Genomic DNA, 111,033 nt, shown 5'->3' with positions numbered 1-111,033 from the left:
GCACCGGCGCCAGGGCGTGCTCAGCGCGATGATGCGGCATCAGCTCACCGAACTGCGTGTCCGAGGGGAGTTCCTCTCCGTACTGCTGGCCTCCGAGGCCCCGATCTACGGCAGGTTCGGCTATGGACCGGCGACCTCCACGGCGCGGCTGACGGTGCCGCGCCACAAGGCCGCCCTCGCCGTACCCCGAGCGCGCGGAGTGGCCGACGCACCGGCGACCGGCTCGGACACGGGCTCGGTCGAGGTGCTGCGGCGTGCCGAGTGCGGCGAGATTCTGGAAGAGGTCTACGACCGGTATCGCCGCGCCCAGCCCGGCGCGCTGTCCCGGCCCCATCGCTGGTGGGCCTTGCGCGCGGGGCAGCCCCCGATCTCGCCGGCGCCGCGCTACGTCGCCGTTCACCGGGACGCCGACGGTGTCCCGGACGGGTACGCCAGCTACTGGATCGGCGAGCCCGAGACCTTGACGGTCGACGAGACCATAGCCGCGGACGACGCCGTCTTCACGGCCCTGGCCCGGTTCGTACTCGGACACGACCTGGTCACCAAGGTCGTGTTCAAGCACTTCCCGCCCCAGCACCCGCTGCGCTGGCAGTTCGCGGACTTCCGCGCCGGCGAGGTGAGCGACGACACCGACTGGCTCTGGGTGCGGCTGCTGGACGTCCCGCGTGCGCTGACCGCGCGCGGCTGGTTCATGGACGGCGAGCTCGTCCTCGACGTCGACGACCCGTTCCTCGGCGAACACGGCCGCTACCTGCTGACTGTCCGGGACGGCAAGGCCGACTGCGTCCCGACGGACCGGCAGCCCGACCTGTCCCTGGACGTGAGCGACCTGGGCTCGGTCTACCTCGGCGGCACCGCTCCGAGCACGCTCGTGCGTGCCGGACACATCCGGGCCCACCGCCCGGGCGCGGCCACCCTCGCTGACGCCCTCTTCCGCGCCGACCGCCCCCCGCACTGCCTGCACTGGTTCTGACCCCGCGCACGTCGACCCTGCGTATGTACGCCACGAGGCGGACCCGACAGCGGTGAGTGGCCACTCTGCGAGCGTCTGTCGGGTTCCGGCTTGAAGAGCCTTCTGCCGGTGTCCGGGCGTCGGAAGCGACATGGTGAACAGCAGCCCGGGCTCGGGCTCGGGCTCGACGAGGACGCCTCGGCCGACCAGGCGTTTCAGCTTGGCGCGGGCGCCTTCGGTGTGCCGTGGCTCGGCGTCGAGGCCGAGGCCCCGGCAGACGTCCTTGGCGCGGAGCCCTTCTCCCGCTCTCCCGCTGTCTCGACGGCGGCCAGGATTGCGCGGCCATGTCTCCACCCACGACGCGATGGCCGGCCGCAGTTCGCCGATCTCGCCCCGCAGGTGCTCACCGGTCCGATCTACGCTCGCGAGGGCGGCTCGGCGTTCGCCTCGTACCGCGAGGCCCACGCGGCCGGTGCGGACCGTGGGTGCGCAGGCCGGACCAGGCGATGTGCAGCGGCAGCTCGGCCCGGCCTTCGGGGGGCGTAGCTCTGCCGGGAGACCGGGAAGTCGCCAACTTGCCAAGAGCGGCCGGAAACTGGGGTGTCTGGAGCTGATGCTCCTCGTTGGTCAGCGCGTGATCAAGAAGACGATGACCCTTGCCCTCACGGCCGGCGCCGCCGCCCTCACCTTCTCCTCGCCCGCGGTCGCGGATGACGCCTTGGACCCGATTCGGCGGCTCGCGGACTCGTCCACCGTGTCCAAGACCGTGGTGCAGAAGCCCCAGGTGAACGTGGACAACGTGGTAGGGGCTGTCAGCAAGCTCAGGGCGACGCGGGGCTGACGCGGACGACACACAGAAGGGCCCGGCCTGCCGGCCGGGCCCTTCGTCGTTCCCTCATGTTGTTCATCAACGGATCGATTGATGGACACCGTGCCCCGTCCGGCGGGGGAGGGGCTCGTGGATGTTCAACAACCCTGATCTGCAAGGCAGTCCTCGTCGCCAGCCACTACCTCGGGCTTCCTCGTTACCCGACACACGAAGATCACCTACGGCAAGGATTGTGATCCTTACAGCCGGATGCCGCCCTGGATGTGTCAGGAAGTCGCCTGCCTCGCTGGCCAGTCTCCATTTCGGCGAGACCGCTCAAGGATTCGCGGCGACGGGCCGAATGGTTCGCTGGTCCGGGATCGCGCGGCCTACCCCCTGGGTCCTGTAGGGCGCGTGAGAAGGGGGCTTGCGCGGCTAGGGGCAGCGCGGTGCATGGCTGACGGCCCAGCGGCGCGGCCAGGCCGATACAAGCGCCCGCGAAAATCTGCTCCGTAGGGGCAGCACGCAGCCCACACACCAGCCGTGACCGCAAAGCCGCAGGTCAGAAGCCATGAATGTGTGGGGCGAGAACAGGTTCCGCGAACCGAACCGGCACTTCGCGATCACCGTGGGACTCTCTTCGCTCTTGCTCGGGCAAAGGGTGGTTGGTGAGAGTCGCGTCACCGAGGGCCTATTGAGCTTCGTCGTCGGAGCCGGCCGGTGCGGACGGATTCGCCTTACGGTTCGCCGCCGCCGGCCCGAGTGTTACCGAGGTGCGTGATCTCCAGCCGTACTCGTCGGGTTCTGCTTGGCTTACGATGACGCGGTGAAGTTCGTGATGGTGCCGGGTGGTTGGCAAGGCGGATGGGTGTTCGACTCGGTGGCCGCCGAGCTGCACCGAGACGGTCACCACGTCGAGGCGGTGACGCTGTCAGGGTTGGAGTTGGACGGCCCAGTCGATGTGGACCGTCCGCCGAACCTCGACACCCACATTGACCAGGTAGCCGAGATCGTCGTCCGTAGCGACGAAACGCCCCTCGCACTGTGCGGGCACAGCTATGGCGGGATGGTGATCGCTGGTGTCGCGGATCGGCTCGGCGACCGCATCGATCAGCTCGTCTTCATCGATGCCTACGTCCCGGACGACGGGGATTCGTGTTGGTCTTTGACCAGCGACAGCTTCCGGGAGACGTTCATAGCCGGCGCCCGCGCCGACGGTCGATGGGTCGCCGTCCCTGATGGGCTCGACCCTCGCGCGCGACCGCACCCAATGGCGAGCTTCGTCCAGTCGATCAGGCTGGGAGGCAACCCCAGCCGCGCGCTCGGCCGAACCTTCATCAGCGGTGGCGCGTGGGCGGGTAGCCCGTTCGTGACCCTGACCGAACGGTTGCGCAACGACCCAGGCTGGCGGGTTCACGAGATTCCCGTTGGTCACAACATCGCCCGCCGCGACCCGCATGGCCTCGCGGCCGTTCTCGGCGCATTGCCGCCCGACTCCGCCTGACACACAGCCGCTCACACCTCTGTGTCGTCGTCCTCGTCGAGGTGGACGGTCGCCGGGTCGCGCAGGGCCGAGGCCCTCGCGCGGCGGGCGGGCGGCGAAGCTGTAGTGGCCCAGGCCAGCTGAGGTTGGCGTGCTCAAGCGGGACGAGACGTGCCACGTCCTCGTCCAGGGCGTCGTGCTCCCGCTCCTCCGCGGGGAAAGCCCGCAGGTGCGCGACGGAGGCGTCGAGGTAGCGGGCCGTCCAGAGCACGGCGACGGACCGCAGCCCGTCGGCCCTCCGCGGCGACCTCACGCCGACGGGACACCTCCATGATCGAGTGTCCCTCGGCGCATGCCGGCACGATCCGCGACCGCTGGGCCGGTGCCTGAGCGGTCGTACGCCGACGCACCCACCCTTCAAGCACGGCCCGCTGGGTATCAGTTACCGACGACGGCGGAACCTTCGGACCCGGACGACTCATACCCAACCAACGGCACGTCTCGCACGGGTCCTCACGGGCGGACCGTGAGGCCGTCCAGGGTGAGGTCGAGCAGGCGCTCCGCTTGCTGTCGGTGTTCAGCGCCCGCCGAGGTGAGGGCGATGCCTTCCAGGGCGGCGCCGATGTCGGTGGGTTGGATATCGGTACGGATCGCCCCGGCGGCCGTGCAGGCGGCCATGAGTGCGGTGATGGCGGCCTGGATCATTTCCCGGCTGTGGCCATAGGGATTGCTTCCGGTCGCGGCGATGGCGCGCAGGGCGTCGATCATGCCGTGCTTGGCGGTGACGTAGTCCAGGAAGAGGCGCGTCCATGCGCGCAGGGCCTCTGCCGGCGGCTTCTGCGCGAGCAGAGTGGGGGCGGCGTCGCACAGGTGGGCCACCTCGTTGCGGTAGACCGCCTCGATCAGGGCCTCCCGTGTGGGGAAGTTGCGGTACAGGGTCGCACTGCCCACGCCCGCCTCCTTGGCGATGCGTTCCAGGTGCGCGTCCAGCCCCTCCGTCGTGAACACGCGGACAGCGGCCGTGAGGATCTTCTCCCTGTTGTGCCGTGCGTCAGCCCGCAGCGGCCGAAGCGCTCCATCGGTCATCGGTGCTCGCCATCCCCTCTCGGAAGCCTTTCGACTTGTTAACCGGAGGCGCCCCCATTTAATATGGACTAAACGGGGACACCTCCGTTTTCACTGTAGGTCACCGCACCAGGTCACCGCACTGACCTGCGCGCACCCCGTGAAAGGAAGCCGATCATGTCGGGTATCCAGGGCAAGGTCATCGCGATCACAGGTGCCAGCAGCGGCATCGGTGAGGCGACAGCGACCCACCTTGCCGAAAAGGGCGCCCAGCTCGTGCTCGGAGCCCGGCGCGAGGACCGACTGAACGCCGTCGTGGACAGCATCACGGCGGAGGGCGGCACTGCCGTCGGCGTCATCGTCGATGTCACGCGCCGCGAAGACCTCCAGCGCCTGACGGACACGGCTCTCGACCGGTACGGCCGGCTCGACGTCCTCGTCTCCAATGCGGGCACGATGGCCGTCTCGCCGTTCGATGACCTGCGCCAGGACGACTGGGACGCCATGGTCTCCACCCACATCACGGGCCTGCTCAACGGCATCGGGGCGGCCCTGCCCGTCTTCCGCCGGCAGAGCTTCGGCCAGTTCGTCAACGTCGGCTCCACTGCGGCCTACGTCGTCAAAACCCCCCAGGCGGTCTATGCGGCCACCAAGACGGCGGTGAAGGTGCTTACCGAGGGCCTGCGCCAGGAATCGGGACCCGACCTGCGCGTCACCCTCGTCTCGCCCGGCTTCACCAACACCGAAGGAGTCGGCAAGGGAGCCAGCCCCGAAGCCGCGGCCGCGATGACCCAGCAGCGCGACGAGATCGCCATGCCGCCCTCCGCCGTCGCCTCCGCCATCGGCTACGCCATCGAACAGCCTGACGGCATCGACGTCAGCGAGATCGTCGTCCGCCCCACCGTACAAGCCTGATCGCAGCGAGCCGGGCCGCCCGAGACCGCGTCCGCCCTGGCGGTAAACGCGCGTACGAGAACCGCGTCAGCACCCTCGCGCCGATCGGATCGTGATCGATCTCAGCGCCAACGGCTGTGCCGATGTTCCGCGAGGCCGGGGTAGTTGCGATCCAGGGAGACGGGACGCCGACCATGAAGGGTGTGACACACTCCGGACGGTCCTCTTGGCGGAGGCGGTGAAGAAGCCGCGCGAGGGCAAGAGCTGCTACGGGAACATCAGGTTCTTACCGGCAAGCCGCGGCCGGCGGGCCTCCGAGGCGAACCCCAGCAACGCCTGCGCTACAGCCAGACATACCGCTTCGGAATCGTTCAACTGCGGCGGCCTGCCCAGCCATCGAGTTCCTCCGATCTCCTCGTCGATCTTCACATAGAGTGCGGTCATCAGTGTCTCCAAGTCGGGCTTCACAACCGGAACTTGGAGGCTCTCGCCACATTCGCCCGCCCGAACTCGCGGATACGCACCCGCCCGAGCCCATTCACGCGTTGACCGAACGGAGCCCCACCGCCATGGCGGACACGACCTCGGCCGGCCTCAGCCCTCGTGGGGTACTGGCCTGCTACCACCGCGCGATACTCGATAAGTCCGCGGACGACCTGGCCGACCTGTACGCGGCCGACGCCATACACGAGTTCCCGTTTTTCTCCCCCGGCATGCCCGCGCGCTATCAGGGACGCGAAGAGGTCCGCGCCGGCTACCGGGCAGCCTGGGGCGCGAGCCCGGCACAGCCGCAAGAGATCACCGAAGTCGCCGTCCACGAGAACACCGACCCCGAAGTAATCGTCGCCGAACACGTCATCACCGGAACCGTGACCACAAACGGCCGGCCCTTCAGCTTCCCCGGACTCCTGGTGCTTCGGGTCCGCAACGGCCTGATCGTCCATGCCCGCGACTACATGGACGGCCTCGGTGTGGCTCACACGATGGGCCGACTGACCACCATCGCCGCCAACCTCAGCAGCGGCGAACCGGATCACTGAAAACTGCCGCCCGAGTTCGGAACTTGTCGTCTACGGCTTGTCGGAACTGTTGCGGTCCGCCGCACTGGGTCACGTTCGAAGCCTTGCTTGCGGGCGGTGGTGGCCGTGATCACGCGGTCCATGAAGCGCTCGGCGACGGCCTTCTGGGCGGCGGTGAGGTCGACCCGTCCGTCGGGGCCTGCAGCGCTCACGGCCTGGAGCAGCATCTCGACATCCGCATCCCGTTCCATCTGCAGCACAGCCAACGCGCGGGAGAGCCGGTCGGTGACCTGCTGGGCGGTCTCCGGCTGACAGCCGTATTCGCTGCCGTAGTGCTCGCCGGCGTCGGAGAGAAGGCGGTACAGGTCGATGTAGCCCTCCTCCCTTGCCACGGCCTTGCGGCAGTCGCCGAGCAGCGCGGCCAGGACATCGACGTCGGCCTGGTCGACAAAGACGGCGTACAGCGGGATGAGCTTGCCGCCGTCGGGGCCGTAGACGTGCCTGCTGTCCTTGGTCTGCTGGCCGCTGCCGGTGTGCACCGCGTACCACTCGTTACGCAGTCCTTGGGGCAGGGCGGTGACGATGTGGCGCCAGGCGTTGTGTGCTTTCTCGCCGTCGAGGCTGGGCGGCAGCTGCCGGACCTCCTCGTCGTCCGCGCGGGCGTCGCGGGTGGTCTGGCTCAGCCTCATCAGCAGTGGCTCCTCCAGGCTGAGCAGGTCGTCGAGGAAATTCTCATTGGCGGGCAGCAGGCGTGGCGCCGCCGCGTTGGTGTCGGTGTCGGCCATCGGTGTGTGCTCCTGTGGTTGAGCGGGGACGAGACCGATTCGCAGGGCCTCGTCCTCTCATGGTTCTCCCCGTGGCTTTTTCACGGGAACGGGTTCTGGCACACGTTTTAGTGACCTGAGTCAGAGATTCGGTGGCAGTAGGCAGCGACTCTGTCGAGGATCTCGTCGGCGGATTTCGTCCAGACGAATGGTCGTGGGTGTTCGTTCCAGTTGGTGAGCCAGGAGCGGATGGCGCCTTCGAGTGCCTGAACGGAGCGGTGGACGCCGCGCTTGAGTTTCTTCTGCGTGAGTTTGGCGAACCACCGCTCCACCAGGTTCAGCCAGGACGAACTCGTGGGCGTGAAGTGCATGGGGAAGCGCGGGTGCGCCAACGGCCACTTCTTGATGGCAGGCGTCTTGTGGGTGGCGTAGTTGTCGAGGACCAGGTGCACGTCGAGGTCGGCCGGGACCTCCTTGTCGACCGTGGCAGGAACTCTTTGAACTCGACTGCCCGATGACGGTGGTGCAGGGAGCCGATGACCTTGCCGGTGGCCACCTCCAGGGAGGCGAACAGGGTTGTGGTGCCGGCCCGGACGTGGTCGTGACTGCGGCGTTCAAGCACTCCCGGCATCATCGGCTCGACGCTCTCCAGCACGACCCGCGACCGCAGAGCCAACACCTGCGCGGTCGAGCGCCGACGCACCCACCCCTCAAGCACAGCCCGTTGGGCAACAGTTACCGACAACAGCGGAATCTTCGGTCCAGGACGCGTCACACACAATCGACGACGCACCGCTGACTCACGTCACTGGGGCTTGGCTGGTGAAGATGCATGTGATGTGGAGTCGGCTTCGGCGAAGTCCACAGTGAGCGTGGTGCGTGGAACGCTGATCACGGCGTCGTAGGCATCCAGGGCCGGCACGGGCAGGAAGCCGTTGTCCATGCGGATCCGGGCCGGCTCCGGCAGGCCATGTCGCCGGGCGTGCGTGCGCAGCGCGCGGGTGTCCACCAGCGCCGGCGCTTCGAGCACGCCTGCGAACAACGCCTCCACGCTGTCGGGTGTCGCTTCGGGAGCGTCGGCCGCAGATTGGCGCATCCCGGCAGGGTGCGCCGGATCAGGGACGTTCGCCACGGTCCGGCCGCCGCCGCTGGTCAGCGCCACGGACACATAGTCCGCCCCGAGCTTCTGGGCGAGGGCGTGTCCCATGGGCGTACGGGCGAGCGGACCGCCCTCGGGGTTGGCGGTGCGCTGGATGTGGGCGTTGTGCGCGGAGACGACAATGCGGGTCCCGGGTGCGGATCGGTCGAGCAGGTGGAGCAGGCTGTCTGCCAGGTAGCGGTCTCGGGCGGCAAGGTCGGCTGCGTCGGGTGCGCCGCCGAGCAGTTCGGACATCGCGCGCTGCATCTGGTCGGTGCGCCAGGCGGCCCAGACGTCCGAGAGGGCGTTCTCGTATGCCTGGCTGCCGGCGTTCTCGACATAGACCTCACGCATGACGGTGACACGGTTGAGCAGTCGGCCGAGCGTGGCCGATAGCCGGTCTTGGGTTGCTGGATCGAGGCGGAGGCGGGCATGGGCGGGGACCAGACCCGAGCCGCCCGCAAGCGGCTCGGACAGCTCCAGAGCCGTACGCGCATAGTGCACCGCGCCGGAGTCGACATCGGCCAGATACTTGGCGACCGCCTCCAGTACGGGCGCCAGCGAGCCGCCGGCCGCCGGGATGTCGAGCCCGGCGAAGTGGACCGGATGCGGCGCGGTGGCGTTGTGGGCGCGCAGCCACCGCAGGGTGTCGCGGCCCTCGGCGGACTGCCCCGGATAGCCGTCGGCGCGGGGCGTGATCAGCGCGTCGAGATCGCCGTCATGGCCCCCGACCCAGGCGTCGACGGCCCGGCCGGAGGCGGCCCCGAACTCCACCGCGTAGACGGTGAAGCCGCACTCCTGGACCAAAAGGCGCAGCATCCGATCGCGTATCAGCCCGAACTCGCGTATCTGGTGGGAGTTCTCGCCCAGCGCGACCACTCGCGCGTCACCGACGAGTCGGCGCAGCGGCTCCAGGTCGTCGAGCGGGGCGGCAAGGCCGGGAGTGGCAAGTCGGACGGCGTTGTGCGTAGTCCACTCGGCGAGGGGGAGCGGGGGTGGCAGGCTCATGATCGTGACACTAACAACCAGTGCGCATGCTCGAGTGACCTGATTCAGAGGTTCCTCGACAGTTCTCCCTTGGGTTGAGGAAACAGGGAGATCCAGCCGAGAATCTCTGACTCAGGTCACCAGGAAGACAACCGCGGAGGGGAAGTTCACCGAGTGGATCGGGCTGTACGCCCGCGACGACGTGGTCATCACATTGACCGTACGCGCGGTCGACGGCCCTCCGGTCACCCTCAGCTTGTTCTTTACCCTGCGGCTTTCCCGTGACGACGGAGGTTGATCTTCAGCTAGACCCGGCGCGGGCTGTCATTGACGATCGGCGCATGATGGCCGTCATGGAGAACGTGGTCGAAAAGATCAAGGTCTGGTTTCGGTTCGTCCCTCGCGAGGGGTGGTTGCCGCAGGACACCGAGGGCCTGTGGGCGACGAAGCTCGGCGATGACACGGCCAGTGTGCAGAACGCCCCTTTCCTTCAGGATGGGGTCGCCGAGGGCGATGTAGTGCGGTACCAGACGGACTCCGACGGGCTTCACTGGGCTGTCGGGCGGGTTAGTTCCTCCGGCAACTGCACGATCCGTGTGGTGCCCGTTCCCACCGGTCCCCTGGGACGCAGCCCGCAGGCAGTGCATCAGCGCCTTTCGGCGTTCGGGCTTGGAGGTGAGGTCTTCAGCGATGACCTCCCCATGGTGGCCTTCACCGTCCCGGCAGGCGCGGACTTCACCGGGATCAAGGCCCTCCTGAACCGGGGTCGAGACGAAGGATGGTGGCACTACGAGGTCGGCTGCGGCACCGACGAATGGTGGAACGCCTGACCTCTGCGGGACTGCTTCGCGGCCAACCATGGGTCGTGCCGTCTCGAACGCCGCCTCGAACTGGGTAGCTCACCTGGGCATTCGGCAGATGTGTCAACGGCCCTCATCTGTTCATGTGCTCCGACCAAGGCGCACGTGAACAAACCGAAGGCCGTGAGGTGAGTCTGCAGCCTGATGCTGTCCGCAGGCCGGTCGAGCTGGTCGGTCGGATTCGTGGCGATCGCGTGATGCGTTTGCCGACGCCGCCTCGCGTCGCCACCGACGAGGACATCGACCGCGTCTGGAAGGCATTCCTGTGACGCTTCGACCTGGAGCACACCCTTCCGCCTGTTCAAGCGACACCGCTGACCGCCGGGTGCTGGTCACCGTCCCGGATGGGCTGGCTCGGAACCTGGTCGCGTGGGTCACCGAGGACGCCCCGGAGGCGCACCTGACGCGTGCCGGGTTGGCGTACGTACTGGGTGCCGAGGGACCGCTCGGTGGCGGGGGATCGAGCGCTCGGCGGCCGGGGGAGGGGCGCTGCCGACAGTGCTGCGCCCCTCCGCGGGGCGCACTCGTCGCCGCCCCGCGAAAGGGCGCAGTTGTCCGGGCCGCTGAACCTGCCGGACCAGGGCCTACGGCACGTACTTCTCCCAGGCGCTCCAGCCGCCGGATTCGAGCTGGGAGTAGATCCGGGTGCTCCCCGCGGTGACCGCGTAGATCCGGTGCTTGCCGGTCGGGCGGATCTCGTACGTGTCCATGGTGTACGCGGCTCCGTTGCTGACCCGGACGGGACCGTTACTGCTGCCCGAAATCCGATACACGTAGGAGTTCGGCGGGCTGACGAAGAATACTTCGTCCCTTATGCCGTCGCGGTCCCAGTCGGCATTCACCCACTTTCTTCCGCACACCACGGGAACGCTGTGCCCGAATGCCTCGATCCGGCACTTGAGGTCCGAGGACGGGCTCTGCGGAGCGGCTTGCGCGGGCGCCGCCGACATGGCGATCGCCCCCATGACGCATGCGGCCAGCATGGCCAATGCGCGAGAGTTCACTGTTCATTCCCCCTGTGATGACCGACGTACGGGGCGGCTAGCCGCGCAGGTGCGGATTCCGCACCCATTTCGTGTGCTGCTTCTCCTTGGTCCGGGACCCGAAGAGCTCGACACGCGCATAGGCCAGCCGCTCGTCCTGCGCGAAGTAAGTGAGGAAGACGTCACGCCATTGCTTGCATGCCTTGTCCCCGATCGGAACCCGGAACATCGACGGGGCGGTTCTGATACTCGCGGCACCGCCCATGGTGACGTACCCCTGGAGCTGGGCCGTCGCCTGGTCCTTGTCCCCCGGCGTCGCGTCGCACAGCTGCAGAGTGATGTCCTCGAGGCGGTTGGCGTTCGCCCACGCGCCGCTCCAGTCCACCCTGACGTCGCCGGCCGTTCCAGAGGGAAACTGTGTAGCGGCCAGAGCCGACCCGGTCAGCGCCGTCGTTGATACGGAGATGGCCGCAGCGAGCACAGCGATCCCCTTGACTACGGTCCTGTTGATCCTCATATGGCAGCCCATCCCCCGGAGTTGGTCATCTGGCCCTTACGATCGGCCAGCGAAGACGCTAGCAGCGGTTCGTATACAGGGGTAGAAGGAGACAAATTCCCGAGCCTGTCATTTATCCGGTTCAACGCGGTTTCGTGCCCACCGTGTGGTGGGCGGGTCGGCTGAACGCCTCGCCGGTTGCGAGGACTCGGCCCACGTCATGACGTGTGGCCGCGCGGCGGTTCTCCCTGTGCCCGCGGCGGTGTTCGGGCGCGAGCGCGAGATCGACGAGCGACCGCACCGGCCCGTCGGTGCAAGTTCCCCTCGACGGCTGCGAACTTCTTCTCCACCGGCGACAGGAACGACGAACTGCAGGCGCCCAATACGTGTTGGCAGCACATGGGCGCCCAAAAATGCGGCCGGACACATCATGTGCCCCACCCTCTCTTCCTGTGCCCGGGCATCCAGGCAGGCTGGCCGCGAGAGGCGGGGCTGAGAAGGTCGCGTAATCGCGAGTCGCGGGTTCTTCAGCTGCTGAGGGGGCGTGATCACCCTGAGTGGTCGCCGGGGGTGTAGTGGTGCCAGGTTCCTCTGGCCTCTTCGGGGAGGCGGACCGTGGTGTCGTCGTTGTCGGCCCAGTGCTACGCGGCCAGGGGGAGGCCGGCGACTTGCTGGTGCAGGGTGGCGAGGGAAGCGGCGAGGTGTCCCTGGCCGGTGGCGGTGGATTGAGGCGGGGTTTCGCTGGTGACAGCGAGGGCGTGTCGCCAGTAGTGCAGTGGGAACGAGCCGGGGTGCGCTGCGTGGCGGAACCGGGTGCGGAGGTGTGCACGGAACGCCGGGGTGTCGTCGTGGCCGCTGATGCGGGCGTAGGTGCCTACGAAGTGGCCGAGGGCCTCGGCGCGTCGGGTCGGGCAGCCGGAGGCAAGGGCCTCGGCGGCCAGGGTGCAGGCGTCCATGATGCCGGAGTAGAACGACGCGACGTCGCCGACCTGGTGGCTCTGCGGTTGGCGACGCCGGTCGTCTCCGCTGGTCAGGGCGTGGAGTTCGGCGTACGCCAGGGCAGTCGTGCTGGTCGGGGCGGCTGGTGGTACGGGCACCGCGCCCTCGATGACGGCCCGGGTCAGGCGGCGCGGCAAGCCGGCCGGAAGCGCCCAGCGCCAGTAACGGACCAGGCGGTCGTGGGCCTCGTCGAGCTTGCCCACCTCGGCGAGCAGTGCGAGGCGGCGAAGTCGTTCCAGCTCGGAGCAGTCGTCCAGGGTCCGCAGTATCCCCTGGCGCCACGTCAGCTCACGCATGTGCGCCTGCACGGTGTCCAGTTCGCGGGTGACGAGGTCGGCCAGGGAGCGTTCCCCCGTCATCACCGTGGCGATCGCGGCGATTGAGGTGTCGAGCGCGCGGAGGCGCTGGATCAGTCGGAGCCGGGGCAGCGCGTCCGCGGCGTATCTGCGGTGGCCGCCTCGGCTGCGTCCGCTCTCGGGCAGCAGCCCGATGTCGGAGTAGTAGCGGATGGTCTTCACCGGCAGCCCCGTGCGCGCGGCCAGCTCGCCTATACCCACTGTGCTCTCTCCAGGTGTGCCGTGCGTCACAGCTGCTTGAACCTCCACCGCGCAGGAGCCGTTAGCGTCCACGGCGACCGCCGCCTTCCGGTGCGCCCGGGGCGGCACTCGCCGAGGAGGATCATCACATGCGGATTCTGATCGTCACCGCCGGTTCGCGCGGGGACGTCGCACCGTTCACGGGCCTGGGGCGGCGTCTGCTGGACGCCGGGCACCAGGTTGCCGTGGCCGCGCATCTGCCCTTCGCCGGACTCGTCGCCGGGCGCGGCCTCGACCACCGGCCTCTGCCAGGGGATCCGCAGGAGTTGATCCGCGCCCGCGCTCTGGCGACGTCACCGCAGGAGGCGCGGGCGGTGACCTCGGCGTTCTTGGACCGGCTGGCAGACGGGGTGGTGGCGGCCGTCGCGGACGGCACCGACCTGGTGCTCACCGCGTTCGGCCCCGCATCACTCAGCCAGGCCGCCGGCGAGGCGTTCGCCGTCCCTGTCATCGGTACCTACCTCGCGCCTGCCATCGCCACGAGGGAATTCCCGCTGCCCGGCGCCGACGACCTGGGGCCGGACGGCAACCTCGCCGCGGGCCGGGCGCTGCTGGCGCGGGCCGGAACGCTCCAGGAAGGGGTCCTGACGCGGCTGCGCACCCGGCTCGGGCTGCCCGCCGCCGTGGGGCCGGTGCAGGCAGGAGAGATCCGGCCGGTCTTCCACGGCTTCAGTCCCCAGGTGGTACCGCGCCCGGCGGACTGGCCGTCCGAGGTCGAGGTGACGGGTTACTGGTGGCCTGCCCGGCCGCGAGGTTGGCGGCCCCCGGCCGAGCTGGTCGACTTCCTCCAGGCCGGTCCGCCCCCGGTGTTCATCGGGTTCGGCAGCATGGCGCCGAGCCAGGGGGATCGCTTGGGCGAGCTGGTGGCGGCGGCAGTGGCTCGGGCGGGGGTGCGCGCGGTGGTGCAGGCGGGGTGGGCCGGACTGAGCGCGGTCGGCGATGACGTCCTGGCGATCGGTGACCTGCCGCACGACTGGCTGTTCCCTCGCACGGCCGCCGTCGTCCACCACGCCGGGGCGGGCACCACGGCGGCCGGACTGCGAGCCGGGGTGCCCGCCGTGCCGGTACCTGTCATGGCCGACCAGCCGTTCTGGGCGGCCCGGCTGCACAAGTTGGGAGTCGCCCCGCGGCCGCTGCCGTTCCACGAGCTCACCGCCGAAGCCCTCGCCGAGGCGATCACAGCCTGCATGGCCGATCCGGCCCACCGGCAGCGAGCGGTCGAACTCGCGCGCCTCATCGCCACGGAGGACGGCACCGCCGCGCTGCTGGCCCGCATCGGCGTTGCGAACGAACGCGCACAGCGCAGTTTCACAGAAGTTGAGCCAGAACCCGGGAAGTGACAGCGCTTAGGCCCGGTGTCCGCCGGCGGCCTACTCCCTGTGTTTCGCACGGAGTCCGGACAGCAGTTGGTTGACGTGGTCGGGGGCCTGGGCGGGGGTGAGTGGTTGGTGGCCGACCAGCAGGCGGTACCAGAACAGTCCGAAGAGATGGTCGGTGGCGGCGTTCAGGTCGGCGCTGGCCGGGAGTTCGCCGCGCTGCACGCCCCGGGTGAGCAGGGTGCGCACGACGGCCCGCCGGCTTTCCACCCACTGCTGGAACGGTTCGGCGAAGGCGCGGTCGAGCTGGGCTTCCGCCATCAGTCCGCGCAGGGTCCGGACCCGGATCGGGTGGGCGGATACGCCGTACAGGGCGGTGGTGAAGGCGGTCAGGTCGCCGGCGAGTGAGCCGGTGTCGGGTTCGGGCATGCGCTGCTCGACGGCCGTGCGGTAGGCGTCCATGACGAGGGGTGCCTTCGACTTCCACCAGCGGTAGATGGTGCTCTTGGCGACGTCGGCACGGGCGGCGACCCGTTCGATGGTGACGGCTTGGTAGCCGAGCTCCTCGACGAGTTCGATCGCGGCGGTGAGGACGGCGTCGTGGGCGTCCTGACTGCGGATCCGGCCGCCGGTGCGGCGGCTTGGTGTTTGTCCGGTAGGCACGCGCAGGTCGCGGCCGCCGGACACCGGGTCACCGTGCCCCTGCTGCCGGAGACCGCCGCCCCGCGGCTGGAGCCCTGGCGCAGGTCGTACGGCGAGGCCGTCTTGGATGCCGGCCCCGCCGAGTCCACCGTGCTGGTCGGGCACAGCATCGGAGGAGTGAACGTGCTGCGCTTCCTGGAGCAGCATGACCCCGAGACCCAGGGGGTGTTCGCGGGCGTGCTGCTGGTGGCCACCTCCGCGCATGAGGTCGGCTACGACGAACTCGCCGAGTTCTTCCAGGGCGGCTTCGACTGGGAGCGGATCCGCCGATCGGCGCGGCAGTTCAGGGTGCTCCAGGCCATGGACGACCCGGTCAACCAGCCGGACCCGACCGAGCACGTCCGGCTGTTTGTCGAGGGCCTTGGTGCGACTGCAGTGGTGACGCCGACGGGCGCCCACTTCGGCGCCACCCCGGACGACCACGTCGAGGTGCCGGAGGCCGTCCGGCTGGTCGCCGAGCTGCTGGCAGCCTGACCGGTCCAGGCGCTCCTCTCCGAATGGGGATTCGCCTCGCTCGTGTCCCGCACGGCTGCCTCCTTCAGGGGCCACCGTGCGGGACGTGCCTATTTCGGCGGCGATGTAGCAGACCGTAGTCCTCTGCTGGGAGTGCTGTCGTCCAGGTGAGGTTTCTCTGATCAGTGGCTGTCGGTTTGACCTGGGGCGATCAGGTCTCGTGATCCGTGCTGCGCAGCGCCCGTGTTCAGTGATCGTTGCTGTATGGCGGTGCTTGGACTGGCGGCCCGTGGTGGGGGGCTTTGCGGTGGGCTCCGGACACCCGAACGCCGGTGTTCGGACAGTCCCGCCCCGACCGGCACCCTCCGCCGCTTCCACGCAGACCGGGTGTGTCGGTGTGTCTAATCCCGCCCCAGGCGCCCCAGGTGCCCGCTCAAGCGTGCCTCCTCCCATCCGCAGGCGGCCAACGGCACACGGCTGACGGAGAAGATGGCTACCGCCAGATGGCTGTGCGCCACCGGAGGCCGGGGGTGAGGTGCTTGAGATAGCGGTTGTCGGTCACCGTGAAGGTGATGTCGGCGTACGGGCGTTCTTCGAAGGGGCGGGTGTTGATCAGCTCCCAGCCCTCGCTGTACAGGTCCACCTCCCCCTCCTCGAACTCCTCCGGCGCCAGTTCCTCGTCGGTCAGCGGGTCCCCGTCATTGAACCGGACGACTTCGCTGACCAGCGGCACTCTCCGCAGCGGGCTGGCTGCGTAGGAGGTGACGATCGAGGGGGCGTGGTGGACGAGGTCGTCCTCCGGGACGTCCAGGCTGAAGTATGTGGAGATGTGGTCGTGGCCGCCGCCGCGGCGCTTACCGGGCACTTCCTTCTCGTGCCGGCGCGGTTCGAGCAGGGTCTGGCCGTCGTCCGACAGGAGGTAGCCGTCCTCGTTGACACGTATCTTCCGACGGCAGAGGATCAACGCTTCCATCTCGGGGCGCTGCTCGGTGACGAAGGGGTCCTCGTCACCGAGCTCCGCGGTGCTGGGGGCCTCGTCGTCCTCCGGGAACCAGTTCTCGAAGATCAGCGACGCGGGGAAGGTCAGGCCCGTGGGGACGGAGGCGGCGTCGGGGTTGATGATGTGGACCCGCCCGCGGAAGGTGGTGTCCTCCACGGCGTCTACGGAAATGGTGAACAGGTCGGTCACGGGTGGTGCGGCCCTCTCTTTTGAACAGCCATTGACGCAACAGGAGTTGTCATCTTCGCAGTGGCCCCGGCAGTGCAGGATCAGAAGCAAGTACTCACCTTGTTCTTCATGGCCTGAGGTGGTCGAGTTCGATGAGAGTCTCAGGGCGATCGACGGTTTCGCACACGTCGTAGCGGGTGTCGGGCCGCCAGTTCTTCGAGCCGAGCGGCCGTCCGGGACTTGGGGCGGGACGACATAATGTGCCCATGGACCATGTGACCGCGCGGACGTTCGTCGATTCCTGGGTGACGGCGTGGAACGCGCACGACTTGGACGCTCTGCTGACCCACTTCACCGACAACGTGACGTTCCGTTCGCCGGTGGCCGCGCAACTGCTCGAGGGAGACGGAGTCATCCGCGGCAAGGACGCGCTGCGGGCCTACTGGGAGGAGGGGCTGCGGCGCATCCCCGACCTGCGGTTCGAGGTGGTGGGAAGCTACGTCGGTGTGAATTGCTTGGTCATCAACTACCGCAATCAGAAGGGCGGGCTGGTCAACGAGGTGCTGATCTTTGACGGCCCGCTCGTCGCTGAGGGACACGGCACCTACCTCGGCGAGGACACCAACCCGGCCGGAGCCCGCTGAGCTTGTTCGAGTCCATTAGGCTCGAACGACGCCCGAAATCGATCGCCCGGATGGGCATTCGCCGGACGTGAGGGCGGTCCGGGGCTCGCACGCCCCCGCCTCCGAGGCCGGGCTGGGGACGATGTCGCTGATGCCCTGATCCGGCACACCGTGGCCGCGCGTGCGTCCCGCCCGGTCCACGCGTTCCACTTCGCCTCCGCGCTCTCCATGGGGCTCGAAGCCCTGCCGGTCCGCCACCGGCCCGCCACGGTCGCCGTGCTTACGCGGGCAGGATCCACCGGCGAGCGGCTGTGGCGGTACACGCGGACTGCTCTGCCTGTACACGGCCTACCGCACCTGGAGCACGTGAACGTAGGCCCCGATCCTGGAGGCAAGGACGCCCGGCGACCGGAGGTACAGCAGGAGGGCCGGACCGTCGCTGAAGCAGTCGTTGGCCTGCCGCTCCAGGGCAGGGGAGTGCTGTGGTGGATCGGCGTGGAGCCCGCCACACGCGGGCAGGGCCCCGGCCGCGCCATGCTCGGCTCCGCACTCGACGTAGTCGCCGGGTTTGGCGCCACCGAGGCGATCCTCTACGTGCACGACGATGCCCCGCCGGGAGACGAAAGGGATCGAACGGCAGCCAACGCCCTCTACGAGTCGGCTGGATTCGTCGAAGTCGACCGGCGCTATTCCCACACGCTGTCACCTCGTCTGTAGAGGAGGAGGACGGAGTCAACGGCCCCGAAAGGGGCCGTATCCCTCGGCCGTCAGTAGGGGGCACGCACGCTGGGCGCCCCCGCAGCCACGCCGATCGGTGGCCGCCGCGGAGCCATCAGCCGGGTGGCCGCGCCGTCTGGCCCGGGTACGGAGAGCGGCGTGTCTCTGATGGCCGGCCAGTGATGCGGTGAGTTCGTGCCGTCGGTGCCGGCGACCGTGCACGGTTCACGGCGTCGTGGTCAGGGGTAGAGGGTGCTGCCCACCTTCCGCGAGAGCTGGGCGGCCCACGCAATGGCGCGGTTGCGGCCCGAGCCCTCGCCGTCCGAGACGGTGAGCAGCACACCGCCGACCCGGACGTGCACCCTGTGCTCGGTGTGTCGGCCCTCGTAGTTCAGTGTGTGGATCTCCAGGAACGCCTCGTCGCCGATTCCCTCCAGCGGCTCCACTGCGTATTCCTCGCCGGCCAAGCCGGCTTCCGCGTCGGAGGTGAAGGACGGGCAGTGCCGCATGATGTTCTGCTCGACGTGCAGGAGGTCGCGGGCCGAGGCGATGGACAGCGACGTGAGCGTCTGCGTGGCCACCAAATGCCCTTCGTTGGCCTTGCGGTCCACGTACATCGAGACGGCTGTCGCGATCGTTCCGCGGTAGGAGGCCGGGCCCAGCCAGGCCGGGTCCTCGTCGGGTGATTGCGAGAGGCAGTAATCCCACCGGCTTTGCCGCTGCTCACGGGTGCTTTTGAAGGCCATGGTGTGCGACTCGCCGGGCTCCAGATTCCGACCGAAGGCAGTGTCCGGCAGCAGCGTCTTGTGCAGCTCCTCGCCGGTGAAAGTCCGCTGGGGCGGGGCAGCGGCGTCGCGACCGGGTGCGGTCGCCGGCCCCGGGGGCGTCGTGAACCTGGGGCCCGGGGTGGGGCTCTGCCGTGCAGCGGTAGGGCTCACGGACGGGGACGAGACGCCGCCCGCCTGGCTCCGGTTGCCGCCGCACCCCGCCAGGCCCGCAGCCGCCACCACTACCGCCGCCAGCGTCCCGATCGCTCGATGTCTGTTCACCGATTCCCTCCCCAGGCTTGCCGATCGCCGGTCGCGTCACCGTAGTCGATGGCAAGCGTCGGGTCGCCGCAACAGAACACTCTGACCTGGATAGCGCTGGGGGACACGTCTCGGCAGCCGGCCGTGGTCCTGCTCCATGGTGGTCCGGGTCTGCCGGGCTACTTGGACGATCTCGCCCCATGGCCACGGACCTCGCGCATCTTTAAAGCCCATTTGACAAGGGAGTTGTACCGGTATGACCAGCGTGGCACGGGCCAATCCCCGTGGCGGGGACCCCATTCCGTCGCCCGGCATGTCGACGATCTCGCCGAGCTGCTCGACCCGATCAGCTTGTGCCGCACGGGAACGCTGACCGAGGAGCCCAAGCTGATGTGGACCCTCGTCGTCCTCATTCCCCACGCCGGCCAGTGGCGCACCCTCGCCTTCCTTCCTTACGAACACCGCTCCGGCGATGCCTGGGTCGACTACGCCATCGCCAACATCACCTACCGCGCTCGCTCGCCGCCCGAGGGCAGGCGCCGCGACGCCCTTCTGGCCCGCCTGGTCGACGGTGCCCTGTACGACCTGTACGACCTGTACGACCTGGGAGGACACGCGGGCACGGCGACGGGCTACGTCCTCCACACCTCGGGAAGCGACGCACGCAGCATCTGGCCGCTGCTGGCCAACCGCCGCCCGGAGGTTGAGGCCGGCCGCCGTCGGGGTTCTTAGCGGCAGAGGTCAGCAGCGCCTTCCTCTGCTCCTCTGCTCGTCTGCCCGTGCCACCCGCCCGCGGGATAAGTCCATCGCCACATCAGCACGCCCAGTACGCCAGTACGCTCAGTGGGCACTGTCACGGATTCAGTCGGAGCCGCAGCCGTTCTTCGTGCCCGCGGCATCGAGGCGGCAGAAGCACGACGCCTCGACGGGGACGTCCGCGAGTGCGGTGGCCATGGTGAGCTGCTGGGCGACGATGCGGGCTTCGCCCGTCCTGCCGAGCCGCACGAGGCATTCGTGGAAGCCGTGTAGGGCCCAGACGTTCCCCGGATGCTGCAAGGGCCTGGGCAGGGTGTCGTCGAGTCCGAGGTCGGCCCGGTAGACGGCCTCGGCCTCTTCGACCCGGCCCTGTTCGAGCAGAAGCGCCCCATAGGCGTGGCGGGTCGGCTGCATCCAGCCCCACGGTTCGTCGTAGGGAAGGTTGTCGTCGAGCTCGACGGAGCGCTCCAGGCAGCCGAACGCCACGTCGTATTCGCCCTTACGGTAGGCGAGTTCGCCGTCGAGCATGGCGGAGGCGATCGCCAGGATGTCCCGGCACGTGTTGTTGAACAGCATCCGCGTCGGGGGAACCCGCTCGGCCGCACGACGGAACAGTTCTCGCTCGGCCTCGGCCTTGGCGGTCACCTGCGTGGCGGAGTACGCCACCGCGCGCGCGTAGCGCAGCATTGCTGTGGTGACGCAGTACAGCTCCGCATCACGGGGCATCGGCAGCGCGAGGATGTCCGTCCAGCGGCCGAAGCGGATCAGCACATGCACCCGCATGGCGAGGAAGCCCTCCAGCCAGTCGGCCATGGGCGGGCTCTCCACACGCAGCAGCTCCTCGGGAATGGACGCCTCAAGCTGCGTAGCCGTCTCCAGCGCCGTTTCGGACTGGCCGAGGAACATCGCACCGTAGATCTTGAAGTGGTAGTTGTGCGAGCGGTACAGCGTGTAGAAGTTCATCGCGCCGGCTCGCCGCAGGTACTTCTCGTCAGCCCTGATCGCGTCGCTGTTGCCCGACACGACCCTCCGGTAGTCGCCGCACAGCACATCGAGGTGGGAGGGCATGTGGTGCAGGTGGCCCGCGTCCGGGACCAGCCCCCGCAGGCGGTCGGCGACCACAAGAGCCTTCTCCGGCGTCGGCGACATCTCCATCAGGTGGATGTACATGTGCAGTACGCCCGGGTGACGGGTGCCGGCCTCGGTCAGCAACGCGCGGTCGAGGACGGCCTTCGCCTCCAGCGTGCGCGCTCCGGCGGCGGGTTCGCCCGTGCGCAGGTCCCACAGCCGCCACGGGGTGAGGTTCATCAACGCGTCCGCGTAGAGGGTGGCGACGTCCGGATCGTCGGGTGCGAGTTCGTATGCGGTGCGCATGGCCCGGGCGTAGGGCTCGTTCCAGACGGAGCAGTCCTGCACGGCGTGCGAGGCGGGGTAGCGCTCGCGCAGCGCCTCGATGAGCGCGCGCTCGGTCGGCGTGGCCCCGTCGCACAGTGCGCGGGCCCGTTCGACGGCGGTGTGCGCCCGTTCCACCGTGCGCCGCAGATCGGCGTCGTCGAAGAAATCCCAGGGCTTGTTGTAGTTGGGGCCCAGGGCGTACGCGATGCCCCAGTACGCCATGGCACATCCGGGATCCGCGGCCGCCGCCGACTCGAAGCAGCTGACCGCCTCCTCGTGGTTGAACGCGAAGCTCCACGCAAGGCCACGGTCGAACCAGCGCTGAGCTTTTGGCGAACGTGTGGATACGGGCCGGGTGAGGGTCCCGAGGTCGAAGAAGTAGTCCATGAGATCTCCTGCAGAGCGATGCGACTCGACTCGACGACATCGGCGCCCGGTACACAGGTGCCGATCGAGGCTCTGCGGTCGGTCCTGCGCGTTGGTCGGCCCTGCGCGTCGGTCGGCCCTGCGCGTGGGCAGCAGAGCAAGCCCGCAGTGGCTCCTTCCTCTCACCGTTCCGCTCACAGCGGGCACAGAAAGTCACCGCCAGCCTATTTCTCCGGCCTTCGACGACCTGGCCAGGAACACGCGCCCGGTGTGCCGCGTGCAGCCGCCGCAGGGCGTGGCTGATCAACAAGCTGAAGCAGTTCCGGGCCGTGGCCACGCGCTACGACGGACGCGGCTACGTCTTCCTCGGCACCGTCACCACAACACCCCTGGTCATCCGGCTCCGAACACGATCGCCCGGACAACCCCTGGTAGGACTGAAGCCTGATCAGGTAGCCGTCGGGGGTCTGCAGGTGGCCGTCGGGGTCGCGCAGGTGGGCGTAGCGCAGGTTCGGGCCCCACTCCGGGCGGTCGGTCGGGCCGGTGACGAGGCGGCCACCGTGCTCCAGGCAGAGGGGCGAGTGTTGCCAGAAGTCGGGCGGACCGTGGACCTTTGGGCTCAGGGTTCAGACCGTAATCCGTCGGGACAAGGCCGAAGTTCGCCCTGGCGCGGATCCGCAGCCGAGCCACGGAGGCTTCGCCGACCGCCCGCCCGGCCCCGGACGGGCGGCATGACTGACCACGCGCCCAACATGGCGGGAAGAGATTTCTGGGTTCCGGTCACATCTTGGTGGTGTGGTCCGTCAGTGCTGTGGAAGCGCCGTTGGGCCGATGTGAAGGAGCGGACTCAGAGGGCGTTAAGTCCGTTTCTGGTGGCGCCCTCGTCCGGGTCGAGCAGGGAAGCCTCGGTGGATGGGACGTCCAGGGCGCCTTCGGGTGATGTTGACGCTCGCTTCGCGGAGACGCACCGTACTTCGAGGCTGGTGTTCAGCTGACGATCGGGGTTTCGGTGGTGTACAGGAAACGGGTCCGGGAGCGGTCGAGGAAGTTCTCCTCGTCGGCGGCGATGGTCGTGGTGAAGACGTCGGAGGTGAACCAGCGGGTGGCGTCGGCAAGGTCGTCGAACCAGACCTCGACGACGCCGTCGTAGTAGGTGGTGGGTATGCCGGGAATCTCGTCGCCGGTGGGGAAGAGCAGGACATGGCGCCGGACCGGTACCGTTCCGTCCACCACGCTCGCGATCAACGGCAGGTGCTTGTCCGTCCAGTACTCCACGAACTCCTCGTGGGTGAGGTCCGCGCGCCGGGTCAGGAAGATGCTGATCTTGATCACGATGCTCCTCAGGCAGGTGTTGCGTTGGTTGGCAACTCCCAGGCTACGTAAGGGGCTTGAGCTGCAGTGCTGCGCCTCCGGTAGCCCGTGCAGCGATCAGCACCACGATCAAGCGATCATGAACCAGGGAAGATCGAGCTTATCGTCCACCAAGTGGGCGTTAAGTCCGTTTCTGGTAGTGACCCCGTCCGGGTTGAGTGCGGAGATGTTCGAGCCGTTCACGCATCCTGGCACTGACCAGCATCACCGAGGCGGAGGCCGCCGTCGGCACCATCGACGGCGCGGTGAACCTCGGCCCGCCGGTGGCTCCTGGCGGCCGCCAGGAGCGTGTTCGTCCCGGACACAAGTTGCAGCCGGGCCGGCCTTCGGGTCCTGGCTCGGCGTACCCGCCATCGCGAGCGGCGTTGTGCTCACACGACGTGTCCGCCGGCCAGCGGATACCCATGGCCACGCTCAGCGCCCGGAAGAACTGCCGCCCGTCATCGAACTACGGCGTGGTGGTCCACGTGCACGACTCGCTGGTGTGCGTGGCACGCACCATCATGAGCGTGCCGTAGCCCACGGCTAATGCCCGTGCTTATCAATGTAGGCCCTCAGGTCGTTCCTTGAGATGCGGCCGTCGGCACTGCCGCCATGCGCGGCGGTGTCAAGCTGCCGTTCCAGCCCGGGGTATCGCAGAATGCGGTTGGCGGCGTTCGCAACCGTGCGGTTCGAGGTCCACTGCGAGGCCGCGTACAGGTCGTTGTGCGAGATCCTGTTATCGGGCATGTTGTGGTGCGCGGCAGTCTCCACGCTCGTGAAGTTGTTTAGGACAATGGCGGCCGCGGTGGCGTTCGCGCGGTCTGCGGGAGACAGTGTCCCAGGTTTCGTAGACGTCGGCGTGCCTGCGGACGCCGGTGTGGCTCCGGTCGCTCCGCCAACGGCCAGGGCCGCGACCATGGCGGCCATCGTGACGCCGATCTTCGCTCGCTTCAGCATGACTTCACCTTCCTGTCTTGGTGGCCGCGATGCCCGGGGGCCGCGCGGCTGACACAGAGACACTCGCCGCCCCAGCCCCCGCCACACCCCTAATCGCCATCTGTGGCAGCGCGGTGACAGGCCAGCGACGCTCCCACGACACCCGTGACGAGCCCACAACAGCAGACGCATGCCCCACACGGCGCGCTGCCCCCAACTGACCCACCGGACGCCCCTAAGGCCACCGGAGTCCCGCCCGTGGACGATGTGCTGAGTAGGTATTAGGTCCGGTCTTCCCTGGTTCGTGATCGCTCGATCGTGGTACTGATCGCCGTACGAGCCGCCTGGTCGTCATGTCCATGTTGAGATGCGGGGCGTGAAGACAGAGCCGTACCTCAGCGACTTATCGGACGAGCAGTGGGCGTTGATCGAGCCGATGATCACGGCCTGGAAGCAGAACCGGGTCGCCCGGTCGGCGACCGGAGATCCCGGATCCTGTGACCTGCGGGAGGTTGTGAACGCGATCTTCTACCAGAACCGGACGGGCTGCCAGTGGCGCCTCCTTCCGCATGACTTCCCGGTCTGGTCAGCAGTGTTGTACTACTTCGGCCTGTGGCGTGAGGACGGGCTCGACCAGCGGATCCAGGAAGTCCTGCGCTGCCAGGTGCGGGAGAGAGCCCGTCGATTAGAAGACCCGTCCCTCGTGATCACCGACACCCAGTCCGTCCGCGCCGCGGCGGGTGTCCCGAAGACCACGACGGGACTGGACGCCAATAAGAAGCTCGCGGGCCGCAAGCGGGGGCTGGCCGTGGATGTTCTGGGGCTGATCATCGGTGTCGTCGTGCTGGCCGCATCCGCCCACGACGACGCCGCCGGCACCGCCCTGCTCGACCAGGCCACCGAGCGGTGCGGGAACCGGCTCGAGAAGGCCCTGGTGGACCAGGGCTTCAAGGACCAGGTCGTCATCCATGGCGCATTGTTGGACATCGACGTCGAGGTCGTCCGCCGCAACCCCGAAGACCAGGGCAAAGGCTTTGTCCCGCAGCCCAAGCGGTGGATCGTGGAACAGGTCAACGGCACATTGATGTTGCACCGCCGCCTGGCCCGCGAGTACGACCACCGCTCCGACACCTCCACCTCGCGTGTCTACTGGGCACCCATTGCGAACATGGCCCGCCGCTTCACCACACCGAGTCCGTCCTGGCGCGACACCCTCGAGCTGGCCGCGTGAACATCACCGAGCTCCTGGCCGGCCTCCAGGCCCAGCACGACGAGACCATCACTCGGGCCGCTCAACTACGCGTCCAGATCGAGCACTTGACCGCCACCCTGGCCGAGACCGAAGCGCGACTCGCTGACCTGGCCACCACCCGGAAGGTCATCACAGAACTCGCACCGGCCCAAGACGAACCCGAACCTCCCGAGACGAGCACCACCTACCAGGCCATCGTGCACGCCTTCAACCAGCACCCCGACCAGGAGTTCCGAGCCCGCGAGCTGCACGAACTCCTTGGCATGCCCACCGGCGAGGCATCGGTCAACGTCACCCGCGCTCGCCTCGGACGCCTCACCCGCCAAGGCTTCCTCACCCAACCCGGACGAGGCCGCTACCAGATACGGACTTAACGTCCACTCATGACGAACACGAACACCAACACCAACACCAACACCAACACCTCGATCTCCCGGATGGCGAACCCGGGTGAGTTCGTGCCCGAGTTGAGTGACGTCAGCGCCGCCCTGTTCAAGGCCACGGGTAACCGCTCGGTGCCGCGGACCACGATGAGTCTGGTTCACCTGCGCGCCGGGCAGATCGTCGGCAACACCTACCTGACGATCCTGAACACCGGTTTCCTGCGGAAGGCGGGGGTGTCCGAGGAGCGCATCACCGCGGTGTCCTCCTGGCAGGACGCCCCGTACTTCAGCGACGCCGAGCGTGCTGCCCTGGCCTTGGTGGAGGCCACGCTGCAGCCCGCGCCGCATGGCCAGGAGCGCGTCAGTGACGACCTGTATGCGGAGGTGGCGAAGCACTACGACGAGAAGGCGCTGGCCACCCTGACCACCGCGATCGGCCAGATCAGCTTCTTCATCGTGCTGGCCGTCATCGGCAAGCCCCAGCCGGTCAGCTCTCTTGCCGACGAACAGTGGGACTGACCTGATCCGCCCCCGTACCTGTCCGACACTGACACTGACACTGACACGGCCGAGGCCTTGGCGCCGCTGTACGACGCGATCGCCGACGGTCTCGAGCACGGCCTGACGGCCCGCCGCTGGAACGCAAGGCCGAACACTTCCTTGCCCTCGTCGGCACAGCAGCACCCTCATCGGCTGCCACCGACTCAGCAGAAGCGGACGGCGTCACCGGCCTGAGAAGTGAAACGTGCCCCTGAGCATGACGCTCACTCAAGGGCCAGGTACTCAGGTGACGGGTGGGCCAGTTCGGGGCGTTCCACCACGTACCGATCGCCGTGAATCGCCAGCATCGCCCAGTGCCACGCCTCATCGTGAAACACGAGCCCACGATACGGGGCGTCGTCCGGCTCGTACGGGTACCGCTTCAGGGCAGCTTCCCGCGCCTGCGCCGGCGTGAGCCCACCATGGTGCTGCATCACCCACTCGTAGCCGCGCCGCTCGGACTGCAGACAGTCGAGGTAGTCCACCTCACTCCACTTCACGGCCTCAACACTAATTGCCCCCCGGACCTGCCCTCTTCTCGCTCTGTGCCATTATGCGGACGCGTCCCAGGGAGCGGGCCGCGATCTACTGGTTGCCTGGGGGTCGAGGATGGGTGCGGGTACGGAGCCGGACGGCTCGTCGAGATCCGACGAGGAGTGGGAGCGGTTTCTGCGCGAGTCGGTGGCCGGTGTCGCCGACGCGCCCAAGGAGCCGTCGGCTCGGGCCCGCGACGTGGCAAAGCGGCTGCGCGCGGAGCCCGGCGGCGGCCTGGAGGGCTGGCGCAGCTACACGCCCACGCGGCCCAAGCGGCGCACGGGCTGGTACGCGGCTGGGTTGCTGGCCTCGCTGGTGCTGCTGGTGGTGGCGCTCGCGCCGGGGCGGATAGTGGACCTCTTCGCCGGCGCTGACTCCCCACCGCTGGCGGCCGAGACCGCCCGCCCGACGCAGGCTCCCCCGGTGGAGGTGTCCCAACGCCCCACCATGGACGAGCCGTTCCGCGGCTCGCCGGCGGCGCGCTGGGCGAGCGGAGCGGCCGGGATCACCGTGCCGAAGGCCGGGCCGGTCGGCTGGATGAGCGCCGCCGAGGTCGAGCGGGCCCTCGCCCGCAGCCGGGACTTCCTCGTGGCGTCCAGCCTGGACCGCGGGGTGCTGCGGGGCGAGCGGCCCGAGAAGGCGATTGCACTGATCAACCCGCACCAGAAGGACGTCCAAGACCTTCTGAAAACCGCTTTCCGAACCCCGAGCGAGAAGAACGACGCCCTCCTCCTCTTCAGCCGCTTCCAGCCCTCCCGCACCCACCTGGTCGGCGACGTCGTGAAGACCCGTGGCCGGCTCACCTACTGGGAGGGCAAGCGCGGCGCACTCCAGGTGACCGCCGACGTCACCTTCGTCTACCCGGTCACCCGCGCCGACGAGGGCGTCGACGACGAGATCGTGCGCACGATCGTCCGGCGCGAGCTGGTCCTGAGCTGGGACGACCCTGACAAGGTGATCACCGAGCCGGGCACGTTCTCGATCGTCTCGTACAAGTACGACATGACCAACGGCGGCTGCGGCGCCCCGACGGGCTACTTCACCCCTCCCTTCGGCGCGGATCGCCAGGCGGACGAGGCCGGCACGGAGATCGACCCGTACGACCGCAGCGGGCCGGTCGGGCGGGGCGAGTCCTCCGGGGACGAGTGCGGGAAGGCGACGCGGTCCTAGCGTGCGTCACTCGGCGACGGCCACCCCAACCCCGAGGGCGATGAACATCCAGCCGCCGGTCCGCTCCCGGCGCCGGAATGCATCCCGCTGTACTCGCGTCATCTGACCTGTGGAGCGGAGCGCCCCGCGAGCCACAGAAGCTGTGGTATTCCGCGTGTGTTACCGCCGATGGTTCGGAACCAGCCACCTATAGCGCCACGCGAACGCACTGAAAGGAAGGACAGGCAACTGCGTAAAGCGACGCCATGGGTCCGGAGATGTTCTCCGGGCCCCACCGCATCAGGAGAAATTCACTACTGTGCCATCGAAACCCTGACCACGAGCCCGCCCCCGTCGCGCGGCTCGGCGGTGATGGTGCCGTCGTGGGCGCGCACCACCGACCGCACGATGGACAGGCCGAGGCCGACACCCTTGTCGCTGCCGGTCCGCTCGGTGCGCAGTCGCCGGAAGGGCTCGAAGAGGTTCTCGATCTCGTAGGCGGGGACCACGGGCCCGGTGTTGGTGACCACCAGGACCGCACACCCCGGCCGGGACGCGGTTGTGACCTCGACCCAGCCTTCCTCGGGGACGTTGTAGCGCACCGCATTCTGGACGAGATTGAGCGCGATCCGCTCCAGGAGTACGCCGTTGCCCTGGGTGAAGACCTGCTGGCGGTCCCCGCGGAACTCCACGCCCTTGGTTCGTGCCTCCTCGCGCGTCTGTTCGACGGCCTGCGCGGCGACCTCGGCGAGATCGACCGGTTTCCTGTCGACGACCTTGTTCTCACTGCGGGCGAGCAGCAGCAGGCCCTCCACCAGCTGCTCGCTGCGCTCGTTCGTCGCCAGCAGCGTCTTGCCGAACTGAGCCAACTCGGGCGACACGTCCGGGTCGGCGAGCTGGACCTCCAGCAGTGTGCGGTTGATCGCCAGCGGCGTACGCAGTTCGTGCGAGGCATTGGCAACGAACCGCCGCTGCGACTCGAAAGCCCGGTCCAGGCGGTCGAGCATCTCGTCGAAGGTGTCGGCCAGCTCCTTGAGCTCGTCATCCGGGCCGCCCAGCTCGATCCGGCGGTGCAGATCCGAACTGGCCACTTGCTGCGCGGTGCGGGTGATCCGCCCCAGTGGGGACAGAACCCGCCCTGCCATCGCGTAGCCGAAGGCGAATGCGACGACGGTCAGGCCCAGCAGCGCCATCAGGGAGCGATTCAAAAGAGTCTGTAGCGCCTCGGTGCGCTGCTGTTCGATGCAGCTGTTCAGGGCGGCGTTGATCTCGTGGAGGGAAGCTGGCGAGGGCAGCGGTGGGCATCTGTCGACGCTGACCGTGATGCCTCTGCCGGAGACGCCGAGCGAGGGGGCGCCGTCTTCGAGGGCGTCCGCGGCCGACATGTAGATGATGGCGAGCAGCACGATGCCGGCCATCAGGAACATGCCGCCGTACAGCATCGTGAGGCGTATCCGGATAGTCGGGCGCAGCCACAGCGGCGCCCGGTCCGACGGTTTGGGGTCCCACGTAGTTTGCGCAGGCACAGTCAGCGGTGGGGAAGATTCGGAGGGTGCGGCCATCGCCGGTCAGCCTCGGCAATCCGGACCAGGCGCAATGGCTAAAACCGGCATGATATGTGAACGCACTACTGGTCCTCTCCCATGCGCCTTGCAGCAGAATGGAGTTGTTTGCCCTCATCCTGCTCAGACAAGCCGTAAACCGACGGTAAGAAGTGCCGTCAGCTCCGCGCCTACCTGGAGCACCTGGCCGAGACCTGTTCACCGTGGCCGGGCGTGCCGAGCGCGTGCGGCGCGGCTGGGTCCGAACTGCCTTGTGCACTGGCCTGGTCCTCCCCAGTTCGCGTTCAAGTCCCGGAACTCCAGCACGGCTTCCGGGACTGGGCACCCGGAGTTCGTGATGCAGGAATGAAGATTCCCGATCGACGGATCGAACTGTTCGCCGGCGCTGGCAGCGACAGCCGGTTCTACGGCCCCGCGACGGGTGACGAACGGCGCATGCTCATGGCCGTGCTGGACGCCCAGCGCGCCACCCTGGAGCTGAAGTGCTCCGCGCTGGGCTCGGAGTTGGCCCTCTCCTCCGTGTCCCCGTCCTCGCTCTCTCTGCTCGGCCCGTCAGGCACCTCGCCGACGTGGAGCGCCGCTGGTTCCGGGCCGTGCTCGCCGGGCATGACGTCGAGCTGTGCTTCTCCTCCACGAGGTCCCCGAGGGTGACTTCGACGGTGCTGCCTCCGACCCCGACGTCGTCGCCGCGTCCTGGGCGGCCTGGCACGCCGAGGTCGTCTTCGCGCGAGCTTTTGCCACCGAGGCCCCGGACCTCGATATTGAGGGCCATGCCCCCTGGCGAGGCAAGGTCTCACTGCGCTGGGTTCTCATCCACATGATCGGGGAATACGCCCGCCACAACGGACACACCGACCGCGTGGTCCCGCAGGCATCGATCGAGTTCGAGGTGGCGAACGCAGAAGCCGTCACAGCCGCCGGTGCCGAGCTTCAGCGCGCGGGCTTCGAGCTGGTGCACCAGGCCCGCACCGAGCCGTGGGGCCAGACGGTGGCCAAACGGTGGCCAGACTTCTCACGGCAGACGGCTTGATCGGGGATCTCCTACGCCCCCTCCTTGCACGACTTGCAGGACGACCAGCACCCCGGGTGAACCCGGCCAGAGACCGGTAAAGGCGACGCACATCCCTGGCGTACTCCTCGGCAGGGACGGCCACCATGACGTCCCTTAGGGAAGGGTCTGGCCAGATGAACCGCGCGCTCCCGCTCCGGCAGAAGGTCGGAGCGCATGTCGTGTCGGCCCCGAGACGGGCCGGAGGCCCCGAGCCCGCTGGCCGGAGGCCAGAGAGGACACCCCGCGTAGCCGGGGCGCTGCTGCAACGCGTCCTGCAACACGATGGACGTTGCACCTCGGGCAGCGGCAACTCACAGGCTCACAACCTCACGGCAGCGCCGTCCACCTGGGAAAGCACCCTGTGCACCTCACAGACACCTCAAGGATCTAAGTCGCCTGCCTCGAAGGCCCTGGGGGCGTGTGTAGCCTGTCGATCTGTTCGAACAGGATGAGGTCTGAAGATGGGCACCGGGCGTCCGCACACCGCGATCGAGTTCCCTGAAGGGTCCTGGTGGGACTGGGAAGTGATCGCCTGGGACGTCGGTCAGTTCCGGTTGGCTGCCGGCCATGACCTCACCTACTTCCACGGCTTGGAGCTGGTCTTCAGGACCCCAGCCTTCGTCAGCTGCCCAGCGACGTTTCACGATCCGGTTTTCCGCACGCCAACGGCACAGGAACAGCTGAGAGTCACTCGCCAGCTCGGTGAACTGCCGTCCGTTCTGGTCGCCTTCGAAGCGGACGGCAACGGCCAGGAGCCCGTCTCCTGTCTGATTGCTGCGGAACAGCTGGAGATCGTGCACGAGCGTGTTCTGAGGTACTGGCGGGAGGACATAGCGCCCGGTCAACGCCTCGCTCCCTGGGTGCGGCCGCCGGACCGGTAGCCTTCTGCGCAGCTGCCACCGCGGCGAGTGAGGGCGGGAAGAGGCGCGGTGACGTTCAGGCTGGTGTCGGCTCGGCTTCCTCATTGATCTCGACCGTGTCGGGCGCTTGGGCGTTGGTGCCGCTTTCGAGTGCCGTTGTGGGGCGGGAGTAGAAGACGTTCCTTCCCTGCTTGCTGCGGTGTGCCAGGCCCTTGGCGACGAGGGAATTCTCCAGGGTGTTGCGTACGACGGTCTCGGGAGCAGCGTGATCGGGTTGCTCCTGTGCCAGCAGCTTTGTCAACTCCGCCACCGTGCGCGGCTGCTCGTCGAGCAGCTCGAGGAGGTGGTCGGCGCGTGTGGGGCTCTTCCGCCGTGCTGCACCTCCAGCCCGTTTGGCCGCACGCGGTTTCTTCGTGCTTCCTGCTTTCTTGGCCGCGGCCTTCTTCGGCCGCGGCTTGGCGGCGGCCGCTGTCGCGCGTCGCGCGGCAGGCACTGTTGCCGGCTTCGTCACCTCGGTGTCGGCTTCTGGAGGCTGTGGCGTGGCGGCTTCGTCGCCGGGTCCGGTGCCGAGGTGTAGCTGGAGGTCTTCCAGCTTCGCCTTGAGCTTCTGTAGGTCGTCGATCTGCTTCGCGATGCTCTTCAGCTTGGCAGCTACGTGCTCCGCAAGTTCCGCGTCTGACATGGCACAGCCTGCTCTCTGTCGCCTGGTCGTTCCGTGGTTGGCTGGATGTTACTCGTCTTTCTCGGCAATTAACCCTATGCCCTCTCTATTTCACCAGCGAGTAGGCGGCATCTGTCTTGCCAGTATCAGCCGAACTGACTTGCCACCTGGTTGAATCCGGGTTCGCTTCACGGATTGCGCCAGCCGAAGGTGGGGCTTGAATGCGCCATCCTGGGATGTCCGTGGCCCCACGCCTTTGGGTTGATATGCGCAGGTGGGCGCCCTTATCGGGTGAGGACGTTCGCATACTGCTCGGCCAACGCCGGCCCGAGAGCCCAAGTGATGTCTTCCCGCCCCGGGGCATACGACCATCAGTCCGCATCGGCTACAAGGGCAGTTGATGACAGAGAACCTTCCGGCACGGTGGTCGCGGGGCGGCGGACCCGCTGCGTGACCACCGGCTGTCTCATCGCGCTGATCGTTCCCGCATGCCTGCTCGCCTACTGCTGGTACTTGGCGTGGAACAACGGCAGTGTGAACGAGCATCGCAGACAGGACGCTCTTACCGGCATCGCCCGGAAAGTTCGCGTCGATGCCACGACGACCGGGGCAACGCTCAACAGCGCACACGCGGATGCCGCCAAAGCCGTCGACATTATCTGGCAGCACACCAGAGCACCCGCAATAGGCCGTGATGGCTCCCGGGACCGGTTCGCCACCTACATCAACAGTGACGCCGTCTACCCGAGGACGGCATCGTCTTCAACGGAGGCCCTATCAAGATCGACCGTTGCTTCTCCCTGACCTACCTCCGCGCCACCGCATGGCAGGCCTCAATCCGCGCCGTCGACAGCGAACTGTGCAAACCCGGCATGACCGTCCGTGAAGCCGTCAACAGATCACTGACGAGCCTTCAGCATGCTGCGGGACAAGGGCTGACCGATTCCGAGATCCGGCACGCGTTCGACGTCTCCAGCAAGATCTGGCATACCGGATTCGACCTCCGCAGTACCCACAGACGGGGCCGGAGAGCAATGATCACAGGGGTCCTGCACCTCAAGGGCCTGGGAAAGGCACAAAGCGGCGGCGGCGCTAGGCAGCTGTGCTACCGGTTCGACGTGCCATCGCCCACGGACAACAATGCCTCTGCACGCCGTGCAGGTGCTCGCCCCGCCTCGGATGGCACGTGTGCGACAGGTCGATAGCCGGCGGGCCCCAGCGAGTCTGGCCCCGTCGGCCCCGACTCGGCAGGCGACAGTCCTTGGCGGGCGTGGCGATCGATGGCAGCGTCTGTGTCGGCGTCACGCCGTGCGCCGCCGGCCCGGACCGGTACTCCGTCCGTAGCCACGCGCTCGGCCGTGCCGCCGGCACCGTAGCTGCGGCGGACCGGCCGAGCGCGCGCCGCAGAGCACTGGGCTGGTGCCGTGCTGGGAGGCGGCCTGCATGTGCCGGGGAGGGCCCGGCCCGTGCGTGTGGTGGGCTGTGTGATCGTCCAACGCGTAGGTAATGAGTGGGGAATGGTGTTGTCATGTTCAGTCAACGCGCGTAGCGCCGGGCGCGGGTCCGCGGTTTGCTGGAGTGTCTCTCCAACCCCCCCCACATTTTTGGAGACCTTCATGCGCCGTGCCGTCCTCGGCTCCGCCGCTGCTCTCGCCTTCGCCGGCCTCACCGCGGCTCCCGCGCTCGCCGAACCGCCCGCCCCGCCCAGCCAGGCGACTGCCCGTGCCGAACTCGCTGCCCTCACCGTCGCCGTCCCGCATTCCATGGACGGCTACGCCCGGGACAAGTTCGAGATATGGGCCAAGCAGCCTGATGGCTGTACCACCCGCCAGGACGTCCTGGCCCGCGACGGCAAGGACGTTGTCGACGGGTCCGTCAAGTGCCAGCCGACGAGCGGAAAGTGGTACTCCGTCTACGACGACACCACCGTCACCAACGTCGCCCAGGCCACCATCGACCACATGGTCCCCCTCGCCGAAGCCTGGCGCTCGGGTGCCGACACCTGGACCGCGGACCAGCGCAAAGCCTTCGGCAACGACCTCAAAGACCCCCAGCTCATCATCGCCTCCGAGTCCTCCAACAGCTCCAAGAGCGACAGTGGCCCGGCCGACTGGAAGCCGACCAACCGCGCCTTCTGGTGCACCTACGCCGAGGACTACACCCACGTGAAGTCCGTCTTCAAACTCACCACCACCGACCGCGAGAAGACGGCCCTGGCCTCCATGCTCGACACCTGCACCAACTAACCCGACCGGCACGCGCCTGCGTTGGGTGTGCGCGGGCAGGTCGAGAGTGGTCGAGGGCCCTCGCCGTTGTGGTGAGGGCCCTCCTGCGCCTCAGCTTCCCCGTGAGGCAGGAGGCGACAAGGCGACCGGATGACACCGCACCGGACGTGAGCAGCGCGGATACGCAGACCGTGGCCGCCGCTTGACATGCACTGAAGGGGATCGGCGTTCGCCGAAGGCGGAGGGGGGCCGATACGGGCCCGGTGCCTGCCGGTGCCGTGTCAGGCCAGCACCTCCCGGAGCCAGGACCTTTCCGTGCGGCTGGTGGCGCGGGCGATGACGAGCATGCCGCGCCGGTAGGGGTCGTCGGTGTCGTCGGCGCCCAGTGGACGGTCACCGTCGTGGAAGAAGCTCGCGGGCTGCTCCAGGAATTCCAGCCGCCGACGCAGTACCGCATGCTGATCAGCGATGTCGGGCAAATGGGAGAGGAAGGCAAGGACCGTGAAGTACCGGGTGCTGTCGCTGATGTCCAGGCCGTCGGCATCCCGCAGTCGGCGCAGCAGCTCGCCGTGGCCGGCGTCGGTCAGGCGCAGAGTGTGCCGCTGAGCGGCCGAGGTGCCCGGTTCGGTCCGCCGATCGAGCAAGCCGGCGCTGACCAGCCGGTTGATCGCCGGGTAGAGGCTGCCGTCGCTGACGGGCCGGGTATGGCCGGACAAGTGCGCCATCCGGTGCCGCAGTTGATAGCCGTGCAGCGGCCCCTCGGCCAGGAATCCCAGGATCGCGAGTTCGAGCATGCTGCTACTCTCGCACATCGAAACGAGGTACCTCGAATCGATGTAGGAGGCGGGGATGGCATACACCGAGGAATGGGTGACGACGCGGGCGCGCAACGCCTACGAGCGCGGCAGGGCATCGTTCGACGTACGGCCCGAACGGGCGGCGCTGCTCGTCATCGATATGCAGGACGAGTTCGTGCGGCCTGGCTGGAGTCCCTACTGGGTGCCGGCGGCGACTCGGATGGCGCCCCGGCTGGATCAGCTGGTCGAAGAATGCCGGGCCGCCTCCGTCCCGGTGATCTGGACCCTCTTCGACGACACGCACCTCGGACTGGACCGGCCGCACGCCTTGCAGTTCCTCCCGCATGCTGACACCGACTGGCGCCGGCCGGGCCCTGCCGAGGTGTGGGCCCCGATGGGCCGCCGCCCCGACGAAGCCGTGATCCGCAAGCCCTCCTACGGGGCGTTCTACGACACGCCGCTCGACACCATGCTGCGCAACCTCGGCCGCGACACGGTCATCGTCACAGGAACGCTCACCAACTACTGCTGTGGCACCACGGCCCGGCAGGCATACGAGCGCGGCTACAAGGTTGTCTTCGGATCCGATGTCACGGCAACCGACGACGAGTCCCGGCAAGAACCCGAACTCGCTGTCCTGCGCAAGGGCTTTGCGCTCGTTCTGACCGCCGAAGAGATCGCCAGCCGACTGACCGCAGCCACCTCGGCATCAGGGGACGAGGAACGGGTGGACGTGGCCTGATGCAGCATTAGCCCCAGGTCAGGTGCTCCCCGTTGACGCGGAAATGAGACTTCACCAGCTCTCTGCCCTGATCCCCGGGCCGCCTCCGCAAGCAGTGGGAGTTGTGCCAGTGACCGCCGAGCCCTCTTCCACTGTCGTGGCGACAGCTACCGTGGCAAGGAGACCCGCAGGAGGAAGCCATGAGCGCCCAGCCCGAAGAAGCCCCCGCCCCACCGCCGGCCCCGGCTGCCGCCGCCCGGCTACTCGACCGGCTACGCGCCGACCGTCGTGCCGAGCGGTGGGTGCCGGCCTTCGAACGGGACTGGGCCAAGGCTCTGGAAGACTCCCGCCACACCTACAACCTCACCCCGATGCACGAGGTCGTCCGCACCTGGCAGTTGCGTCTCGCTGCCGCCCCGGCCGTGGACGCCTTCGCCGAATCCGGCATGGACGACAGCGGTTTCGTCGCTCTGGAGGACGTCCTGGGGCCTCGCCGATGAGTGCAGGACCGTGGGCGGTCCGGCTATCCCCGCAGAGTGCAAAGGTGCTGGGCGAGCTGCCCGAGCATGCGGCCGAGATGGTCCGCGATGTCCTCGACATCGCTGCCCGCACCCCATGGAGCTGGCCGCAATGGGACGCCGGCGATCCTGAGGGCGACGACGTCCGAGCCGCCTCCATCGGGCAGCTCAGCGTCATCTACTTCATCAACCGGCCCCTGCGGCACCTGTCCGTCCTGGACATCGTCTGGCTCGACTGGCCAGGCCCTGGCTGACTCGTGCTGCGGGGCTCGTGCCCGGTGCCGGTGTTCCCTCCGGGCTCCGCGGCCGGGCCATTGCCCGCTCCCGCAGCCTGCCCGGCGGGACCTCGGCGACGGCCTGGCGCCAGCCGGGACGCGGTTTCCTGGAACTCCCGCACCTCTTGTACGCACGCCGGGCACTGGGCCAGGTCCCGGGCGAACTCGCCGGCCTCGGGCTCCGCGAGCGCGCCGAGCGCGTAGGCACCGGTCAGCGTGTGCAGATCCACGGTGCTCATGCGGTCGCCCCCAGGCAGTCACGGAGCCGGATCTGTCCGTCGCGGAGCCGGGTCTTGACCGTTCCCAGGGCGGCGCCGAGCACGTCGGCGGTCTCCCGGTAGGTGTATCCCCGGTAGTAGGCAAGGGTCACCGACTCCCGCTGGAGTTCCGTCAGCTGTTCCAGGCACCGGCGGACCTGCTCGCGTTCCCGACGCCGCTCGACTTGTTCGCTCACCTCGTCGAAGGGGGCGGTGCACTGCCTCAGCCCGGCCCGGTGTTCGAGGTCGGCGGCCGTCTGCGCCGATCGGACGCGGTCCACCGCGCGCCGGTAGGCGAGCGTCATGATCCACGTCAGAGCACTGCCCCTTTGAGCGTCGAAGCGGGCAGCCGAACGCCACACGTCGATGAGGACTTCCTGCGCGACCTCCTCCGACTGGGCCGGGTCCCGCACCACCCGCCGCACCAGGCCCACGACGGCGCCGGCCACCGCGTTGTAGAGGCTCTCGAACGCCGGCTGATCACCGCGGGCGACGCGGTCGAGCAGGGATTCCAGAGCGCCTGAGTGCGGCGCCGGGGATGGTTCGCCGCGGGCTGCGACGTGCATGAACACCTCCGAGGAAGATACGCGGCCACCTTTTGTTCGGCGTGGGGCACAGCGTGGATTGGTCGGGAAACGGATGCGAGCGTGGCCGACGCTGACGGCGAACCGGAGGGACGTCCCGCAGGCCCGACCAGTGCGCGTGCGGCCCACGTCCGTGGACACGACAGCGCCGTCGTTTGTCATCGAGATCCGTGAGCCAGGTGATCGCCGACAGAGCCGGCGGCCGCCGCGGCGCCGAGCGGTGTACGGACTCAGAATGACACGGTGAGGGAGATGGCGACGATGTTGGCGATGATGTAGAGGCCCGTCGCGAGGGCGAAAACGCGGTTGTTGAAGCGCCGCGCGGCCGGTCGGTCCATGGGATCGTTCAACACCCTCAGGACGTAGGTGGTGTTGGCGACACCGATCAGTACGTAGAGCAGGCTCATGAAGTGGATCTCTTCGACCAGCGTCACGTTCAGGAAGGTGCCCAGCGCCTCGTCGACCGCCCGCAAGTTGAGCATGATCGTGAAGAGCGCGGCACCGAGAATCCCGAGCCGTGCGACCAAGGCGACCTCGTCGTCCTTCGACCAGATCAGAAACGAGACCAGGGCGACCAGGAAAGCCACGTATACCGGCAGGATCTGCTTGCCGAAGCTCGTGATGTCCTCTCGGGTGAGCTGGAACTCGATCACCAGCTGGGAGTAGCGGCTGCTGCCTCCTTGCTCGAGCCGGGGATCGCCGAAGTTCGTGCTGTAGTGCGCGTCCACGACCCCGATCCGGAATTTCGTGATCTTGAAGTCGTCGGGATGGATCCTGGGGTTGTACGTGGAGTTCTTCGTATCCGCCCGGTAGACGAACCGCGACTCGTCCAGCTCGTTTTCCTCAACCCGGATCTGGACGACCTGTTTGTCGAACGGAAAGTCCGTCAGGTCGAGGACCTGCCGGAAGGTCCCGGACACTTTGACCTGCGTCCAGTACTCGTTGCCCACCTTCTCGCTGGAAGGCGCGGTCAGCGACGTCCTCGTCGCGTTGGTGAACTCGAGACGCTGGACAGCGGTCAGATCCTTGCGTGGGCACAGGCTCCACAGCCACAGGTCCGCGTTCACGGTGCGCCTGACCGGATCCACCGCGTAGAGGTCGGTGACGTAAGCCCCGACGCGGCAACTGGGCACGGCCGCAGCGGCGGGCGTGGCGATGATCAGCGTGCTCAGCACCGCGGCGGCGGCTGCGAGCAGGGCGCCCGCTCGCGACCGGAGCCCGGCCGGGAAACCACGTCGGCCGTCCGCTGGCCGGCCATACGAACGGGGCATACCCGCGAGCCTCCAAGAACACCGGCGGGAGCAGCAGGAACCACATCAGGGGAGCGTTTCCATGCGGACCATAACCCGGCGGCCGACGCAAGATCACGATCACAGCGGCCCGCCCCCGCAGACCGGCTCAGGATGCACCCGTTCGGCTCATGACCAGGGCCGCGGCGCGACGCGGCTGCCGATCAGCAGGCGGCATGCTCGTGATCGCCCAGGCAGTGCCCCCTCTGTGGAAAGGCGGCGGGGCGGTGCGTGCGGAGGCGTCTCGAAACCCCAGCGGGTGACGCGGACGCGTTCATCATCGTGCTGCACTGCGGCCCGGGCCGTAGTCGCCATCATGATGCCTTCAGTTATTCCTTTCGTTTGGTGTGCCCTGACGACCGGGAGCCACGTCACTTGGTGATGGAGATGCCGAAGTCCACCACGTGCCCCCGGACACAGCGGGGCGCGCGGCGAATCTGGCCAGGCACCCGGCCGGAACGGCCCCGGCCTCGGCGGTCTGGCGGTTCAGCTCGACGACGAGCTCACCGTGGTGGTCGTCATGGAGTGGTGGGGTCCCGGGGGCGTCGGGGCGGGGCGGGCACCGGTGCGGGTGGCGCCGATGCCGGCGATCACGACGAAGGCGACGCCGGCCGCGGGTGCGAGGCCGGGTATCTGGCCGAGCACCAGCAGGCCGGCGAGGAGCGCGATGGCTGGTTCCAGGCTCATCAGAGTGCCGAAGGCGGAGGTCGTAAGGCGGCGCAGGGCGAGAAACTCGAGGACGAAGGGCAGTACGGCGCTCAGCGCGGCCAGCCCCAGCATGGCTCCGAGCAGCTGCCAGGTGACGTGTTCCAGGTCGGAGGGTGCTGCGGCAAGGAGGCCGATGAGGCCGGCGACGGGCATGGAGATGGCCAGCCCGCTGAGGCCGGTCACAGAGTCGCCCACGCGTTGGGTCAGCAGGATGTAGGCCGCCCAGCAGGCTGCGGCGGCCACTGCGAAGCCCGCGCCGGCCGCATCGACGCCACCGCGCCAAGGTTCGGTAAGCGCCACGACACCGATGGCGGCCATGGCCGTCCAGCGTTTGCGACCGCGGCCCGGGCCACAGAGGGATACGGCCAGCGGGCCGAGGAACTCCAGCGCGCTTGCCGTTCCGAGCGGTAGCCGGGTCACGGCGAGCATGAAGAACACCATCATGCCCGCGCTGACCGCGCCCAGCGCGATGCATGCCAACAGGTCACGGCCGGTGAAGTCGCGCAGACGGGGCCGCACCAGGACCAACAGGAGCACACCGGCCCACGCCAGACGCAGCCCTGTCGTGCCCAGGGCTCCGAGCTGATCGACCAGCGGAACCGACAGCGCCAGCCCGAGCTGAATGGTGGACATGGAGGCCACGGCCATCAGGGCCCCGGACGCGGACGTGGGCAGGCGCAGACCTGCGCGCTGGTTCAGCAAGCTCATGAACCCGAGTACACGATGTTCGGACCGTTCGCGTCCACGTGCCAATCATGAACAATCTGTTCGTCAATGCTGGACAATAAGCCCATGGAGACACGACGACTGCGGATGCTGGTGGAGCTGTCCCGCCTGGGGTCCATGCGGGCGGTGGCCGACATGCTGGGCACGACCACCTCGACGGTCTCGCAGCAGATCGCCGCCCTGGCGGACGACCTGGGCACCGCATTGACCGAACCGCATGGGCGCCTGGTCCGGCTGACGCCCGCAGGCCGCCGCCTGGCCGAGCACGCGATGACGATCCTCTCCGCCGTCGAGACAGCGCGCCACGACCTCGCCCCAGGAAGCGAGCCCAACGGCACCCTGCGCGTCGCAGGCTTCGCCACCGCCATCCGCGCCCACCTGCTGCCCATCGTCACCGCCCTGACCACGAGCCACCCCCGCCTCCGCGTCCTGGTCCGCGAACACGAACCCGCCGAGGCACTGCAGCTCCTGGCCGAGGACGCAACGGATCTGGCCCTGACCTACGACTACAACCTGGCACCCGCGGCCGAGGACCCCGCGGTGCACGCCACTGCCCTGTGGACCGCGCGCTGGGGCCTGGGCGTCCCCGCGCAGGCCGATGTCCGAGAGGGGACAACGCTGGAGGTCTTCACCCAGTTCGCCGGGCAGGACTGGATCGTCAACTCGCGCAACACCGCGGACGAGACCGTCATCCGCACCCTTGCCTCCATGGCAGGCTTCACCCCGCGCATCACCCACCAGGCCGACAGCCTCGACCTCGTGCAGGGCCTGATCACCGCCGGCCTCGGCGTGGGCCTGCTCCCCCTCGGGACCGTCACGCTCCCCGCTGTGCGGCTCCTTCCGCTCACCGCCCCCGACGTCGATCTGCGCGCCTACGCCGTCGCCCGCCACGGCCGCCTGGACTGGCCTGCCCTCGCCCTGGTCACCGACCTCCTGGTCAGGCGGTCCGCGACCGGACAACAACCCGGCCGGCTCGTCGGCCCGGACGCCGAGGAGCCCCGTCAGATGCCGTGATCAAGCAGGACCGGCCCAGGCAGGAGGCAGCGTAGGCACCCCGGAACGTTTCCACCGGTCAGCCGCTCCCGCCGAGGCCGTCGTCACGCTGGACCGTCAGCGTGTCGGCCTTGGACTCGTTCGCAAACCGCTCCGGGCACAGCCCAACCCGCTGTACTTCAGAGAGACGGTTGCCGAGATTGTTGAGAGCGGACGCAAGACTGGGTTCGTACGCGGCGGGGTTCTCCTCCGCCAGTCGTCGGCGGATCGCCACCGCCTCCATGGCGACCGTCAGAGCTTCCTCCCGACGACCGACCTCCGAAAGCATCGCCCCAGGATTGCTCAAAATCGTCGGGTACGGGGGGCCATCCAGCGGACTCACTTCAAGTGCCTGTCGGGTCAGCTCGATGGCCTGACCAAGGTCAGCCAAGTCGCCCGTTCGCTCGAAGCGCGCTACCGAGGTTATTCATAAGTGCAGCGCGGTCAGGGTGACCAGAGGGAGCAGCCTCCACCGCCTGTCGGGCCACGTCGATGGCCTGACCAAGGTCAGCAACAGCGCTGTTGCGCTGAGCCGAAGTCCGCATGGCGGATGCCCTATCACGCTTCGTCATTGATGCCCCCGACCTCTTTGACGACTTCGACAGCCATTTGTCGGTCGAAGACATCCAGGGTTCGCTGGCGCGGATTCCACCGAATAAGCGGTCGTTGCGTAGACGTCCTGGATGCCAGCTCGCCGTCTCGGCTCTCGGCCCCAGTCCTAGTAGGAGGAGCAACCGCCTGAGACGCAGGTTGCTCATTGAACTCGGTCCCAGGGCTCGCCGAAGGTGTCGTTGGGGTATTGGACAGTTGTGACAGGCCACTGTCGACAATGCGCCAGAGCGTATGGATGCGCAAGACGACAGCTTCGACGTCTGCCTCTCCTACGCGTTGCTGTTCGACCAGAACACGGACAAGGGACTCCAGGTTTGCCCAGCGCGGCATCCCAACGCCCCGCAGCATTGAGCTGACCCCTTCATGGCTCAACGTGCCTGGAAGATCGTCCCGCTCGCGGATCCAGGAGCTATCGTGCGAGCGGGAGGTTTTCCCGCCAAGGCATAGAGATCATGCAACGCCACAACGAGTTCCCGTCGTGGCCCCGGCTGCAGCCGCTACTCGTCCGGCATACGAATGCCCACCACGGCGTCTCCGTCAGCCTTTGTCAGGTCCTGTCAGGTTTGCGGTATGCCAGTCCGTTCGCGCGGGTGTCTGCTCGATCCCGGTCAGGTCGTTTAGGACTGACGCCAGGGATCGTTCGGGCACTCCTGCGCCGCTCGCATGGTGGATTCAGGCCCACCGCATGGAGGGCGGACCTCCCCGAGGGCGGGGCGGGGGAGCAGAGGAAAAGGAGTCAAGAGCTGTGAGCAAGACGGACATGAAGACCCAACCGTCAACGTGGCAGCTAGTCCTGGGGCGTCAGGGGCTGTGCGTCAATGCCGGGCGGCATCTGCGAGTGTCGGTGTCTCTGCCACTACTGAGCTGGCTTCTCAGTCTCAGCGGATTCGCGGGAGCGGGCTCCTACTGGAACCTCTTCGGCTGATCGTTGGGGTTGTACAACAGACGATTGGTCTCCGGGAAGCCCGGATGGCTTTCTCTGCTTCCTGCGACAGCAGTTGTCGACGACTTCGGGGGCGCCGCAGCAGCGGCAGCTCCTCTTCCGGTGGCTCGTCCAGCGGCGACGGTCAGTCAGGGACCGGGTTCGGCCGGTTCTGCTCCCCGGTCGGCGCCCTCGACACCAGCACCGGCGGCCGTCCCGCCCAGTGCTTTATGGGCCGCGACGGCAAGTCCCGCTGGGGCTACGACAGCGACCGTGGTTGACGCTACGGGCCCAGCCAGAAGCCATCTGGACAGGCCGGGTCAACCAGCCTCAACCCAAAGGAAAACATGCCCAGCACCAGCATCTACGTCCCGGCCGTGGGCGCGGCGAGCTCGTCAGCGTTCTTGGTTCGTCGTCGCGGCATGCCCAGTGCTTTCGGCAGCGAACGCGCAGAAGCGTTCGATGATCCGGCGGTAGCTGTGTGGGTCGAGGTCCTTGCCGCCGACCCACTGCTCCCACGGACCGTTTGAGACGAGGAACCGAGCCGCATGGTCGGTGCCGCGGGTGGTGTCGAGATGCAGCAGTGCGCCGATGGCGAAGGCCTGGTCGTAGTAGAGGTCAGGACGTGCCAAGTAGCGATCGAGGTAGTCGTCAAGCAGGTCGGCGTCCTCGGCCGCACCGAAGGTGGCGAGCGCGATGCAGTATCCCTGACCCGCGTAGCACACTTCGCTGGCGAGCAGGAGTTCACCGAGCCGGTCGCGGAACGTGGTCCTGCGAGCGATGGCGATCAGCCAGGCTGCGGTCTTGCGTTCGCGCCATCCGCCTTCGAGAAGGATGGCGAGCTCGCGAGGCGTGATCTCGTCAGCAGCCTTGGCCAGCTCGCGGGCGAACTGCGTGCGCTCATGGTCCCCGAGGCGCAGGAGACTGCCGCCGAGGCGGAGGTAGCGCCGGTCGGTCGCGACGTATCGGCGGACCAACGTGCAGAGTTCGGAGTCCTTATGGGCGTAACGCATGCCTGCATCCTGTCGTGTGCCAGGGCGATCGACCAGCGGCTTCCGTGACGGTTCGGTTCAGCTGGGCAGACCGCCGTGAGGTCGTCGAGGAGACTGCGGATCCTGTCGAAGATGCGCAGGTGGCGTTCGATCTCGGGTTCGCAGCCGCGGGTTTCCGGCGGGTGGGTGGCTCGGCACGAACGAGTTCGGCCTCGGGGAGGAGACCGAGCCGTCCGGCGGCGGCCGCGCGGGCGGCGAGGGTGAGCGAGCGGGTGACCCAGTGGGGACCGTGATCGATCCGCAGGTGGCACAGCTGGCAAGTGGCAGGTGGCAGGTGGCGAGCAGGTTCTCCTCTCGGGCCTCCTCGGGGGTGTGGTTGAGGTGGCGGTGATGAGCCTGACCTCGGAGCCGGTGTCGGGGAGTCTTCGCCTTGGACGGCCGCACAGCGGCCGCCACGCTACTCCACCAGGCCGCATTGCCCGGAGCACTCACAGCGCCCGCCCTCACGAGACGGATCCGCGCGCTGGTCTGGGCAAGGTGGCTAGTGGAAGTCGGAGGGCTGCCCACGATCGGCAGCGTGTTCTGGCAGGACGCGTGTGCAGGCCGAATGGCGGCAACTTCTGCCGCCGCGGCGGGGAACGAAAAAAGCGGCCCTTGCCGCCCGGATCCAGGTCCGGGCGGCAAGGGCCGCTTCGTATGTGCTCAGGTTAATGACAGGTGGGAGGTCGCGCCCCGGCGGGGGCGTAGGTGAGGAGCCCGTAGGGCTCGGTCCAGGCCCTGTGGATTCGGGTCCGGCGCAGTGGAGTCCGTGCGCCAGTGAGAGCGGTCTCCGTGTCGGGGCGGATGAGGACCGGGGCGACTGGGGCCGCTCATGCGCTGCGACGAACGTGAGCCGTGGACGCCATACGCGTGGCTCAGCGGGTCAGGTTGGCGAGGAAGGACTCGGCTGCCGACCACGGGGTCTGCTCGATGCCGAAGCCGCTGTGCACATCGGGTCCTTGGATGTGGACCAGCCGGCCGGACACGTAGACGACGTCGCCGGTGCGGAACGCCCCGGTGTACGCACCGAGGTAGCTGCGAAGGTGGGTGATCGGCGGGCGAATACGGACGGCTCGTCGACCGTGGACTCGGTGACCGTGTCCACCTCGATCCCGTAGAGCGCCGGGGTGACCAGGCCCTCGGAGCGATCCGTGATCCGGGCAAGGACGGAGATCGCCCCTACCTCTTTGGCCACCACCCCGGCGAACGTCTTGTCACCGTCGGCCCTCAGCGGCTCACAGTTGATGTGCGCACCCGCCCCAGCTGTCAGACCCTGCAGCTTGCGGGCTTCCTGACGCATGAGCGCATCGAAGCTTCCTCCCACCATGTACTTGGCACGCAGCACGTACAACCGAGTCAAGGTCTCGCCCTCGTACGGGCGGATGAGGGTGCGTTCGGCGAACAGGGCCTGTGCCGCTTCGTAGCCGCGGGGTCCGTAGCAGACCAGGTCGATGTCGGAGCGGGCGTTGCAGGCGCCGACCAGGAAGGACCCGGTCACGCCGATGACGTCCGTGGCGCCGGCCGCGACGATCCAGTTGATGATGGCAAGCAGGTCCTCGCTGACCGCCATTGTGTCCAGGAGGCCGGGGCCTGGTGCAGTGCGGTGAGGGTCTGGCGGCAGGAGTAATGGGTGACGATGTCCTCGAGGGGCACGCCGGTGATGACGCATCCCACGGCGGGGGAGTAGATGTAGCACTCGGGCCGGTCGGCGAGGAGCCCGAACGCTTTGGACACGACACTGCTCTGCCGGTACGTCCGGCCGAACAGCATCCGGTCGCTGCGGGCGTCCGGGTAGTACTTGACGTACCCCAGGAAGTGGGTGCCGGGATGGACATCGCCGATGACTTTGAAGATCACCCCGGCGCGGTCCAGGAGGTAGTGGCGGTCACGGATGGCTGCCAGCGCTGTGCCCAGCGGCGAACTCTTCGAGGCTGGGGAAGAGGGCGGTATCGACCGCCCTGGTGCGCTCATACTGCTCGAGTCCCTTCGTGAAGAGGTGACGGCGGTACTGCCACTTCAGGTGCTTGTCCGTGCGGGAGGGGTCGGTGGGCCGCATCAGGGCGAGGAAGAACAGGGCCTTGACGAGCAGGTATGCGCCCAGGTTCTGGCTGACTGGCTGTCCGGTGGTGTTCAGGCTCGCGTCGTCCAGCGCGGATAGGTAGCGGTGCCGCTGACCGGGGCTGGCGGTGTAGCCCTTGTTGCCGCCTTTGAAGGCGATGATTTCCAAGGCCGGGAGGACGTCGTATCCGATTGGGACCAGGCCGTGGTGCTGCCAGTCGATGACTCCGGCGGGCAGGACGTTGGACAGGCCGTAGTCGAGGTGGCCCCGCACCAGCGGAACCGCGGCAAGGCGCTCCAGCGCGTGATCGAGCGCGGCGCGCGTCCGGGCGTTGTCCAGGTCAGGGTTCTCCTGGAAGACGTTCTGGGTGAACCCGGCGCCCTCCAGCCACTTCCGCAGTGCGCGGGGCGTGGGTTGGACGACGTGGGCGGCCTGGGCGCGCAGCAGTCGGGCGGCTACCTGCGTGGCGGTGTCGGTGACGTCGTCGGCCAGGGCGCGGCCGCCGTCCAGTGACGCCACCGCCCGGTCGTGCAGGGTCTGGTCGCCCAGCGATTCCTCCACGATGTAGTAGTGGCCGTCGTCGGTGAAGCCCTCCTCCAGGAGGTGCGGGACCGGGTAGTCCAGGTCCGCGATCCGGCGCTGGAACTCGGCCTCCGCTTGGAGCTCGGCTCCGCCGGTGCGCCGGTAGCGCGTTCCGCCTGCGGAGACGTACACCGCGCCGTCGCCGGCGGTCCGCTTTTTGACGAACCGCCAGGTGATCTCGTTCATCAGCTCGCTCCTTCCGGCTCTTCTGCGAAGCCTTGGGTGATCGGGTACTCGGGGATGACCTGGGACAGGGTCCGGACGTCCATGACCCAGCGCATACCACCTGCCGCGACGCGGCGCCGCAGTTCGGCGAGGACGTCACTCCCGGGTGTGTCCGGCCGGGCCAGGTGGGCGCGGCGCCAGAATTTTCAGCAGGGCCGGGAGCTGTGCTGCAGTGATGCCCGCCCGGATGTGCAGTGAGCACATCGGCAGGAACCAGGTGAGGAACAGCTCTCGTAGCGCCGGGCTGACGCGGTGCACCTCGCACAGCCTCTGCAGCGCCGCGGTGTCGTCGTACGGGATGCGCCCGTGCAGCGCGTACCGCAGCCGTGTTCCGTGGTGCCTGCGGAACATGGTCCCGTAGGCGGCGACGTTCGCCGCGGCGTTCTCGGTGACCGTCATCACCGGCTGTTCGGCGTTGGACTGGGCAGCAGCGGCCAATACGGCGATGTGCACGCCAGCCCGCGGGTCCAGGACCAGGCCGTCGAGCCCGAGTGGCGCGAGACTGATGCCGTGGTCGCGGGTGGGGGACAGGATCAGCCGCTCCGGGACGTTCTGAGCGATGGACAGCAGATGTCCTGGTGTCCTGGCCCGGTGGGCGTGGAAGTCATCACGTGCGAGCACTGGTGTGCTGGGGGCCGGTCCCAGACCAGCAACTGCCGGGTTTGCGGCCGGGAGCCCTGGTGCCCGCACGCGCGGCGGGCGTGGGCGACAGCGCTAGTCATGTGGCCGCAGCGGGTGCAGAGGTGTATCGCGACGGGAGCGACCGCCAGGACACCGTCCTGCAGGAGGCGTTCGGTCATCTCCAGCGCGAGGGCGGCCACGACGGGCGCGGTGTCGGTGAGGACGCCACCGGCCGAGGCCGCGCCCGGAACGTACTTGGCGGCGATCACGTGTTCCTCCCGCTCCTGACGGCCGACGGTGTCCCGGTCGGGGGCGTCGCGGTGGCGCAGGTCTCCGGCCAGAGTGACGGTGTTCCACAGATGCGGGGCCGGCCCGGCGTCGAGGAGGGTGTTGAGTGCCTCGGCCGCGCGGATGCCGGCCGCCTTGCCCGGCCGTTCGGCGATGGTGAAGGGGCCGTTCTGCACGGGCCCGTTGATGTACAGGACGTTCATGGCCGCAGCCTCCCGTCGTGATGCTGCAGCAGCTGGCCGTGGATCCCGAAGCCTCACGTCGTGGGGTCGGGACTGCACTCCTTGAGGCAGTTCGCGAGATCGGCCGCGAAGCCGGCTGCCGACGGCTGATCACAAACGTGTGGTGCTTCAACACACCAGCCAGGTCTTTCTATGAGACATCCGGGCTGGTGCCGATGACGCAGCAGCTTGAGCAGAAGCTGTGAGAGCCCCCTGTCCGGAGGATGGCCGGGCAGCGGCCGCCGGGGTGCTCCAGGCCGCATTGCCCGGAGCACTCGCAGCGCCCGCCCGCCCGCTCTCACGAACCGGATTCGCGTGCTGGTCTCGGGCCAATCGCGTGGGTACCGGTGCAGGTTCTCGGGACAGATGGGCACGACGGATCCGTCACTCGCCACCGGTGGCCTGGCGCTGCTCGAATTCTTCGAGCAGTTCGCCCAGGTCGTTCGGCTCAGGTGCGGTGCCGACCCAGAGGCCGGCCTCGGTCCACACCGGCACTTCTGTGGTCTCCGCGTCGAACACGCAGATGTACGGGCCGCACCGCTCCAGCACCGCCGTGGCCACAGCGGCCGGCTCGGTCAGGAGCGGCGCGGAGTGCAGCACCTGCAGTTCGAGGACGACCAGCCACATCGGCTCGTCCGGTGTGCGGGGAAGGTGCAGGTAGCCGGTGACGCGGAGCTGGTCGCCTGGCACCACCGCGTGGTAACTGACGACCTTAACCGCAGGTCATTCCGCAGGTTCTGATAGCCGGACTTACCAGCAGCGCCGTCGGGTCCTGGTGGCAGTCGGTGAGGCGCGCGACGCCGATGACCGCGCCGGTCTCCAGCTGGCGGCCGCGGATCGCTGTGGCGACCAGCGGATCCCGCAGCGGGGCACGCTCGGTCCTCAGCCCAGCGTGCAGGAGCAGCCAACCGCGCCAGGACCAGGGGCGCGGACGGTTCTCCACGTCCTTCCCGGCGAGGATGCAGGCCGCCCAGGGCTGGCGGATCGTGATGCCCCGGATCCAGTCGCCCGGCTCGGGGAGTCGGGCAGCGCTCATGCCGCACGCCCCAGGGCATCGGTGCCTGGCCGTCCGGCGCGACGGCCGTTGATAGACGGCACGGCAGCATGCTGCGGTCCGGCGAGGACCGCTCGCCCGGATTGCTTGCCGTCGTACATCGCGGTGTCGGCAGCATGCTGGAGCAGCGACAGATCGCGGGTGCCAAGAACGGCAAGGGAGGCACGCCGATCGACGCGGCGACATCGACCAGCTCGTCGTCGTCGACTTCGACCGGCTGCGCGAGCAGCGTGACGAGCTGTGCAAGACGGACCTCGCGGCGCCCGGGTCCGGTCCGAACGGTCACGGCGAACTCATCGCCCCCGAGACTGCCGACCGCCCCGCAGCTGCCAGCCCAGACGGTGAGCCCCCGCGCGGTGACGGCCAGGACGCGGTCACCGGCTGCTTGAGGTGGTTTCTCCGGACTAACTGATCGTTTCAGAATGGGAAACGCCGTCGTCTGGCCTCCATGGTCAATGGTCCCGGCCGTAGCCACGCCCTGGGGGCCTCGGGGGCTGACGTTGGCTCAAGCCCACTCCGTCTGCAGCCCGAACCGCTGCACGTGCTCCGCGCCCAGGAACGAGGTGAGGCCTTCGACGAGCTCGCCGCGCAGGGTCAGCACCGTGATCGACCACGCGAGGTGCGGGGCCGACCGGCTCGTGCCCACGTAGAAGGCCACTGCCGGTTGGCCGTTCGCCGAAGTGAGGTGGTAGCGCCAGCTCGGGCAGCGGGTGAGCGGGACCTCAACGGCGAAGTCCATGACGGCGGCCCGGCCCCGGTACCACTGGGCCAGCGGCGGCATCGACCAGGCGACGTCCTCGGTGAGCAGGGCGACCAGGGCGTCGGCGTCGCCGCTTTCCAGGGCGGTGGCGAAGGCGGTGACGGTCTCGCGGACCCGGGCGTCGCCGAGCTTGCGCAGGGTCTGCTGCTGCGAGCGCGCCGGGACCCGCTCGGCGAGCAGTCGACGGGCGCGGGCCAGGGCGGAGTTCACCGAGGTGGTGGAGGTGTCCATCATGGTGGCGATCTCGGCGGCGGAGAAGCCGAGCACGTCGAACAGGAGCAGCGCGGCCCGCTGGTTGCCTGACAGGTGCTGCATGGCCGCGACGAAGGCGAGTTCGACGGCCTCGCGCTGCTCGTACCGCGCGGCCGGTCCGGCCGGGCCGGCGGGCAGGCCCGCGTCGGGGTAGGGGCCCAGCCAGGCGACCTCGGTCAGCGGGGTGGCGTCGACCACCGCGTGGTCGCTGGCCGGGCCGAGGTCGATGGGCATCGCCCGCCTGCCGCGCCGGTCGACGGCGTCCAGGCAGGTGCGGGTGGCCACGGTGTACAGCCAGGCGCGCAGTGAACTACGCCCCTCGAAGCGGTCCAGGCCCCGCCAGGCCCGCAGCAGCGCCTCCTGCAGTGCATCGTCCGCGTCGTGGGTCGACCCGAGCATCCGGTAGCAGTGCGCGTGCAGCTCCCGGCGCAGCGGCGCCACCAGGCGGGTGAACGCGGCGTCGTCCCCCTCGCGCGCCCTGGCCAGGTCGCCCGTCGCGGATCCCGCCGAAATTTCCTCGCCCACGAGGGACGATTCTGCCTTACTCCGGGAGTCACCTCTTCGACCGATCGTTTCCGACACCCCGAGGAGACCCCGATGAGCAGTGCCGCCTGGTTCGACATCTCCACTCCCGACGCGCTGCGCGCCCGCCGCTTCTACCAGGAGCTGTTCGGCTGGCCGGTCCACGTGCTGGACGACACCTACGCCCTGGTCGGCGACGAGGACGGCCGACCGACCGGCGGGGTCGGGCAGGCGGGCCCGGACAGCCCGTACACCGGGCTCGTCGCTTACTTCCCGGTCGACGACGTCGATGCCGCGCTCGCCCGCGCCGAGCGGCTCGGCGCCACCCGAATCCTCTCCCCGACCGACACGGCCGCCAGCCGCATCGCCGTCTTCACCGATCTCGACGGCAACCACGTCGGCCTAATCAGCCGCTGACCGGTCCCCTGCCCGCCCGACCACCGCACAGGAGCATCACCCCCATGACGACACCCGCCACCGGAACCTGGCCACTGATCCACACCGAGCGGACCGCCCTGGCCGCCGACCTCGCGCAGCTGACCGACCATCAGTGGGCCACCCCGTCGCTGTGCGAGGGGCTCACCGTTCGTGAGGTGCTCGCGCACCTGACCTCGGCGGCCGGCCTCAACCCGGTGCGGTGGATGGCGGGCGTGATCCGCTGCCGCTTCGACTTCGACAAGCAGGTCGCCATGCGGCTGGCCGAACAGCTGGGCGCTACCCCTGCCGAGACGCTCGACCGGTTCCGCCGAGTGGCCACCCGCACGACGAAGCCGATCCCCTCGACCGTGGCCATGCTCGGCGAGACCATCGTGCACGGCGAAGACATCCGCCGGCCACTCGGCATCGAACGCGACTACCCCGTCCGCACGTTGACCACCCTGGCCGACTACTACCAGCGCACCGATCTGCCCGTCTTCACCAAGACCCGCATCCGCGAACTGCGCCTGACCGCCACCGACAGCCCCTTCACCACCGGCGAGGGGCCACGCGTGTCCGGCACGACCCTGGCCCTGATCATGGCGATGGCCGGTCGCGCGTCCTACCTCGATGCGCTCGATGGAGACGGCGTTGCCATCCTTCGCGAGCGCCAGGCACAACCACGGGCATGACGCCCTGTATCAAGGTGTGAAACTCAATGCCGCCGCCCCGTCCGGGGCGGCGGCATCCTGATCCGACGGTTCGTCGGCCTAGGGTGAAGCGGTCGGCCAGCAGGTACGTGCCGCCCGTCTTCGCTACCTGACCTGCGGAATTAGGGGCGAAACGCCCAGTCTGATCGGTTCAGAATGAGTTGAACTGCGCTCTTGTGCCCGACGATCTTGGTGGGCAGGCTGTCCGGGTGTGTGCTGATCTTGTTCCGGATGACCTGTGGGAGCGGGTGGCTCCACTGCTGCCGCCCGCTCCCGAACGACGCCACCGCCACCCCGGGCGACTACGAGTCCCGGACCGGGCGACCCTGGCCGGCATCATCTACGTGCTGCGGACCGGTGTCGCATGGCGCGATGTCCCCGCGCAGGCCGTGGGCTGCTCCGGAGTCACGGCCTGGCGTCGGCTGCGGGATTGGACCCAGGCCGGGGTCTGGCCCCGCCTGCACGCCGCGCTGCTGACCGAACTGCGCCGCGCGGACCTGCTGGACCTGGAGGACTGCGCCGTGGACGGCTCGCACGTCCGGGCTCTCAAAGGGGGGATCTTGTCGGCCCATCGCCCGTCGACCGCGCCCGTCCCGGCTCCAAGCACCATGTGATCGTGGATCGTTGTGGCACCCCGCTCGCCGTGACGCTCACCGGAGGCAATCGCCACGACGTCAACCAGCTGCTGCCCCTGCTGGACGCGATACCGCCGATCCGAGGACTGCGAGGACGCCCGCGACGCAGGCCCCGGCGGCTGTTCGCCGACCGGGGCTACGACTTCGACAAGTACCGCCGCCTGCTGTGGAAGCGCGGCATCAAACCGGTGATCGCCCGACGCGGCGTCGCCAACGGTTCCGGACTCGGCAAGGTGCGCTGGGTCGTAGAGCGCGCCTTCGCCTGGCTCCACCAGTTCAAGCGCCTCCGCACCCGCTACGAGCGACGCGCCGATCTCCACCAGGGACTACTCGACCTCGCCTGCAGCATCATCTGCCTCCGGCGCCTTCGAAAGTCATTCTGAAACGATCAGTAAGAAATGATCTTGTAGCGGAAGCCAGTGCGGCTGAGCCGTAGGCTGCGTGTCATGGCGCGATTCGATGAGGTCATGGCGACGTTCTGGGGTGACGGTGATTACGGTGTCAGCAGCCTCTGACGGACGAGATGGTGCGTCACAGCGAGCGTGTGCTCGGTATGACGTTGCCTTCGGCCCTGCTTGATCTTCTGCGGGTTCAGAACGGCGGCATCGTGGCTGCTGACCATGATGCGTTCCCTACCAGCCGGCCAACCTCGTGGAGCGAGGACCACGTTCCCTTCGCTGACCTGATGGGCATCGGTCGGCGCGATGGGATGACCTCGTTGCTCGACAGCCCGTACTTGGTCGAGGAGTGGGGTCTGCCATCACCACTTGTGCTGCTCTCCGGCGATGGACACAGCTGGATTGGGCTCGACTACCGCGCCTGCGGGCGGGATGGCGAGCCTTCGGTCACATGGTTCGAGACCGACCTCGATGCGGAGCTCGTCCTTGCCGGTGACTTCCGCTCGTTCGTCAAAGGCCTCACTGCGGGCAGCACTTATGGTGACAGCTCTCCTGGTGATCCCGTAGCAGTTTGACGACCGCGGCTTCTTCTGGGGCCAGGGAGTGATCACGAGCTGGCCGCTTTCAGCCGTGCGGCGATGGGCCAGCACCCCGTCGGCAGGATGTCGGCCGTCCGGTGGGCTATCGGTGATCCATAGGCGATGTGTCGGTGGCCTCTGAAACCGTGGATGTCGAGTTGCTCAAGGGAGCAGCTGCAACCGCCTTCAACAGCAAGGGAGCCCCGTCGCCATGTCGTCCACCCCGCCCTGGAATGTCCAACGACTGCCGGGTGCCGATGGCTGCGTCTTCCTGGTCACCGGCGGCAACGCCGGCATCGGGTACTTCGTCGCGGAGCAGTTGTCGGCAACCGGAGCCACCGTCGTACTCGGCAGCCGGAGTCCCGCCAAGGCCGAGGTCGCCACGGCCTCGATCCGTGCGCGTGTCCCCGGCGCACGAGTGCGGGCCATACGGCTGGACCTCGCCGACCTCTCGTCGCTCGAAACCGCGGTGGAATCACTGGAGGTGGAACGTCTTGACGCGGTAGTCCACAACGCTGGCGTCGCGCTTGACGACCCGCCGCGCAAGGAGACCGGGGACGGTCACGAGCTCATGTTCGGCACGAACCACCTTGGGCACTTCGTCTTGACCCAGTGGTTGATGCCACTGCTGTCGGCTGCACCAGCGGCCCGCGTTGTGACCACGGGCAGCTTCGCGGCGAAGTCCGAGCGGCTCGACCTGGACGACCTGCAGTCCCGGAAGGACTACCGGCCCAAGCGCACCTACGGTCGCTCCAAGTTGGCGCAGATGTACTTCGGCGTCGAACTCGATCGCCGCCTACGTGCTGCCGGCAGCACGGTGGCGAGCGTGGTGGTCCATCCCGGCGGCGCGCTGGACTCCCTCACCCCGTCGCGGCCACCGGTCCATGTGCGAACTACCGGCGCACGGCTGAGCGCGGCACCTGCGGCCCTCCTCGTCCAGGGCAAGCACGCCGGCGCATGGCCCGCGGTCCGGGCAGTGCTCGACCCGGCCGTGCGTGGAGGCCAGCTGTGGGGACCACGCGTCTTCGGCCTGCGCGGCGAGCCCCGCCGTGAACCGGTGTGGAACCACCTGGCCGACCCTTCCGTCGCGGCACGGTTGTGGGACGCAAGCTGTGATCTGACCGGCGCCGACCTCAGCACCATCTCCGGATAGCTCAGGCACGCGCGGTGGCCAACAGGTTGTCGAGCAGGTCGCGGCCTGGCATCCAAGGGTCCGGGCCGCGCAGCGCGGCGAGCATCGCACGGAACGCGTCGTCGACAGCCTGGTCCTCGAGGGTGGGGCGCCGGGGGCGTTGCCGCAGCGGCGGAAGACGCGAGGGGGCATCGGGTGGTCTCCTGCTCGGGGTTGGCGGTGTGGGGGCTGGCGGGCGTTTTGAGGACGCGTGGCAGATGGGCGTGAAGGTGCTCGATGAGGACGCATTCGTTCTCTGGGGGTCCTGGCGCGTGATGCAGGGCCTCGACGAAGTTTCTGCAGCTCAGTGGCTTGGATTTGGAATGTAGCGTCTGCAACAGGTGTGGTGCAGACGGACTCACCCGGTTTCCTCCCTAGGGGGTGGCTACGACGTCGTGATTCGGCCCCGGCATGACGACTCGAAGCGGCCCCGTTTCGTGAAGATCCATGATGGCTCGAAGCGGTCACCGTGCTGGCATGGGCAGGTCTCTGTCGGAGTCTGAGAAAGCTGCCGATGCTCAGGTGAGGGCCGGTTGGGCCTGGGCTGAGGGCCTTGTCCCACCGCGAGTCGGCGGGGATCATGACCGCGTGCAGCGTCAAGAGGAACTCCCTGAACTACTCGCACGCGCCGGACTCACGGTCGTCGAGGACGTGCGCCCGGGCAGCCTGTTCCCGCCAGAGGCCGGCTGGCGGATCGCGCGGGGGATTGCGGCGCCGGACGGAGTGGCCCGCGAAGCACTCGATGCCGCGTGGTGGCACCGTCTTTGCGATGTCGACGGTGAGTTCTTGGTGGCGGTCCTCGGACATCGAATCGGCGGCAACGACTCCTGGTGGACCCGGGTCCGGCACGCCGGGAGCGGCGTGCCGGAGTTGACCGGCGATCCCGGGTTCGTGGCGCTCTCCCTCGACGGGCAGGTGCTGCTGGCGGAGGTGCCCGGCGCGGACGGGCCTCGGGTGACGGCCCTCGACCGACTGCCGGAGCGGCTGGAGGAGGCCGCCGTGGCCGCCGGGCGCGAGACGGAGGTCGAGCGCGCCGAGGTGTGGGCGGCGGTGCCCGGCCGACGTGCGTGGCCTCTGCACTGGGCGGAGGGGATAGGGGCAAATCCGGCTGCGACGGACGAACTGCTGATCCGGCTGCTGGATGTGGAGGAGGGCTTCCTGCACGGATGCGACCGGCCCGCCGTCCTCGACGCCGCCGTGGCACACCCCGATCCGCGAGTGCGGTCAAGGCCCGCCGACACCTTCCGGCCCAAGCTCACGTCCGATCAGTGGGTACGCCTGGTCCGCGCCGAGCCGTCGCCGAATCGACGCGTGCTCTGGGCGGAGCACGCCTGCATCTGGGGCGCCGAACTTCCCGAGGACCTGTACGACGACCTCCTCGCCGGCCCGTCCCGCGCGCGAGCCGCCGAACTCCCGGGGCTCCCCGCACAGCACCTCCCTGGCCTCGCGGCCGACGCCGATCCCCGGGTGCGGGCGGCGGCCTGTGCCCGGTGGGAGGACCTCGCTGCGCCGCTGCGGGAGCGGCTGTTGGACGACACCGACTACGCGGTGCGAACGGCTGCGCTGCTCGCCCACCACACCGGCGTACCCATGCCTCGCGAGGTTTTCGCCGCCCTGCCCGACCCGCGGCGGGCGCTCGAACGGTGCCGCCTCGCGCCCGAGCTCGAGGCGGAGCTGGTCGGGGCCGGGGATGCGGAAGTACGTCGGGCGCTGGCCGCCAACCCGGGCCTGGGCGCACACGGCGTCGCCGTGCTGGCGCAGGACCCACAGGACGACATCCGCTCCGCGGTGGCGCTGCGCTCCGACCTCACCGAGGATCAACGTGCCGCGGTACGCCACGACTTCGACCCGACGTCGATGTCGATGTCGCACACCCTGCCCTGGGTCGAAGACCTGCACGGTGACGCCGCCGCGATGCGCCATCTCGCCGCGTCGTCCCACCCGCTGGTCCGCCGCAGTGTGGCCCGAGCCCGGCACCTCCCGCCGGATGTCGTGGCGCGCCTGGCGCGGGACGAGGACCGGGTGGTCCGCCTGTTCCTCGCCGAATCGTGCGAGGACGCTCCGGCCGACATGCTGCTGGAGGTCTGGCGCTGGTGGGACGGCAGCTTCAGCCATCCCGACCGGCCCCGCAGTCACCCCAACTTCCCCCGTGCGGGCCTGCTGCGCTACACCGCCGACCCCAGCGGGCGGATGCGCCGCCTGGCCCTGGACGATCCGGAGTCGACACCGGTCGACGTCGCACGCCTGGCCCGGGATCCCGAAGCCGAGGTGCGCCGCCGCGCGGCTGAGGACCCCCGGCTGTCACCGGCCGACGCGGTGCGGCTGCTGAACGACCCGGAGGCCCACGTCCGCGGCACCGCGGTGCGCAATCCGCGGCTGCCAGCCCGCGTCCTGGCCGGACTGCTGCACGACCGCGACACGGCATACGCAGCGGTCACCAACCCGGCGATCCCGGTCCCTGTTCTGCAGCGCATCCTTACCGTGGCCGCGGCAGCCGTGGCAGCCCCGCGCTCAGGACGCGATGAAACGGGAAGACGCCCGGCCTAACGGCCAGGCGCCACCTCGGCGGAGCAACCCGCCGACGTCCCCCAACCCACACCAAGAACAGGCAAAGCTGTTCTGAAAGCCCAGGTCTCGAAGGGTCTGACCCGGGCGCGTGGGGGGACGACGTCTGCGCCGACTGTGCCATCTCGAACGTCGAAGTCTGACCCGGGCGCGTGGGGGGACGACGCTGGTCGTGCACCCACCGACTGACGCGCTTCCGTCTGACCCGGGCGCGTGGGGGGACGACCGGTCGTGCCTGTCGGTTTCGATGCGGCGACGGGGTCTGACCCGGGCGCGTGGGGGACGACCGCACCAGGTAGTCGAGGACCCCGTTGTCTGTTCGCGCGGGAGGCTGCATCGCTCGGCGGCTGTGACCGGCGAGGTGAAGGAATGGGTTGGGCGACCGGCGTTGCGGAAGGTCAGGCCGACACTGCATCTTCGTTCCCCGTTGCCCGTCCTGTCGGGCGCGGAGTAGATGTCGGTGCGGCGCCGAGTAGGTGTCAGCGAATCGCCCTCGGCGCGGGATTGCGCCGAGGGCGGTCTGTGTCACTAGAGCTGGGTGGTACCGCCGTCGACGAACAGTTCCGCGCCGGTGGTAAAGGAGCTCTGGTCCCCGGCGAGGTAGAGGGCGGTGGCGGCGACCTCGTCGGGACGGCCCGCTCGACCGAGCGGAGTCAGTGTGGCGGGCTCGGCGGCCTGGCCGTCTCCCGGGAGTGCGGCCCGCAGTTCGTCGGCGCCGGGGGTTGTGACGGGGCCTGGGGTGAGGGCGTTGACGCGGATGCCGCGGTCGGCGAGTTCGGCGGCCCAGGTGCGGGCGAGGCTGCGGATCGCGGCCTTGGTGGCGGCGTAGATGCCCAGGCCCGGGACACCGCGCAGGGCCGCGCTGGAGGAGAGCAGGATCACCGAGGCGCTGGCCGACAGCAGCGGGAGCGACTTCTGGACGGTGAAGACCGTGCCCTTGATGTTGATGGAGGTGGTGCGGTCGTATTCCTCCTCGGTAATCTCGCCGAGCGGGCCGAAGTCCCCGACGCCGGCGTTGGCCACGACGACGTCGAGACGACCGCTGCGCTCGGTGATCTCGGCGAAGAGCCGGTCGAGGTCGTCGAGTTTCGATACGTCGCTGGGGATGCCGATGGCGCGGCTGCCGACCTGCTCGACTGCGGCCTCCAGCTCGGCCTTGCGGCGGCCGGTCAGATAGACGGTGGCCCCCTCGGCGGCGAACCGGCGGGCGACGGCCAGGCCGATACCGGTGGAGGCCCCGGTCACGAGGGCGGTCCTGTTGTCCAGCTGTCCCATGGCATTCTCCAGATCCTTGACGTAACTACTTTTGTTGCTTTTAGGGGCGCAAAAAAACGCCCTCCCGCACCCACGGAGGGCCGACGGTCGAAACTAGGTGGCTTTCAGCACGTCTTGCAGCACGTCCTCAAGCGTGGTCCCCGCCAACTCCTTGCGGAGGATGGCCTCGATCCCGTCGTAGACGACGGTCATCGCCGGCGCTATGCCGTGCCCCACGACGCACTCGGGATCGGGTGCGGAACGGTGCAGGGCGAAGATCGGCCCGGGCTCCACCGCCTCGTAGACGTCAAGCAGGGTGATCGCAGACAGATCTCGCGACAGCGTCCAGCCGGCACCGGCCCCCCTTCGCGAGTCGGTCAGGCCCGCCTTGCGCAGCTGGGCCAACAGGCGGCGGATCACCACGGGATTAGTGTTGACGCTCGCGGCAATCTGCTCGGACGTGGCCACCTCGTGGCCGCGGCGCTGATACAGCCCGATCCAGGTCAGGGCGTGCGCGGCAACGGTCAATCTACTGTTGGCGCTCATCTCGCTCCTCACCTCCAGTCATGTCGTAACTGTAACGGTTACGACAGCTTGCGGCAAGCTCATCGGGAGATCGACGCCTGACTCGACGGCCACCGCGCAAGAGGCTCCGACAGGCAACGAGGACTTCCGCTACCGCCAGCCGACAGTGACGCTCTCGTCCGCCCCGGCACGGCGGGAACCGAGCAGGGCCGAGCGGCGGGCATGGCCGAACGTCGGCGCCCCGCTGGGCCTGTCGCCCCGGGCCCGGCGCCGGATCATGCGGGCGGCGCGGATGCGAACGTGGCCCTCCAGCGCCGGTTGGTCTCCTGGGCGACGCTCACCAGGTCGGTATACGGCTCGTCCCAGGGGTCTTTGAGCCCGAAGCCGCGGTGTGGGTTCTCCAGCCAGCTGCACCAGTGCCAGCCCAGGCACCACGGTCGGGCTGCCAACGTGTCAGCGATCATGCGGTAGCCCTCGCCGCGCTCGGCCTGGTCGCGCGCCGAGCCGGTACGCGAAGGGCTCATGACCGTCGGACACCAGTTGCCCGTATCCGCCACAAGGATCGGCAGCCCCGTGCGCTCATGCCACGCGTCGAACCGGTCGGCGACCGCGTCGATCGCCGCCTGGTCGACGGCCGGGAAACTCTGCAGGCTCAGCACGTCCACCTGGGCCGCGGCCGCATCCAGCACCGGTTCCGGGATCCCGGCCCGCGTCCCGTAGCGGTCGCCGAGGATCAAGTGGTTCGGGTCGTGACGGCGGATGGCCTCGGCCGAGACCCGGTAGTAGGCCTCCGCGATCTCCCCGAGCTCGCTGGGCGAGAAGCCGGTACCGGCCGGGTGCCGATCCCACGCCGGTGCGTCGACGAGGAAGTAGCCGATCAGGTTCGGATCCTCCGGTCGGCACCGGGTTCGGGCAAGGTGGTCGCACCACTGCGCGAACGCCTCGGACCGAGGGTCGCGGTAGGCCGGGTGACCGTTCCAGTGCTCGATCTCGGCCACGCGCAAAGACCGCGTGTAGGGCAGGCCGGCCCCGGCCGCATCGTCGTCGGGCAGTCCGTCCGAGTGGCCGAGGTCGACCACGTCGTGCGTGGCCGAAAGCCCGCTGCCACTGACGTACTCCGAGCTCCACCCGAGCGTGTTGAAACCCCACGCCGACAGCTCCGGCACAAGGCCCTCACGCAGCCAACGCCGGCGCGAGAGCCCGTAACGCTCGGCGAACAGGCCGATGTTGCGGGGCAGGGCGGTGCTTGGGTTCGCGCCTGGGCCGTTGCCGCCCGTTACGGCAGACGCGGCCATGCGTTCCTCGGCACCGCCACCGCAGCGATTACGGTCATCCGCTCCGCACATGATCGGCCGGTGGGGTGCGCGGTCGTAGGCGCTCTCCCTGCGGCCCGAACATGATCAGGTATTCGACCGGTCCGCCGTGTCCGGCGTTCGCGACTCCGTGGGCGGTGCGGGTGTCGAACTCGGCCACGTCCCCGGCGCTCAGGACGAGGTCCTGCTCGCCGAGCGCCAGCCACAGCCGCCCGTACAGGACGCACAGCCATTCGTACCCGTCGTGGGAGACCTGCCGTGGCCGCGCCGCCGGCGCGGCCACGGCAGGCAGGACGTGCTTGTGGGCGTGCAGGCCCCCGACGTACCGGGTCAGCGGTAGCACCGCCTTGTCGTTGCCGGAACGCTGCGGCACCGGGGTGCGCGGTCCGGCCGCCGCGGCGGGTGCGGTGCCGGCCAGCTCGTCCAGGGAGACGTCGTACGCCTTCGCGAGCTGCAGCAGCACCTCCAGGGTCGGCTTGCGCCGGCCGGTCTCGATCCGCGACAGCGTGCTCAGCGAGATGCCGGTCGCGCGGCTGACGCCGGTGAGTGTGGCGCCGTGCTGCTCGCGCGCGGTCCGCAGCCGGGGGCCCATGGCCGCCAGCGTGTCGGCTATGCCGTCGTCCGTCAGCGTCGCCCCGCTCCCTCCGGCCGTGCCGCCTCCACCGCCCTGTCCTGCCAGTTTGCCACGATGGCAAGGGTGTTCGCGTCGCGCGGCCGCCGCACCGCATGATCGGTGGGTAACCGCGGCCGCCCGTGAACCGAGGAGAAGCGATGCACCAGCCCGCGCCGTCCGCCGACCTGCGCCACCGCACCATCGAGGCGCCCGCCGGGCGCCTGCACCTGGTCGAGCAGGGCACCGGACCGCTGGTCCTGCTCGTCCACGGCTTCCCCGAGTCCTGGTACTCCTGGCGCCGCCAACTCCCGGCCCTCGCGGCGGCGGGGTACCGGGCCGTGGCGCTCGACGTGCGCGGCTACGGCCGCTCCTCCAAGCCGACCGCGACGGACGCCTACCGGATGCTCGACCTAGTGGAGGACAACGTCGCCCTGGTGCGCGCCCTGGGCGAGGAGAGGGCGGTGGTCGTCGGGCACGACTGGGGCTCCAGCATCGCGGCGGCCTCCGCCCTGCTCCACCCCGAGGTCTTCCGCGCCGTCGGACTCCTGAGCGTCCCCTACGCGCCGCCCGGCGGCCCCCGCCCCACCGACGTCTTCGCGCAGATGGGCGGCGACCAGGAGTTCTACGTCTCGTACTTCCAGGAGCCCGGCCGGGCCGAAGCAGAGATGGAGCCCGACCTCCGGGGCTGGCTCGCGGGCTTCTACGCGGCCATGTCCGCCGACACCATGCCCGCCCAGGGCGAGCCCGACCCGCACTTTGTGGCCCGCACCGGCGGCCGGCTGCGCGACCGCTTCCCCGGCGGCAAGCTGCCCGCCTGGCTGACCGAGGACGACCTCGACGTGTACGCCGGGGAGTTCGAGCGCACCGGCATGACCGGGGCCCTCAACCGCTACCGCAACATGGACCGCGACTGGGAGGACCTCGCCCCGTACGGCGGAGCCCCGATCAAGCAGCCGTCCCTGTTCATCGGCGGTGCCCTGGACGCTTCCACCACCTGGATGGCCGACGCGATCGACGCCTACCCGGCCACCCTCCCCGCCCTGGCCTCCACCCACATCCTGGACGGCTGCGGGCACTGGATTCAGCAGGAACGTCCCGAGGAGGTCAACCGCCTGCTGACCGCCTGGCTCGCCTCCCTCCAGGGCTGAATCGGCGGGTGTGCCGGCCGGCCTCCGTCGCAAGAGAACCCCGGTCGGCACACCCGAGGGCAGCGCCCGAACCTCATGCCCGCTCAGCGCCGCGCGTCCCCCGGCGCGAGCAGGCTGGTCACCTCGGCGATGTCTCCGCCGACGGCTTGAAGTACCGTCGGACGTTCTCCGCCTTCTTGTGCCTCGACTTGGCCATCAGCATCAGCAGGGACGCACCCTGCTCCCCGAGGTGGGTCAGTGAAGAGTGCCGCCACTCGTGCAGGTCCCAGCCGGTGCCCGGCCCGGCCGGCGCGGTGTGCTGGTCGAGCCTCGCGCGGGCCTGGCCGTAGGACAGGCGGGCCAGGCCAGTGTCGGGGCAGACGTCCTGGGCGGAGAGCACCTTGCCGGGGCCGGGGCGGCGGTGGGTGACGAAGACCGGCCCGCGCGTGCGGCCCTTGAGCAGACGGGGCAGGAGCCGGGCGGCGCCAGCGTCCCAGAACACCGTCCAGCACGAAGTCGACGCGGGCGGCGCCGCGGCGACGCACCTTCGGCTGCGCGCCCTTGGCCTTCACCGGGCAGCGGCGGCCGGCCAGGTCCAGGTCCTCGATGTTGACGTCCAGAACCTCCTCCGAGCGGGCGCACGTCTCGTGAGCGGGACGGCGCCCGACTTACCGGCGCGCCAGCGCCAGAGCGGTCGACACGAGGATCGCGAGGGCCGCGCAGGCCACCGTGAACGGGGCCTCCAGGGACGGGTGGCGCCACGTCAGGTAGAGGACGACGCCCACGCCGAGGAGCCCCAGCAGCACCAGGATGAGGATCACCATCGACCAGAAGGTGCGGGCCGGCACGGTGTCCTGCTGCTGAGTGGCGGCACCGTTCGAAGCTGTTGCGGACATGACTGTTCCTGTCTTGTGTGTGCCTGAAGCACGTGGTGATCGGGTGCAGCTGACGTTGGACTGGCGGAGGGTTAGCCCAGCAAATCCCTGCTGCCGTCCGGTGGCGCCCCCGGACAGGGAGGAGACTGCACCGCATCAGCGACCGATTCGACTTCTCGCGAATTTTGATGACGCCGCTGCGATGCCCCAAAAGCATGGGCTGTGCACCGTTCCCATTCACTGCTTCTGACCTGCGGTTTTGCGGACCAGGCTCTTGAAGCGGCGCACGCTGCCGCTATGAACCGTATTTTCGCGAGGACTTGAACCAGCCCGGCCGCGCCGCTACGCCCGCCAGCCGTACACCGCCGACGCCCAAGCCGCGCAAGTCCCCCTCCCGCGCGCTCTTACAGGCTCCGGGGCAAACTGTGCAACCGGCATGACCAGCCAGTTCGGCTCGCTGTCCGCGCACGGCGAGGGGCCGGACGGTCGTCCGGCCCCCTGATGGCGCGTCGCGGTGTGCGGTCGGACGGCGAGGCCGCCGGCGGTGACGGGGACGCGCAGCTGCTGTCCGTCCGACAGTGCTACCCCGGCGTACAGTCGCGCACTTCCGGCCGACCGCTGCGCATCGAAGGTCCCCCGCTCCAGTCGGAAGCTGTGCAAGTCCCCGCGGGTGCACGCGCGTACACGTCCGGCGTCCAGACATGCGACCGCATGACCAGTGAAATTCCCGGCTGGGGCTGCCCAGTATGGGCCACTGCGGCCGGGCCCAGTCCGATGGCGTCCGTCCGTCAGGGCTCTCGTTCTGCACCACGGCGCACCTACCCGGGCGAGGCGAAGGGCCCGGACGATCCTTGAGTTCTAGCGGTCGTCGCAACACCCCAGCTCAGGGGATGCGATGGACTTCGAGGTTCGGGCGGATCGGCGGCCACAGGGGCGGAAGAAGTTGAGCCGCGAGCGGGAGGCTGCGGCGCAAACCCGGGTCTCCAGGCCCGCCGTATCCGCCAGGCCGCCGGGGGGTAGGCCATGGCGGCCGCTCTACGAGGCCGTTTCAGGTTGAACTCCTGGGCAAGGAGCCCTTGCTCAGCAGGGCACGTCACCCTTGCAACGCCAGAGGACCCGGTCCGGATACACATGTGCGTTCGGGGAGAGCTGGTGCGTGGTCCAGTTCTGCGAGTCGCCGGGGGCAAGAAGTCCGTCCGCCTGATAGGCAGCGTGCGTACGCTGGACGACACAATCTGTCGGCTTGGTCACGTGGCTGCCGCCGGCCGGAATGGCGCCGTGCCACAGCCCGCCGGCCGATTGACAGGAGTGGTACTGGCTAGCCTGAACGTAGCTGAGCTTCGCCGTGACCTCGGCAGCCTCCTCGCCGGGATTGCTGATCTTGAGGGCGAAGAGCACTCTCTCGTCTTCAACCCACAGACAGCCTCGCAGCAACACTCCAGCATCTCCGGAGCGGGCAGGACCGCATCGGCTTTCCGGTCCGAGTGGGTCGACCTGAACCTGGTCGACATCGTCCTTCCCATGGACAGAAGGTGAGCCGACGCTCGGGTGCCGGCTGCCGGGGTACTGCTCTGGAAGACCGGATCCCGCCTCTGCAGTTCCGGGTCGGGCGATACTCTTCGCGATCAGTACAGCAAGGCCCAGCAAGATCAATGCGACGACGGCAGCGATTGCCTGGCCACCACGCCGACGAAGCACATTGAGGTGGCGGGGTGTGGGGGCGTTCTGTAAGCCCTGTGAGTCGCTCTCCTCAAGCGGTGCAGCAGCTGCATTGGTCGGAGAAGCAGTCGGCTGCTCTCCCTCATGGGCGCTGTCAGGCGCCCCTACGCGACCTGCTGGGGCTGACGTGAGCACGTCGCCTTGCTGAGTGGTGCTGCTGTCCGCGAGCGACGCCGGGTTGAGTTGGGCTTCAAGCTCCTGCCAGCGCGACGTCCACGCTTGGACGGCTGCTTCCCACCGGTCGCTGCCGGCCTTCGCGCACTTCAGACAGGCACGCACGTACGCCAGCGTGACTTGCAGAGATGGCATCGCCTGTCCGTTCGCGGCGCCGGACAGAGTCGTGGATGAGTACCCCGCGTGCCTCGCCATCTCCTGATAGGTGGGCCCTCCGCATTCCTTCCGTAGCTGCCTCAGTCGCACGGCGAAGGCCTCTACGGGGCCGTCGTCGGGGTTGATCGGACGCTCCGCCCGCCCCTGCCTACTCGCCATCCAACGCCTCCATCCCTCATCGGGCTTGATGACCGGTTGATGACCGGCCCGCCAGAGTGGTGCAGGTCATCAAGCGCCGGGCCAAGCTTCGATCACCGAGCCATCCGGCCGCCAATCGGGCGTCGGAGATCGGCCAGAAGGAAGGAAGAACTGTGAGCAACATTCGTAAGCGCCTGGCACAGGCGGCGGTGTCCGTAGGAGGGGCCGTTGCTCTCCTCGCCGGGGGAATGGCAACGGCACCCACCGCGTCCGCTGCGGCAAGCGAGTGCCCGCGCTCGTTCCCGCATCCGTCGTCACCAGCTCTCTGCCTGTTCGACACAAAGGGGTTCGAAGGAAGGCTGCTGAAGTTCCGTGCTTACGGCTGTCAAAACCTTGGCCCTGCGTGGGGATTCGACAACAGGGCAGAGTCGTACATCAACAACACCTATCACCGCGCTGTGCTCTACTACGGGTCGAACTGCACCGGCACTTCGGTTACTGCTGGCGCACGATCGGCAAGCAGCGATCTCGGTAACGCCCGAAACAAGATCTCATCCATTCGCATCTTTCGCTGATTGACGCCGCTGCCGGGGCTGCCCACCCCGAGATCCCCGGCGCCGCGATGAAGCGCCGGGGATCTCGGGGTGGGGCTTCTACATGGACGTCTCGCTCTCCCCGGACGGCCTCGGCCAACTCGAGCAGGGCCAGGGCCGCCGCGGCCGGCCCAGACCGATGGCGTCCGTCCGCCAGGGCTCGGTCGTTCTGCACCACGGCGCACCTACCCGGGCAAGGCGAAGGGCCCGGACGATCGTCCGGGCCCCTGAGGCGTACCGCGGTGTGCGGGCTGCTGGGTTCGGTTACAGCCCTATCGCTACGACAAGGCGTTACCGACCCGGCGGCTGCGTGGGTGGAGGCGCCGGGTACGGACCGGGCGCGCTCGGCTGCTGCTGATAGGGGCCCGGCCCTCGCCCTCCAAAGTGGCGGAAGCCGTGACCGGCCACGTCATCAACGGCTGGACGCTGTGGCAACTGCCCGACGGCCGCACGCTGGACACTCTGCGCCGGGAGCTGGCGAGCACGAACGAGAAGTAGCACCGCCGCGCTGCTGGGTGGGACGTCCAGTCTCCGTCCAGAACCTCATCATCATGGGCACCGAACTACGAGACCGCGGCATCCGGCTCCAGGCCGTCGAGCAGAACATCGACAGCAACACCCTCGAAGGACGCGGCTTCTTCGGCATGATGTCCGCCTTCGCCACCCTGCACCGCGAGTTCGTACTCGCCGCCAACGACGGCCTGGCCGCCGCCCGCGCCCGCGGCAAGACCGGCGGACGGCCGCCGCGACTCACCCCCGAGCAGGTCGAACAGGCACAACAGCTCTACGACGCCGGCACCCCAGTCCCGAAGATCGCCCGCACCTTCAAAGCCGCACCCGCCACCATCTACCGCTACATCACACCCAAAGCAGCGAACTGACGACCGCAAGACAGCCAACACGCCGCGTGACTTTCGCTGACTCGCCCACCAGCCCGGCACCATGCCGACGTCACGGTGTCACGACCTGCGGACGCGCGAACACCGAGTTGTCGATGACAACGTCCATCAGCGGCAACGGGTCGACTTCCTGAAGATAGATACGCTCGGCGACCAAATACCTGTTGCGGTGGAGCGACTCCGCTTCAGTTCCGGCCCAGTCCTGGTCGCGCTCGGCGCCCCGCTGAACGGACAGTTCCGCATCCACCTGCAACCAGACACGGAAGTCCCAGTACTCATTGATCTCGGGGCGGAAGGCGAAGACACCATCCACGATCAGAACCGCGTCCGCCCCGAGCGGCGTCACCTCGGATGAGTGATCTCGTTGGGTCAGCGGGTCGATGCTGCACAGCACACAGGCTGTCGCTCCCGATGACCGGCAGGGATCCAGCAGCAGGCGCTTGACCGCCTCATAGTCGTACGCGTTGCGGTAGTACCCCTCACCAGACTCCCGGTCATAGAGATGCTGGTCCCTCCACGGCTTCTTGAAGTCGTCGAGAGTCGCCCGGAGCACCGGCCGTCCCGCAGCACTGATCCACTCAGCCAGTTCATGTCCGAAGCTCGTCTTCCCAGCAGCGGTGAAACCGTCGATCCCCACGAGCAGGCGGCCCTGGCCGAGAGCCAGGATGCGCTTGGCGACCTGTTCAACCAGCATGCTGCGCTCGACGGAGGCCGCCGGAGGAGAGGGCTGCCGCCAGGACGAAGCCGAATGATGCACGTCCGCCTGTGGTGATCGCATGGAGATGAACCTATCGGCTGGTTCAACGGCCAGGAAGATCACCCATCAGCACTCAGAGCGCCGCCCCTCCACGGCCATCCTTCCAGGCCGGCAGACACGACGAAGTGAGACAGCCGTCGGCATCTGCTTGGCGCGGGCACGATGAGATGAGACACAGGTGTGTTCCCCTCTCACGTCAAAATACATCCCCGCTGGTCAGAAAGCCCCGCGAAAGCAAGATCCAATGAGACGGGACACCGTCGGATCATGTGACTACTAGGCTGCGACGATGCAGTCTGCAGATCGGGACCAGGCGAACGACTACGACAGCTTCGCCGCAACGTACTCAGCGGAGAACGAGAACAGCCTCGTAAACGCGTACTACGAGCGGCCCGCAATGTTGGCCCTGGCCGGAGACGTGACTGACCGTCGGATCCTGGACGCCGGCTGCGGCTCAGGCCCCCTGTCCGCTGCACTACGCGACCGCGGTGCCGTCGTCACCGGCATCGACGCCAGCGCCGGAATGCTGGCGCTGGCGAGGCGGCGGCTCGGCGACGATGTAGCCCTCCACGTGGTCGACCTACGCGACCCTCTGCCATTCGACGACGGGACGTTCGACGACGTGGCCGCGTCGCTGGTGCTGCACTACCTGGAGGACTGGGGGCCGACGCTGGCCGAGTTGCGGCGGGTACTCCGGCCCGGCGGCCGGCTGATCGCGTCGGTGAGCCACCCTTTCACGGCCTATGCGCATCGGGATCCCCGACCCGACTACCACGCCACCACCAGCTATACCTTCGGCTGGACTCTCAACGGGCATTCCGTCCCGATGGAGTTGTGGCGCAGGCCGTTGCACGCGATGACCGATGCCTTCGCCGGCGCCGGCTTCCGTCTTTGCGTCATCAGCGAGCCGCAGCCCGATCCGGCCGCCCGCGAACTGTTCCCGGACGGTTTCCAGGACCTGTCGACCAACCCCAACTTCCTGTTCTTCGTCGTCGAGGTACCGCTGTCGGCCACCGGCTCAGGCAGCTAGCCAGTCGCGGATCACGAGCGAAGCCAGAATCCTGCCCCAGTAGTGTGGCTTCGCATGACCGACTCCGATATCGAGATCACCGCGGACCTGGTCCATGACCTGCTGCAGGAGCAGCATCCGGACCTCGCAGGACTGGCCATCCGCGAAGTAGCGGGTGGGTGGGGCAACCAAATGTGGCGCCTTGGGGACGACCTGGCTGTGCGCATGCCGCGTACAGAAGGTGCCCCGGACCTCCTGCGCAAGGAGTGCCGCTGGCTGCCCGTCCTGGCCCCGCGCCTGCCGCTTCCGGTCCCCAACCCCTTACGGATTGGTGAACCGTCTGCGCGCTTCCCGAAGCCCTGGACCATCATGACGTGGGTCCCCGGCGAGCCACTGGACTACACCTCCATCAGCCGCGGCGACCACGCGGCCGACACTCTGGCGGGCTTCCTCAAGGCACTCCACGTGGAGGCGCCCGAAGACGCGCCGATCAGTGAGGACCGCGGCGACCACCCCAAGAAGTGCACGGACGGATTCGACCACTTCTTCCACGCCGTCGTCCCCGGCGACCTCGCCGACGATGTCCGGGCCGTCTGGGACGACGCCGTCGCGGCGCCCGAGTGGGAGGGCCCGCCGCTCTGGGTGCACGGCGATCTTCATCCCGCGAACGTCGTCGTCTCGGACGGGACGCTCTCGGGCGTGATCGACTTCGGTGACATGTTCGCCGGCGATCCGGCGTGGGACCTCGCGGCCGCATGGGTCCTCCTTCCCGCCGACGCCGCCTCACCCTTCTTCGACGCATACGCGCAGGCAGATGAGGGGACGATCCGGCGCGCCCGTGGGCTGGCCGCCCTGAAGAGCCTGTTCCTCATGCTCATGGGCCAGAACGGCAACCGGGGCCTTCCTGGCGGCAAGCCGACGTGGGGACCCGCAGGCCGGGCAGCACTCGATCGTGTTCTGAGAGGCGGTTTGAGGTAGGCACGGAGCGACCGAGCCTCATCCGATACCCGCTGCCGGAGCTGCCGCAACCTCAGTGTCCCGTCCCCGCCGGTCGGCGGCTGTGGACGATCGCGAAATTCCCCAGGCAGAAGTTCACGTAATTCCCCAGCCACTGACGTGAGCCGACGGTGAGGTGGCCTGTGTCAGTCTACTGGCGCCGGACGGCTGCGGACCGGGCCGCCCGGCAGGCGTCCGACGCCCAGCTCGCCACCCGGATACGGGTCGTGCACTGGGAATCGGACGGCACCTACGGCGTCCCCAGGATCACCGCCGAACTCCGCGAGGAGGGCGAGCGTGTCAATCACAAGCGGATCGCGCGCGTGATGCGGAGCATCGGCCTGGCGGGCGTGCGCCTGCGCCGCAGGCACCGCACCACGACCCCGGACCCGGCCGCGGCGAAGGCCCCGGACCTGATCGGCCGGGACTTCACCGCGACCGAACCGAACACGAAGTACGTCGGCGACATCACCTATCTCCCGCTGGACGGCGGGAAGTTCCTCTACCTGGCCACCGTCATCGACCTCGCCTCGCGCTGCCTGGCCGGATGGGCGATCGAGGATCGCATGCGCACCGACCTCGTCACCGACGCGCTCACCGCCGCCGAACGGACCCCGCGGCAGCCTCTCCGGGGCGGTCATGCATACCGACCACGGCGCCCAGTACACCAGCCGGGCGTTCGCCGACGCCTGCCGCAGAGCCGGCGTCCGCCAGTCCATGAGCGCGATCGGCTCCAGCGCAGACAACGCACTCGCCGAGTCCTTCAACGCCACGTTCAAACGCGAAACGCTCCAGGGCCGAAAGAGCTGGTCCAGCGAGCGCGAGGCCCGCCTCGACACGTTCCACCGGCTGCACCGCTACAACACCCGACGCCGTCACTCCCGCCTCGGCCAACGCAGCCCGATCGCCTACGAGACAGAGTCCGGAACAACATCAACTACCCGACCGCCGCGAGGCTTACGCCAACGACCTCGAGGCCGAGCGCAGCCTGATCGCGGTCAGCCTCGGCTCCAACCGCAGCAAGGGTGACAGGGACCCGGCCGAGTGGATGCCGCCGGCCAAGAACGACACCTGCACCTACGCCTCCGACTGGGTCGCGGCCAAGCTCCGCTGGAAACTGCCGCGGACCGCGAGGAGAAGGCCAAGCTGGACCAGCTCGCAGTCGGTTGCCTGAAGACGTCCGTGACGTACACGCCCACACCGTAGGTTCCTGGGCGTGAGGTGCGGCACTCGCCCGGTCCCGAGCTCCTCCCAGCGGCGTCTGCATGTGCTGCGAGGAGATCGTCGGGGAGGACCCTCGGTGGTGGTGCAACCCTCTGCGGCTGGTGTGGCACGGCAAGACGAACGGCTTCTTGCACTGGTGGACAGCCTGATCAACATTGACGAGGAACGTCTGTCGCTGCCCACACGCAGCGAAGCGCGCGCCGTGGTGGAACTCCCGCATCTCCTCGCCTCCAGCGACTCTGTCGTGACGGCAGACCGGGCACGGGATGGCGGTGTTCGGGCTGGTGAGGACGGCCGGCATCTTCTGGTCCGTCAGGAGCCGCTCCATGCTGCTGGGGCTTCTCGGCGTGGGCGTCGTCATCTACGTGACGTGGCGCCATCCGTCCCTGGAGGCCCCGTTCACGGTGGCCTGCGCAGCCCTCGCGATCCTCGTGTCGACCGCTCTGGCGCTGGCGCGCCGGTAAGTCGGGCGCCGTCCCGCTGGACATACGGCGATCCCATGCACACGAGGGTGATCAGCCGCGTTGGTGAGCCTAGAGCCGATCGGCCGCCATCTGTTTGTATGGCCCGAGGGCAAGATTCCAGGAGGTGACGGGCAGATGGTGTCCACGGAGAGCATCCTCGCGTTCGCGGCGATGTCGCTACTGGTGATCGTGATTCCGGGGCCGAGTGTGCTGTTCGTGATCGGTAGGGCCCTCGCTCATGGCCGCCGCACCGCGCTCGCGACGGTCCTCGGCAATCTGATCGGTTCCTACGTCCTGGTGATCGCCGTGGCGTGGGGCCTCGGTGCGCTGGTGGAGACCTCGGCGGCGGTGTTCATGGGCGTGAAGCTGGCGGGAGCGGCGTATCTCGTCTACCTCGGCGTGCAGGCGTTCCGGCACCGCAAGGAGATGCGCGCGGCGGACATGGAGGCACCGGCGGGTGAGCGGCGCGGCGACCTGCGCACGATCCTGGACGGTTCTTTCGTAGGCGTCACCAACCCGAAGGGCATTGTCTTCTTCGCGGCGGTGCTGCCGCAGTTCGTAGACCACTCCGCGGGCCATGTCCCCCTCCAGATGATGGTGTTGGGCCTGATCCCGGTCACCATTGGCATGATCACCGACACCCTGTGGGGCCTGGGCGCCTCGGCGGCCCGTTCCTGGTTCGCACGCTCGGACCGCCGCCTGTCGATGGTCGGCGGGGCGGGCGGCTTCGCAATGATCGGCCTGGGCGTGACGGTGGCGGCGACGGGCCGCGCCGACTAGCGACTGATCACAGGCAGAGCAGCCGTCGTCGACCCCGGCGACGGCCGTTTTGCCTCACGTTCACGCAGGCTGGCGAAGCTGCCTAGTTCCTGGAGCTGCCGGGTTGGTTCGGATCCATCGGGCAGCCCACCGGCATGAGCGCACCGGCAGAGACCAGGCCCCGTCAGCCGCCACGGGCCGAGCCGGCCCGCTGCCACCGCTGAACTCCCACGGAATCTGCTTCATTACGGGCGAGGGGCGAGTACAGGTATCGGCGGAAAAACCGACCCGCGGGGCTAGTCGGATAGCCGTATCTCCAACCCGTCACCAACGTTGAACAGCGCTGGCAGAGCCGGGAACCGGTGCCATTTCGCACGCTTGCAGGGCGGGCGCCGGAGAGCACTGGCTGTTGCCCCGGCCGGGAAGCTGATGCGCTGGACGGAAGGGTTTCTTATGCGTAGTGCGACGGGTTTCCGGCTTCTCGCCGTAGCCGTGGGAGCGGCTGCGGTGGTGTCGGCCGCGGCTCCGGCCATGGCCCTGCCTCTGTCACTCGGCGTGGCGCCGCAGCGTGTGGCGCCTACGTTCCCGACGCTGTGCAGTGAGGCGGAGTGGCAGACGGCCCCCGCGGGGTGCCATGCGCGGCCAGCGACCAGCGCGGGCGCCAGGGCCCAGGTCATCGCCGATGTGCTGGCCGGCAGGAACTGGCAGCAGCAGTGGGGGGGCGGTGTTGGTGGAGCACGCCAAAAAGGACGCTGCTATGGCGCAGGGGCAGGTGCACGGCGCCGAGAGGGACGCACGGGCCGGAGACATCGGTATGGCTGCGCAGAGCGCGTACGGCGCCGCTGCACACGCGGTCCCGTCTCTCGCCCATGCTGTCATCAAGTCTCGGGGGAAGGACCCCGAGTTCAAGCGGAAGGTCGAGGCTGTCTATGACCAGGCCATGGCCGCTGAGCAGGCGTCTATCCCGCCGACGAAGTACCCGACGAACAGCGGAGACGCGTGCATCGGGAAGGGGGGCTGGTACAAGGGCAATGTGTTCTACTGCACCGCCGGGCCCAAGGGCGTCAACCTCCAGCAGAACCTTGCGGCGGACCGCGCCGAGGAGAAGGCCGTCCAGACCCTGCGGGACGAGGGCTGGCTGAAGTAGCGACACCGCGCTGACTGAAGTAGCGACACCGCATGTGGGCGGTCCCAAAGCATCTGTGCCTCGGAGTCGCCCCCCATACGGGTCGAGGCGAGCCCATTGCGGGCCCGGATGCCTTCGGACGGGACGTCATAGTCTGACCGCCGACATGACGCCGCCCGGCACTGACCTGCATGAACAGCGCCCGGGCGGCAGAGAATAGAACCCGTTGGCAGGAACGATCTACAGCTCGCAATGCGGCGTTCTACCGTCGGCACTCTACGACGCGCTCAAGCCGGTCCCGCCGCTACGCCCGCCCCGGCCCGGCCGTCAGACCCGCCATCCGACGACGTTGGGGAATCCACCCGTTCGCCGTCACACCACACGCCGGCTCTGACCAGTGGCTTCACCGTGAGAGCCCGGGATGGCGAATGTTCGCCGCAGCAGGGGTTTCGTGTTCCTGGTACGACTAGGGCGTGTGTCGAAAGTGGATCTTGCCATGAAGCCGTCGTGAGCGCCTCAGCACTTCAGGCCGTTGCGCACCGGCGGCCGTGCGTCCGCCAGTGTTGCGGACGCGCCGAGGGTCTCTAAGCGGATCGTCGGCATATCCCGCCGCCTTCTATTCAACTTTGACTAGAGTGGCTGCATGGGTGAGAAGACCATTCCGATCCTGCCGTGCCAGACCATCCAGCCCGTTCTCGACTTCTATACGACCCTTGGGTTCGAGGTGACCTTCCAGCAGAAGAGCCCCAATCCGTACGCGGCCGTCCAGCGCGGCGGCATACAGCTCCACTTCTTCGGGATGAAACAGTACGAGCCGGCCGAGTCGTTCAGTACGTGCATCGTCCAGACCAATGACGTCGACGCGCTGCATGAGATCTTTCGGGCCAGGCTGAAGGCGGAGTACGGGAGAGTGCCGAACCGCGGTCTGCCACGAATCGGGCCGCTGAAGAACACGTCACACGGCGTGCGGCAGTTCCTCATGACCGATCCGGGCGGCAACTGCATCCGCATCGGGCAGCAGACGAGCGACGACCAGCACCACCGGCCCGCCCCCAAGGAGGCCTTCGCCCGGGCCCTGCACCACGCATCCCTCCTTGCGGACTCCAAGGAAGACCCGGCGGGCGCCGCGAAGATCATCGACCGGGCGCTGCGCCTTCAGGACGAGCGGCCCACGCCTGTGCAACTGCTTCGTCTTCTCGTGCTGCGTGCGGACGTCGCCGCTCGCCTCGGCGAGAAAGACACCGCGACGTCCGCGCTCGCCGCGGCCACCGCAGTCCACCTCACCCCGGAGGAAGAGGAGTCCGTACACGACGACCTCGAGCGCCTCACGCAACTGCTGGGCTGAGGGGCTGGTCACAGCCACTCATTGATGGCCGCTACGAGGACGGTCGCCTCGTAGCGGACCGCGAGCTTGTCGTGCCTCGCGGCCACGGCGCGGTGCCTTTTGAGGCGATTGATGCCGCACTCGACCGCGTGCCTCGCCTTGTAGTCCTCGGGGTCGAACTTCGGCGGACGGCCGCCGCGCGTGCCGCGCTTCTTGCGGTTTCGGGCCTGGTCGGCCTTGTCCGGGATGGTGCAGCGGATGCCACGTCGGCGCAGGTAGGCGCGGTTCTTGCGGGAGGCATACGCCTTGTCCGCGCGCACCCGCCTCGGTCGGGTGCGCGGCCTGCCCGACCGCAGGCGGGGCACCCTGATGCGGCCCAGGACGGCCTCGAACTGTGGGGAGTCCCCGCGCTGCCCGGCGGTGAGCACGAGGGACATGAGCTTCTGCCCCTGCTCGACACCCAGGTGCAGCTTGGTGGTCAGCCCGCCGCGCGAGCGCCGGAGTCCGTGGTCGTCCGCCTCGACGGCGACACCGCCGGGCTGCTCCTTTTGAAGGTCCCCCTTTTACGTGCCCCGGCGGCGTGCTGGTGGGCTCGCACGATCGTGGAGTCGACGTTGATGTCCCAGGTGATCAGGTCCTTCGCATCCGCCCGGGCCTGGAGGGCGGTGAAGATCTGGTGCCAGGTGCCGCAGCATGCTCACCGCACGCCTGAAAACGCTCGTCGCCCACGGCCTGCTCGAACGCCGTCCCTACCAGATCACCCGGGTCCGCCACGAGTACGTCCTGACCGACCTGAGCCGCTCCCTGCGCCCAGTGATCATCACGCTCGCCGCATGGGGCAACTCCCGCCTCACCCCGAGCAGCGCAGCATGATCCTCGTCGATGCTGGCAGCGGCGAAGAAGTCGAACCCGTGGTCGTCGACGCCAAGACCGGCCGCCGCCTCGACGACAGCCACGCCTACGTGTTTGCTGCCGGCCCCGCGGCCAGCCGTGCCATGCGCGCCCGCTACACCCCAACCACGGCGCCTGCTGATCGCCCTCGCCCTCCGCACCCTCGACGGGCACGGGGTGACCGTCTTCGCCGGCGTTCCGACGGTGTACAGCAGGGGCTTGAGGCAGCCCGGTCCGGACGCCTACGACGTCTCCCGGCCGCGTCTGTGTCTCGCCGGCGGCGCGGCGATGCCGGTCCAGGTGCTGCACGACTTCCAGGCCGCGTTCGACTGTGTCGTGCTCGAAGGGTACGGGCTCTCGGAGACCTCGCCTGTCACCTCGTTCAACACCCTGCAGGCCGGGCCCAGGCCCGGCTCGGTGGGCACCCCGATCCGGGGCGTCCAGATGCGGGTGGTCGACGACGGCACGGAGGTACCGCACGGTGAAACTGGCGAGATCGCGATCCGGGGTCACAACGTGATGAAGCGGTACTGGCAACGCCCCGAGGAGACCGCCAACGTGATCCGGGACGGTTGGTTCCACACCGGTGACCTCGGCCGGGTCGACCAGGACGGATACTTCTGGATCGTCGGACGCACGAAGGACGTGACATTTCGGGTGGGTACAACGTGTACCCCCCCGCGGGGTCGAGGATGTGCTGTACGAGCACCCGGCGGTCGCCGACGCCGCGGTCATCGGCCTGCCACCCCGATCTCGGTGAGGAAGCCGGGCGGCCCGTGGCCCAGCAGCCGCCCCACGCCCCGGTCTCAACGCGCCGAGGAGACCGTTGTTCCTTGCGGCCGCCCGCTGCATGTGCAGGATGAGGGCATGACCCCCCATCATGGCAGCTCGGAGGGTGGTCCGTCGCCTCGCCCCGTCATCCGCCTCCTGCATGAGCAGGAGCTCTTCGCCCGGGGGCGCGGGGTGCAGGACCACGTTGCGGACGTGATCACCGCTTTCGCGGGATCGATGGTCTTTGTGTACGTCCACATGGTGTGGTTCACCGGCTGGATCGTGATCAATGAAGGGCTCTTCGGCCAGGCCGCGGTTTTTGACCCCTTTCCCTTCGGGCTGCTCACCATGATCGTCAGCCTTGAGGCGATCTTCCTGTCGACGTTCGTCATGGTCAGCCAGAACCGTCAGGCCGCGCGTGACACGATCCGCGCCGATCTCAACTTCGAGGCCAGTGTGCGTTCTGAGGTCTGGTCGACGAACTTGGGACGCGCCATGGGCCTGGCCCCCGAGGAGATCGAGCGGCAGACCCAGGAGCTCCTCGCGACGAGCCGGGCCACGATGAACAGCGAGATGAGACGGCCGCAGCCCTGAGCGCGGGGTGGCAGAGCACTGCGCTCCTGTCGAATCGGCCTCAGCGGGCAATGGCGGGCCCATTCCTGACACTTTCGCCCGCTCCCCTTCAGCGGCAGGACGCCTGGGCCTCGCGGCTACGGTGTCAGGGCGGGGGTGCGCCTGATGAAGGCGTCGAATCCGAGCGGAGGGCGGGAGAGGAGTGCGGTCACGTCGTTGGTGGCCCGGTCGTACCGGCCCTCGCCGTGGAGCCGCGCCATCGTGGCGATGCGGTCGCCGAGGAATGCGGCCAGTACGACGAGTGCGACGCCTACACCGACGCGTACGACGACCGGGTCTTCGTCATCGAGTACAAGACTGACGGGTTCGCCGCGGCCTGCAAGTCGTGGGGCAGGCGACTGTCGGTGGTCCTGCGCGACCAGAACGTCGTCCCGGCCGGGGACGCCGCGCACCGCCGCCGCACCTGCTGAGCTGGTCCGGCACGGCGCGATACGAACAGGTGGTACGTGGACGAGGAGTCCACGGCGCGGGCTCGGTGTTCGGCAGCGCCCGCACCCACGACTGGCTGGTCCGCAAGCTCGCCGTCGGCGCGAACGCCGCCGTGGTCTTCCCCGAGTACGACCTCTCGCCCGAGGACCGCTACCCGGGGGCCGTAGACCAGAACCGGGCGGTCGCCCGATGGAACGTCACCGACGGCATCGCCCACCACCTGGACGCGACCTGGATCGCCGTGGCCGGTGACTCGGTGGGCGGCAACATGACCGCCGCTCTGACCCTGACGGCCAAGGAGCGCGGAGGACTGCCACTGCTCCAGCAGGTTCTCCTCTGCCCGGTGACCGACGCCGCCTTCGACTCCGGCTCCTACCACCAGTTCGCCGACGCTACTTCCTGCGCCGCGACGTCATGCGGTGGTTCTGGGACCAGTACACCACCGACCAGCACCAGGGCCGAGATCACTACCGACCCGCTGCGCACCGCTGCCTACCAGCTCACCGGCCTGCCCCAGCCCTCACCATCGTCACTCCCGAGGCCGACGTCCTCCGGGACGAGGGCGAGGCCTGCGCCGCCTTCTCGTGCGAGGCAAGGTCGGTGCCGGGAGCCACGACGGAGTCGATTGCGTCGAGCACGTCCGCGGTGAGTACGGCGTCCGCGGCGAACTGCGCATGCAGGTTGTCCAGGGTGCGTGGACCGATCAGCGCGGACCTCTTCCGGCTGGCTGTGTCTGTAGACCAGCCCCGACGCGCGGTCGCCTTCGACCATCCGACGGAGTCGACTCCCGCCGTTCTGGTGGGGCCGCTGGAGCCCGTCCGGGACAGGCTCCTCGGATCTCTCACCGCCGCCCCGAAGCGACACGATCCGATGATGTGACGTAGATCGCGTTTCCGGGGAAAACCGGGAGCCTCCGCCCTCCGTCAGACCAGGACGTGAAACGTTCACCGGCCTCGTTGACCGAGGCGCAGCTGGTCAGGCGGATCTCCCGCGGAGACACCGCGGCCTTCGACGAGTTGTACCGGCGCAGCGCCCCGTGGCTGACGACGCGTCTGCGCAGGCGTTGCGCGGACGACGAGATCGTCGCCGAGGTCCTGCAGGAGACGTATCTGGCGGTGTGGCGGGCGGCCGGATCCTTTGCCGACAGCATGCGGGGTGAGGAGGCCGGCGGCTGGTTGTGGACGATCGCCGCCCGTCGGCTGGTGGACGCCTTCCGGGTGCGCGGCCGGCACAGCACCCTCCCGCCGGTGTCCGCCGCCCCGGGCCTGGCGCCTTCGGCCGAGCACGAAGTGCTGGATGCAGCGATAGGGGGCGACCTGGGCGCGGCTCTGGACCGGCTGGCCCCCGAGCTGCACCAGGTCCTGACCGCGATGGTGCTCGACGGGCTGACGGTCCGTGAGACCTCCGAGCTGCTGCGGATTCCCGAGGGCACCGTCAAGACCCGTGCCCGCCGTGCCCGCCTCGACATGCGAAAGGCCCTGTCATGACTGTGCACGTCCCCCGCGAGCTGCTGGTGAGCTATGTGCTGGACCCCGGCGCCCAGGCTGGTCGGAGCGCCGGGGCGCTGTGGACGTTGGAGGCGCATCTGGAGCGGTGCGCCGCCTGCCAGGTCGAATTGAGGGAGGTGTCCCTCGCCCACAGCCCGGCCGACACCGCGCTCATGGAGCAGGTGCGCGAGCGCCTGTCGGCGACGCTGTCGCCAGTACGCCGCCGACGGTGGCGACGGGCACGGAGCGGACTGGCCCGATGGGCAGCCCCGGCGCTCGGACCGTGGACCGCGGCGGTCGTCCTCGTCGTTCTCAGCGCCCTGGCCCTGTCATCGGCCGTCGCGCGCAACTCCCCGACCCTCCTGCTGCTGGCCCCGGCAATGCCGCTGCTGGGAGTGGCGTTGAGCTGGGGCCCGCACTCCGACCCGGTCCATGAGCTGATCGCCACGACCCCGAGGACGGGACTCGGCCTGGTCCTGCGGCGGACCGTGGCCGTACTGACCCTCGTGATCCCGGGCCTGGCGGCCGCCGGCTGGATCACCGGCAGCGCACCCGCGCTGGTCCTGTTGCCTGCCCTCACACTGACCTGCGCGAGCCTGGCACTGGGCAGCGTGGTGGGCATCCAGCGCGCCGCCACCGCGCTGGGCACCGGATGGGCCGCGGTGGTGGTCGTCCCCGCCATCGCCGGCAAGACCGTTCCGTCCTACTTGCAGCAGTCCGCCACTCCTGGATGGGCGGCCGCGACCGCGGTCCTGGGCGTCGCCGTCGTCCTGTGCCGCAACGCCTATCTGCACCCCCGTGAGGCCCGCGCGCGCCAACGCTGAACACCCACAGCCCTTCACCCGCACCGCCCAGCACCCGCACAGCGAGGAGACACGACCATGCCCAGAACCGGTACCGCGAGTGAGATAGCCCCCACCCGCTACGCCCATCACATCCAGGCGCACGCGCTGACCGTGCGGCGGGGCCGCCGCACCGCGGTCGACGGGATCGATGTGAAACTGGGCACCGGCGTGCACGGCCTGCTCGGCCCCAACGGGGCGGGCAAGACCACCCTGATCCGTACGCTCGCCACCGTCCTGACCCCGCACAGCGGCGACTTGGAGCTCCTGGGCAGCGCCCATCGCAGCCGTGGCGAACTGCGCGAACTCCGCCGCCGACTGGGCTACCTGCCGCAAGCGTTCGGGCACTACCGGCGCTTCACGGTGCGCGAGTTCCTCGAGTACATGGCCTGGCTCAAGGAAGTGCCCCGCCGCAGGGCCGCCGACGCGGTGCAGCACGCCATCGACCGGGTCGACCTGACCGGCCGGGCCGATGACCGGATGGGGTCGCTCTCCGGCGGCATGCTGCGCCGGGCCGGCATCGCCCAGGCGATCGTCAACGACCCCGACATCCTGCTGCTCGACGAGCCCACGGTCGGCCTGGACCCCGCCCAGCGCATGGAGTTCCGCGCTCTGCTGCGCGACATCGGCGCACAGTCCTGCGTCCTGGTCTCCACTCACCTGGTCGAGGACGTCGGCGCCGCGTGTGCCAGCGTCGTGCTGATGGACGAGGGCACCACGGTCTTCACGGGCCACGTCGACCAACTCCGTGCCGCAGGCACCGACGCCGACCCGGGCGACAGTGAGATCGAGCGAGGCTACTCCGCTCTCCTGCGCCGGCACCGCGAGGGGAAGGCCGGCGTCGGGGGATAGTCGGCGCGGCCCGATCACCTTCCGACACCCCCGCATGTCCTGATCCACCCGACTACTGGAGGCTGTGATGTTCCGCATGGTGCGCCTGGAGGCCAAGCGCTCGATCGCCCTGCTGCTGTTCCTGGTACTGGCCGCCCTGACCCGCGTCTTCCTCTGGATGGATGTCCAGGAGTGGGCGGCCAGTTGGACACCGCTGGTCTACTCGATGCGGGGGACCGCCTGGATCGGGCTGCCGGTGGCGTTCGCCGCCGCGATCTGGCACGGCGGGCGGGAGCGGCGCAGTGAGGTCTGCGAGCTGTTCGCCGCCACGCCACGGCCGCGCCCGGTTCGGCTGCTGCCCGCCTTCCTGGTGATCGTCGGCACGGTGGTGCTCGCCATGGCGGCGGTGGTCGGGTGGGCCGTGGTGCTGGTCACCGGGCACACGACCTATAGCGACGGTGAGTGGCCGCTGGGCCTTGCGGTGGGACTGCTCGCCGCCATCGCCGTCACCCTGCTCGGGTTGGGTGTCGGACGTGTGGCGTCGGCGCCGGTAGCGGCGCCACTGGGCGCGGTGCTGCTGTTCCTGATCTTGACGATCAGCCAGATGCGGGAGGGCCGGCCGGCCAACCGTCTGGTGGACACCGTGCTGCCGATGCTGCCGGTGACGGACGACTTCCACCGGGTACTGCCCTCGCTGTCCGTGGCCCAGGGCATCTGGTTTGCCGCCCTCGGTGTCACCGGCGTGCTGCTGGCCGTTGCGACCACCGCGCGCGCCCGGATGCTGGCCCTGACGCCGGCCGTGGCCGGGCTGACCGTCGGAACGCTGCTGGCGCCACTGGGTGCGATCGTCCCCGACCCGCAGGCCACCGCCCTGGTCTGCGCACCGCGAGACAGCCGGATCTGCGTCACCAAGGTGCACCGCAACGCCTTGCCGGGTCTCATGGCTCCGGCCCAGAAGGTGCTCGACGCCTTCGCCGACGTGCCCGGCGGCCCGAGGCGGGTGCATGAGGACTCGGTGAGCTGGATGTTCGACGACGGCAAGCCGGCGGCCGACGCCGCGGATCCCGGTACGGTCCGTGTCCAGCTTCCGTACCGGACCCAGGAAGGCGGCATCCGGTGGGAGCCGGCAGTGGTCCTCGCCAATGTGGCCCAGCGCGCCACTGTCGACATGGACTGTTTCCCCAAAGAGCAGGAACGGATCCGCGCGCGCGACGCCTCCGACGCGATCACCACGCTGCTCCTGGGCACCCCCACCGACGAGCTGAGCCCCCTCGCCCGCAAGGCCTACGACACCCTGCGCGCGCTGCCTGCCGAGGAGCGCTACCAGCGGATCGGGAACGCCCGGAAGGCCGGACTGACCTGCGGCGACCCGCTGGCCGTCGTCACGGGTGAGGGAGCGGGCCGATGAATCCGGATCTGCGTGGCATCGTGCTGCACCTGCGCAGCCGGGCGATTCCGGCGACCGTACTGGTCTTTCTGGGCGCGGCCGGCCTCACCTGGGCCGGGTACCTGCCGCACGATCCGATGACAGCCCGCACGGTCGCTCTGATCGCCGTCGTACTGGGCATCGCCGCCACCGCCCGCACTCTCGCCGGCCCGGACGAGGAGCTGGAACGCGGCACACCCGCCCCCTGGCGGCTGATCCGCGCCCTCCACCTGACGTTGCTCGGCGGAGTCCTCCTCGGTCTGCTCACCGCCGTCCACCTGATTGCCGGTCAGCGGGGTCACGCCGTGTCCTTCGGTAGCCTCGTACAGGCCGTCGCGGCGCTCACCGCGTTGACCGCCCTCGACGCGGTGCTCCTCGGGGCCCACGCGGCCTGGGTCCCCTCCATCGGCTGGGCCCTGCTCATGCTGGCGGTGGGACCCCGGAACTCCGTCGGCGGACAGGTGCTGACCTGGATGGTCCAGGAACCCGTCACCGTGACTTCCACGACAGTTGCCGCCTTCCTGACGGTCGTGGGCGTCGCCGCCTACACCCAGCGCGGGTGCCGTCGGTGAGCCGCCCGCGCCCGCCCTTCGGGCGGTCACCTGCCGACCCGGGATTCTCGCTGCGGAAGTGCAACCTCGGCGGCGTGACCAGCCCGCCCACCAGCCCCCCGTCCCGGGGTTCGGTGGTCGTCAGGTAGCAGGCGGCGGCGCTGTGGCGGAGGCGCTGCAGGCTGCTGAGGGCGTAGGCGCCGACGGCCTGGTTGCCTGCCCCCTCGATGTTCACGGTGATCGTGCGCTCGCCCTCGACGGTGAATCCGGCGGTGGTGAGCATCGGCCCCCAGTCGGCGCCGCGGTGGGGCACATGCTCGGTGTGGAAGCGGTCGCCGGCGGCGTGGCAGCGCTGTTCGAGGCCGGGCCGGTCTTCCGGGGCGTTCGCGGGCAGGAAGCGGGGAAGCCGGCCGGCTCCACGACCGCGAACAGACCGCCCGGAGTCAGCAGGCCGTGGACCGTACGCAGGGTTCGTTCGGGGTGGGCCATGTGGTGCATCGGGGCGCAAGCCCACACCAGGTCCGGAAGGCCGAGGTCGGGCCGGTCAGCCTCATCGAGGCCGGCCTGCACGGTGCGCACCCGCTCGGCTTCCCAATGGGCACATGCCCTTTCCCGCAGGCGTTGAAGGTGTTCGGCCGAGGAGTTGACCGCGGTGACGTGCGCCCCGGGCAGACGCTCCAGGAAGGCGAAGGTTCCCGCTCCGGTGCCGCAGCCCAGATCCACGATCTGGCGCGGGGGCACGTCGAGCGACAGCCAGTTCGTGATCTCGGCGATGTGTGCAGCGAGGGACTTCCGCGTCCAGATCGAGAATCAAGGAATCGCCAACGCCCTGGAAGCGGCCAAGGGCGTTGGCGCCCACAGCCGGCAGGTGTTCCACGCCGCCCAGCGGTCCTTCGTCGACGGGCTGGCAGCGGGCCATGTGGGTCGGCGTCGCGGTCATGGCCGCCCTGTTCCTCTTCGTCCTGGCCCGCGGCCCCAAGAACCGTCCCGCGCTGCCGGGCCGAGGACACCGAAGCCGCAGAGACAACCGTCTCGCGCTGAGAGCGTACCGGTTTCCTGCTGTGGTGCCGGGTGAACGGGGACCCGGAGCCGATACGCTTCCGGTGATCACACACGGTCACTAGCGGGCTGGGTTCCCCGGGAAAGCCGGCGAAAGTTGACCAAGAGAGCCCACCAGCAGGCCGGTTGCGCGGCTCACCTGCGGCGGAAGGGTGTCGGCGCCTGGTGAGTGGATCCGTCGGTCCCGGGGTTCCCCGTAGTTCCCCGCACGACCTGGCACGACCCCTTCGCAGCCGTCCTCGCCCACTCGTTCTGGACGAGCGCGGACACCTGCACTCCGGCCGCACGGCGGATCGACGCCGAACGGGCTGTCCGCGAACTCGACGCACAGCACAGCGCCCTCACGTCGAGGCATGCGGAGTCGAGAGTGTGTTCACGTGGGAACGCTGTGGGAGAGGGTGGCGGTCTGCTGGTGTGAAAGCAGTCCGGCGACGGCTTGGACAATGTCGCTCACGTGCTCGCGACGGCCGAGGTGGCGGGCAAGAGCCCGCCAGTTCTTCAGGTGTGCGATGCCGTGCTCAACGCGGATGCGCCGTGAAGAGTGTGCCTGGCGCTGCTGCTCGTGCCTCTCTTCGTACCAGGCGGGAGCGTTCTTCCTGAACTTGCGGTGTGGCGGTGTCACCACCCGTCCGCCGGCCCGCCTCGCCTACGTCGCCATCACGCGCACACGGACCCGACTCGACACCGGAGGCCTCACCTGGATCGACCAGCACCCCGCAGGAAACCTCCCCGCTCCCGCCCACCCCCAGCGCCCCTGACGTGTGACGCGCACATTCGAACAAGGCGGAAGCGTGGTGTCCGAAGCCGCGAACTGCCGCAGGCCGCACGGGCGGATTCCCTTGGGGCGCCTGGATGAGTGCAGGAGGCGTCGCATCGCGGCTGCGGCGCGCGGGGGAGTGTGCGCGACCCCGCGCTACCGCGTACCGAGTCGTTATGCCGGCCGGGACCGCGCAAGCCGTCGGGGTGGGCAGTGTCGATGTCCACGGCGCTGATCCGCGATGCAGTACCTGGATCGTGGTCAACGGATGCCTCTCGCACGAGGGCTGGACGAGGGTGAGCCCTGGGACTTGTCACGATGTTTTCATCTTGGGGGTCGGGGTTCTTGCGGCGGCTGGATATGGGACAAGCCGTGGGTATCGGTGCTGCAGTAGACCAAGCCGTCGTGATCCACGTCTTGGGGGGTGATGGTGCCGTCGTCGTACACCAGCCAGGCGAGCACCGGGCGGTCCTCGCTGGTGGGGCCTGTAGGGGTGTCGTGGTGGTAGCAGGCCATCCAGCCCATGCCCGGGAGTGCGGTGATGACTCGGGGACGGCGCTCGTAGCCGAGGAAGCCGGGATGCAGATCGGCCCGGATGATCCGGCCGCTCTGTACGTCGTGGATGTAGCCGACCAGTTCATTCTCCCAGCGCCACCAGTGCACGACGTCGCACTCCTCGGGCCTGGCTTCGTCATGGTCGACGAGGGCCACCCACCGCTGCTCGGCCAAGGAGACGTACTCCGGTGCGGCTGCGGTGAGGGCGACGACATCGGGGAGCGGGGACGAAGCCGGTTGAGAGGGGGCCACGGTGCTAGGACCTTTCCGGTGGGGTGGGGTGGGGTAACTGCCGGAACGCTGCCGGGCATCCAGCGGTCGTGGGCGTGGACGTGACACCGCAAGGCCCCGGTCGGATGCCAGTTGTCAGGTCTGTTCGCGCTTCGCGGCCCTCTGGCCGGTTGCCGCGGGCCGGGCTGTGGTCAACCAGCGTGTGATCATCGGGGTCACCAGCACGACGATCAGCAGCCGCAGGCTCTGCACTGTCGAGATCAAGGCGACATCCGCATGCGAGGAGACCGCCGTGGCGAGGACCGCGTTGATCCCGCCGGGGGTCGTGGCGAGGTAGGAGTCGACGACGGGGGTCCCCGTGAGCTTGGCGAAGAGCCACGCCAGTCCCGCGCACCCCGTGCAGACCGCGGCGATGGCCGTCAGGATCGATGGCATCAGACGCCGTACGCGAAGGAGAGTCTCCCGGGTGAAGCGCACGCCTACGTCGAGGCCGACAAAGACGAAGACGAGGTTCTGGAGCAGGCCGGCTGGGGCGAATCCCGGCACGGCGCCGCTCAACGTCACCACGAGCGCGGCCAGCATGGGTCCGATCAGCGCGGGTGTGGGCACCCGCAGTTGACGGCCGGCCAGGACGCCGACGACCGACACGGCGGCGAGGGTGAGCAGGCCGGTCAGCTGGTCGGATCCCATGACCAGGGGGAGGAAGCCACTGCCCTGACCACCGCTACCTGCGTTGCCGGGGAAGCCCGCCGCTGACGCGGATGCCAGCCAATGGGCGGCCAGGGGTGCGGTGGTGGCCACCAGCCCCACCCGCAGGTATTGGGTGAAGGCGACCATGCGCACATCGGCTTTGAGCTCGTCGGCGCAGGTGACGATCGCTGCTGAACCGCCCGGCACCATGCCAAGGACGGCACTGGGACGGCTCAACCGTTCCCCACGTGCGAGGAACCAGGCGGCGGCGACGCTTAGCGCGATGGTGGCGGCGGTTACCGCGGTCAACGGCAGCGCGACGGGCGCTGCCGCGGTCAGGGCGGGCCAGGTGAGGTAGCTGCCCATGAGTGCGCCTACGAGAGCTTGAGCCGTGCGGTTCGCCGGGGCGGGCAACCGCTCACGCACTACGCCCGTCAGCGCCAGCGCGGCGCCGACCAGCAAAGAACACAGCAGGTAGGGGGCTGGAACGCTGAACGCGGAGGCTGCCAGGCCGGTCGCGTACGCCGCGGCGGCAATCAGTGCCCAGCGCCCGGCGGGGGCCGGCCGGGATTTTCGGAATTCGGTCGGGTGTGGGGCAAGCTTCGCGGTGCCGGGCGAGGGCGTGTGCTCTCGCTGCAGCGCAGAAGTGGGAGCCACAAGGACGCCTTTCGTTCGCAAGAGGCATGTCACGGGAGACGGGACGTCCCACAAGACATCGGCTCTGCCACTGTGCGGCAACGCCCCTGAGCTGCGGCTGAGAGCGGCTGAGCGCATGCTGAGGGCATCCTGAGAGAACGCTGAGAGCAGGCGAGTTACCAGGCGCGAAGCCTCTAGACTCGAAACCGGTGATCAGCCTTATGGTCGGCCCCCATCGCGTTGCGAGGAGATTTGGGTGCGCGTGCTGGTAGTCGAGGACGAGCGACACATCGCTACCGCGGTGGAACGGGGACTGCGCGCCGAGGGGTTCGCCGTGGATCTCGCCGAGGATGGCGAGAAGGCGCTCATCCTGGCCCGCCACAACGTCTACGCCGTGATCGTGCTGGACCTGATGCTGCCTGGCTGCAACGGCTACGACGTCTGTCGGACGCTGCGTGCGGAGGACACAAGCACACCGGTGCTCATCTTGACGGCCAAAGACGGCGAGTACGACGAGGCGGACGCCCTCGACCTCGGCGCCGACGACTACCTCACCAAACCGTTCTCCTTCGTCGTGCTCCTCGCCCGGATCCGCGCCCTGCTGCGCCGCAGCTCCCCTCAGCGTTCCCCGGTGCTGAGCGCCGGTGACCTGTGGCTGGACCCCGGCGCCCACCGCTGCGGGCGCGGGGAGAGCGCCGTGGAACTCACTCCGCGGGAATTCGGGCTCCTGGAATTCCTGCTGCGCCACCCTGACACCGTGGTGAGCAAGAGCGAACTCCTGAGCGAAGTCTGGGACGCCTGGTTCGACGGGGATCCCAACATCGTCGAGGTCTACATCGGATACCTCCGGCGCAAGATTGACACCCCCTACGGACGCACAGCGATCGAGACGGTGCGTGGAGTCGGATACCGGCTCAATGGGAAGGGGGGCTGAGCGGGCGTGCGCCGACTCTTCCTCCGCCTGGTGCCGGACCGCCGGCCTCGGCTGACCAGCCTGTTGACGATGCGGTCACGGGTGACCCTGTGGGCCACTTCCATCGTTGCCGTCGCCATGATCGTCGCCAGCCTCGGTTTGCTGTTCGGGCTGCAGCACTCGATGTGGAGGAACCTGGACGGAACAGCCCGGCAGCGCGTATCCGACGTCGCGTCCCTCATCGAGCACCACCAGCTGGTGGAACTGATCCCCTCCAACGGCGGCGACGCGGACGTGGTGGAGGTGGTGGATTCCGCAGGACGAGTGCTTGCCAGATCTGACTACGAGACGCGGCCCGGAACCCCCAGCGGCCTGCCGCATCCGCTGCCGCGCAGGCTTACCAAAGGCCACGCCGAAACACTGCACGACCTGGGTATCGGCGACGGCGGTGACTTCCGCGTCACCGGCACGCCCACCACGGTCGACGGCCGCCCAGCCACCATCGTTGCCGCCGTCTCCCTGGACCAGGCCCAATACACACTCTCCAGCCTGGCCACCGGCCTGGCCGTCGGGACTCCGGCGCTGACCGTCCTGGTCGCCTGGACGATCTACCGCACCGCAGGACGCACCTTGCGGCCGGTCGAAACGCTACGTCGCCAGGCCACCTACATCAGCGCCACTGATTTGCACCGCCGGCTCGACCTTCCCGCCTCCCGGGACGAGGTGCACGCCCTGGCCGTCACCCTCAACGACATGCTTGCCCGGCTGGACGAGGCATCCGCCGCCCAGCGGCGTTTCGTCGCTGACGCGGCTCACGAACTGCGCAGCCCGCTCACCGCGATCCGCTCCCAACTGGAGGTCATGGCTGCCTACCCCGACCCGCAACGCGATCCGCTCGTCGCCGCAGAGCTGCTGGAAGACGCCCTGCGACTGAACGGATTGGTAGAGGATCTGCTGGCGCTGGCCCGCAGCGAGGACCCGGCAGCGCGGCGGCCGAACACCCTCACCGATCTCGACGAGGTCGTCCTCGCAGAGGTACGCCGCCAGCGAGACCTGACGCCGACGAACATCGACGCCCGCGGTGTCTCGGCAGGCCGCGTTCGGGGTGACGCCGAGGCGCTGCGCCGGGTGGTGCGCAATCTACTGGACAACGCCCGCCGACATGCCGCACGGCAGATACGAGTAACCCTCACCGCGAGCGGCGACACCGTCGAACTCACCGTCAGCGACGACGGCACCGGCATCCCGGCGGACCAGCGCAGCCGCGTCTTCGAACGCTTCACCCGCCTCGACGAAGCCCGATCCCGCGAAGCCGGCGGATCCGGCCTGGGCCTCGCCATCGTCGGCAAGGTCGTCACCGCCCACGGCGGCACAGCCCACGCCGATGCGGACCCGGCACCCGCCGACGGAGGCCTGGGGGGAGCGCGTCTGGTCGTCAAGCTGCCTCGGACAGATATGCCGCACATTTCCGGCCCCGGCAGAACCTGACAACGGGGCCCCGCTTCACCCGGCGGATGGGGCACCTACGTCCAGTGGGCGGAAAATGGATCGCTGGTCGGCGCGCTGCATCCAGCAGCACGTCCCTGCGACTGCGTTCGCGAGTTCAGGGCGGCGGCGGGCAGGGACGGCCGACAGTACGGATCGCCCCCTGCCCCGCGGCCTGCCTTTCCGCCTGCCGGAAGCCGCAACGCGACGTCATCCGCCGGCCCACCTCGCAAGCGCACGGTGTTAACCGTGCGCTAACCCCACGCTGAGCAGGCCCTGACCGGGCGGCGCCTAACGTCGGAGTAGAGGCGCACGCCGTGGCGGCGGACCTTCGCCGCCGCCCTCGCTGCGGGAGGTGTCCACCATGCGTCGTCCGTTCGCCGCCGCCGCAACAGGTCTCGTACTCGTCACCGGAACCATGACCGGAGCAGCGGCCTGCTCGTCCACGGCAGCCGCACCGCCGCAACGCCCCGTCACGGCGGCGGCGCTGTCCACCCCGCCACCGCCGCCGCCCGCCGACTCCAACCCGCCCGGGGACATCCCCGACTCCCAGGTGTACGTGGCGTGGTCGCCGCCCGGCGGCGGATTCTCGGTGAAGGTCCCGGAAGGGTGGGCGCGCAGCAGCCAGGGCCGGGACACGGTGTTCACCGACAAGTTCAACACCGTGCGGGTGGCCCGCGTCCAGGCCGCGACCGTGCCGACAGTGCACTCCGTCCGTACCCGGGACGTTCCGGCTCTGCGCGCCGCGAGCTCCCACTTCCAGCTGGTCAAGGTGGTCGCGGTGCCGCGCAAGGGCGGCACCGCGGTGCTGGCCGAGTACCGCGCCGACTCCGCTCCCGACCCGGTGACCGGCAAGCGCGTCACCCTGGACATCCAGCGCTACGTGTTCCACAAGACCGGCCGGGGCGAGGTGGTGTTGACACTGTCCGGTGCGGTGGGCGCCGACAACGTCGATCCCTGGCGGACCGTCACGGACTCCTTCCGGTGGTCCTGATGGCGGCGCCCGTCCTCAGCGCCCGCTCCCTGTACCGGTTCTTCCGGGCCGGCGAGGAGGAAACGTTCGCGTTGCAAGGCGTCGGACTGGAGGTCGGGCGCGGCGAAACGGTCGCGGTGACCGGGCCGTCCGGATCGGGGAAGACCACCCTGCTGAACTGCCTGGCGGGGCTCGACGAGCCGGACGGCGGAACGGTGCGGGTGGCCGGTCAACGGTTGAGCCACCGCCCCGAACGCGAGCGGATCGGCCTGCGCGCACGGCACATCGGGGTGCTCTTCCAGTCCGGCAATCTGCTGGATCACCTCAGCGTGCGGGACAACCTGGTGCTGGTGCAGCGGCTGGCGCCGGGCCGCCCTCACCCGGAAGCGGACCAGCTCCTGGAGCGGGTCGGGATCGGCGGGCGCGCCGGCGCCCTGCCCGGGGAGTTGTCCGGGGGGGAGGCGGCCCGCGCGGGCCTGGCCATCGCCCTGGCGAACGCGCCCGACGTGCTGCTCGCCGACGAGCCGACCGGCGAGGTGGACGCGGGCACCGAACGCCGGCTGCTGGACCTGCTGCGGGAGCACGCCGCGGGCGGGACCGCGGTGGTCGTGGTCACCCACAGCCGTGCCGTGGCCGGCGCCGCCGACCGGGTACTGCGGCTGAGGGACGGGAGGTGGGCGTGATGCACGCGCCGGAAATTCCGGTCGCCACCGGCAGGCAGGACACCGACGCGCCGCTGGTCCACTGCGTCGGCGTGGCCCGGACCTACGGCAGCGGACCGTGCGCCGTCGTCGCCGTCCACGGCCTGGACTGCCGCATCCCGTCCGGCGCCCGGATCGCGGTGGTGGGGCCCTCGGGCTCGGGTAAGTCCACGCTGCTGCACCTGATGGCGGGCCTCGACCGGCCCACCGCGGGCCAAGTGAGCCACCCCGGCCTCGACGGCGCGGACACGGGCGCCCTGGCCCGGCAGATCGGCGTCGTCTTCCAGGGGCCGAGCCTGCTGCCCCCGCTCACCGTGGCAGAGAACGTCGCCCTGCCGCTGCGCATCGACGGCGTACCGGAGAGCGAAGCCGTTCACCGGGCACAGGAGGCGCTTGCCCGTCTCGGGCTGGCCGATCTCGCTCGGCGCCTGCCGGACGAGCTGTCGGCGGGACAGGCCCAACGCGTCGCCGTGGCCCGGGTGCTGGCACGCCGGCCACGGCTCGTCCTGGCCGACGAACCGACCGGTCAGCTGGACCGCGGGACCGGCCGCCAGGTGCTGGCGGTCCTGCTCGGCACGGCCGAGGAGCTGGGCGCCGCCGTTCTGGTCACCACCCATGACCCGCGGGTCGCCCGGGAGTTGGGCGTCCGCTGGTACATGACCGATGGCCGGCTGGTCCGCCCGGAGACCGGCGACACGGGGGATGACACGACCGCCCGCCCCACAACCCGGCGGGCTTCGGGAGGCGAGGGGACGTGATCCGGATCTGGCTGACCGGCCTGCTGCGCCGGCGCGGCGGACGACTGCTCGCGGTGGCTGCCGGAGTGGCCACCGCGGTGGCCCTGCTGGCGGCGCTCGGCGGCTTCCTCGGCGCCACCCGCGCCACCATGACCGCGCAGTCCGTACGCGGGACCGTGGTCGACTGGCAGGTGCAGGCGGCCAACGGTGCCGACGCCCGGCAGGTGCTGACGACCGTGCGGGACACGCCGGGCACCCGGGCGGCGCTGCCCGTCGGGTACGCCGCCACCAGCGGTCTGAGCGCCACCGCGGGCGGCACCTCCCAGACCACCGGGCCGGGCGCCGTCCTCGGCGTACCGGCCGGCTACCGTACGGCGTTCCCCGGTGAGATCCGGGTGCTGGCCGGACGAGGCGACGGGGTGCTGCTGGCCCAGCAGACCGCCGCGAACCTGCATGCGGCTCCCGGCGACACGGTTGCCGTCGGGCGGGCCGGACTGCCGCCGGTCCGGGTGCTGGTGGACGGTGTGGTGGACCTGCCGCACGCCGATTCGCTGTTCCAGAAGGTCGGCGCACCGCCGCAGTCCCAGCCGACCGCGCCCCCGGACAACGTCGTCCTGCTGCCTCAGCCGCGCTGGCACGCGGCCTTCGACCCGCTGGGCAAGGCCCGGCCCGACCTCGTGCACGAGCAGATCCACGCACGGCGCAGCCATGCCCTGCCACATGACCCGGCCCTTGCCTACACGGCCGCGACCGGCAGCGCCCACCACACCGACCTGCGTCTGGCCGGTGCCGGAGTGGTCGGGGACAACCTTGGCGCGGTGCTGGACGCGGCTCGCTCGGATGCCCTGTACGCCCAGATGCTCTTCTTGTTCCTCGGCGTGCCCGGCGCGGTGCTGGCCGGGGCGCTGACCGCCGCGGTCGCCGGAGCGGGTGCGGCGCGACGGCGGAGAGAGCAGTCCCTGCTGCGGACCCGGGGCGCCTCCGCCGGACGGCTGCTGGCCCTGGCAGCCGTGGAGGCCGCGGTGGTGGCCGTCGTCGGCGGGGCGGGGGGCCTGGCGGTGGCGGCGCTGCTGGGGCGCACGGCCTTCGGCACGGCCGGCAGCCTCACCGCCGGCTGGGCGCTGGCCGCGCTCGCCGTCGGCGCGCTGATCGCCGGCGGCACCGTGCTGCTGCCCGCGCGCCGCGACATCAAGGCCGCCACCGTGGTGGCCGGACGGGTGGCGGTCGAGCGACGCCGGGTGCCGCGCGCCGTGTGGTGGGTGCTGGCCGCCGGGCTGCTGTCGCTGTCGCTGGTGGTGTTCGGGATCACCAGTCGCACCAACTACGCCCTCGTCCTCGCGCCCGAAGGAACGCCCACCCTGTCGGTGGACTACTGGGCGTTCGCCGGGCCGGCGCTTCTGTGGACCGGCGGGGCGCTGCTGGCCTGGCTGCTGACGGACCTGCTGCTGCGGCGCGGGCGGCCGGTGCTGGCCCTGCTCCTGCGCCCACTGACCGGCGCCCTGTCCGGTACGGTCGCGGCCAGTCTGTCCCGGCAGCGGGGCACTGTGCTGCGGGCCGTGGTGCTGCTCGCACTGGCCGTCGCCTTCGCCGCATCGACCGCCGTGTTCAACTCCACCTATCGCCAACAGGCCGGGGTCGACGCGGTGCTCACCAACGGCGCGGACGTCACCGTGACGGAGTCCCCCGGATCCACCGCGGGTGCGGCCGACGCGGCACGGGTGGCGGCGCTGCCCGGAGTACGCAGCGTGGAGCCGCTGCAGCACCGCTTCGCCTACGTCGGCCCGGATCTCCAGGACCTCTACGGAGTCCGGCCGTCCACGGTCGTCGGAGCGGGTCGGCTGCAGGACGCCTACTTCTCCGGCGGCACCGCGCGGCAGTTGATGGACCGGCTCCAGCGGCAGCCCGACGGAATCCTCGTCAGCGCCGAGACCGCCCACGACTTCCAGCTCCACCCGGGCGACCACCTCCGGCTGCGCCTCCAGGACGCTCGCACCCACCGGCTGCGGCCCGTGGAGTTCCGCTATGCCGGCGTAGTCAAGGAGTTTCCGACCGCCCCCAAGGACAGCTTCCTGGTGGCCAACGCCTCCTACGTTGCCCGGGCGACCGGGAGCGGCGCGGTCAGCACCCTGCTGGCCGACACCGGTGGCAGCGGGCAACGCGCGGTGGCCCGCCGAGTCCGGTCCGTGCTCGGTCCCGCCACTCAGGTCACCGACCTCCCCTCGGCCCGCACCCTCGCAGGTTCCAGCCTCACCGCCGTGGACCTCGGCGGCCTCACCCGCGTGGAACTGGGCTTCGCCCTGGTCCTCGGCGCGGCGGCGGGCGGTCTGGTACTGGCCCTCGGCCTCACCGAGCGGCGTCGGACCCTGGCTCTGGCCGCCGTGCTGGGCGCACGGGGACGGCAGCTGTCCGGGTTCGTGTGGAGCGAGGCAGGACTGGTGGCGGTGGCGGGCGCGGCCGGCGGGGTTCTGCTCGGCTGGTCGCTGTCCGAGGTGCTGGTCAAGGTCCTGTCCGGCGTCTTCGACCCGCCGCCGGCCGCCCTCGCCGTGCCGTGGGGCTACCTGGGCGTCCTCGCCGCGGCCGTCGCAACGGCCCTTGCCGTGGCGGCCGTGGCCGCGGTGCGCCACGCCCGGCGGCCACCGCTGAGGGAGCTGCGCGAGCTGTGACCGTCCGGACGGAGCGTCCTGGCGGTCAGGGCTCCGGCGTCTTCGTTCCACCCGCGACCAGCCAGGTGAAACGGGGGTGCGGTGCCCTCCTGGAGACGCGCAGCCGCCCGCCCTCGGCCTCCACCAGGGAGCGGGCGAGCGCCAGACCGATGCCGTGCCCGCCACTGGCATCGCCGCTGCCGTGGTGTCGCCGAGCGAAGACGTCCATGCCCTCGGGCAGGCCGGGCCCTTCATCCGCCACATCCACGGCCAGTGTCCCCGCCGCGTCGCGCGCGGTGACGGTCACCGTGCCGCCGCCGTGGACGAGGGCGTTGGCGAGCAGCACGTCCAGCACCTGCCGCCCGGCACGTGCCGAGCCGACGGCGTCGGGCAGCGGTGCCTCCGCGGTGACCCGCAGCGGTCGGCCCGCAGCCGCCAGTTCGCCGTGCCAGCGCCGCTCGGCATCCGCGAGCAGCGCCTGGATGTTCAGCGGCGCCCGCTCCGGCACGTCTCGGGCCAGCGCAAGCAGGTCATCGACCGTCGTCTCCATGGCGGTAAGTGAGGACAGGGCGGCCCGCAGGGCGGCGCGCTGATCTGCCACCGCATCGGTGGACGGCTTCCGCCGCGCCGGGCCGCCCTCCTCCAGCCCGCTCTCCAGCTCCAGCCGCACCCGGGTCAGGGCGGTGCGCAGCTGGTGCGAGGCGTCCGCGCTGAACGCCCGCTCCCGGCGCAGCAACTCCTCGATCCGGGCGGCGGCCCGGTTGAGGGCGGTTGCGACCGCATCGGCCTCCGGCACCCCCGACGCAGCGGCCCGGGCCGACAGGTCGCCGCCCTCCAGCCGGCCGGCGGTGGCCGCCAGCGCCTCCATCGGGTGCGCCAGCCGCCGGCTGGACCGGACGCCCACAACCGCCGCCACACCGACCGCGACGGCGGCCGGCGCCAGCATGCCGGCCCAGGTCAGCGCCGCCCGACGCCACGGCCCATCGGCCGGCGCGCTGGCCCGCACCACGGCCCGGACCCGCTCGCCCGATCCCACCGGAACCGTCGCCACCAGTCGGCCGTCCCGCCGGTAGGACGAGGCCCGGCCTGCCAGCGCTTCGTGGACCGGGCCGTCCCCTGCCGCCGGCCCCGCCCCGACCACCCGTCGCGCCTGGTCGTCGTACACGCCCACGCGCATACGCGGCTCGACGCGTGGCAGCTCCATGGGGTCGCGCGGGTGGTGCACGTCCGCCGGAACGGTCACTGCCACCCGGTCGGCGAGCTGCTCCAGTTCACGCACCTCGTCCTGCTGATACAGCCGTAGTGTCGCCACCGCCAGCGGTACGGAGAACAGCACCACCGCGCACACCACCGCGGCGACGACCGCCCGCAGGATCCGGCGGCGCACGGGTCAGCCCTGCCCGGGCGGTTCGAGCCGGTAGCCGAAGTGCCGCAGGGTCGTGATCCGTACCCGGTCACCGAGCTTGCGGCGCAGCACCGCGACGTGGACGTCGAGCGTCTTGGTGGAGCCGAACCAGTTCGCATCCCACACCTCGCTCATCAGGTCCTCCCGGCTCACCGCGCTGCCGACCGAGGCGGCCAGACGCACCAGCAGGTCGAACTCCTTGGGCCGCAACTCCACCTCGCCCGCCGGGGTCAGGCAGCGCCGGGCCGTGCGGTCGATGAGCAGGCTGCCGTGCTGGATGCGGCCGGGCCCGCCGTCCCGTCCCGGCGCGGTCCGCCGCAGGTGGGCAGCGATCCGTGCCTGCAACTCGGCGAGCCGGAACGGCTTGGTCAGATAGTCGTCGGCGCCCGACTCCAGCGCCTCGATCACATCCATCTCCCCGGTGCGCGCCGTCAGGACGACGAGCACCGCGCCGGGCAGCATCTCCCGCAGTCCCCGGCACAGCTCGAACCCGTCCACATCAGGCAGCCCGAGGTCCAGCAGCACCAGCTCGGCCGGCGCCCGCCCGGCACGCTCCAGCGCCGCCGCGCCGCCGGAGCACCAGTCGCAGTCGTGCCCCTGCCCGCGAAGCATCGCCGCCAGCCTGCCTCCGATGGCCTCGTCGTCCTCGACAACCACGATCCGTGCCACGTCCTCACGCTAGCGGCGGTGACCGCCCGATACGACCCGGTGCGGTGCGCATCCGCCCCTTGGCCCAGCCCGTGACGGCCCGGGGCCGCGCCTCCTGCGGACTGGGAAAGGAAGCTGGGCACCGCGGCGTCATGCCGTCGGTGCCCAGCCGCAAGGATGAGGTTCAGGCTGCCGTTACGGGCTCCGCAGCGGCGAACCGGGCGCGCAGGGCGGCGTTGTAGCGGCGCAGCAGGAGGATGGCGGTGGCCGCGAGGCCGCTGAGCAGGCCGAGCCAGATGCCGAGGGTGTCGAGCCGGACTGCGTAGGCGAAGAGCCAGGCGGCCGGCAGTCCGATGAGCCAGTAGCCGATCAGGGTGATGCGGAAACCGCTCTTGGTGTCGTCCAGTCCGCGCAGCAGACCGACACCTATGTTCTGTGCGCAGTCGAAGAACTGCAGGACCATGGTCACCAGCAGCAGATGGGTGGCGATGGAGACGGCCTCGCTGTCCCCGGCACCGCCTTCGAAGAAGGGGGCCAGCACCAGCTTCGGGGCGGCGACGTAGATCACGGCCACCACGGCCATGACGACTCCGGCGCAGGCCAGGGCGGTGTTCTTGATGCGCAGGGCCGCCTTGGGGCGGTCCAGCGCGATTTCTCGGCTGACGTTGATCGAGGCCGCGTGGGAGAGGCCGACGGCGACCTGGAAGACGATGTAGACGAGTTGGTTGACGGCGGTGTGCGCGGCCAGTGCGGCGCTGCCGAAGGAGCCTGCCATCAGGGCGGTGACGGAGAAGAAACCGGCCTCCGAGCCGTAGGTCGCCGCGATGGGGATGCCCAGCCCCACCAAGCGGCGAACGGTGGCCCGGTCGGCCTTGGCGATGTTGAGGCTGAGCAGCGGCGCGAGGACGTCGTCACGGCGGGTGAACGCATACAGAGCCAGGAAGGTCAGCAGGTACACCACGGAGGTGGCCACACCGACGCCGGGAAGTCCCATCTTCGGCAGGCCCCAGGTGCCGTGGATGAGCACCCAGTTGATACCGGCGTTGACCGCGACCGATGCGATGGTGATCTGCAGCAGGGCCTGGGGGCGGCGCATGCCGACGGTGAACTGGCGGATCGCCTGGAACCACAGGCACGGCAGCAGACCGGGAGCAAGGGCCAGCAGCATGGTCTGCGCGCTGTCGACGACGTCGGCCTCCTGCCCCAGGAAGGCCAGAGCCTGACCGATGAGGAGCATCAGCACGGCCCCGGCGATACCGGCGAGGGTGGCCACGGCCAGGCCGGCGCGAACGATCTTGCGCACCTCCTGGTCACCGTCCTGCTCGGCACTCTCCGGCGCGTTGTTCTCGCGGGCCGCTTCGGCGCGCGCGGCGGCGCCGGCTATCTGGTTGCCGACGGAGGTGACCAGTCCGACACCCATCGTGCGCAATTGGTTGAATAGGACGATGGCCAGCCCGCCCGCCGCGAGATCGGCTGTGCCGAGCATGCCCATCATCACGGTGTCGGTGGTGGTCAGTGCCACCTGCGCGAGCTGGGTGAGGACAAGGGGAACGGCGAGGGTGGCCAGGGCGCGACTGTCGCGGAGGAGGGTGGTCAGCTGCATGGCGGCTATCAAATCCTGCGGAGTTTGGTGATCTTCTCCTCGATCTCACGCTCGATGGCGGGATCGATGAGGTTCCGGGCGTTCATCCAGTCGTCGTTGAAGACGGTGTCCATGTACTTCTCGCCGCCGTCGTTGACCAGGGCGACCATAGTGCTGGCCGGCGGGAGGGACGACAGGCGGGTCAGGGCTTCGTGGACGACGCCACCGGCCGAGCCGCCGATCAGCAGCCCGGTGCGGGCCACCGCGCGAGCCGTGGCGAAGGCTTCCACGTCGCCGACCTTGACGCCTTCGTCGATCAGGTCGAAGTCGACGAGCGCGCCGATCTCGGCACCCTCGGGAGTGCCCGTACCGGACTGGTAGTAGTCGTGGGCCGGGCCGCCGAAGGCGATGGACCCCTTGGGCTCGACGCCGATGGTGGTGAAGTCGGCGTGCAGTTTGCGCAGTTCGCGAGTGGTGCCGCAGAGCATGCCGCCGGTGCCCACCGCGCCGATCACGACGTCGATGTCGCCGTCGAGGGCCTGGTGGAGTTCGTGGGCGACGGGGAAGTATCCGACGCCGTTGGCGGGGTTGTTGTGCTGCTCGGTGAAGATGGTGTTGTCCTGGCCGCGGGCCATGTCCTCGGCGAGCTCTTCGCGGGCGGCGGTGGCCAGCTCCTCGGTGCCGTCGTCGACGACGTGGACGAGGTCGGTTCCCAGGGCTTTCATGCCGCGCAGTTTGTCGGCGGCGGCGTGGTTGTCGACGACGGCGGTGAAGGTGTAGCCGCGCTCGGCCGCGATGACCGCCAGGCCCAGACCGGTGTTGCCGGAGGTGGATTCGATGATGCGGCCGCCGGGACGCAGTGTGCCGTCCTGCTCAGCGGCGTCGACCATGGCGCGGGCCATCCGGATCTTGGCGGAGCCGGTGGGGTTGTACATCTCCAGTTTGAGCAGGAGGCGGCTGCCGGTCTCGGTGCGGCAGAGCTCCAGCAGTGGGGTGTATCCGATGAGGTCGGATATGCGGGAGACCACGGCGGGGCGCGCGAGGGCCTCGTTCATGGGCAGGCTCCTGGGCGAGTTGAAGGTCAGCATGCGGGGCGGCGGTCGAGGCGCCAGCGCGGGCGTTCGCCCAGGCGGTCCATGACGACCTTGGGGGGCAACGGCAGGTCGTGGAAGGGCGACTCGTTGGAGTCCATCTGATATCCGGCCGTGTTCGGGTAGACCAGGAGGTCACCGACGCGGGGACGGGCCCCGAAGGGGACCTTGCGCCAGGTGACCATGTCCGACTCCAGGCAGGACGCACCGCCCACACAGGCCGGGTGTACGTCACCGGCGACTGCGCCGTGGATGCGCCCGGAAGGCGTCACCAAGTGGGGGTCGGGGAGGTATTCGCTGTTGAACCACTGCTCGGACAGGCTCAGGCTGGTCCCGTCGACCGTGACGATGCGGTACCCGTCACGTTCCTTGACGCCCTGGATGCAGAAGACGGTCGAGCCGGCTCCCGACAGGAGGGCGCGGCCGGGCTCCATCATCAGCAGCGTGCCGGTGTCCTTGAGCCTTGCTGCGAGCGTGTCCTGTCCGCCTTCGGGGACGCCGGCCAGGATGGTACGCAGTGCGTCGGCTCCGGCGACCGGCGAGTGATACGGGTAGAAGTCCCCCGTCCGGAACGCCTTCTTCGCGTGGTAGTGCTCGGGCTTCTGCTCGGCGAGGAAGGTGTGCCAGTCGTCGGCCGCGCTGTAGTCGACGGCGAAGCCGCCGCCGATGCTGATCCGGTCGGCCTGCAGGCCCATGACGCGGGCCTTGAGACACAGGTCGATGAGCTCGCCGGCGAGGTCGGCGCGGGGCTGGGTGGCGTAGCCGGAGAGGTGGAAGCTGAAGCCCTCCATCCGGACCGCGTCTCCGGCGCGTATGCACCGGTCCAGTGCGGTCTCCAGCTCGGCGTCGTTCATGCCGAACCGGCTGTGGGGCTGTGTGGGTGGCAGCCGGCGCAGCAGCAGGCGGGCCGGGCGGATCGCGCCGGTCAGGGCGAGCGTGATGAGCAGGTCGAGTTCATCGAGCGCGTCGACGGCGACCAGGCAGCCCTGCAGCAGGGCGAGGCGCAGCAGTTCGTCGTTCTTGGCCGGGCCGGTGACGACGATGTTCTCGCCGCGCACCCCGTGTCCGAGGGCTTCGCGCAGTTCGCCCACACCGGCCACGTCGACGCCGGCCTGGTGGGCGGCGCAGCGTTCCATCCACACGGCTGCCTTGTTGGCCTTCTTCGCGTAGTACACCCGCCCCTCCACACCCGCGTCGCTCAGGGCGGTGCGGAAGGCGGCGAGGTTGGTGTCGAAGCGGTGCGGCAGCAGGAAGTGGAAGGGGCCGCCGAAGGCGTAGGACAGCTCGTGCAGCACGCCGCTGTCCAGGATCCGGTCGGTGTCCGGGTCCGGGTGGGCGGGGAGGGTCGGCATCGTCGTGGTCGGGACTTCGGTCACTGCCACAGCGGCACCTGCACTCCCAGGCCCTGGTCGAGGGCGAGTTGGGCGAAGCGGTGGCCCAGGGCGATGTCGGTGACGACGAGTCCGCTGTTGTAGGCAAAGATGCGTTCCTTCGCGGACCGGCGGCCGGCGGTGATGCCCGCGATGACCGGCGGGAACTCGGTGTCGACGGCCGGGAAGTTGCCGTCCTCGTCGGCCATGTCGGTGCCCGTCACCTTCATCTGTGCCTCGCTGGTCGCCACGACCCGGTCGGCACGGTGGAGAGTGGAGGGCGCCAGCCCGTGGCCCACGAGGATCGAGAGCGCACCGGGCTTGAGCCAGCCGGCCTCGACAGCCGCCGGAGTGTGGCCGCCGGCGGTGGCGACGATGATGTCGGCATCCGACGCGGCCGCCCGCAGATCGGTGACGATCTCCACGTCCCGCTCGGGGAAGTGGGCGCGCAGCTCTTCGCGTACCGCGGCGATGCCCTCGGAGTGGGTGCCGAACAGCATCAGCCGGTCCAGGTCCGGCAGCGTCGTGAGCAGGAAGGGCAGGGCCAGGCGGCCTTGGGTGCCGGTGCCGATGACCAGGGCGCTGCGGGCGCCGGGCCGGGCGCATTCGCGGGCGAGGAGGGCGGAGACGGCCGGGGTGCGCAGGGCGCCGATGCGGCCGCAGTCCATCATGGCAACGGGCAGGCCGGTGACGTCGTCGTAGAGGGTGAGCGCGGTGTAGTAGTGCTGCTCGTCGCGGCCCTTGTCGAGGCCGTGCTTGTACGAGGTCTTGATCGCCACGACGTTGCGGGAGCCGTCCCGGCCGAGCATGGCGTAGGAGACCGAGTGCCCGTCCTCGGGCTTGACGGTCAGCTTGCGGGGGTTGTCCGACTCTCCGGCATGGAGAGTGCGGTAGGCGCCCTCCACGGTGGCGACGACATCGGCCGGGGATATGTCGATCCCGGCGAGGTCGCTGGTGGAGAGCGCGCGCAGGGTCTTGTCGTCGGCGGGTATGGAGTGGGCTTCGTTGGCCGCGATGGTCTCGGTCATCTCTGTCCTCGGGGCGGGTGGTCAGGCGGCGTGGGCTTCGATGGCGGCCTGACCGTAGCCATGCTCGTAGGCTTCGGCCAGGGGGCGTGTGCGGCGCCCGGGGGCACGGACGGAGGCACGCTTGAGCCAGCGGTCGGTGCCGTCGTAGCGGGCCCGGAAGGGAACACGACCGTGGACGACGAGGTCGTTGTCGACGACCAGCACCTCACCGGGGCGCAGGCTCACCGCGCCCGAGACGCGGGCGAGTTCCGCCTCCAGCCGCCGGTAGGCGGCCCGGTGGGCGGGCGAGGCATCATCGAGCGGGGTGTAGGCGGGGTCGAAGCGGAGGGTCAGCCCGTCCTTGGCGTGGAAGAGGGTCGGGACGCGGGCCGGCTCACCGCCCTCAAAGCTCTGTGCCTCGGCGTAGGCGTCGTCGGGGAGGATCGGCAGCCGTGGCCGGGTCAGCAGCGCGATGTCCGCCTCGGAGAGCTGGACGTGGCGAATGCTGGCGGCGGTGGTGGCGATGTTGTCGTGGTTGCGCATGCAGCACAGCATCAGCAGGTGGGCGCGGCCGGGGTGGAAGGCGTCCTCGGTGTGCGGGCTGAGCAGCACGCTGCTGGAGGCGCCGGTCTGCTCCGTCTCGTGGCCGGGGGCGGGGACGATGTTGTGCACGAAACGCCCGTCCTGCTGGCCCTCCCAGGCAATGGGATTGCCCATGAGCGTAGCGAGCAGCAGCATCACGATGTCGTGGACGGCGCCACTGTCGCAGGCGGCGGCCCAGCTGGAGGGCGTGGCGCCTATCTCGCTGTCATCGACCTCCAACCCGCGCAGAACGAACAGCCCGTGGTCGGTGTCGACAGGGCGCAGCTCGTGGCGGATCGGCTCGCTGAGGTCGCCGGCGACTTCGGCGACGCGGGCCAGGAGTTCGGGCGAGGTGGCAGAGGTACCGAATTCGGCGAGGATCTTCTCGGCCGCCTGACGCAGTTCCCCAACGCTGGTGGCGTCGAGCTGACGGACGGGTGCGGCTCCCGTGCTCATGGCGAAGTCATCCGTTTCCGTTGAAGGCGGGTGAGGTGCGGGGCAGCGATGCCACGCATCCACGACGCGGCACGCTGAACGAGTCGACACAAAAGGAGCGGCATGGGGGTTTTGCCCCGCGCCGACGCCCTGCGGACGGTGACGAAGGTACCCACGACTCTTAGGTAAGGCAAACCTAACTTCTTCTTCCGGCGCTCTGTCCCGTTTCATGGAACTCTCGTCCACAAAGGGCTGGTTGGCGTTCCTCAATCGATGCGCCCGGCGTCGCGCGCCCTTGCGGAAACGGCCGTAGTTAGGGTAGGCAAACCTAAGCAATGGGAACTGAGCAGAGCGAGGCAACGTGAACTTCAACAGGCGACAGGTGCTGTGGGCCGGCGGCGGCATAGGCGCGGCCGCGCTGCTGGCCGCCTGCGGGGGCGGCAACGGTTCGGCCTCTCCAGGCTCCGGCGGCAAGCCGAGAAAGGGCGGCACGCTCCGCATCGGCGCGCTCGGCCGCTCCTCCGCCATCACCCGCGATCCGCACGGCAACCAGGGCAACGAGAGCGACTACCTCATCATCGCCCTCGTTTACGACACGCTCACGGCACCGGGCCTCAAGGACAACACCGTCGGCCGCCTGGCCACCTCGTTCAAGCCCCCGAAGGACCTCAAGACCTGGCGCTTCACCATCGCCAAGGGCGCCACCTTCCACGACGGCACCCCGGTCACCGCCGACGACGTGGTCTGGTCGCTGCGCCGCCTGCGCAACACCCCCGCCGGCGCAGCCCGGCTGCCCGGCATCAAGGCGGACAACATCACCGCAGAGGGCAAGGACACCGTCGTCCTCGTCTCCGACTTCGCCAACGCCGAACTCCCCATGCTCACCCGCCTGTCGACGTTCATCATGAAGAAGGACACCCCCGACAAGGAGATCGCCAAGGCACCGGGCACCGGCCCCTTCAAGCTCGACTGGTACCGCGGCGGCAACGCCCGCCTGCTGCGCAACGAGCACTGGCACGGCGGGACGGTCTACCTCGACGCCATCGAGGTGACCATGTTCGAAAGCCCCCAGGCGATGGCGAACGCCATGATGTCCGGCCAGATCGACGTGGCCTCCAACGCCGGCGCCGTCGCCGCCCGGACCGCCGATGCCCGGAAGGACATCAAGGTCATCCGGCGCCCCAACGACATGGCCATGCCGATCGTGATGCGTACCTCCGACGGCCCGTTCGCCGACCCCAAGGTCCGCGAGGCGATGAAGCTCGTCGTGGACCGCGAGGCGATGGTCAAGCAGGTCCTGTCCGGCTACGGCACCGTCGCCAACGACATCCTGGGCACCGGCGACCCCGACTACGCCAGGAGCATCCCGCAGCGCCACCGCGACCTCGCCAAGGCCAAGAAGCTGCTCAAGGAAGCGAAGTTCGACTTCTCCAAGAGCTACGAGCTGGTCACCACCGAGGACATCGCCGGACTCGCCGAGTCCGCGACGCTGTTCGCCTCCCAGGCCCGCGAGGCCGGCATCAAGATCGAGGTCGTCAAGCAGGAATCCGGCACCTTTTACCAGAAGACCTGGCTCAAGGGCGACTTCTACACCAACTACTGGGGCACCAACGATTCCGTGGTCTTCTTCGCCTCCAAGACCATGACCACCGGAGCCGGCCAGAACGAGGCGGACTGGTCCGACAAGGACTTCGACGCCGCCTACCACAAGGTCCTCGCCACCGCTGAGCCCAAGGCCCGCACCGCCGCCCTGCGCGACCTCCAGCAGATCGAGTACGACAAGTCGGGCTACCTGCTGTGGGGCATGGCCGACGGCATCGACCTGGCCGCGCCCAAGGTCCACGGTCTGCCCAAGCTCCCCGGCTACGGCCGCGTCCAGCTCGAAAGCGTCTGGCTGGCCCAGTGACCGACACCACTTCGCCAACCGAGGCCGCCGCCCAGCCCGTGGCGGCCTCGGCCGCGCGCCAGGCGGGCACCCTAGCCCTGCGCATCGGCGCGGTGCTGGCCAAACGTCTTCTGATGCTGGTCATCCTGCTCGCGGTGGTATTCGCGGCGATCGAGCTGCTGCCCGGCGACGCCGCCTCGGCCACCTCCGAACGCGGCGAGGGCGCCGCCGGCGTGGCCGCCCGACGGCATCTGCTCGGCCTGGACCGGCCGGTGTGGGAACGCTTCTGGGACTGGATCACCGCCCTGCCCACCGGGGATCTCGGCACCTCCGCCCGTGGTGAACGCGTCAGTGACCTCCTGGCCGCCCCCCTGCCCAACACCATCGTGCTGGGCACCACCGCCTTCGTCCTGACCGTCATCGCGGCACTGGTCCTCGGCATCTGGGCGGCCGCCCGCCCCAAGGGCATCGTCGACCGGGTGGTCGATCTGACCTCCACCGCGGCCTTCGCGCTTCCCGAATTCGTGGTCTCCATCGGACTGTTGCTCGTGCTGTCCCTGTGGACCGGCTGGCTGCCCGCCGCCACCGTCACCGGCTCCGACGGTGCCCCGGCAACCTGGACCATGCTGATCATGCCGGTCCTCGCCCTGACCATCCCGCAGACCGGCTGGAACACCCGCATCGTCCGCGCCGCCCTCGCCGATCAGGCGGCGACACCCCACGTCGAGGCCGCTCACCTGGACGGTCTGTCCGTCCGCCGAGTGCTGCTGCGTCACGCACTCCCGGGAGCCTGGCCTGCCATCGCCACCGGCGTCGCCACCTCCACCGGCATGCTGCTCGGCGGAACCGTTGTGGTGGAAACCCTCTTCAACTACCCAGGAATCGGAACGGTGCTGGCCGGAGCGGTGGCCGACCGGGACACCCCCGTCATCGCCGCCGTCGTCGCCTGCGCAGCCGCCCTCATCACCGCCGTCCTCCTCCTCGCCGATCTCGTCCGCGCCCGCACCCTGGGAGCCCGCACATGACCGCTACCGCGGTTCTCGACCAGCGGGCCACACGCCGCCCCTGGCCACGGAACTTCCTGCCCGTCCTCCCGGCCGCCCTGCTCGTACTCGTAGCGATCCTGGGGCCGTTGCTGGCCGCACACCCCGTCGACAAACCCCTCACCGCTCCCTACGGCGAAGCGGGCACGGACGCCGTATTGGGGGGCGACCAGCTCGGACGAGATGTCCTCAGCCGGCTCCTGCACGGCGGCAGCGCCCTGATCGGCAGCGCCCTGACCGTGGCGGTCGCCGTCACGCTGTTGGCCACACTGCTCGGATGCTTCGCCGTCCTCAGCCCGCGGCTCGGGCGTCTCGTCGAGCGCATCGCGGACACCTCCATCCTGCTGCCGCCGGTCTTGGGCATCATGCTCCTGGCCCTGGCCTGGCCCGGCGGCGGCCGACTGGCCATCACTGTCGCCGCCATCGTCCTGGGTACTCCCTACGCGGTGCGCATCGTGGCCAGTGCGGCCGCCCCGCTCACCACCGCAGGGTTCATCGAGGCGGCCCTCGCCGGCGGTGAGCGCACCGCGCACCTGGCCCTGCGCGAGATCCTGCCCAACCTCCGCGCCACGATCCTGGCCCTGTTCGGCCTCCGCTTCGTCGACGCCGTCTACGTCATCTCGATGGCCGGATTCCTCCAGCTCGGCCCCCAACCCCCCGAAGCCGACTGGGCACTGATGATCCGCGAGAACGGTCCCGGCATCCTCCTCAACCCCTGGGCCGTCGTCGCCCCGGGTCTCGCGATCGGCCTGCTCGCCATCAGCGTCAACCTCGCCGCCAACGCGCTGGCACCCGCCACCGCCCGGAGGGCCGCCCTGCGATGACCACCACCGGCCGCCCCGCGCACACACCCCAGGACATGCACGTGGACTCGTCCGACACGACGTCACCCGTCGCGGTCACCGACCTCGAAATCCGCCTGGCCAACGGCGCAACCCTCTTGAACGCCACCGGCCTGAGCCTGCAAGCGGGCAAGATCGCAGCCCTGACCGGCCCCTCGGGCTCGGGCAAGACCACCCTGCTGCGGGCCCTCATCGGAGACCTCCCATCAGGCGCCGAAGTCACCTCGGGCACCGTTCGGACCCTCGGACAGGACGTCTTCGCACTCACCCCTGACGCCCTTCGCCTGCTGCGCCGCCACCGCGTCGCCTACGTCGGGCAGGACCCCGGCTCCGCCCTCAACCCCCGTATGACCGCCGCGCAATTGATCACGGAAGTCAGCACCGACGCCGCACCCGACGCGGTCACGGCGCTGTTGAGCGAATGCCGTCTCCCCGACGCGCTCGCGCACCACCGCCCCGGCGCACTGTCCGGAGGGCAACAACGCCGACTCGCGCTGGCCCGCGCCCTGGCCCGGAAACCGGAGATCCTCCTGCTCGACGAACCCACCGCAGGACTCGATACCGCCCTGCGCGACGAGATCGTCGACCTGCTGCGCCACCTCGCCGCCGACCGCGGCATCACCGTCATCCTCGCCTGCCACGACCCCCACGTGGTCGACGCCTGCGCCGACACCGTCACCACCCTCGGCCCGCCCGCCGCAACGGCCCCGGCTGCCGCCCTCCACAAGCCCCGCCCCGCCCCCGACACCGCTGTCACTCCCCGCGACGGACTGCGCGCCACGGCCCTGCGGGTCGCCTTCACCCACCGCGGCCACACGCACCAGGCCCTGGACTCCGTGCACTTCCACGCACCGGTCGGCAGCGCCACCGGCATCACCGGCCCGTCCGGATCAGGCAAGACCACCCTCCTGCGCACCCTGGCCGGACTCCAGAAGCCCGACGCCGGCTCCCTGTCCTGGCACGGGCAGCCGCTCCCCCCGCACGCCCGCAAGCGCAGCCGCGAGCAGCAAAAGAGCATCCAGCTCATCCCGCAGAATCCGCTCGGCGCCCTCAACCCCACCCGCACCATCGGCGCCTCTCTCGCCCGTCCGCTCCAACTCCACCGGACCGTCGGCAAGCCCCACATGCCGGCCCGAGTACGCGAACTCCTCGACGACGTCGGCCTCCCCACCGACTTCGCCGACCGCTACCCCCGCGAACTCTCCGGCGGCCAGCGCCAACGCGCCTCCATCGCCCGCGCCCTGGCCGCCGAACCCGACCTCCTGCTCTGCGACGAGGTCACCTCGGCACTCGACCCGTCAACAGCCGGCGCGATCCTGGAACTCCTCACCCACCTCCGCACGGAACGCCAACTCACCCTCGTGCTCGTCAGCCACGAGCTCGACCTCATCACCACCTACACCGACAGCGTGCAGGTACTGGACCAAGGCCGCATATCCGGCTCCAGAGACCGTGAACAGATCGGCGTACAGTCCGGGTAAGGAGCGCAGTCGCGTGCACCGACGTCAGGCACGCCGCCGGTTGCGTGCTGCCGCAATGCCCTGGGCATCGTCGGCCGGGGCTGCGCCGCTCAGCCCGGGCCACGAGTCCGCAGGGGCCTGCGAACGGGCAGCCGGCCTCCGGCGAAGGCAACCAGTGCAGCCAGGTAGGCAGCGGCCAGCAGCCAGCCGACGACGACATCGCTCGGCCAGTGAACACCCAGGTAGACCCGGGTGAGTCCGACACCGGTTGCCCACAGCAGAGCCAGCCCCGAGATGCACCGGCACAGGAGTCGTCGGGTGCCGTGGGCGGCGGCCCAGCACGCGAGCCCCGCGACAAGGGCGGAGGTGGTGCTGTGCCCGGAAGGCATCGAGAAGCCCGAAGCGTGCGTTGTCCAGTCGGCATGCGGTGGCCGCGGCCGGGCCACTACCAGCATCAGGGCCTGGCGCAGGCCCTGACCGAGCAGGAGTACGGCGAGGGCCGCGACCGCGCTGACCGTCCGTCCTCGTGCGCTGCGCCCGGCGAGGATTCCCGCGAGCGCGGCCAAGAGATAGGGCCAGACGCCGGTGCCGGAGTCGGTCCACGCCCGGGCCGCCGCCACAACCGCGTCCGGCCGGTGAGCCAGCGCCCAGGCGTGCAGCGCCCGATCACCGGGCAGCGGCCTCTTCCCGTCCACCGTAAGCACGGTGATCACGGTGATCACGAGCACGGCGCACAGCGCGGCACAGACCACCGCCACCCTCAGCCGACCAAGCAAGGGCCGGTGGGCATGTCGGTCCCCGCGCACATGACCGGCGGTGTCCGGCGCACTCATCGCATCGGCACCCGTTGGGGAGTGCAACCCAACGGGTATCGGGCGGCGGCCCGCTTGACGACGTCGCCGGCCAGGAAGGACGGCACCACCGCGGCCGGCACGGGCAGTTGCCGCCGTCCGGCCGTGCGGGCTCGCCAGCACGCGAGGATCATGAGGACGGCAAACAGCCCGAGGCCGTACTCGGGCCACACGGAGATCGCCGAATCCATTGCGGCGGGTGTGTGGTGAGCAAGGCGTGTCACGCCGGTGTGGAGACCGCTGTCATAGAAGCCCGGGCCGGGGGAAGCGAGCAGGCGAGTCAACCTACCTCTCCTTCGATGATGCTCCGGTCCCGGCGGGCGCGGCGGCTCCGCAGGACTTCTCGCGCAAGGGGGAGAAGGGAGAGGAGGACGATGAGGGCGACCAGCGGCAGCAAGTAGCGGTCGACGTTGGGGATGGAGGACCCGAGGGCGTACCCGGCGAGCACCAGGCCCACGGTCCACACCAGTCCGCCGATGGCCTGCCAGCGGATGAAGACCCACGCGGGGACATCAAGCGCGCCGGCCAGGGGATTGAGGACGGTGCGGACGACGGGCACGAAGCGCGCCAGGACGATGGCCTTCGCGTGCCCATACCGCGCCAGCAACGCCTCGGCGCGTGCGGCTCCCTCATGCAGGTGCCGGGACCGGCTGCGGGCGAGAATCATCCGGCCGCCCCGACGGCCGATCCAATATCCCGCCTGGGCTCCGGCCAGCGCCCCGCCGGCCGCCGCGAGGAGTACCTGCCAAAGAGACAGGTGCACCCCTGTTCCGCCGGGCACGCACAGCAGGCCCGCAGTGAAGAGCAGGGAGTCGCCGGGCAGGAAGAAGCCGACCAGCAGACCTGTCTCGGCGAAGAGGACGACGGCCACGCCCAGCGCGCCGAAGGCGGTCAGCAGCGACCCGGCGTCCAGGGCGTTGACCGCGAGCTGGCCGTGTGCGGCCAAGGCGCTGAATTGTGGGTACCAGGGCACGCCAGGCTCCTTCCAGAGGGCACGGGACGGCGGACCGCCCGCACTGTCTACAGCAATGTAGTCGGTCGACACAACTGTAGACACTGTCACGGGACAGTCCTCTCCGTGACCGAGGAGCGCGGCGGCCGCCGGTCGCCCGGCGAACTGGAAGCGAGCGCGGTCACGACAAGTGCGATGTGCATCGGTACGGCATCCCACCCTTGTCGTCTACAGTGCAGTAGACCGTCTACTTGCTTGTAGTCGCTTGGGTGGCACGGGCACCCGGCCGTGAGGTGAATCTGTTGCGTCTCACCATCCTGGTCGTCGAGGACAACCACGCCCTGCGGGACGTGCTGGTGCGCGGACTGCGTGGACTCCTGCGGTGGTGTAGGTGTGGCAGACGGCGCCGGTGATCTGGGTCTGGGTCATGCGGGCGGTGACGGGGATGCCGAGGTAGCGGGCGAACTCGGTGATGAGGGTTTTCGCGGTCGCTCCGGGCGGGACGAGGACATAGACGACGGGTACCGCGCTGTGGGCTGATCCGGGCGGGACTGGGTTCTTTCGGCGGTGGGCGAGGTGGCAGGCGCGGCCGACGTGGAGGAGTGCGGTCGTTTTCCCGGCTGCGGCGGGTCCGGTGACGATCAGGGAGGGCCGTGCGGTGGCCTGTTGGTGGCGTCCGAGGATCATCAGGGTGCGGAGCTGGGTGGCGAGGGTGCTGATGGCGGGGGTGTGGATGGTGACGAAGCTGGAGTGGTAGGCGAGGCGTTCTTCGAGGCTGCGGGGCGGGTCGTCGGGCTGGGGCGGTGTGACGGGGTCGGTGGTGGCGAAGCGCTGCCAGCCCTGCCAGGTGGTCAGCGGCCAGGACAGCTCAGCCGCACCGCTGTCGCCCGCGCCGAGTGGTGCGCTGCTCGGGTTCGGCGTCCTGAGGTGTGGAGTGTTCACCACTTGTCGGCTTCCTCGTAGGCGTCGTAGAGCCCGAATCCGGTGACTGTGGCGCGGCGGGCGTCGTCGTCGGGCAGGTCGTCGAAGTCGTCGATGCTGTTGTCTTCGCCCCACTGCGCCGGGGCGCCGACGTGGTGGCCGGTGTCGTGTTCTGAATGTCGGGCTGCGGGGAGCGCGACCACGTGCTGACCGCGGGCCGCCATCATGGCCGGACCCTGACCTTGCGCAAGGGCTCCAAGGCCGCGATGAGCTCACACTTCGTGCTCCTGCGCGTCCGCCTCGCGGGCCGGCGGCCCCAACCTCCGCGGACGGCACGATCCCTCTGGTCTGGCTGATCGCCCAATGGCCCGAGGGTGCGGACGAATCGGTCAAGTACTGGATCTCGAACCTGCCGGCCGACATCCCCGCCAAGGACCTGGTGCGGCTGGCGAAGTCCCGGTGGCGGATCGAGCACGACTACCGCGAGCTGAAGACTGCACTGGGGCTCGATCACTTCGAGGGCCGGTCGTTTGACGGCTGGCACCGGCACGTCACCCTTGTCACCGCCGCCCACCTGTTCCTGACCGAACAGCGGAGGAGCCTAAAAGTCCCTGCCAGGGCCTGACCCTCTACCAGGCCCTGGACCTCCTCCAACACCTGCTGGCCACCTGGACCGGCACCTGCCCCACCTGCCACCAACCCACCCCATGGCAGCCCTACGACACCACCTAACAAAGCACTACGAGGCATCGGCGGTGATCTGGAGTACCACGCCGACACCCTCGCACTCGCTGACCGGACGCACCCCGCCGAGGTAGACGTCCTCGTGGCCAAAGACCGGTCCGGACCAGCACCCCGCAGACTCACCGTCCGCTGGTAGACAGCAGGGCACAACCGCACCGTCCCCGACGCAGGGCACCGACGAGAACCCCTGGCGCCCGCGACCCAGCCCAGCGCCATGTGTCCGGATATGCTCAGACGGCCGTCTGATGTGCATCGGCGTTAGCACCGAAGACCACCCCGCAGAAGAGGCCCTTGTAAGCGACCGGCTGACGTCCGACCGCCCTCCCCGACCGCCACCTGCCAGCCCGGTCCTTCCTCACCGGAGACCGACATGACCGAGCAGCGCGCAGACAAGCACCTCGGCATGCACAACGACTGGTGGCCCAGCGGATGGCTTCACATCCTGCCCCGCAACCAGAGCCTCTTCCTCGTCATGATGATGTCCTCAGCCGCTATGAACCGCCTTCACGGCCCCTCGAGGGCGTCGTCCGAGTCCTGTTCGGCGGCGATGTCACCGGCGTCTTCGCCGGCGTCGGGAACAACTTCGATGCACCCCTGCAATGGCTGGAGCCCGAAGACCTCGAGTATGCAGACACAGAACAAGAGCGCGCCGAGTGCCGGTCGGATGCCGAAGCTCAGCAGGCCCGGACCGAGAGCATCTTCCGGGAGGCCGGCATCCCGATGCCCACGACCCTCCGCGAGCGGGCCGACACCATGGTCCGCCCGCCGGGCGTGAAGGAGTGACCTGCGAATTCCGACGCACCGTTCGCGCGACGGGGTGCCCGTTGCGGGAACGGTGCGGCCGTGCGGTGGTGTTCGGATGAGCCGGGCCAGAGCTCGGAACGGCCCAGGCCCGGACGTGGGAGTCGCTCACATGCGTGCACGCGTCGTGTGGCGGCCGTGTCTCAGGGCAGCAGAGTGTCGAGGAAGGAGTTGGAGAACACCCGAGCCGGATCGTAGGAGTTCAGTGTGTCCCGGGCGGTGCGCCAGTCGGTGAACGAGGCCGGCACGGTGGTGCCCAGCGTGGAAGGGTCCGTCCACGGCCCGCTGTCCGTGTAGGCCCAGCCCTTCGACCACTCGGGGCGCACGGTCGCGTACGAACCGCTGTAGGTCTGCCAGATCCATTGCTCCATCTCGCGGAAGAAGGGACCCGCGCCGGGAGTGCCGGGATAGGTGGCGAAGTCGAGCCACACCACGGTGTCCCACTCAGGGCGGTCGGGACGGGCGCGGGCCGACGAGAGGAGGGGACCGTCGAGGGGGTCGACGCCGGTGATGCGCAGCTCGATC

Annotated in this window: 113 protein-coding genes and 12 pseudogenes (2 of these 125 running past the window's edge); 65 read left to right on the top strand and 60 right to left on the bottom strand. The window is 69.3% G+C overall.

Going from position 1 to position 111,033, the window contains the following annotated elements; genetic code table 11:
* From AC5677_RS00865 to AC5677_RS00855, 3 genes are all read left to right on the top strand, one after another.
* Positions 1 to 973 carry the 3' portion of a GNAT family N-acetyltransferase gene (locus AC5677_RS00865; protein ID WP_497193040.1) on the top strand. Its footprint begins 263 nt before the window's first position, so only the last 973 of its 1,236 coding nucleotides appear in the window; its start codon lies beyond the left edge, outside the window; it ends in the stop codon at positions 971 to 973.
* 613 nt (positions 974 to 1,586) lie between these two features.
* Positions 1,587 to 1,793 carry a hypothetical protein gene (locus tag AC5677_RS00860; RefSeq protein WP_497193039.1) on the top strand — a complete coding sequence of 69 codons (207 nt, stop codon included), beginning with the start codon at positions 1,587 to 1,589 and terminating at the stop codon, positions 1,791 to 1,793.
* Between the two features lie 793 nt (positions 1,794 to 2,586).
* Positions 2,587 to 3,264, top strand: coding sequence for an alpha/beta fold hydrolase (locus AC5677_RS00855; RefSeq protein ID WP_497193038.1), 678 nt, complete (start codon positions 2,587 to 2,589; stop codon positions 3,262 to 3,264).
* A gap of 492 nt (positions 3,265 to 3,756) precedes the next feature.
* On the opposite strand, the gene AC5677_RS00850 is transcribed toward AC5677_RS00855, so the two are convergent.
* On the bottom strand, positions 3,757 to 4,329 hold the full coding sequence (locus tag AC5677_RS00850) for a TetR/AcrR family transcriptional regulator (RefSeq protein WP_497193037.1): 573 nt from the start codon (positions 4,327 to 4,329) through the stop codon (positions 3,757 to 3,759).
* A gap of 156 nt (positions 4,330 to 4,485) precedes the next feature.
* Between AC5677_RS00850 and AC5677_RS00845 the strand changes: the two genes are divergently transcribed.
* Complete coding sequence (locus tag AC5677_RS00845; protein WP_497193036.1) at positions 4,486 to 5,223, top strand: SDR family oxidoreductase; 738 nt, start codon at positions 4,486 to 4,488, stop codon at positions 5,221 to 5,223.
* Between the two features lie 249 nt (positions 5,224 to 5,472).
* Here the strand turns inward: AC5677_RS00845 and AC5677_RS00840 are convergent.
* Positions 5,473 to 5,670 (bottom strand): annotated as a pseudogene (locus AC5677_RS00840) (IS982 family transposase); the annotation flags it as partial.
* A 101-nt stretch (positions 5,671 to 5,771) separates the two neighbouring features.
* Here AC5677_RS00840 and AC5677_RS00835 point away from each other — a divergent pair.
* On the top strand, positions 5,772 to 6,242 hold the full coding sequence (locus AC5677_RS00835; RefSeq protein ID WP_497193035.1) for a nuclear transport factor 2 family protein: 471 nt from the start codon (positions 5,772 to 5,774) through the stop codon (positions 6,240 to 6,242).
* Here the strand turns inward: AC5677_RS00835 and AC5677_RS00830 are convergent.
* The 3 genes and pseudogenes from AC5677_RS00830 to AC5677_RS00820 all read right to left on the bottom strand — a co-directional run bounded on the left by AC5677_RS00830 (position 6,236) and on the right by AC5677_RS00820 (position 9,131).
* Entirely contained in the window at positions 6,236 to 7,006 is a 771-nt protein-coding gene (locus AC5677_RS00830) for a hypothetical protein (protein WP_497193034.1), read from the bottom strand. The genes AC5677_RS00835 and AC5677_RS00830 overlap by 7 nt on opposite strands.
* A gap of 107 nt (positions 7,007 to 7,113) precedes the next feature.
* A pseudogene (locus tag AC5677_RS00825) lies at positions 7,114 to 7,634 on the bottom strand (IS630 family transposase); the annotation flags it as partial.
* 156 nt (positions 7,635 to 7,790) lie between these two features.
* Positions 7,791 to 9,131 carry an erythromycin esterase family protein gene (locus tag AC5677_RS00820; protein WP_497193033.1) on the bottom strand — a complete coding sequence of 447 codons (1,341 nt, stop codon included), beginning with the start codon at positions 9,129 to 9,131 and terminating at the stop codon, positions 7,791 to 7,793.
* A 320-nt stretch (positions 9,132 to 9,451) separates the two neighbouring features.
* Here AC5677_RS00820 and AC5677_RS00815 point away from each other — a divergent pair, with 320 nt between their 5' ends.
* Positions 9,452 to 9,940: a DUF4265 domain-containing protein gene (locus AC5677_RS00815; protein ID WP_497196941.1), complete on the top strand. Its 489-nt coding sequence runs from the start codon at positions 9,452 to 9,454 to the stop codon at positions 9,938 to 9,940.
* Between the two features lie 158 nt (positions 9,941 to 10,098).
* Positions 10,099 to 10,239 carry a hypothetical protein gene (locus tag AC5677_RS00810; protein WP_497193032.1) on the top strand — a complete coding sequence of 47 codons (141 nt, stop codon included), beginning with the start codon at positions 10,099 to 10,101 and terminating at the stop codon, positions 10,237 to 10,239.
* 315 nt (positions 10,240 to 10,554) lie between these two features.
* Here AC5677_RS00810 and AC5677_RS00805 read toward each other — a convergent pair whose 3' ends face one another.
* The 3 genes from AC5677_RS00805 to AC5677_RS00795 form a co-directional block, all read right to left on the bottom strand.
* On the bottom strand, positions 10,555 to 10,974 hold the full coding sequence (locus AC5677_RS00805; protein ID WP_497193031.1) for a hypothetical protein: 420 nt from the start codon (positions 10,972 to 10,974) through the stop codon (positions 10,555 to 10,557).
* 37 nt (positions 10,975 to 11,011) lie between these two features.
* Positions 11,012 to 11,470 (bottom strand): hypothetical protein, encoded by a 459-nt coding sequence (locus AC5677_RS00800; protein WP_497193030.1) that lies wholly within the window; start codon positions 11,468 to 11,470, stop codon positions 11,012 to 11,014.
* Between the two features lie 620 nt (positions 11,471 to 12,090).
* Positions 12,091 to 13,005, bottom strand: coding sequence for a helix-turn-helix domain-containing protein (locus AC5677_RS00795; RefSeq protein ID WP_497193029.1), 915 nt, complete (start codon positions 13,003 to 13,005; stop codon positions 12,091 to 12,093).
* Between the two features lie 128 nt (positions 13,006 to 13,133).
* Here AC5677_RS00795 and AC5677_RS00790 point away from each other — a divergent pair, with 128 nt between their 5' ends.
* A complete protein-coding gene (locus AC5677_RS00790) occupies positions 13,134 to 14,384 on the top strand; it encodes a glycosyltransferase (protein ID WP_497193028.1) in 1,251 nt (416 codons plus the stop codon).
* 30 nt (positions 14,385 to 14,414) lie between these two features.
* Here AC5677_RS00790 and AC5677_RS00785 read toward each other — a convergent pair whose 3' ends face one another.
* Positions 14,415 to 15,047 (bottom strand): TetR/AcrR family transcriptional regulator, encoded by a 633-nt coding sequence (locus AC5677_RS00785; RefSeq protein WP_497193027.1) that lies wholly within the window; start codon positions 15,045 to 15,047, stop codon positions 14,415 to 14,417.
* A 9-nt stretch (positions 15,048 to 15,056) separates the two neighbouring features.
* On the opposite strand from AC5677_RS00785, the gene AC5677_RS00780 reads away from it, so the two are divergent.
* Positions 15,057 to 15,536, top strand: coding sequence for an alpha/beta hydrolase (locus tag AC5677_RS00780; protein ID WP_497193026.1), 480 nt, complete (start codon positions 15,057 to 15,059; stop codon positions 15,534 to 15,536).
* A 472-nt stretch (positions 15,537 to 16,008) separates the two neighbouring features.
* Here AC5677_RS00780 and AC5677_RS00775 read toward each other — a convergent pair whose 3' ends face one another.
* Positions 16,009 to 16,704: a hypothetical protein gene (locus tag AC5677_RS00775; RefSeq protein ID WP_497193025.1), complete on the bottom strand. Its 696-nt coding sequence runs from the start codon at positions 16,702 to 16,704 to the stop codon at positions 16,009 to 16,011.
* Between the two features lie 245 nt (positions 16,705 to 16,949).
* Between AC5677_RS00775 and AC5677_RS00770 the strand changes: the two genes are divergently transcribed.
* Positions 16,950 to 17,327, top strand: coding sequence for a nuclear transport factor 2 family protein (locus AC5677_RS00770; protein ID WP_497193024.1), 378 nt, complete (start codon positions 16,950 to 16,952; stop codon positions 17,325 to 17,327).
* A 327-nt stretch (positions 17,328 to 17,654) separates the two neighbouring features.
* Here AC5677_RS00770 and AC5677_RS00765 read toward each other — a convergent pair whose 3' ends face one another.
* Positions 17,655 to 17,906 (bottom strand): hypothetical protein, encoded by a 252-nt coding sequence (locus AC5677_RS00765; protein WP_497196966.1) that lies wholly within the window; start codon positions 17,904 to 17,906, stop codon positions 17,655 to 17,657.
* On the opposite strand from AC5677_RS00765, the gene AC5677_RS00760 reads away from it, so the two are divergent.
* Positions 17,802 to 18,023, top strand: a complete 222-nt coding sequence (locus AC5677_RS00760) for a GNAT family N-acetyltransferase (RefSeq protein ID WP_497193023.1) — start codon at positions 17,802 to 17,804, stop codon at positions 18,021 to 18,023. The genes AC5677_RS00765 and AC5677_RS00760 overlap by 105 nt on opposite strands.
* A 239-nt stretch (positions 18,024 to 18,262) precedes the next feature.
* On the opposite strand, the gene AC5677_RS00755 is transcribed toward AC5677_RS00760, so the two are convergent.
* On the bottom strand, positions 18,263 to 19,072 hold the full coding sequence (locus AC5677_RS00755) for a hypothetical protein (RefSeq protein WP_497193022.1): 810 nt from the start codon (positions 19,070 to 19,072) through the stop codon (positions 18,263 to 18,265).
* Between the two features lie 225 nt (positions 19,073 to 19,297).
* On the opposite strand from AC5677_RS00755, the gene AC5677_RS00750 reads away from it, so the two are divergent.
* Positions 19,298 to 19,783, top strand: coding sequence for an alpha/beta fold hydrolase (locus AC5677_RS00750; protein WP_497193021.1), 486 nt, complete (start codon positions 19,298 to 19,300; stop codon positions 19,781 to 19,783).
* Between the two features lie 129 nt (positions 19,784 to 19,912).
* Here AC5677_RS00750 and AC5677_RS00745 read toward each other — a convergent pair whose 3' ends face one another.
* Positions 19,913 to 21,589 carry a tetratricopeptide repeat protein gene (locus AC5677_RS00745; RefSeq protein ID WP_497193020.1) on the bottom strand — a complete coding sequence of 559 codons (1,677 nt, stop codon included), beginning with the start codon at positions 21,587 to 21,589 and terminating at the stop codon, positions 19,913 to 19,915.
* Positions 21,590 to 21,870: 281 nt separating this feature from the next.
* Between AC5677_RS00745 and AC5677_RS00740 the strand changes: the two are divergent.
* Positions 21,871 to 21,975: pseudogene (locus AC5677_RS00740) on the top strand (IS5/IS1182 family transposase); the annotation flags it as partial.
* Between the two features lie 580 nt (positions 21,976 to 22,555).
* Here AC5677_RS00740 and AC5677_RS00735 read toward each other — a convergent pair.
* Together AC5677_RS00735 and AC5677_RS00730 are read right to left on the bottom strand one after the other, a co-directional pair.
* Positions 22,556 to 22,900, bottom strand: a complete 345-nt coding sequence (locus tag AC5677_RS00735; RefSeq protein ID WP_497193019.1) for an EthD domain-containing protein — start codon at positions 22,898 to 22,900, stop codon at positions 22,556 to 22,558.
* A gap of 564 nt (positions 22,901 to 23,464) precedes the next feature.
* On the bottom strand, positions 23,465 to 23,878 hold the full coding sequence (locus tag AC5677_RS00730; protein WP_497193018.1) for a hypothetical protein: 414 nt from the start codon (positions 23,876 to 23,878) through the stop codon (positions 23,465 to 23,467).
* A 355-nt stretch (positions 23,879 to 24,233) separates the two neighbouring features.
* Here AC5677_RS00730 and AC5677_RS00725 point away from each other — a divergent pair, with 355 nt between their 5' ends.
* From AC5677_RS00725 to AC5677_RS00715, 3 genes are read left to right on the top strand one after another with little or no spacing between them, the layout of a single operon-like run.
* Positions 24,234 to 25,088, top strand: a complete 855-nt coding sequence (locus tag AC5677_RS00725; protein ID WP_497193017.1) for an IS5 family transposase — start codon at positions 24,234 to 24,236, stop codon at positions 25,086 to 25,088.
* Positions 25,085 to 25,483, top strand: a complete 399-nt coding sequence (locus tag AC5677_RS00720) for a hypothetical protein (RefSeq protein ID WP_497193016.1) — start codon at positions 25,085 to 25,087, stop codon at positions 25,481 to 25,483. The genes AC5677_RS00725 and AC5677_RS00720 overlap by 4 nt, the downstream gene beginning before the upstream one ends.
* 9 nt (positions 25,484 to 25,492) lie before the next feature.
* Positions 25,493 to 26,011 carry a carboxymuconolactone decarboxylase family protein gene (locus AC5677_RS00715; RefSeq protein WP_497193015.1) on the top strand — a complete coding sequence of 173 codons (519 nt, stop codon included), beginning with the start codon at positions 25,493 to 25,495 and terminating at the stop codon, positions 26,009 to 26,011.
* Between the two features lie 245 nt (positions 26,012 to 26,256).
* On the opposite strand, the gene AC5677_RS00710 is transcribed toward AC5677_RS00715, so the two are convergent.
* Positions 26,257 to 26,517 (bottom strand): hypothetical protein, encoded by a 261-nt coding sequence (locus tag AC5677_RS00710; protein ID WP_497193014.1) that lies wholly within the window; start codon positions 26,515 to 26,517, stop codon positions 26,257 to 26,259.
* A gap of 124 nt (positions 26,518 to 26,641) precedes the next feature.
* Here AC5677_RS00710 and AC5677_RS00705 point away from each other — a divergent pair, with 124 nt between their 5' ends.
* The gene (locus AC5677_RS00705; RefSeq protein WP_497193013.1) at positions 26,642 to 27,736 is read left to right on the top strand and encodes a hypothetical protein; all 1,095 of its coding nucleotides are present in this window, start codon (positions 26,642 to 26,644) and stop codon (positions 27,734 to 27,736) included.
* Positions 27,737 to 28,029: 293 nt separating this feature from the next.
* Here the strand turns inward: AC5677_RS00705 and AC5677_RS00700 are convergent, their stop codons facing one another.
* Positions 28,030 to 29,277, bottom strand: coding sequence for a sensor histidine kinase (locus tag AC5677_RS00700; protein WP_497193012.1), 1,248 nt, complete (start codon positions 29,275 to 29,277; stop codon positions 28,030 to 28,032).
* Positions 29,278 to 29,896: 619 nt separating this feature from the next.
* Here AC5677_RS00700 and AC5677_RS00695 point away from each other — a divergent pair.
* Both AC5677_RS00695 and AC5677_RS00690 read left to right on the top strand, forming a co-directional pair.
* Entirely contained in the window at positions 29,897 to 30,307 is a 411-nt protein-coding gene (locus AC5677_RS00695) for a mycothiol transferase (protein ID WP_497193011.1), read from the top strand.
* Between the two features lie 482 nt (positions 30,308 to 30,789).
* The gene (locus tag AC5677_RS00690; RefSeq protein WP_497193010.1) at positions 30,790 to 31,209 is read left to right on the top strand and encodes a hypothetical protein; all 420 of its coding nucleotides are present in this window, start codon (positions 30,790 to 30,792) and stop codon (positions 31,207 to 31,209) included.
* A 55-nt stretch (positions 31,210 to 31,264) separates the two neighbouring features.
* On the opposite strand, the gene AC5677_RS00685 is transcribed toward AC5677_RS00690, so the two are convergent.
* Complete coding sequence (locus AC5677_RS00685; protein ID WP_497193009.1) at positions 31,265 to 31,870, bottom strand: hypothetical protein; 606 nt, start codon at positions 31,868 to 31,870, stop codon at positions 31,265 to 31,267.
* Positions 31,871 to 32,299: 429 nt separating this feature from the next.
* Here AC5677_RS00685 and AC5677_RS00680 point away from each other — a divergent pair, with 429 nt between their 5' ends.
* On the top strand, positions 32,300 to 32,653 hold the full coding sequence (locus AC5677_RS00680; RefSeq protein WP_497193008.1) for a hypothetical protein: 354 nt from the start codon (positions 32,300 to 32,302) through the stop codon (positions 32,651 to 32,653).
* Positions 32,654 to 33,465: 812 nt separating this feature from the next.
* Positions 33,466 to 34,095 (top strand): GmrSD restriction endonuclease domain-containing protein, encoded by a 630-nt coding sequence (locus AC5677_RS00675; RefSeq protein WP_497193007.1) that lies wholly within the window; start codon positions 33,466 to 33,468, stop codon positions 34,093 to 34,095.
* 260 nt (positions 34,096 to 34,355) lie between these two features.
* Here the strand turns inward: AC5677_RS00675 and AC5677_RS00670 are convergent, their stop codons facing one another.
* On the bottom strand, positions 34,356 to 34,868 hold the full coding sequence (locus AC5677_RS00670; protein ID WP_497193006.1) for a PadR family transcriptional regulator: 513 nt from the start codon (positions 34,866 to 34,868) through the stop codon (positions 34,356 to 34,358).
* Between the two features lie 55 nt (positions 34,869 to 34,923).
* On the opposite strand from AC5677_RS00670, the gene AC5677_RS00665 reads away from it, so the two are divergent.
* The 3 genes from AC5677_RS00665 (at position 34,924) to AC5677_RS00655 (ending at position 36,364) form a co-directional block, all read left to right on the top strand.
* Complete coding sequence (locus AC5677_RS00665; protein ID WP_497193005.1) at positions 34,924 to 35,613, top strand: cysteine hydrolase family protein; 690 nt, start codon at positions 34,924 to 34,926, stop codon at positions 35,611 to 35,613.
* A gap of 179 nt (positions 35,614 to 35,792) precedes the next feature.
* Positions 35,793 to 36,092, top strand: a complete 300-nt coding sequence (locus AC5677_RS00660) for a DUF6247 family protein (RefSeq protein ID WP_497193004.1) — start codon at positions 35,793 to 35,795, stop codon at positions 36,090 to 36,092.
* The gene (locus AC5677_RS00655; protein WP_497193003.1) at positions 36,089 to 36,364 is read left to right on the top strand and encodes a hypothetical protein; all 276 of its coding nucleotides are present in this window, start codon (positions 36,089 to 36,091) and stop codon (positions 36,362 to 36,364) included. Before AC5677_RS00660 ends, AC5677_RS00655 begins: the two co-directional genes overlap by 4 nt.
* On the opposite strand, the gene AC5677_RS00650 is transcribed toward AC5677_RS00655, so the two are convergent.
* The 4 genes from AC5677_RS00650 to AC5677_RS00635 all read right to left on the bottom strand — a co-directional run bounded on the left by AC5677_RS00650 (position 36,289) and on the right by AC5677_RS00635 (position 39,931).
* Positions 36,289 to 36,624 (bottom strand): RskA family anti-sigma factor, encoded by a 336-nt coding sequence (locus tag AC5677_RS00650; protein WP_497193002.1) that lies wholly within the window; start codon positions 36,622 to 36,624, stop codon positions 36,289 to 36,291. The genes AC5677_RS00655 and AC5677_RS00650 overlap by 76 nt on opposite strands.
* Entirely contained in the window at positions 36,621 to 37,208 is a 588-nt protein-coding gene (gene sigK / locus AC5677_RS00645) for an ECF RNA polymerase sigma factor SigK (protein WP_497193001.1), read from the bottom strand. Before sigK ends, AC5677_RS00650 begins: the two co-directional genes overlap by 4 nt.
* 248 nt (positions 37,209 to 37,456) lie before the next feature.
* Entirely contained in the window at positions 37,457 to 38,401 is a 945-nt protein-coding gene (locus tag AC5677_RS00640; protein ID WP_497193000.1) for a ligand-gated ion channel, read from the bottom strand.
* A gap of 600 nt (positions 38,402 to 39,001) precedes the next feature.
* Positions 39,002 to 39,931 carry an EamA family transporter gene (locus tag AC5677_RS00635; RefSeq protein ID WP_497192999.1) on the bottom strand — a complete coding sequence of 310 codons (930 nt, stop codon included), beginning with the start codon at positions 39,929 to 39,931 and terminating at the stop codon, positions 39,002 to 39,004.
* Positions 39,932 to 40,015: 84 nt separating this feature from the next.
* Here AC5677_RS00635 and AC5677_RS00630 point away from each other — a divergent pair, with 84 nt between their 5' ends.
* Complete coding sequence (locus tag AC5677_RS00630; RefSeq protein WP_497192998.1) at positions 40,016 to 40,963, top strand: LysR family transcriptional regulator; 948 nt, start codon at positions 40,016 to 40,018, stop codon at positions 40,961 to 40,963.
* Between the two features lie 58 nt (positions 40,964 to 41,021).
* Here the strand turns inward: AC5677_RS00630 and AC5677_RS00625 are convergent, their stop codons facing one another.
* Entirely contained in the window at positions 41,022 to 41,372 is a 351-nt protein-coding gene (locus AC5677_RS00625) for a tetratricopeptide repeat protein (RefSeq protein ID WP_497192997.1), read from the bottom strand.
* A 1,190-nt stretch (positions 41,373 to 42,562) separates the two neighbouring features.
* On the opposite strand from AC5677_RS00625, the gene AC5677_RS00620 reads away from it, so the two are divergent.
* Complete coding sequence (locus AC5677_RS00620) at positions 42,563 to 42,796, top strand: hypothetical protein (protein WP_497192996.1); 234 nt, start codon at positions 42,563 to 42,565, stop codon at positions 42,794 to 42,796.
* Between the two features lie 114 nt (positions 42,797 to 42,910).
* Here AC5677_RS00620 and AC5677_RS00615 read toward each other — a convergent pair whose 3' ends face one another.
* The 6 genes from AC5677_RS00615 to AC5677_RS00590 form a co-directional block, all read right to left on the bottom strand.
* Positions 42,911 to 43,528: a DUF6000 family protein gene (locus tag AC5677_RS00615; protein ID WP_497192995.1), complete on the bottom strand. Its 618-nt coding sequence runs from the start codon at positions 43,526 to 43,528 to the stop codon at positions 42,911 to 42,913.
* Between the two features lie 901 nt (positions 43,529 to 44,429).
* Entirely contained in the window at positions 44,430 to 45,116 is a 687-nt protein-coding gene (locus AC5677_RS00610) for a hypothetical protein (RefSeq protein ID WP_497192994.1), read from the bottom strand.
* Positions 45,041 to 45,403, bottom strand: a complete 363-nt coding sequence (locus tag AC5677_RS00605; RefSeq protein WP_497192993.1) for a hypothetical protein — start codon at positions 45,401 to 45,403, stop codon at positions 45,041 to 45,043. Before AC5677_RS00605 ends, AC5677_RS00610 begins: the two co-directional genes overlap by 76 nt.
* Positions 45,404 to 45,431: 28 nt before the next feature.
* Positions 45,432 to 46,373: a phosphotransferase gene (locus tag AC5677_RS00600; protein WP_497192992.1), complete on the bottom strand. Its 942-nt coding sequence runs from the start codon at positions 46,371 to 46,373 to the stop codon at positions 45,432 to 45,434.
* A gap of 135 nt (positions 46,374 to 46,508) precedes the next feature.
* Complete coding sequence (locus AC5677_RS00595; protein WP_497192991.1) at positions 46,509 to 47,033, bottom strand: hypothetical protein; 525 nt, start codon at positions 47,031 to 47,033, stop codon at positions 46,509 to 46,511.
* Positions 46,946 to 47,524, bottom strand: a complete 579-nt coding sequence (locus tag AC5677_RS00590; RefSeq protein ID WP_497192990.1) for a hypothetical protein — start codon at positions 47,522 to 47,524, stop codon at positions 46,946 to 46,948. Before AC5677_RS00590 ends, AC5677_RS00595 begins: the two co-directional genes overlap by 88 nt.
* Positions 47,525 to 47,544: 20 nt before the next feature.
* Here AC5677_RS00590 and AC5677_RS00585 point away from each other — a divergent pair, with 20 nt between their 5' ends.
* Positions 47,545 to 47,748 (top strand): GNAT family N-acetyltransferase, encoded by a 204-nt coding sequence (locus AC5677_RS00585; RefSeq protein WP_497196940.1) that lies wholly within the window; start codon positions 47,545 to 47,547, stop codon positions 47,746 to 47,748.
* A 178-nt stretch (positions 47,749 to 47,926) separates the two neighbouring features.
* Here the strand turns inward: AC5677_RS00585 and AC5677_RS00580 are convergent, their stop codons facing one another.
* From AC5677_RS00580 to AC5677_RS00570, 3 genes and pseudogenes are all read right to left on the bottom strand, one after another.
* Entirely contained in the window at positions 47,927 to 48,232 is a 306-nt protein-coding gene (locus AC5677_RS00580; protein ID WP_497192989.1) for a hypothetical protein, read from the bottom strand.
* 76 nt (positions 48,233 to 48,308) lie between these two features.
* Positions 48,309 to 48,578: pseudogene (locus AC5677_RS00575) on the bottom strand (ASCH domain-containing protein); the annotation flags it as partial.
* A 523-nt stretch (positions 48,579 to 49,101) separates the two neighbouring features.
* Entirely contained in the window at positions 49,102 to 50,133 is a 1,032-nt protein-coding gene (locus tag AC5677_RS00570; RefSeq protein ID WP_497192988.1) for a sigma-70 family RNA polymerase sigma factor, read from the bottom strand.
* A 72-nt stretch (positions 50,134 to 50,205) separates the two neighbouring features.
* Here AC5677_RS00570 and AC5677_RS00565 point away from each other — a divergent pair, with 72 nt between their 5' ends.
* The 6 genes from AC5677_RS00565 to AC5677_RS00540 all read left to right on the top strand — a co-directional run bounded on the left by AC5677_RS00565 (position 50,206) and on the right by AC5677_RS00540 (position 56,586).
* On the top strand, positions 50,206 to 50,547 hold the full coding sequence (locus AC5677_RS00565; protein ID WP_398885735.1) for a VOC family protein: 342 nt from the start codon (positions 50,206 to 50,208) through the stop codon (positions 50,545 to 50,547).
* Between the two features lie 44 nt (positions 50,548 to 50,591).
* Positions 50,592 to 51,239: a maleylpyruvate isomerase family mycothiol-dependent enzyme gene (locus tag AC5677_RS00560; protein WP_097281921.1), complete on the top strand. Its 648-nt coding sequence runs from the start codon at positions 50,592 to 50,594 to the stop codon at positions 51,237 to 51,239.
* A gap of 227 nt (positions 51,240 to 51,466) precedes the next feature.
* Positions 51,467 to 52,275 (top strand): IS5 family transposase gene (locus AC5677_RS00555; protein WP_497192987.1). Its coding sequence is split into 2 segments (ribosomal slippage): positions 51,467 to 51,806 and positions 51,806 to 52,275, totalling 810 coding nucleotides; the frame shifts between segments, so codons are not numbered across the junction.
* A 140-nt stretch (positions 52,276 to 52,415) separates the two neighbouring features.
* The gene (locus AC5677_RS00550) at positions 52,416 to 52,865 is read left to right on the top strand and encodes an SMI1/KNR4 family protein (protein WP_497192986.1); all 450 of its coding nucleotides are present in this window, start codon (positions 52,416 to 52,418) and stop codon (positions 52,863 to 52,865) included.
* 214 nt (positions 52,866 to 53,079) lie between these two features.
* Positions 53,080 to 54,021 carry an SDR family NAD(P)-dependent oxidoreductase gene (locus AC5677_RS00545; protein WP_497192985.1) on the top strand — a complete coding sequence of 314 codons (942 nt, stop codon included), beginning with the start codon at positions 53,080 to 53,082 and terminating at the stop codon, positions 54,019 to 54,021.
* 606 nt (positions 54,022 to 54,627) lie between these two features.
* Entirely contained in the window at positions 54,628 to 56,586 is a 1,959-nt protein-coding gene (locus tag AC5677_RS00540) for a hypothetical protein (protein WP_497192984.1), read from the top strand.
* A 546-nt stretch (positions 56,587 to 57,132) separates the two neighbouring features.
* Here AC5677_RS00540 and AC5677_RS00535 read toward each other — a convergent pair.
* The 4 genes from AC5677_RS00535 to AC5677_RS00520 form a co-directional block, all read right to left on the bottom strand.
* A complete protein-coding gene (locus AC5677_RS00535; protein WP_497192983.1) occupies positions 57,133 to 57,879 on the bottom strand; it encodes an SDR family NAD(P)-dependent oxidoreductase in 747 nt (248 codons plus the stop codon).
* Between the two features lie 93 nt (positions 57,880 to 57,972).
* Positions 57,973 to 58,404, bottom strand: a complete 432-nt coding sequence (locus AC5677_RS00530; protein ID WP_497192982.1) for an Rrf2 family transcriptional regulator — start codon at positions 58,402 to 58,404, stop codon at positions 57,973 to 57,975.
* Between the two features lie 254 nt (positions 58,405 to 58,658).
* Positions 58,659 to 59,678 carry a glycoside hydrolase 5 family protein gene (locus AC5677_RS00525; RefSeq protein ID WP_497192981.1) on the bottom strand — a complete coding sequence of 340 codons (1,020 nt, stop codon included), beginning with the start codon at positions 59,676 to 59,678 and terminating at the stop codon, positions 58,659 to 58,661.
* Between the two features lie 34 nt (positions 59,679 to 59,712).
* A complete protein-coding gene (locus tag AC5677_RS00520; protein WP_497192980.1) occupies positions 59,713 to 60,288 on the bottom strand; it encodes a helix-turn-helix domain-containing protein in 576 nt (191 codons plus the stop codon).
* A gap of 179 nt (positions 60,289 to 60,467) precedes the next feature.
* Here AC5677_RS00520 and AC5677_RS00515 point away from each other — a divergent pair, with 179 nt between their 5' ends.
* A complete protein-coding gene (locus AC5677_RS00515; RefSeq protein WP_497192979.1) occupies positions 60,468 to 61,457 on the top strand; it encodes an alpha/beta fold hydrolase in 990 nt (329 codons plus the stop codon).
* Positions 61,458 to 61,540: 83 nt separating this feature from the next.
* Here AC5677_RS00515 and AC5677_RS00510 read toward each other — a convergent pair.
* The 3 genes and pseudogenes from AC5677_RS00510 to AC5677_RS00500 form a co-directional block, all read right to left on the bottom strand.
* Positions 61,541 to 62,095, bottom strand: a pseudogene (locus AC5677_RS00510) (site-specific integrase); the annotation flags it as partial.
* A gap of 9 nt (positions 62,096 to 62,104) precedes the next feature.
* Positions 62,105 to 62,332 (bottom strand): hypothetical protein, encoded by a 228-nt coding sequence (locus tag AC5677_RS00505; protein ID WP_497192978.1) that lies wholly within the window; start codon positions 62,330 to 62,332, stop codon positions 62,105 to 62,107.
* Between the two features lie 1,059 nt (positions 62,333 to 63,391).
* Positions 63,392 to 64,519, bottom strand: a complete 1,128-nt coding sequence (locus tag AC5677_RS00500) for a helix-turn-helix domain-containing protein (RefSeq protein WP_497192977.1) — start codon at positions 64,517 to 64,519, stop codon at positions 63,392 to 63,394.
* 152 nt (positions 64,520 to 64,671) lie between these two features.
* Here AC5677_RS00500 and AC5677_RS00495 point away from each other — a divergent pair, with 152 nt between their 5' ends.
* Together AC5677_RS00495 and AC5677_RS00490 are read left to right on the top strand one after the other, a co-directional pair.
* Entirely contained in the window at positions 64,672 to 65,073 is a 402-nt protein-coding gene (locus AC5677_RS00495) for a peptidase inhibitor family I36 protein (protein WP_497192976.1), read from the top strand.
* Positions 65,074 to 65,606: 533 nt separating this feature from the next.
* Positions 65,607 to 65,972, top strand: a complete 366-nt coding sequence (locus AC5677_RS00490) for a helix-turn-helix domain-containing protein (protein ID WP_497192975.1) — start codon at positions 65,607 to 65,609, stop codon at positions 65,970 to 65,972.
* 70 nt (positions 65,973 to 66,042) lie between these two features.
* Here AC5677_RS00490 and AC5677_RS00485 read toward each other — a convergent pair whose 3' ends face one another.
* Positions 66,043 to 66,768, bottom strand: coding sequence for a nucleoside/nucleotide kinase family protein (locus AC5677_RS00485; RefSeq protein WP_497192974.1), 726 nt, complete (start codon positions 66,766 to 66,768; stop codon positions 66,043 to 66,045).
* 268 nt (positions 66,769 to 67,036) lie between these two features.
* Between AC5677_RS00485 and AC5677_RS00480 the strand changes: the two genes are divergently transcribed.
* From AC5677_RS00480 to AC5677_RS00450, 7 genes and pseudogenes are all read left to right on the top strand, one after another.
* A complete protein-coding gene (locus AC5677_RS00480) occupies positions 67,037 to 67,777 on the top strand; it encodes a class I SAM-dependent methyltransferase (RefSeq protein WP_497192973.1) in 741 nt (246 codons plus the stop codon).
* 54 nt (positions 67,778 to 67,831) lie between these two features.
* Entirely contained in the window at positions 67,832 to 68,734 is a 903-nt protein-coding gene (locus tag AC5677_RS00475; RefSeq protein ID WP_497192972.1) for an aminoglycoside phosphotransferase family protein, read from the top strand.
* A 173-nt stretch (positions 68,735 to 68,907) separates the two neighbouring features.
* Positions 68,908 to 69,691, top strand: a pseudogene (locus AC5677_RS00470) (IS3 family transposase); the annotation flags it as partial.
* A gap of 611 nt (positions 69,692 to 70,302) precedes the next feature.
* Entirely contained in the window at positions 70,303 to 70,440 is a 138-nt protein-coding gene (locus AC5677_RS00465; protein WP_497192971.1) for a hypothetical protein, read from the top strand.
* Between the two features lie 135 nt (positions 70,441 to 70,575).
* Positions 70,576 to 71,220, top strand: coding sequence for a LysE family translocator (locus AC5677_RS00460; RefSeq protein ID WP_497192970.1), 645 nt, complete (start codon positions 70,576 to 70,578; stop codon positions 71,218 to 71,220).
* A gap of 736 nt (positions 71,221 to 71,956) precedes the next feature.
* Complete coding sequence (locus AC5677_RS00455; RefSeq protein WP_497192969.1) at positions 71,957 to 72,346, top strand: hypothetical protein; 390 nt, start codon at positions 71,957 to 71,959, stop codon at positions 72,344 to 72,346.
* A 622-nt stretch (positions 72,347 to 72,968) separates the two neighbouring features.
* The gene (locus AC5677_RS00450; RefSeq protein WP_497192968.1) at positions 72,969 to 73,670 is read left to right on the top strand and encodes a bleomycin resistance protein; all 702 of its coding nucleotides are present in this window, start codon (positions 72,969 to 72,971) and stop codon (positions 73,668 to 73,670) included.
* A gap of 8 nt (positions 73,671 to 73,678) precedes the next feature.
* Here the strand turns inward: AC5677_RS00450 and AC5677_RS00445 are convergent, their stop codons facing one another.
* On the bottom strand, positions 73,679 to 74,113 hold the full coding sequence (locus AC5677_RS00445; protein ID WP_497196939.1) for a transposase: 435 nt from the start codon (positions 74,111 to 74,113) through the stop codon (positions 73,679 to 73,681).
* Between the two features lie 226 nt (positions 74,114 to 74,339).
* Here AC5677_RS00445 and AC5677_RS00440 point away from each other — a divergent pair.
* From AC5677_RS00440 to AC5677_RS00420, 5 genes and pseudogenes are all read left to right on the top strand, one after another.
* Positions 74,340 to 74,683 (top strand): annotated as a pseudogene (locus tag AC5677_RS00440) (winged helix-turn-helix transcriptional regulator); the annotation flags it as partial.
* A 34-nt stretch (positions 74,684 to 74,717) separates the two neighbouring features.
* Positions 74,718 to 75,905: a DUF1003 domain-containing protein gene (locus AC5677_RS00435; protein ID WP_497192967.1), complete on the top strand. Its 1,188-nt coding sequence runs from the start codon at positions 74,718 to 74,720 to the stop codon at positions 75,903 to 75,905.
* A 224-nt stretch (positions 75,906 to 76,129) separates the two neighbouring features.
* The gene (locus tag AC5677_RS00430; protein WP_497192966.1) at positions 76,130 to 76,354 is read left to right on the top strand and encodes an endo alpha-1,4 polygalactosaminidase; all 225 of its coding nucleotides are present in this window, start codon (positions 76,130 to 76,132) and stop codon (positions 76,352 to 76,354) included.
* Positions 76,270 to 76,827: pseudogene (locus AC5677_RS00425) on the top strand (alpha/beta hydrolase fold domain-containing protein); the annotation flags it as partial. The gene AC5677_RS00430 and the pseudogene AC5677_RS00425, both read left to right, overlap by 85 nt.
* Positions 76,788 to 76,925 (top strand): annotated as a pseudogene (locus AC5677_RS00420) (esterase); the annotation flags it as partial. The pseudogenes AC5677_RS00425 and AC5677_RS00420, both read left to right, overlap by 40 nt.
* Here AC5677_RS00420 and AC5677_RS00415 read toward each other — a convergent pair.
* Positions 76,874 to 77,086 (bottom strand): annotated as a pseudogene (locus AC5677_RS00415) (hypothetical protein); the annotation flags it as partial. The pseudogenes AC5677_RS00420 and AC5677_RS00415 overlap by 52 nt on opposite strands.
* 222 nt (positions 77,087 to 77,308) lie before the next feature.
* On the opposite strand from AC5677_RS00415, the gene AC5677_RS00410 reads away from it, so the two are divergent.
* The 5 genes from AC5677_RS00410 to AC5677_RS00390 all read left to right on the top strand — a co-directional run bounded on the left by AC5677_RS00410 (position 77,309) and on the right by AC5677_RS00390 (position 81,531).
* Complete coding sequence (locus tag AC5677_RS00410) at positions 77,309 to 77,860, top strand: RNA polymerase sigma factor (protein ID WP_497192965.1); 552 nt, start codon at positions 77,309 to 77,311, stop codon at positions 77,858 to 77,860.
* Entirely contained in the window at positions 77,857 to 78,684 is an 828-nt protein-coding gene (locus AC5677_RS00405) for a zf-HC2 domain-containing protein (protein WP_497192964.1), read from the top strand. Before AC5677_RS00410 ends, AC5677_RS00405 begins: the two co-directional genes overlap by 4 nt.
* A 57-nt stretch (positions 78,685 to 78,741) precedes the next feature.
* Positions 78,742 to 79,554, top strand: a complete 813-nt coding sequence (locus tag AC5677_RS00400; RefSeq protein ID WP_497192963.1) for an ATP-binding cassette domain-containing protein — start codon at positions 78,742 to 78,744, stop codon at positions 79,552 to 79,554.
* Positions 79,555 to 79,621: 67 nt separating this feature from the next.
* The gene (locus AC5677_RS00395) at positions 79,622 to 80,941 is read left to right on the top strand and encodes a hypothetical protein (RefSeq protein WP_497192962.1); all 1,320 of its coding nucleotides are present in this window, start codon (positions 79,622 to 79,624) and stop codon (positions 80,939 to 80,941) included.
* Positions 80,938 to 81,531, top strand: a complete 594-nt coding sequence (locus tag AC5677_RS00390) for a hypothetical protein (RefSeq protein ID WP_497192961.1) — start codon at positions 80,938 to 80,940, stop codon at positions 81,529 to 81,531. Before AC5677_RS00395 ends, AC5677_RS00390 begins: the two co-directional genes overlap by 4 nt.
* Here the strand turns inward: AC5677_RS00390 and AC5677_RS00385 are convergent.
* From AC5677_RS00385 to AC5677_RS00370, 4 genes and pseudogenes are all read right to left on the bottom strand, one after another.
* Positions 81,449 to 82,429: pseudogene (locus AC5677_RS00385) on the bottom strand (class I SAM-dependent methyltransferase). The gene AC5677_RS00390 and the pseudogene AC5677_RS00385 sit on opposite strands and share 83 nt — an antisense overlap.
* 513 nt (positions 82,430 to 82,942) lie before the next feature.
* Positions 82,943 to 83,191, bottom strand: a complete 249-nt coding sequence (locus AC5677_RS00380; RefSeq protein WP_497192960.1) for a transposase family protein — start codon at positions 83,189 to 83,191, stop codon at positions 82,943 to 82,945.
* Positions 83,192 to 83,650: 459 nt separating this feature from the next.
* Positions 83,651 to 84,133, bottom strand: coding sequence for a hypothetical protein (locus AC5677_RS00375; protein ID WP_497192959.1), 483 nt, complete (start codon positions 84,131 to 84,133; stop codon positions 83,651 to 83,653).
* Positions 84,134 to 84,247: 114 nt separating this feature from the next.
* Positions 84,248 to 85,459 carry an AbrB family transcriptional regulator gene (locus AC5677_RS00370; RefSeq protein WP_497192958.1) on the bottom strand — a complete coding sequence of 404 codons (1,212 nt, stop codon included), beginning with the start codon at positions 85,457 to 85,459 and terminating at the stop codon, positions 84,248 to 84,250.
* 235 nt (positions 85,460 to 85,694) lie between these two features.
* Between AC5677_RS00370 and AC5677_RS00365 the strand changes: the two genes are divergently transcribed.
* The 6 genes from AC5677_RS00365 (at position 85,695) to AC5677_RS00340 (ending at position 92,910) form a co-directional block, all read left to right on the top strand.
* Positions 85,695 to 86,372 (top strand): response regulator transcription factor, encoded by a 678-nt coding sequence (locus AC5677_RS00365; protein WP_497192957.1) that lies wholly within the window; start codon positions 85,695 to 85,697, stop codon positions 86,370 to 86,372.
* A gap of 81 nt (positions 86,373 to 86,453) precedes the next feature.
* The gene (locus tag AC5677_RS00360) at positions 86,454 to 87,839 is read left to right on the top strand and encodes a sensor histidine kinase (protein WP_497192956.1); all 1,386 of its coding nucleotides are present in this window, start codon (positions 86,454 to 86,456) and stop codon (positions 87,837 to 87,839) included.
* A gap of 361 nt (positions 87,840 to 88,200) precedes the next feature.
* Positions 88,201 to 88,830, top strand: a complete 630-nt coding sequence (locus AC5677_RS00355; RefSeq protein WP_497192955.1) for a hypothetical protein — start codon at positions 88,201 to 88,203, stop codon at positions 88,828 to 88,830.
* A complete protein-coding gene (locus AC5677_RS00350) occupies positions 88,830 to 89,492 on the top strand; it encodes an ABC transporter ATP-binding protein (RefSeq protein WP_497192954.1) in 663 nt (220 codons plus the stop codon). The genes AC5677_RS00355 and AC5677_RS00350 overlap by 1 nt, the downstream gene beginning before the upstream one ends.
* A complete protein-coding gene (locus tag AC5677_RS00345) occupies positions 89,492 to 90,268 on the top strand; it encodes an ABC transporter ATP-binding protein (protein WP_497192953.1) in 777 nt (258 codons plus the stop codon). Before AC5677_RS00350 ends, AC5677_RS00345 begins: the two co-directional genes overlap by 1 nt.
* Positions 90,265 to 92,910, top strand: a complete 2,646-nt coding sequence (locus tag AC5677_RS00340; protein WP_497192952.1) for an FtsX-like permease family protein — start codon at positions 90,265 to 90,267, stop codon at positions 92,908 to 92,910. The genes AC5677_RS00345 and AC5677_RS00340 overlap by 4 nt, the downstream gene beginning before the upstream one ends.
* Before the next feature lie 25 nt (positions 92,911 to 92,935).
* Here AC5677_RS00340 and AC5677_RS00335 read toward each other — a convergent pair whose 3' ends face one another.
* The 7 genes from AC5677_RS00335 to AC5677_RS00305 all read right to left on the bottom strand — a co-directional run bounded on the left by AC5677_RS00335 (position 92,936) and on the right by AC5677_RS00305 (position 101,030).
* The gene (locus AC5677_RS00335; protein ID WP_497192951.1) at positions 92,936 to 94,276 is read right to left on the bottom strand and encodes a HAMP domain-containing sensor histidine kinase; all 1,341 of its coding nucleotides are present in this window, start codon (positions 94,274 to 94,276) and stop codon (positions 92,936 to 92,938) included.
* 3 nt (positions 94,277 to 94,279) lie between these two features.
* Positions 94,280 to 94,963 carry a response regulator transcription factor gene (locus tag AC5677_RS00330; RefSeq protein WP_497192950.1) on the bottom strand — a complete coding sequence of 228 codons (684 nt, stop codon included), beginning with the start codon at positions 94,961 to 94,963 and terminating at the stop codon, positions 94,280 to 94,282.
* A gap of 163 nt (positions 94,964 to 95,126) precedes the next feature.
* Positions 95,127 to 96,545 (bottom strand): MATE family efflux transporter, encoded by a 1,419-nt coding sequence (locus tag AC5677_RS00325; protein WP_497192949.1) that lies wholly within the window; start codon positions 96,543 to 96,545, stop codon positions 95,127 to 95,129.
* Between the two features lie 8 nt (positions 96,546 to 96,553).
* On the bottom strand, positions 96,554 to 97,579 hold the full coding sequence (locus tag AC5677_RS00320; protein WP_497192948.1) for a cysteine synthase family protein: 1,026 nt from the start codon (positions 97,577 to 97,579) through the stop codon (positions 96,554 to 96,556).
* Between the two features lie 26 nt (positions 97,580 to 97,605).
* Entirely contained in the window at positions 97,606 to 98,997 is a 1,392-nt protein-coding gene (locus tag AC5677_RS00315) for an alanine racemase (protein WP_497192947.1), read from the bottom strand.
* Entirely contained in the window at positions 98,988 to 100,013 is a 1,026-nt protein-coding gene (locus AC5677_RS00310) for an ornithine cyclodeaminase family protein (RefSeq protein ID WP_497192946.1), read from the bottom strand. Before AC5677_RS00310 ends, AC5677_RS00315 begins: the two co-directional genes overlap by 10 nt.
* 21 nt (positions 100,014 to 100,034) lie before the next feature.
* Positions 100,035 to 101,030: a TauD/TfdA family dioxygenase gene (locus tag AC5677_RS00305; protein WP_497192945.1), complete on the bottom strand. Its 996-nt coding sequence runs from the start codon at positions 101,028 to 101,030 to the stop codon at positions 100,035 to 100,037.
* A gap of 340 nt (positions 101,031 to 101,370) precedes the next feature.
* On the opposite strand from AC5677_RS00305, the gene AC5677_RS00300 reads away from it, so the two are divergent.
* The 4 genes from AC5677_RS00300 to AC5677_RS00285 are packed head-to-tail and all read left to right on the top strand — an operon-like array spanning position 101,371 to position 106,260.
* Entirely contained in the window at positions 101,371 to 102,915 is a 1,545-nt protein-coding gene (locus tag AC5677_RS00300; RefSeq protein ID WP_497192944.1) for an ABC transporter substrate-binding protein, read from the top strand.
* Positions 102,912 to 103,919, top strand: a complete 1,008-nt coding sequence (locus AC5677_RS00295) for an ABC transporter permease (protein WP_497192943.1) — start codon at positions 102,912 to 102,914, stop codon at positions 103,917 to 103,919. Before AC5677_RS00300 ends, AC5677_RS00295 begins: the two co-directional genes overlap by 4 nt.
* The gene (locus AC5677_RS00290) at positions 103,916 to 104,761 is read left to right on the top strand and encodes an ABC transporter permease (protein WP_497192942.1); all 846 of its coding nucleotides are present in this window, start codon (positions 103,916 to 103,918) and stop codon (positions 104,759 to 104,761) included. Before AC5677_RS00295 ends, AC5677_RS00290 begins: the two co-directional genes overlap by 4 nt.
* Entirely contained in the window at positions 104,758 to 106,260 is a 1,503-nt protein-coding gene (locus AC5677_RS00285; RefSeq protein WP_497192941.1) for an ABC transporter ATP-binding protein, read from the top strand. The genes AC5677_RS00290 and AC5677_RS00285 overlap by 4 nt, the downstream gene beginning before the upstream one ends.
* Positions 106,261 to 106,349: 89 nt before the next feature.
* Here AC5677_RS00285 and AC5677_RS00280 read toward each other — a convergent pair whose 3' ends face one another.
* The 5 genes from AC5677_RS00280 to AC5677_RS00260 all read right to left on the bottom strand — a co-directional run bounded on the left by AC5677_RS00280 (position 106,350) and on the right by AC5677_RS00260 (position 109,190).
* Complete coding sequence (locus AC5677_RS00280) at positions 106,350 to 106,934, bottom strand: phosphatase PAP2 family protein (RefSeq protein WP_497192940.1); 585 nt, start codon at positions 106,932 to 106,934, stop codon at positions 106,350 to 106,352.
* Between the two features lie 134 nt (positions 106,935 to 107,068).
* A complete protein-coding gene (locus AC5677_RS00275; protein WP_497192939.1) occupies positions 107,069 to 107,374 on the bottom strand; it encodes a hypothetical protein in 306 nt (101 codons plus the stop codon).
* Positions 107,371 to 108,063 (bottom strand): DedA family protein, encoded by a 693-nt coding sequence (locus tag AC5677_RS00270; RefSeq protein ID WP_497192938.1) that lies wholly within the window; start codon positions 108,061 to 108,063, stop codon positions 107,371 to 107,373. The genes AC5677_RS00275 and AC5677_RS00270 overlap by 4 nt, the downstream gene beginning before the upstream one ends.
* Before the next feature lie 288 nt (positions 108,064 to 108,351).
* Positions 108,352 to 108,987 (bottom strand): TniB family NTP-binding protein, encoded by a 636-nt coding sequence (locus tag AC5677_RS00265; RefSeq protein ID WP_497192937.1) that lies wholly within the window; start codon positions 108,985 to 108,987, stop codon positions 108,352 to 108,354.
* Positions 108,981 to 109,190, bottom strand: a complete 210-nt coding sequence (locus tag AC5677_RS00260) for a hypothetical protein (protein ID WP_497192936.1) — start codon at positions 109,188 to 109,190, stop codon at positions 108,981 to 108,983. Before AC5677_RS00260 ends, AC5677_RS00265 begins: the two co-directional genes overlap by 7 nt.
* On the opposite strand from AC5677_RS00260, the pseudogene AC5677_RS00255 reads away from it, so the two are divergent.
* Positions 109,179 to 109,588, top strand: a pseudogene (locus AC5677_RS00255) (transposase); the annotation flags it as partial. The gene AC5677_RS00260 and the pseudogene AC5677_RS00255 overlap by 12 nt on opposite strands.
* Before the next feature lie 536 nt (positions 109,589 to 110,124).
* A complete protein-coding gene (locus AC5677_RS00250) occupies positions 110,125 to 110,490 on the top strand; it encodes a hypothetical protein (RefSeq protein ID WP_497192935.1) in 366 nt (121 codons plus the stop codon).
* A 161-nt stretch (positions 110,491 to 110,651) separates the two neighbouring features.
* On the opposite strand, the gene AC5677_RS00245 is transcribed toward AC5677_RS00250, so the two are convergent.
* Positions 110,652 to 111,033, bottom strand: the 3' portion of a protein-coding gene (locus AC5677_RS00245; protein WP_497192934.1) for a cholesterol oxidase substrate-binding domain-containing protein. The gene runs 1,322 nt beyond the window's last position; 382 of the gene's 1,704 nt are visible here — the last part of the coding sequence; its start codon lies off the right edge, out of view; it ends in the stop codon at positions 110,652 to 110,654.

It is taken from the genome of Streptomyces sp. JLSY215 (genome assembly GCF_059682825.1).
The sequence above is the reverse complement of the archived record's forward strand: the minus strand, read 5'-3'. Positions and strand labels throughout refer to the sequence as shown.

Excerpts from the sequence above, each read along its gene's own strand:
- AC5677_RS00260 (WP_497192936.1), bottom strand. The coding sequence starts at position 109,190 with ATGATGGCGGCCCGCGGTCAGCACGTGGTCGCGCTCCCCGCAGCCCGA.
- AC5677_RS00585 (WP_497196940.1), top strand. The coding sequence starts at position 47,545 with ATGCTGCAGCAGCTGGCCGTGGATCCCGAAGCCTCACGTCGTGGGGTC.
- AC5677_RS00530 (WP_497192982.1), bottom strand. The coding sequence starts at position 58,404 with ATGAGCGCCAACAGTAGATTGACCGTTGCCGCGCACGCCCTGACCTGG.
- AC5677_RS00665 (WP_497193005.1), top strand. The coding sequence starts at position 34,924 with ATGGCATACACCGAGGAATGGGTGACGACGCGGGCGCGCAACGCCTAC.
- AC5677_RS00285 (WP_497192941.1), top strand. The coding sequence starts at position 104,758 with ATGACCACCACCGGCCGCCCCGCGCACACACCCCAGGACATGCACGTG.
- AC5677_RS00790 (WP_497193028.1), top strand. The coding sequence starts at position 13,134 with ATGCGGATTCTGATCGTCACCGCCGGTTCGCGCGGGGACGTCGCACCG.
- AC5677_RS00650 (WP_497193002.1), bottom strand. The coding sequence starts at position 36,624 with ATGAGCACCGTGGATCTGCACACGCTGACCGGTGCCTACGCGCTCGGC.
- AC5677_RS00400 (WP_497192963.1), top strand. The coding sequence starts at position 78,742 with ATGCCCAGAACCGGTACCGCGAGTGAGATAGCCCCCACCCGCTACGCC.
- AC5677_RS00500 (WP_497192977.1), bottom strand. The coding sequence starts at position 64,519 with ATGGCGAGTAGGCAGGGGCGGGCGGAGCGTCCGATCAACCCCGACGAC.
- AC5677_RS00460 (WP_497192970.1), top strand. The coding sequence starts at position 70,576 with ATGGTGTCCACGGAGAGCATCCTCGCGTTCGCGGCGATGTCGCTACTG.
- AC5677_RS00550 (WP_497192986.1), top strand. The coding sequence starts at position 52,416 with ATGGTGCGTCACAGCGAGCGTGTGCTCGGTATGACGTTGCCTTCGGCC.
- AC5677_RS00290 (WP_497192942.1), top strand. The coding sequence starts at position 103,916 with ATGACCGCTACCGCGGTTCTCGACCAGCGGGCCACACGCCGCCCCTGG.
- AC5677_RS00520 (WP_497192980.1), bottom strand. The coding sequence starts at position 60,288 with ATGGGCCCCCGGCTGCGGACCGCGCGCGAGCAGCACGGCGCCACACTC.
- AC5677_RS00815 (WP_497196941.1), top strand. The coding sequence starts at position 9,452 with ATGATGGCCGTCATGGAGAACGTGGTCGAAAAGATCAAGGTCTGGTTT.
- AC5677_RS00310 (WP_497192946.1), bottom strand. The coding sequence starts at position 100,013 with ATGACCGAGACCATCGCGGCCAACGAAGCCCACTCCATACCCGCCGAC.
- AC5677_RS00505 (WP_497192978.1), bottom strand. The coding sequence starts at position 62,332 with ATGTCCGCAACAGCTTCGAACGGTGCCGCCACTCAGCAGCAGGACACC.
- AC5677_RS00675 (WP_497193007.1), top strand. The coding sequence starts at position 33,466 with ATGCGCCGTGCCGTCCTCGGCTCCGCCGCTGCTCTCGCCTTCGCCGGC.
- AC5677_RS00455 (WP_497192969.1), top strand. The coding sequence starts at position 71,957 with ATGGCGCAGGGGCAGGTGCACGGCGCCGAGAGGGACGCACGGGCCGGA.
- AC5677_RS00770 (WP_497193024.1), top strand. The coding sequence starts at position 16,950 with ATGGACCATGTGACCGCGCGGACGTTCGTCGATTCCTGGGTGACGGCG.
- AC5677_RS00485 (WP_497192974.1), bottom strand. The coding sequence starts at position 66,768 with ATGCGATCACCACAGGCGGACGTGCATCATTCGGCTTCGTCCTGGCGG.
- AC5677_RS00590 (WP_497192990.1), bottom strand. The coding sequence starts at position 47,524 with ATGAACGTCCTGTACATCAACGGGCCCGTGCAGAACGGCCCCTTCACC.
- AC5677_RS00730 (WP_497193018.1), bottom strand. The coding sequence starts at position 23,878 with ATGCTGAAGCGAGCGAAGATCGGCGTCACGATGGCCGCCATGGTCGCG.
- AC5677_RS00515 (WP_497192979.1), top strand. The coding sequence starts at position 60,468 with ATGCACCAGCCCGCGCCGTCCGCCGACCTGCGCCACCGCACCATCGAG.
- AC5677_RS00670 (WP_497193006.1), bottom strand. The coding sequence starts at position 34,868 with ATGCTCGAACTCGCGATCCTGGGATTCCTGGCCGAGGGGCCGCTGCAC.
- AC5677_RS00355 (WP_497192955.1), top strand. The coding sequence starts at position 88,201 with ATGCGTCGTCCGTTCGCCGCCGCCGCAACAGGTCTCGTACTCGTCACC.
- AC5677_RS00475 (WP_497192972.1), top strand. The coding sequence starts at position 67,832 with ATGACCGACTCCGATATCGAGATCACCGCGGACCTGGTCCATGACCTG.
- AC5677_RS00305 (WP_497192945.1), bottom strand. The coding sequence starts at position 101,030 with ATGAGCACGGGAGCCGCACCCGTCCGTCAGCTCGACGCCACCAGCGTT.
- AC5677_RS00850 (WP_497193037.1), bottom strand. The coding sequence starts at position 4,329 with ATGACCGATGGAGCGCTTCGGCCGCTGCGGGCTGACGCACGGCACAAC.
- AC5677_RS00700 (WP_497193012.1), bottom strand. The coding sequence starts at position 29,277 with ATGGCCGCACCCTCCGAATCTTCCCCACCGCTGACTGTGCCTGCGCAA.
- AC5677_RS00830 (WP_497193034.1), bottom strand. The coding sequence starts at position 7,006 with ATGGCCGACACCGACACCAACGCGGCGGCGCCACGCCTGCTGCCCGCC.
- AC5677_RS00610 (WP_497192994.1), bottom strand. The coding sequence starts at position 45,116 with ATGGCGGTCAGCGAGGACCTGCTTGCCATCATCAACTGGATCGTCGCG.
- AC5677_RS00405 (WP_497192964.1), top strand. The coding sequence starts at position 77,857 with ATGACTGTGCACGTCCCCCGCGAGCTGCTGGTGAGCTATGTGCTGGAC.
- AC5677_RS00800 (WP_497193030.1), bottom strand. The coding sequence starts at position 11,470 with ATGAGGATCAACAGGACCGTAGTCAAGGGGATCGCTGTGCTCGCTGCG.
- sigK (WP_497193001.1), bottom strand. The coding sequence starts at position 37,208 with ATGCACGTCGCAGCCCGCGGCGAACCATCCCCGGCGCCGCACTCAGGC.
- AC5677_RS00620 (WP_497192996.1), top strand. The coding sequence starts at position 42,563 with ATGGCTTTCTCTGCTTCCTGCGACAGCAGTTGTCGACGACTTCGGGGG.
- AC5677_RS00545 (WP_497192985.1), top strand. The coding sequence starts at position 53,080 with ATGTCGTCCACCCCGCCCTGGAATGTCCAACGACTGCCGGGTGCCGAT.
- AC5677_RS00600 (WP_497192992.1), bottom strand. The coding sequence starts at position 46,373 with ATGAACGAGATCACCTGGCGGTTCGTCAAAAAGCGGACCGCCGGCGAC.
- AC5677_RS00325 (WP_497192949.1), bottom strand. The coding sequence starts at position 96,545 with ATGCAGCTGACCACCCTCCTCCGCGACAGTCGCGCCCTGGCCACCCTC.
- AC5677_RS00690 (WP_497193010.1), top strand. The coding sequence starts at position 30,790 with ATGGGCACCGGGCGTCCGCACACCGCGATCGAGTTCCCTGAAGGGTCC.
- AC5677_RS00835 (WP_497193035.1), top strand. The coding sequence starts at position 5,772 with ATGGCGGACACGACCTCGGCCGGCCTCAGCCCTCGTGGGGTACTGGCC.
- AC5677_RS00390 (WP_497192961.1), top strand. The coding sequence starts at position 80,938 with ATGAATCCGGATCTGCGTGGCATCGTGCTGCACCTGCGCAGCCGGGCG.
- AC5677_RS00705 (WP_497193013.1), top strand. The coding sequence starts at position 26,642 with ATGGGTGCGGGTACGGAGCCGGACGGCTCGTCGAGATCCGACGAGGAG.
- AC5677_RS00820 (WP_497193033.1), bottom strand. The coding sequence starts at position 9,131 with ATGAGCCTGCCACCCCCGCTCCCCCTCGCCGAGTGGACTACGCACAAC.
- AC5677_RS00660 (WP_497193004.1), top strand. The coding sequence starts at position 35,793 with ATGAGCGCCCAGCCCGAAGAAGCCCCCGCCCCACCGCCGGCCCCGGCT.
- AC5677_RS00320 (WP_497192948.1), bottom strand. The coding sequence starts at position 97,579 with ATGAACGAGGCCCTCGCGCGCCCCGCCGTGGTCTCCCGCATATCCGAC.
- AC5677_RS00685 (WP_497193009.1), bottom strand. The coding sequence starts at position 31,870 with ATGTCAGACGCGGAACTTGCGGAGCACGTAGCTGCCAAGCTGAAGAGC.
- AC5677_RS00345 (WP_497192953.1), top strand. The coding sequence starts at position 89,492 with ATGCACGCGCCGGAAATTCCGGTCGCCACCGGCAGGCAGGACACCGAC.
- AC5677_RS00655 (WP_497193003.1), top strand. The coding sequence starts at position 36,089 with ATGAGTGCAGGACCGTGGGCGGTCCGGCTATCCCCGCAGAGTGCAAAG.
- AC5677_RS00635 (WP_497192999.1), bottom strand. The coding sequence starts at position 39,931 with ATGAGCTTGCTGAACCAGCGCGCAGGTCTGCGCCTGCCCACGTCCGCG.
- AC5677_RS00465 (WP_497192971.1), top strand. The coding sequence starts at position 70,303 with ATGCTGCTGGGGCTTCTCGGCGTGGGCGTCGTCATCTACGTGACGTGG.
- AC5677_RS00565 (WP_398885735.1), top strand. The coding sequence starts at position 50,206 with ATGAGCAGTGCCGCCTGGTTCGACATCTCCACTCCCGACGCGCTGCGC.
- AC5677_RS00715 (WP_497193015.1), top strand. The coding sequence starts at position 25,493 with ATGACGAACACGAACACCAACACCAACACCAACACCAACACCTCGATC.
- AC5677_RS00845 (WP_497193036.1), top strand. The coding sequence starts at position 4,486 with ATGTCGGGTATCCAGGGCAAGGTCATCGCGATCACAGGTGCCAGCAGC.
- AC5677_RS00615 (WP_497192995.1), bottom strand. The coding sequence starts at position 43,528 with ATGCGTTACGCCCATAAGGACTCCGAACTCTGCACGTTGGTCCGCCGA.
- AC5677_RS00745 (WP_497193020.1), bottom strand. The coding sequence starts at position 21,589 with ATGGACTACTTCTTCGACCTCGGGACCCTCACCCGGCCCGTATCCACA.
- AC5677_RS00535 (WP_497192983.1), bottom strand. The coding sequence starts at position 57,879 with ATGGGACAGCTGGACAACAGGACCGCCCTCGTGACCGGGGCCTCCACC.
- AC5677_RS00350 (WP_497192954.1), top strand. The coding sequence starts at position 88,830 with ATGGCGGCGCCCGTCCTCAGCGCCCGCTCCCTGTACCGGTTCTTCCGG.
- AC5677_RS00560 (WP_097281921.1), top strand. The coding sequence starts at position 50,592 with ATGACGACACCCGCCACCGGAACCTGGCCACTGATCCACACCGAGCGG.
- AC5677_RS00395 (WP_497192962.1), top strand. The coding sequence starts at position 79,622 with ATGTTCCGCATGGTGCGCCTGGAGGCCAAGCGCTCGATCGCCCTGCTG.
- AC5677_RS00630 (WP_497192998.1), top strand. The coding sequence starts at position 40,016 with ATGGAGACACGACGACTGCGGATGCTGGTGGAGCTGTCCCGCCTGGGG.
- AC5677_RS00450 (WP_497192968.1), top strand. The coding sequence starts at position 72,969 with ATGGGTGAGAAGACCATTCCGATCCTGCCGTGCCAGACCATCCAGCCC.
- AC5677_RS00525 (WP_497192981.1), bottom strand. The coding sequence starts at position 59,678 with ATGGCCGCGTCTGCCGTAACGGGCGGCAACGGCCCAGGCGCGAACCCA.
- AC5677_RS00480 (WP_497192973.1), top strand. The coding sequence starts at position 67,037 with ATGCAGTCTGCAGATCGGGACCAGGCGAACGACTACGACAGCTTCGCC.